Annotated in this window: 114 protein-coding genes, 2 tRNA genes and 2 pseudogenes (2 of these 118 only partly in view); 54 read left to right on the forward strand and 64 right to left on the reverse strand. The window is 51.9% G+C overall.

The window, feature by feature from the left end; translation table 11 throughout:
* Positions 1–198, reverse strand: partial view of a 3-isopropylmalate dehydratase small subunit gene (leuD, locus tag LDL70_RS14350; protein ID WP_225685351.1) — the start only. It extends 408 nt beyond the left edge of the window; 198 of the gene's 606 nt are visible here — the first part of the coding sequence; its start codon is at positions 196–198; the stop codon falls past the left edge of the window.
* A gap of 243 nt (positions 199–441) precedes the next feature.
* On the opposite strand from leuD, the gene LDL70_RS14355 reads away from it, so the two are divergent.
* Entirely contained in the window at positions 442–1,311 is an 870-nt protein-coding gene (locus LDL70_RS14355; RefSeq protein ID WP_225685352.1) for a CoA ester lyase, read from the forward strand.
* Between the two features lie 31 nt (positions 1,312–1,342).
* Positions 1,343–1,549 carry a DUF1737 domain-containing protein gene (locus LDL70_RS14360; protein ID WP_022709608.1) on the forward strand — a complete coding sequence of 69 codons (207 nt, stop codon included), beginning with the start codon at positions 1,343–1,345 and terminating at the stop codon, positions 1,547–1,549.
* 45 nt (positions 1,550–1,594) lie between these two features.
* Here LDL70_RS14360 and LDL70_RS14365 read toward each other — a convergent pair whose 3' ends face one another.
* The gene (locus LDL70_RS14365) at positions 1,595–3,631 is read right to left on the reverse strand and encodes a M3 family metallopeptidase (RefSeq protein WP_225688582.1); all 2,037 of its coding nucleotides are present in this window, start codon (positions 3,629–3,631) and stop codon (positions 1,595–1,597) included.
* Between the two features lie 155 nt (positions 3,632–3,786).
* On the opposite strand from LDL70_RS14365, the gene LDL70_RS14370 reads away from it, so the two are divergent.
* The 4 genes from LDL70_RS14370 to typA all read left to right on the forward strand — a co-directional run bounded on the left by LDL70_RS14370 (position 3,787) and on the right by typA (position 9,228).
* Complete coding sequence (locus LDL70_RS14370; protein WP_225685353.1) at positions 3,787–4,254, forward strand: MarR family winged helix-turn-helix transcriptional regulator; 468 nt, start codon at positions 3,787–3,789, stop codon at positions 4,252–4,254.
* A gap of 44 nt (positions 4,255–4,298) precedes the next feature.
* Complete coding sequence (locus LDL70_RS14375) at positions 4,299–5,567, forward strand: multidrug effflux MFS transporter (protein WP_225685354.1); 1,269 nt, start codon at positions 4,299–4,301, stop codon at positions 5,565–5,567.
* A gap of 232 nt (positions 5,568–5,799) precedes the next feature.
* Positions 5,800–7,188: a magnesium transporter gene (mgtE, locus tag LDL70_RS14380; RefSeq protein WP_225685355.1), complete on the forward strand. Its 1,389-nt coding sequence runs from the start codon at positions 5,800–5,802 to the stop codon at positions 7,186–7,188.
* Between the two features lie 222 nt (positions 7,189–7,410).
* Positions 7,411–9,228, forward strand: coding sequence for a translational GTPase TypA (gene typA / locus LDL70_RS14385; protein WP_022709449.1), 1,818 nt, complete (start codon positions 7,411–7,413; stop codon positions 9,226–9,228).
* 66 nt (positions 9,229–9,294) lie between these two features.
* Here typA and LDL70_RS14390 read toward each other — a convergent pair whose 3' ends face one another.
* Positions 9,295–9,744 (reverse strand): universal stress protein, encoded by a 450-nt coding sequence (locus LDL70_RS14390; protein ID WP_022709763.1) that lies wholly within the window; start codon positions 9,742–9,744, stop codon positions 9,295–9,297.
* Positions 9,745–10,137: 393 nt separating this feature from the next.
* On the opposite strand from LDL70_RS14390, the gene cysK reads away from it, so the two are divergent.
* Complete coding sequence (cysK, locus tag LDL70_RS14395; protein WP_022709764.1) at positions 10,138–11,106, forward strand: cysteine synthase A; 969 nt, start codon at positions 10,138–10,140, stop codon at positions 11,104–11,106.
* Positions 11,107–11,454: 348 nt separating this feature from the next.
* Entirely contained in the window at positions 11,455–11,898 is a 444-nt protein-coding gene (locus LDL70_RS14400) for a DoxX family protein (RefSeq protein WP_225685356.1), read from the forward strand.
* Positions 11,899–12,016: 118 nt separating this feature from the next.
* Here the strand turns inward: LDL70_RS14400 and LDL70_RS18020 are convergent, their stop codons facing one another.
* The 7 genes from LDL70_RS18020 to LDL70_RS14430 all read right to left on the reverse strand — a co-directional run bounded on the left by LDL70_RS18020 (position 12,017) and on the right by LDL70_RS14430 (position 17,652).
* On the reverse strand, positions 12,017–12,145 hold the full coding sequence (locus LDL70_RS18020) for a hypothetical protein (RefSeq protein WP_255618275.1): 129 nt from the start codon (positions 12,143–12,145) through the stop codon (positions 12,017–12,019).
* Positions 12,146–12,361: 216 nt separating this feature from the next.
* Positions 12,362–13,243: a 3-hydroxybutyryl-CoA dehydrogenase gene (locus tag LDL70_RS14405; RefSeq protein WP_022709364.1), complete on the reverse strand. Its 882-nt coding sequence runs from the start codon at positions 13,241–13,243 to the stop codon at positions 12,362–12,364.
* A 179-nt stretch (positions 13,244–13,422) separates the two neighbouring features.
* Positions 13,423–14,352, reverse strand: a complete 930-nt coding sequence (locus LDL70_RS14410; RefSeq protein WP_213599440.1) for an electron transfer flavoprotein subunit alpha/FixB family protein — start codon at positions 14,350–14,352, stop codon at positions 13,423–13,425.
* 23 nt (positions 14,353–14,375) lie between these two features.
* Positions 14,376–15,125, reverse strand: a complete 750-nt coding sequence (locus LDL70_RS14415) for an electron transfer flavoprotein subunit beta/FixA family protein (protein WP_022709362.1) — start codon at positions 15,123–15,125, stop codon at positions 14,376–14,378.
* A gap of 518 nt (positions 15,126–15,643) precedes the next feature.
* Positions 15,644–16,249, reverse strand: a complete 606-nt coding sequence (locus tag LDL70_RS14420) for a cob(I)yrinic acid a,c-diamide adenosyltransferase (protein ID WP_075653800.1) — start codon at positions 16,247–16,249, stop codon at positions 15,644–15,646.
* A gap of 35 nt (positions 16,250–16,284) precedes the next feature.
* Positions 16,285–16,476 carry a twin transmembrane helix small protein gene (locus tag LDL70_RS14425; protein WP_022709359.1) on the reverse strand — a complete coding sequence of 64 codons (192 nt, stop codon included), beginning with the start codon at positions 16,474–16,476 and terminating at the stop codon, positions 16,285–16,287.
* Between the two features lie 318 nt (positions 16,477–16,794).
* Positions 16,795–17,652 (reverse strand): SDR family oxidoreductase, encoded by an 858-nt coding sequence (locus LDL70_RS14430; protein ID WP_370637842.1) that lies wholly within the window; start codon positions 17,650–17,652, stop codon positions 16,795–16,797.
* A gap of 169 nt (positions 17,653–17,821) precedes the next feature.
* Here LDL70_RS14430 and LDL70_RS14435 point away from each other — a divergent pair, with 169 nt between their 5' ends.
* Positions 17,822–18,667 (forward strand): YihY/virulence factor BrkB family protein, encoded by an 846-nt coding sequence (locus tag LDL70_RS14435; RefSeq protein ID WP_022709357.1) that lies wholly within the window; start codon positions 17,822–17,824, stop codon positions 18,665–18,667.
* Between the two features lie 54 nt (positions 18,668–18,721).
* Here the strand turns inward: LDL70_RS14435 and LDL70_RS14440 are convergent, their stop codons facing one another.
* Both LDL70_RS14440 and LDL70_RS14445 read right to left on the reverse strand, forming a co-directional pair.
* Positions 18,722–19,753, reverse strand: a complete 1,032-nt coding sequence (locus LDL70_RS14440; protein WP_022709801.1) for an aspartate-semialdehyde dehydrogenase — start codon at positions 19,751–19,753, stop codon at positions 18,722–18,724.
* Positions 19,754–19,857: 104 nt separating this feature from the next.
* Complete coding sequence (locus tag LDL70_RS14445; protein ID WP_210215493.1) at positions 19,858–20,016, reverse strand: hypothetical protein; 159 nt, start codon at positions 20,014–20,016, stop codon at positions 19,858–19,860.
* A gap of 360 nt (positions 20,017–20,376) precedes the next feature.
* Here LDL70_RS14445 and LDL70_RS14450 point away from each other — a divergent pair, with 360 nt between their 5' ends.
* Complete coding sequence (locus tag LDL70_RS14450; protein WP_225685357.1) at positions 20,377–22,254, forward strand: MFS transporter; 1,878 nt, start codon at positions 20,377–20,379, stop codon at positions 22,252–22,254.
* A 78-nt stretch (positions 22,255–22,332) separates the two neighbouring features.
* Here the strand turns inward: LDL70_RS14450 and leuB are convergent, their stop codons facing one another.
* From leuB to LDL70_RS14475, 5 genes are all read right to left on the reverse strand, one after another.
* Complete coding sequence (gene leuB, locus LDL70_RS14455; protein ID WP_075653806.1) at positions 22,333–23,445, reverse strand: 3-isopropylmalate dehydrogenase; 1,113 nt, start codon at positions 23,443–23,445, stop codon at positions 22,333–22,335.
* 283 nt (positions 23,446–23,728) lie between these two features.
* Complete coding sequence (locus tag LDL70_RS14460; RefSeq protein ID WP_370637699.1) at positions 23,729–23,935, reverse strand: Trm112 family protein; 207 nt, start codon at positions 23,933–23,935, stop codon at positions 23,729–23,731.
* Between the two features lie 11 nt (positions 23,936–23,946).
* On the reverse strand, positions 23,947–24,645 hold the full coding sequence (locus LDL70_RS14465; RefSeq protein ID WP_075653808.1) for an LON peptidase substrate-binding domain-containing protein: 699 nt from the start codon (positions 24,643–24,645) through the stop codon (positions 23,947–23,949).
* Positions 24,646–24,718: 73 nt separating this feature from the next.
* Entirely contained in the window at positions 24,719–25,786 is a 1,068-nt protein-coding gene (gene trxA / locus LDL70_RS14470) for a thioredoxin (RefSeq protein ID WP_225685358.1), read from the reverse strand.
* Positions 25,787–25,926: 140 nt separating this feature from the next.
* Positions 25,927–26,442, reverse strand: coding sequence for a prolyl-tRNA synthetase associated domain-containing protein (locus LDL70_RS14475; protein WP_075653812.1), 516 nt, complete (start codon positions 26,440–26,442; stop codon positions 25,927–25,929).
* Between the two features lie 405 nt (positions 26,443–26,847).
* On the opposite strand from LDL70_RS14475, the gene LDL70_RS14480 reads away from it, so the two are divergent.
* Positions 26,848–26,922: transfer RNA gene (locus tag LDL70_RS14480), tRNA-Gly, on the forward strand.
* A gap of 202 nt (positions 26,923–27,124) precedes the next feature.
* Positions 27,125–27,199 (forward strand) — tRNA-Gly (locus LDL70_RS14485).
* Positions 27,200–27,343: 144 nt separating this feature from the next.
* On the opposite strand, the gene LDL70_RS14490 is transcribed toward LDL70_RS14485, so the two are convergent.
* The 4 genes from LDL70_RS14490 to LDL70_RS14505 are packed head-to-tail and all read right to left on the reverse strand — an operon-like array spanning position 27,344 to position 30,865.
* Positions 27,344–28,192, reverse strand: a complete 849-nt coding sequence (locus tag LDL70_RS14490) for a metal ABC transporter permease (RefSeq protein WP_225685359.1) — start codon at positions 28,190–28,192, stop codon at positions 27,344–27,346.
* Positions 28,189–29,052 carry a metal ABC transporter permease gene (locus LDL70_RS14495; protein WP_225685360.1) on the reverse strand — a complete coding sequence of 288 codons (864 nt, stop codon included), beginning with the start codon at positions 29,050–29,052 and terminating at the stop codon, positions 28,189–28,191. Before LDL70_RS14495 ends, LDL70_RS14490 begins: the two co-directional genes overlap by 4 nt.
* Entirely contained in the window at positions 29,052–29,945 is an 894-nt protein-coding gene (locus LDL70_RS14500) for a manganese/iron ABC transporter ATP-binding protein (protein WP_304651003.1), read from the reverse strand. The genes LDL70_RS14495 and LDL70_RS14500 overlap by 1 nt, the downstream gene beginning before the upstream one ends.
* Positions 29,945–30,865 (reverse strand): metal ABC transporter substrate-binding protein, encoded by a 921-nt coding sequence (locus LDL70_RS14505; RefSeq protein ID WP_304651004.1) that lies wholly within the window; start codon positions 30,863–30,865, stop codon positions 29,945–29,947. The genes LDL70_RS14500 and LDL70_RS14505 overlap by 1 nt, the downstream gene beginning before the upstream one ends.
* Before the next feature lie 143 nt (positions 30,866–31,008).
* Between LDL70_RS14505 and irrA the strand changes: the two genes are divergently transcribed.
* The 6 genes from irrA (at position 31,009) to LDL70_RS14535 (ending at position 36,738) form a co-directional block, all read left to right on the forward strand.
* Positions 31,009–31,473: an iron response transcriptional regulator IrrA gene (irrA, locus tag LDL70_RS14510; RefSeq protein WP_225685361.1), complete on the forward strand. Its 465-nt coding sequence runs from the start codon at positions 31,009–31,011 to the stop codon at positions 31,471–31,473.
* Positions 31,474–31,618: 145 nt separating this feature from the next.
* A complete protein-coding gene (locus LDL70_RS14515) occupies positions 31,619–32,467 on the forward strand; it encodes a metallophosphoesterase (RefSeq protein ID WP_225685362.1) in 849 nt (282 codons plus the stop codon).
* Entirely contained in the window at positions 32,467–33,660 is a 1,194-nt protein-coding gene (locus LDL70_RS14520; RefSeq protein ID WP_225685363.1) for an ABC transporter ATP-binding protein, read from the forward strand. The genes LDL70_RS14515 and LDL70_RS14520 overlap by 1 nt, the downstream gene beginning before the upstream one ends.
* Entirely contained in the window at positions 33,653–34,585 is a 933-nt protein-coding gene (locus LDL70_RS14525) for a carbohydrate ABC transporter permease (protein ID WP_225685364.1), read from the forward strand. The genes LDL70_RS14520 and LDL70_RS14525 overlap by 8 nt, the downstream gene beginning before the upstream one ends.
* Positions 34,586–34,597: 12 nt before the next feature.
* Positions 34,598–35,419: a carbohydrate ABC transporter permease gene (locus LDL70_RS14530; RefSeq protein ID WP_075653830.1), complete on the forward strand. Its 822-nt coding sequence runs from the start codon at positions 34,598–34,600 to the stop codon at positions 35,417–35,419.
* Positions 35,420–35,472: 53 nt separating this feature from the next.
* Entirely contained in the window at positions 35,473–36,738 is a 1,266-nt protein-coding gene (locus LDL70_RS14535; protein ID WP_225685365.1) for an ABC transporter substrate-binding protein, read from the forward strand.
* Positions 36,739–36,769: 31 nt separating this feature from the next.
* On the opposite strand, the gene LDL70_RS14540 is transcribed toward LDL70_RS14535, so the two are convergent.
* Entirely contained in the window at positions 36,770–37,645 is an 876-nt protein-coding gene (locus tag LDL70_RS14540; RefSeq protein WP_225685366.1) for a DMT family transporter, read from the reverse strand.
* Positions 37,646–37,745: 100 nt separating this feature from the next.
* On the opposite strand from LDL70_RS14540, the gene LDL70_RS14545 reads away from it, so the two are divergent.
* Positions 37,746–38,246: a YaiI/YqxD family protein gene (locus LDL70_RS14545; protein ID WP_225685367.1), complete on the forward strand. Its 501-nt coding sequence runs from the start codon at positions 37,746–37,748 to the stop codon at positions 38,244–38,246.
* A gap of 8 nt (positions 38,247–38,254) precedes the next feature.
* Here the strand turns inward: LDL70_RS14545 and LDL70_RS14550 are convergent, their stop codons facing one another.
* Entirely contained in the window at positions 38,255–38,875 is a 621-nt protein-coding gene (locus tag LDL70_RS14550) for a LysE family translocator (RefSeq protein WP_151158891.1), read from the reverse strand.
* An 80-nt stretch (positions 38,876–38,955) separates the two neighbouring features.
* On the reverse strand, positions 38,956–39,669 hold the full coding sequence (locus LDL70_RS14555) for a TlpA disulfide reductase family protein (protein WP_075653838.1): 714 nt from the start codon (positions 39,667–39,669) through the stop codon (positions 38,956–38,958).
* Positions 39,670–39,714: 45 nt separating this feature from the next.
* Here LDL70_RS14555 and argH point away from each other — a divergent pair, with 45 nt between their 5' ends.
* The 3 genes from argH to LDL70_RS14570 all read left to right on the forward strand — a co-directional run bounded on the left by argH (position 39,715) and on the right by LDL70_RS14570 (position 44,106).
* Complete coding sequence (gene argH / locus LDL70_RS14560) at positions 39,715–41,115, forward strand: argininosuccinate lyase (RefSeq protein WP_225685368.1); 1,401 nt, start codon at positions 39,715–39,717, stop codon at positions 41,113–41,115.
* Positions 41,116–41,285: 170 nt separating this feature from the next.
* On the forward strand, positions 41,286–41,468 hold the full coding sequence (locus LDL70_RS14565) for a lipoprotein (protein ID WP_022709648.1): 183 nt from the start codon (positions 41,286–41,288) through the stop codon (positions 41,466–41,468).
* 118 nt (positions 41,469–41,586) lie between these two features.
* Positions 41,587–44,106, forward strand: coding sequence for a TIGR02302 family protein (locus tag LDL70_RS14570; protein ID WP_225685369.1), 2,520 nt, complete (start codon positions 41,587–41,589; stop codon positions 44,104–44,106).
* A gap of 162 nt (positions 44,107–44,268) precedes the next feature.
* Here the strand turns inward: LDL70_RS14570 and hpt are convergent, their stop codons facing one another.
* Positions 44,269–44,814, reverse strand: coding sequence for a hypoxanthine phosphoribosyltransferase (gene hpt / locus LDL70_RS14575; RefSeq protein ID WP_225685370.1), 546 nt, complete (start codon positions 44,812–44,814; stop codon positions 44,269–44,271).
* 408 nt (positions 44,815–45,222) lie between these two features.
* Here hpt and ftsE point away from each other — a divergent pair, with 408 nt between their 5' ends.
* The 5 genes from ftsE to ppa all read left to right on the forward strand — a co-directional run bounded on the left by ftsE (position 45,223) and on the right by ppa (position 49,308).
* Positions 45,223–45,882, forward strand: coding sequence for a cell division ATP-binding protein FtsE (gene ftsE / locus LDL70_RS14580; protein WP_033315839.1), 660 nt, complete (start codon positions 45,223–45,225; stop codon positions 45,880–45,882).
* Positions 45,875–46,870, forward strand: coding sequence for an ABC transporter permease (locus LDL70_RS14585; protein WP_221720658.1), 996 nt, complete (start codon positions 45,875–45,877; stop codon positions 46,868–46,870). The genes ftsE and LDL70_RS14585 overlap by 8 nt, the downstream gene beginning before the upstream one ends.
* A 124-nt stretch (positions 46,871–46,994) precedes the next feature.
* Positions 46,995–47,717, forward strand: a complete 723-nt coding sequence (locus tag LDL70_RS14590) for a YdcF family protein (protein WP_225685371.1) — start codon at positions 46,995–46,997, stop codon at positions 47,715–47,717.
* A gap of 135 nt (positions 47,718–47,852) precedes the next feature.
* Positions 47,853–48,662 (forward strand): 1-acyl-sn-glycerol-3-phosphate acyltransferase, encoded by an 810-nt coding sequence (locus LDL70_RS14595; RefSeq protein WP_225685372.1) that lies wholly within the window; start codon positions 47,853–47,855, stop codon positions 48,660–48,662.
* Between the two features lie 112 nt (positions 48,663–48,774).
* Positions 48,775–49,308 carry an inorganic diphosphatase gene (ppa, locus tag LDL70_RS14600; RefSeq protein WP_022709655.1) on the forward strand — a complete coding sequence of 178 codons (534 nt, stop codon included), beginning with the start codon at positions 48,775–48,777 and terminating at the stop codon, positions 49,306–49,308.
* A gap of 84 nt (positions 49,309–49,392) precedes the next feature.
* Here the strand turns inward: ppa and LDL70_RS14605 are convergent, their stop codons facing one another.
* Both LDL70_RS14605 and LDL70_RS14610 read right to left on the reverse strand, forming a co-directional pair.
* On the reverse strand, positions 49,393–49,686 hold the full coding sequence (locus LDL70_RS14605) for a YggT family protein (protein ID WP_022709656.1): 294 nt from the start codon (positions 49,684–49,686) through the stop codon (positions 49,393–49,395).
* A 141-nt stretch (positions 49,687–49,827) separates the two neighbouring features.
* Positions 49,828–50,367 carry a gamma-glutamylcyclotransferase gene (locus LDL70_RS14610; RefSeq protein ID WP_028233312.1) on the reverse strand — a complete coding sequence of 180 codons (540 nt, stop codon included), beginning with the start codon at positions 50,365–50,367 and terminating at the stop codon, positions 49,828–49,830.
* 312 nt (positions 50,368–50,679) lie between these two features.
* Between LDL70_RS14610 and LDL70_RS14615 the strand changes: the two genes are divergently transcribed.
* On the forward strand, positions 50,680–51,696 hold the full coding sequence (locus LDL70_RS14615; RefSeq protein WP_225685373.1) for a DUF2125 domain-containing protein: 1,017 nt from the start codon (positions 50,680–50,682) through the stop codon (positions 51,694–51,696).
* Positions 51,697–51,868: 172 nt separating this feature from the next.
* Here LDL70_RS14615 and LDL70_RS14620 read toward each other — a convergent pair whose 3' ends face one another.
* A complete protein-coding gene (locus LDL70_RS14620) occupies positions 51,869–52,798 on the reverse strand; it encodes a prephenate/arogenate dehydrogenase family protein (RefSeq protein WP_221720655.1) in 930 nt (309 codons plus the stop codon).
* Position 52,799: 1 nt separating this feature from the next.
* Complete coding sequence (gene hisC / locus LDL70_RS14625) at positions 52,800–53,909, reverse strand: histidinol-phosphate transaminase (RefSeq protein ID WP_225688598.1); 1,110 nt, start codon at positions 53,907–53,909, stop codon at positions 52,800–52,802.
* Between the two features lie 427 nt (positions 53,910–54,336).
* On the opposite strand from hisC, the gene LDL70_RS14630 reads away from it, so the two are divergent.
* On the forward strand, positions 54,337–55,518 hold the full coding sequence (locus tag LDL70_RS14630; RefSeq protein ID WP_225685374.1) for a homoserine O-acetyltransferase: 1,182 nt from the start codon (positions 54,337–54,339) through the stop codon (positions 55,516–55,518).
* Positions 55,519–55,522: 4 nt separating this feature from the next.
* The gene (gene metW / locus LDL70_RS14635) at positions 55,523–56,194 is read left to right on the forward strand and encodes a methionine biosynthesis protein MetW (RefSeq protein ID WP_022709661.1); all 672 of its coding nucleotides are present in this window, start codon (positions 55,523–55,525) and stop codon (positions 56,192–56,194) included.
* A 22-nt stretch (positions 56,195–56,216) separates the two neighbouring features.
* On the opposite strand, the gene LDL70_RS14640 is transcribed toward metW, so the two are convergent.
* Together LDL70_RS14640 and LDL70_RS14645 are read right to left on the reverse strand one after the other, a co-directional pair.
* Positions 56,217–56,996, reverse strand: coding sequence for a class I SAM-dependent methyltransferase (locus LDL70_RS14640; protein WP_022709662.1), 780 nt, complete (start codon positions 56,994–56,996; stop codon positions 56,217–56,219).
* Positions 56,997–57,065: 69 nt separating this feature from the next.
* Complete coding sequence (locus tag LDL70_RS14645; RefSeq protein ID WP_075653856.1) at positions 57,066–57,335, reverse strand: hypothetical protein; 270 nt, start codon at positions 57,333–57,335, stop codon at positions 57,066–57,068.
* Positions 57,336–57,726: 391 nt separating this feature from the next.
* On the opposite strand from LDL70_RS14645, the pseudogene aqpZ reads away from it, so the two are divergent.
* A pseudogene (gene aqpZ / locus LDL70_RS14650) lies at positions 57,727–58,412 on the forward strand (aquaporin Z).
* A 62-nt stretch (positions 58,413–58,474) separates the two neighbouring features.
* On the opposite strand, the gene LDL70_RS14655 reads toward aqpZ, so the two are convergent.
* From LDL70_RS14655 to hemC, 5 genes are all read right to left on the reverse strand, one after another.
* On the reverse strand, positions 58,475–59,011 hold the full coding sequence (locus tag LDL70_RS14655; protein ID WP_151158881.1) for a TerB family tellurite resistance protein: 537 nt from the start codon (positions 59,009–59,011) through the stop codon (positions 58,475–58,477).
* 194 nt (positions 59,012–59,205) lie between these two features.
* Positions 59,206–60,915, reverse strand: a complete 1,710-nt coding sequence (locus tag LDL70_RS14660; RefSeq protein WP_225685375.1) for a heme biosynthesis protein HemY — start codon at positions 60,913–60,915, stop codon at positions 59,206–59,208.
* A gap of 24 nt (positions 60,916–60,939) precedes the next feature.
* Positions 60,940–62,358, reverse strand: a complete 1,419-nt coding sequence (locus tag LDL70_RS14665) for a COG4223 family protein (RefSeq protein ID WP_225685376.1) — start codon at positions 62,356–62,358, stop codon at positions 60,940–60,942.
* Positions 62,359–62,438: 80 nt separating this feature from the next.
* Positions 62,439–63,149 carry a uroporphyrinogen-III synthase gene (locus tag LDL70_RS14670; protein ID WP_225685377.1) on the reverse strand — a complete coding sequence of 237 codons (711 nt, stop codon included), beginning with the start codon at positions 63,147–63,149 and terminating at the stop codon, positions 62,439–62,441.
* A 3-nt stretch (positions 63,150–63,152) separates the two neighbouring features.
* Positions 63,153–64,082: a hydroxymethylbilane synthase gene (gene hemC, locus LDL70_RS14675; RefSeq protein WP_075653867.1), complete on the reverse strand. Its 930-nt coding sequence runs from the start codon at positions 64,080–64,082 to the stop codon at positions 63,153–63,155.
* Between the two features lie 214 nt (positions 64,083–64,296).
* Between hemC and tsaD the strand changes: the two genes are divergently transcribed.
* The 5 genes from tsaD to LDL70_RS14700 all read left to right on the forward strand — a co-directional run bounded on the left by tsaD (position 64,297) and on the right by LDL70_RS14700 (position 67,903).
* A complete protein-coding gene (gene tsaD / locus LDL70_RS14680) occupies positions 64,297–65,388 on the forward strand; it encodes a tRNA (adenosine(37)-N6)-threonylcarbamoyltransferase complex transferase subunit TsaD (RefSeq protein ID WP_225685378.1) in 1,092 nt (363 codons plus the stop codon).
* Positions 65,385–66,365: an NAD(P)H-dependent glycerol-3-phosphate dehydrogenase gene (locus LDL70_RS14685; RefSeq protein WP_225685379.1), complete on the forward strand. Its 981-nt coding sequence runs from the start codon at positions 65,385–65,387 to the stop codon at positions 66,363–66,365. Before tsaD ends, LDL70_RS14685 begins: the two co-directional genes overlap by 4 nt.
* A 12-nt stretch (positions 66,366–66,377) precedes the next feature.
* A complete protein-coding gene (locus LDL70_RS14690) occupies positions 66,378–66,668 on the forward strand; it encodes a YciI-like protein (protein ID WP_022709672.1) in 291 nt (96 codons plus the stop codon).
* Positions 66,669–66,700: 32 nt separating this feature from the next.
* On the forward strand, positions 66,701–67,129 hold the full coding sequence (locus LDL70_RS14695; RefSeq protein WP_022709673.1) for an EVE domain-containing protein: 429 nt from the start codon (positions 66,701–66,703) through the stop codon (positions 67,127–67,129).
* 90 nt (positions 67,130–67,219) lie between these two features.
* Positions 67,220–67,903, forward strand: a complete 684-nt coding sequence (locus LDL70_RS14700; protein WP_225685380.1) for a methyltransferase — start codon at positions 67,220–67,222, stop codon at positions 67,901–67,903.
* 97 nt (positions 67,904–68,000) lie between these two features.
* Here LDL70_RS14700 and LDL70_RS14705 read toward each other — a convergent pair whose 3' ends face one another.
* Positions 68,001–68,882, reverse strand: coding sequence for a DMT family transporter (locus LDL70_RS14705; RefSeq protein WP_225685381.1), 882 nt, complete (start codon positions 68,880–68,882; stop codon positions 68,001–68,003).
* A 237-nt stretch (positions 68,883–69,119) separates the two neighbouring features.
* Between LDL70_RS14705 and LDL70_RS14710 the strand changes: the two genes are divergently transcribed.
* Positions 69,120–70,493, forward strand: a complete 1,374-nt coding sequence (locus tag LDL70_RS14710) for a PLP-dependent aminotransferase family protein (protein WP_225688600.1) — start codon at positions 69,120–69,122, stop codon at positions 70,491–70,493.
* A gap of 12 nt (positions 70,494–70,505) precedes the next feature.
* On the opposite strand, the gene LDL70_RS14715 is transcribed toward LDL70_RS14710, so the two are convergent.
* A complete protein-coding gene (locus tag LDL70_RS14715; protein WP_221720684.1) occupies positions 70,506–71,069 on the reverse strand; it encodes a L,D-transpeptidase in 564 nt (187 codons plus the stop codon).
* Positions 71,070–71,379: 310 nt separating this feature from the next.
* On the opposite strand from LDL70_RS14715, the gene LDL70_RS14720 reads away from it, so the two are divergent.
* Entirely contained in the window at positions 71,380–72,060 is a 681-nt protein-coding gene (locus tag LDL70_RS14720; RefSeq protein ID WP_028233341.1) for a response regulator transcription factor, read from the forward strand.
* Between the two features lie 187 nt (positions 72,061–72,247).
* Positions 72,248–72,703, forward strand: coding sequence for a cyclic nucleotide-binding domain-containing protein (locus LDL70_RS14725; protein ID WP_022709734.1), 456 nt, complete (start codon positions 72,248–72,250; stop codon positions 72,701–72,703).
* 27 nt (positions 72,704–72,730) lie between these two features.
* Here the strand turns inward: LDL70_RS14725 and LDL70_RS14730 are convergent, their stop codons facing one another.
* The 5 genes from LDL70_RS14730 to tesB form a co-directional block, all read right to left on the reverse strand.
* Positions 72,731–74,323, reverse strand: a complete 1,593-nt coding sequence (locus LDL70_RS14730) for an ABC-F family ATP-binding cassette domain-containing protein (RefSeq protein WP_370637703.1) — start codon at positions 74,321–74,323, stop codon at positions 72,731–72,733.
* A gap of 153 nt (positions 74,324–74,476) precedes the next feature.
* Complete coding sequence (locus LDL70_RS14735; RefSeq protein WP_225685383.1) at positions 74,477–75,283, reverse strand: exodeoxyribonuclease III; 807 nt, start codon at positions 75,281–75,283, stop codon at positions 74,477–74,479.
* A gap of 157 nt (positions 75,284–75,440) precedes the next feature.
* Positions 75,441–76,082, reverse strand: a complete 642-nt coding sequence (locus LDL70_RS14740) for an outer membrane lipoprotein carrier protein LolA (RefSeq protein ID WP_370637704.1) — start codon at positions 76,080–76,082, stop codon at positions 75,441–75,443.
* Positions 76,083–76,176: 94 nt separating this feature from the next.
* On the reverse strand, positions 76,177–78,735 hold the full coding sequence (locus LDL70_RS14745) for a DNA translocase FtsK (protein WP_225688602.1): 2,559 nt from the start codon (positions 78,733–78,735) through the stop codon (positions 76,177–76,179).
* Between the two features lie 216 nt (positions 78,736–78,951).
* Positions 78,952–79,815 carry an acyl-CoA thioesterase II gene (gene tesB / locus LDL70_RS14750; protein WP_033315854.1) on the reverse strand — a complete coding sequence of 288 codons (864 nt, stop codon included), beginning with the start codon at positions 79,813–79,815 and terminating at the stop codon, positions 78,952–78,954.
* Positions 79,816–80,017: 202 nt separating this feature from the next.
* Here tesB and LDL70_RS14755 point away from each other — a divergent pair, with 202 nt between their 5' ends.
* Positions 80,018–81,289, forward strand: coding sequence for a ubiquinone biosynthesis hydroxylase (locus LDL70_RS14755; RefSeq protein WP_225685384.1), 1,272 nt, complete (start codon positions 80,018–80,020; stop codon positions 81,287–81,289).
* Between the two features lie 93 nt (positions 81,290–81,382).
* A complete protein-coding gene (locus LDL70_RS14760) occupies positions 81,383–81,820 on the forward strand; it encodes an OsmC family protein (RefSeq protein ID WP_022709741.1) in 438 nt (145 codons plus the stop codon).
* A gap of 150 nt (positions 81,821–81,970) precedes the next feature.
* Here LDL70_RS14760 and LDL70_RS14765 read toward each other — a convergent pair whose 3' ends face one another.
* The 11 genes from LDL70_RS14765 to rimM form a co-directional block, all read right to left on the reverse strand.
* On the reverse strand, positions 81,971–82,342 hold the full coding sequence (locus LDL70_RS14765) for a VOC family protein (RefSeq protein ID WP_022709742.1): 372 nt from the start codon (positions 82,340–82,342) through the stop codon (positions 81,971–81,973).
* A 171-nt stretch (positions 82,343–82,513) separates the two neighbouring features.
* Positions 82,514–83,293 carry a succinate dehydrogenase iron-sulfur subunit gene (locus tag LDL70_RS14770; protein WP_022709743.1) on the reverse strand — a complete coding sequence of 260 codons (780 nt, stop codon included), beginning with the start codon at positions 83,291–83,293 and terminating at the stop codon, positions 82,514–82,516.
* 17 nt (positions 83,294–83,310) lie between these two features.
* On the reverse strand, positions 83,311–85,146 hold the full coding sequence (sdhA, locus tag LDL70_RS14775) for a succinate dehydrogenase flavoprotein subunit (protein WP_225685385.1): 1,836 nt from the start codon (positions 85,144–85,146) through the stop codon (positions 83,311–83,313).
* A gap of 8 nt (positions 85,147–85,154) precedes the next feature.
* Positions 85,155–85,538 carry a succinate dehydrogenase, hydrophobic membrane anchor protein gene (gene sdhD / locus LDL70_RS14780; RefSeq protein WP_022709745.1) on the reverse strand — a complete coding sequence of 128 codons (384 nt, stop codon included), beginning with the start codon at positions 85,536–85,538 and terminating at the stop codon, positions 85,155–85,157.
* Between the two features lie 12 nt (positions 85,539–85,550).
* Positions 85,551–85,952 carry a succinate dehydrogenase, cytochrome b556 subunit gene (gene sdhC, locus LDL70_RS14785; protein WP_225685387.1) on the reverse strand — a complete coding sequence of 134 codons (402 nt, stop codon included), beginning with the start codon at positions 85,950–85,952 and terminating at the stop codon, positions 85,551–85,553.
* A 431-nt stretch (positions 85,953–86,383) separates the two neighbouring features.
* Complete coding sequence (locus LDL70_RS14790; protein ID WP_022709747.1) at positions 86,384–86,851, reverse strand: GNAT family N-acetyltransferase; 468 nt, start codon at positions 86,849–86,851, stop codon at positions 86,384–86,386.
* 306 nt (positions 86,852–87,157) lie between these two features.
* Positions 87,158–88,567 (reverse strand): 3-isopropylmalate dehydratase large subunit, encoded by a 1,410-nt coding sequence (leuC, locus tag LDL70_RS14795; RefSeq protein ID WP_225685389.1) that lies wholly within the window; start codon positions 88,565–88,567, stop codon positions 87,158–87,160.
* Between the two features lie 246 nt (positions 88,568–88,813).
* Positions 88,814–89,248, reverse strand: a complete 435-nt coding sequence (gene rplS, locus LDL70_RS14800; RefSeq protein ID WP_022709749.1) for a 50S ribosomal protein L19 — start codon at positions 89,246–89,248, stop codon at positions 88,814–88,816.
* A gap of 212 nt (positions 89,249–89,460) precedes the next feature.
* Positions 89,461–89,814 (reverse strand): DUF4260 domain-containing protein, encoded by a 354-nt coding sequence (locus tag LDL70_RS14805; RefSeq protein ID WP_225685391.1) that lies wholly within the window; start codon positions 89,812–89,814, stop codon positions 89,461–89,463.
* Positions 89,814–90,509, reverse strand: coding sequence for a tRNA (guanosine(37)-N1)-methyltransferase TrmD (gene trmD / locus LDL70_RS14810; RefSeq protein WP_225685393.1), 696 nt, complete (start codon positions 90,507–90,509; stop codon positions 89,814–89,816). Before trmD ends, LDL70_RS14805 begins: the two co-directional genes overlap by 1 nt.
* Positions 90,509–91,132, reverse strand: coding sequence for a ribosome maturation factor RimM (gene rimM / locus LDL70_RS14815; RefSeq protein ID WP_225685404.1), 624 nt, complete (start codon positions 91,130–91,132; stop codon positions 90,509–90,511). Before rimM ends, trmD begins: the two co-directional genes overlap by 1 nt.
* A gap of 91 nt (positions 91,133–91,223) precedes the next feature.
* On the opposite strand from rimM, the gene LDL70_RS14820 reads away from it, so the two are divergent.
* The 3 genes from LDL70_RS14820 to aroB all read left to right on the forward strand — a co-directional run bounded on the left by LDL70_RS14820 (position 91,224) and on the right by aroB (position 94,063).
* On the forward strand, positions 91,224–92,195 hold the full coding sequence (locus tag LDL70_RS14820; RefSeq protein ID WP_225685406.1) for a tyrosine recombinase XerC: 972 nt from the start codon (positions 91,224–91,226) through the stop codon (positions 92,193–92,195).
* Positions 92,196–92,307: 112 nt separating this feature from the next.
* Entirely contained in the window at positions 92,308–92,916 is a 609-nt protein-coding gene (locus tag LDL70_RS14825; protein WP_022709754.1) for a shikimate kinase, read from the forward strand.
* Between the two features lie 22 nt (positions 92,917–92,938).
* Positions 92,939–94,063, forward strand: coding sequence for a 3-dehydroquinate synthase (gene aroB / locus LDL70_RS14830; RefSeq protein WP_225685408.1), 1,125 nt, complete (start codon positions 92,939–92,941; stop codon positions 94,061–94,063).
* Positions 94,064–94,130: 67 nt separating this feature from the next.
* On the opposite strand, the gene LDL70_RS14835 is transcribed toward aroB, so the two are convergent.
* Together LDL70_RS14835 and LDL70_RS14840 are read right to left on the reverse strand one after the other, a co-directional pair.
* Positions 94,131–94,391: a DUF2798 domain-containing protein gene (locus LDL70_RS14835; protein ID WP_022709756.1), complete on the reverse strand. Its 261-nt coding sequence runs from the start codon at positions 94,389–94,391 to the stop codon at positions 94,131–94,133.
* A gap of 202 nt (positions 94,392–94,593) precedes the next feature.
* The gene (locus LDL70_RS14840; RefSeq protein ID WP_022709757.1) at positions 94,594–94,923 is read right to left on the reverse strand and encodes a BolA family transcriptional regulator; all 330 of its coding nucleotides are present in this window, start codon (positions 94,921–94,923) and stop codon (positions 94,594–94,596) included.
* 180 nt (positions 94,924–95,103) lie between these two features.
* Here LDL70_RS14840 and LDL70_RS14845 point away from each other — a divergent pair, with 180 nt between their 5' ends.
* The 3 genes from LDL70_RS14845 (at position 95,104) to cobT (ending at position 99,013) form a co-directional block, all read left to right on the forward strand.
* Complete coding sequence (locus tag LDL70_RS14845; protein ID WP_022709758.1) at positions 95,104–95,727, forward strand: J domain-containing protein; 624 nt, start codon at positions 95,104–95,106, stop codon at positions 95,725–95,727.
* A gap of 318 nt (positions 95,728–96,045) precedes the next feature.
* The gene (gene cobS / locus LDL70_RS14850) at positions 96,046–97,032 is read left to right on the forward strand and encodes a cobaltochelatase subunit CobS (RefSeq protein WP_022709759.1); all 987 of its coding nucleotides are present in this window, start codon (positions 96,046–96,048) and stop codon (positions 97,030–97,032) included.
* A gap of 94 nt (positions 97,033–97,126) precedes the next feature.
* Positions 97,127–99,013 (forward strand): cobaltochelatase subunit CobT, encoded by a 1,887-nt coding sequence (gene cobT, locus LDL70_RS14855; protein WP_225685418.1) that lies wholly within the window; start codon positions 97,127–97,129, stop codon positions 99,011–99,013.
* A gap of 78 nt (positions 99,014–99,091) precedes the next feature.
* Here the strand turns inward: cobT and LDL70_RS14860 are convergent, their stop codons facing one another.
* Positions 99,092–99,760 (reverse strand): VUT family protein, encoded by a 669-nt coding sequence (locus LDL70_RS14860; RefSeq protein WP_225685420.1) that lies wholly within the window; start codon positions 99,758–99,760, stop codon positions 99,092–99,094.
* A gap of 81 nt (positions 99,761–99,841) precedes the next feature.
* Complete coding sequence (rpmB, locus tag LDL70_RS14865; protein WP_225685422.1) at positions 99,842–100,135, reverse strand: 50S ribosomal protein L28; 294 nt, start codon at positions 100,133–100,135, stop codon at positions 99,842–99,844.
* A 337-nt stretch (positions 100,136–100,472) separates the two neighbouring features.
* Between rpmB and LDL70_RS14870 the strand changes: the two genes are divergently transcribed.
* Positions 100,473–101,321: a DUF3108 domain-containing protein gene (locus LDL70_RS14870; protein ID WP_225685425.1), complete on the forward strand. Its 849-nt coding sequence runs from the start codon at positions 100,473–100,475 to the stop codon at positions 101,319–101,321.
* Positions 101,322–101,345: 24 nt separating this feature from the next.
* Here the strand turns inward: LDL70_RS14870 and LDL70_RS14875 are convergent, their stop codons facing one another.
* The 6 genes and pseudogenes from LDL70_RS14875 to dapF form a co-directional block, all read right to left on the reverse strand.
* Positions 101,346–101,849 (reverse strand): hypothetical protein, encoded by a 504-nt coding sequence (locus LDL70_RS14875; protein ID WP_225685427.1) that lies wholly within the window; start codon positions 101,847–101,849, stop codon positions 101,346–101,348.
* A 28-nt stretch (positions 101,850–101,877) separates the two neighbouring features.
* A complete protein-coding gene (gloB, locus tag LDL70_RS14880) occupies positions 101,878–102,642 on the reverse strand; it encodes a hydroxyacylglutathione hydrolase (RefSeq protein WP_075653897.1) in 765 nt (254 codons plus the stop codon).
* Between the two features lie 15 nt (positions 102,643–102,657).
* Positions 102,658–103,332, reverse strand: coding sequence for a septation protein A (locus LDL70_RS14885; protein WP_022712285.1), 675 nt, complete (start codon positions 103,330–103,332; stop codon positions 102,658–102,660).
* Positions 103,329–104,336: pseudogene (gene ftsY, locus LDL70_RS14890) on the reverse strand (signal recognition particle-docking protein FtsY); the annotation flags it as partial. The pseudogene ftsY and the gene LDL70_RS14885, both read right to left, overlap by 4 nt.
* Positions 104,337–104,787: 451 nt before the next feature.
* Positions 104,788–106,068: a tRNA (N(6)-L-threonylcarbamoyladenosine(37)-C(2))-methylthiotransferase MtaB gene (mtaB, locus tag LDL70_RS14895; RefSeq protein ID WP_225685448.1), complete on the reverse strand. Its 1,281-nt coding sequence runs from the start codon at positions 106,066–106,068 to the stop codon at positions 104,788–104,790.
* Positions 106,069–106,070: 2 nt separating this feature from the next.
* Positions 106,071–106,955 carry a diaminopimelate epimerase gene (dapF, locus tag LDL70_RS14900; RefSeq protein WP_151158999.1) on the reverse strand — a complete coding sequence of 295 codons (885 nt, stop codon included), beginning with the start codon at positions 106,953–106,955 and terminating at the stop codon, positions 106,071–106,073.
* A 568-nt stretch (positions 106,956–107,523) separates the two neighbouring features.
* Here dapF and LDL70_RS14905 point away from each other — a divergent pair.
* The 6 genes from LDL70_RS14905 to LDL70_RS14930 form a co-directional block, all read left to right on the forward strand.
* Positions 107,524–108,066 (forward strand): protease inhibitor Inh/omp19 family protein, encoded by a 543-nt coding sequence (locus LDL70_RS14905; protein WP_028233952.1) that lies wholly within the window; start codon positions 107,524–107,526, stop codon positions 108,064–108,066.
* Positions 108,067–108,162: 96 nt separating this feature from the next.
* Entirely contained in the window at positions 108,163–109,347 is a 1,185-nt protein-coding gene (gene zapE, locus LDL70_RS14910; protein ID WP_370637705.1) for a cell division protein ZapE, read from the forward strand.
* A gap of 439 nt (positions 109,348–109,786) precedes the next feature.
* Positions 109,787–110,749: a malate dehydrogenase gene (gene mdh / locus LDL70_RS14915; RefSeq protein ID WP_022712278.1), complete on the forward strand. Its 963-nt coding sequence runs from the start codon at positions 109,787–109,789 to the stop codon at positions 110,747–110,749.
* Positions 110,750–110,901: 152 nt separating this feature from the next.
* A complete protein-coding gene (gene sucC, locus LDL70_RS14920) occupies positions 110,902–112,098 on the forward strand; it encodes an ADP-forming succinate--CoA ligase subunit beta (protein WP_022712277.1) in 1,197 nt (398 codons plus the stop codon).
* A 3-nt stretch (positions 112,099–112,101) separates the two neighbouring features.
* Positions 112,102–113,004: a succinate--CoA ligase subunit alpha gene (gene sucD, locus LDL70_RS14925; RefSeq protein WP_022712276.1), complete on the forward strand. Its 903-nt coding sequence runs from the start codon at positions 112,102–112,104 to the stop codon at positions 113,002–113,004.
* Positions 113,005–113,288: 284 nt separating this feature from the next.
* Positions 113,289–113,433, forward strand: partial view of a 2-oxoglutarate dehydrogenase E1 component gene (locus LDL70_RS14930; RefSeq protein WP_225685452.1) — the 5' portion only. It continues 2,852 nt past the right edge of the window; only the first 145 of its 2,997 coding nucleotides appear in the window; it begins with the start codon at positions 113,289–113,291; its stop codon lies beyond the right edge, outside the window.

Raw genomic sequence — 113,433 nt, forward strand, 5'->3', positions numbered from 1 at the left:
GCGGTAAGCAGGTTTGTTCAGAACGAAATCCGGATTTTCGGAACCATCTTCATTAAAGCGCATTTCCGCGAATAGACCTTTACCAAGACCTGTACGCTTGATTGTCTTCAGATAATCCTTAGGGATAATCATATCCGTATCGATATTGATGATCGGCAACGGAGCGGCAACGCCGGTAAGCTTGGTAAATTTTTCCATCGGTCTCGTAACCTGTAAGTCAAAATGCTTTTCTCATTGTGCTTTACACCAGCTTTTTGCAGAGTCAAAGGCCTGAAATCCAAGCGAAGTGCCGCACCATGATAATAATGCGCCCCTCAACCCCAAAGGCAACTACCTTTTCATTGATTGCCTATGATATTCAATTCAAACAATATCCTGTCATTTTTGACTGGTTATCAGATCAAAAATAACACGAACATCTTTGCCAGGGAGAAATTCTGAGTGACACTTTATCAGCCGCGCCGTGCCGTGCTTTATGTTCCGGCCAGCCATCAGAAAGCCCTCGCCAAAAGCACACAACTACAGCCCGATGCCATTATATATGACCTTGAAGACTCTGTTGCCGAGCAAATGAAACATGAAGCGCGTGATAATCTGCGCGCACATTTTCAGGAGCAGCACCAAACAGAACGAAGCCCGCTAAAAGCTATCCGTATCAACAGTCTTGCCACGCAATGGGGTGAGGATGATCTGAAACTGGCAGCAGAACTCAAAACTGAGGCTATTGTTCTGCCGAAAACAGAAACGCCGCAACAGGTGATCGATGCTGCCCGCAAGCTTGATGATTATGATACACCGGAGACCCTCGGTATCTGGGCGATGATTGAAACACCGCGCGGTATTCTCAATGCGGATGAAATTGCACGACTGGCGCAGAAATCCGCTGCACGCCTCAAATGTTTCATCGTCGGCACCAATGATATTGCTCTGAGCACTGGCGTTAAAACCGTCAACCAACGCAGCGCATTACTGCCATGGATGATGCAGATTATTCTCGCAGCTCGTGCGGGTGGTATTGATGTATTGGACGGTGTTTATAATAATTTTCAGGATCAGGAAGGCTTCAAAGCCGAGTGCGAACAAGGAGCAATGCTTGGTTTCGACGGCAAAACACTGATCCATCCTTCCCAGATTGAAACCGCTTTGAACAGCTATTCCTCAACTGCCGAAGAAGCCGCATGGGCAAATCAGGTAATTGCTGCTTTTAATCTGCCGGAAAATGCTGCCAAAGGTGCCATCTCTCTGAATGGCTCTATGGTCGAGCAATTACATATTCGTCAGGCAGAACGCGTCCTTGCGCGTGCGCGCTGATTCTTCTTTCTGCAAACTACAGGAGTTTCCTATGCAGCTTTATCGTTTCCTCACCGGCCCGGATGATTCTTCCTTTTGTCATCGCGTTACTGAAGCCCTGAACAAAGGCTGGATGCTCTATGGCTCACCAAGCCACAGCTATAATGCCGAAGAAAAGAAAATGTATTGCGGTCAGGCTGTAACCAAGACCGTTGAAGGTCATGAATATTCGCCGGATATCAAACTCGGCAGCTTCTAAAAATGAAAGCCCCTGCATATCTTGCAGGGGCTTTATTTGCACGTATTAAAGACCGCGTTTTTCGATCATCGCCTGCGGGCTAGGCATCCGACCACGGAATGTTTTGTACAATTCCTCCGGATCTTTGGAACCACCCGCCGCATAAATATGGGTCTTCAGCTTTTCTGCCAGATCGGCATTGAAGACATCGCCGCTTTCTTCAAAAGCCGCAAAAGCATCAGCGTCCAGAACTTCCGACCACATATAAGAATAGTAACCGGCTGAATATCCGTCACCGCTGAACACATGCAGGAAGTGCGGGGTACGATGGCGCATGATAATCGCTTCCGGCATATCCAGTTTTTTCAGAACTTCCGCTTCAAAAACCAGCGGGTCAGTCACAGGCTTGTCACTGGTATGGAAAGCCATATCCACCAGCGCCGATGAGGTGAACTCCACAGTGTTGAAACCGGCATTGAAAGTCGCGGCTTTCAATACCTTATCAATAAGATCCTGCGGGATTGTCTCACCGGTTTTATAATGAGTAGCGAACTTCTCCAGCACCGGACGTTCGGTCAACCAATGTTCATAGAGCTGGGATGGCAGTTCTACAAAATCACGCGAGACTGCGGTGCCGGAAATTGCAGGCCATGTCACATCGCTCAGCAGTCCATGCAGGGCATGGCCGAATTCGTGGAACAGTGTATGTGCATCATCGAGCGACAACAGAGCCACCTCGCCTTTCGGCGGCTTGGCGAAATTCATCACATTATAAATGATCGGTGGCTGACCACCATCCAGACGATGAGACGACTGCAAAGCACTCATCCATGCACCGGAGCGTTTGCTTTGACGGGCAAAATAGTCACCCAAGAACAGGCCGCGTCGTGAACCATCTGCATTGAACACTTCCCACACACGCACATCCGGATGCCATATCTGAATACCCTGATGTTCTTTGAATGTCAGACCGAACAGACGCGTTGCAACATCAAAAGCTGCTTCAATAATTTTATTGAGCTGCAGATACGGCTTGAGATCACCTTCATCAAAAGCGAAGCGCTCGGCACGCAGTTTTTCTGCATAATAACGCCAGTCCCAACCGGCTACCGGATGATTAAGCCCCTCACCGGTAATCAGCTTTTCCAGATCAGCCTGCTCTTCCGATGCGCGTTGTTTGGCTTTATCCCAAACCGGCATCAGCAAATCCATCACCGCATCCGGCGTTTTGGCCATTGTGTCATCAAGCTTGAACGCAGCGAAATTTGCATAACCCAGCAGCTTTGCCTTTTCATCACGTAAGGCAACAATCTCTGTCACCAATGTGCGATTGTCAGTCACACCGCCATTTTCACCGCGCTTTGCCCATGCTTCATAGGCTTTTTCACGCAAATGACGAACAGAGGAGAAGGTCAGAAACGGCTCAACAATCGCGCGGGAAAGCGTAACTGCCCATGCATCTTCACGACCACGCTCTTCAGCTGCCGCTTTCATCGCAGCCCGCAACTGCTCCGGCAAACCGGCAAGCTCTGCCTCATCAGTAATAAACAAAGCCCATGATGCTTCGTCTTTCAGCACGTTCTGGCCGAAACCGGCACCGAGACCGGCAAGCTTTTCATTAATATCAGCCAGTCGTGCTTTGTCCTGTGCATTCAATTTAGCGCCGTTACGCACAAAGCCTTTCCAGCTCTTTTCCAGTACACGCAGCGTTTCTGTATCCAGCCCGAGATTGATACGGCTCTGATAAAGCGCATCAAGGCGGGCAAACAGCGCTTCATTCATCATGATGCGCGAATGGTGACGGGACATTTTCGGCGCAACTTCACGCTCCAGCGCCTGAATATCCTCATTGGTATGGGCACCGGCGCGCATCCAGAAAATCGCGGCAATATGGGAAAGATCACGGCCGGAAAGCTGCAAAGCTTTCAGCGTATTCTCAATTGTCGGCGCATCAGGGTTCTGCAGAACGGCTTCCACATCCGTCCAGTCTTTTTCCAAAGCGATATCAAAAGCCGCTTTGAAATCCGCATCACTGAATTTACTGAAATCCGGCAGACCAAGCGGGCCGCTCCACTGGCTGAGTGCTGAATAGGCGGGCGTCATCTGATTGTCCTGCGGCATAACTCACGGTCTCCGGTTTGCAGAATTGCATTTCAAACATTTAAGCAGCCCGCTTATCCGCCACAAGTGATTTATACGGATAATTGACCGGCTTGAAAATAAATAGTAAGGAAACCTTATTATAAGGATGCCTTACAATGTTTGCAGGAAAATCCTACGATCCCGATAGTTTCGGCTTCGTTGTCTATGATATCAGCCGGCTTTTCAGCCTTGAGCGGGAGCGTAAGATCGTTGCCGCAGGTCTTGAACTCACGGCTTTCGAGTCACGGACACTGGTTCATGTTGCGCGTTATCAGCCAGCCCGCCAGTCTGTCCTCGCCGAGAGTATGAATATCGAAGCGATGACCCTGTCCGGCTATCTCGACAGGCTGGAAAATCGTGGCTTGCTGCGCCGCGAGGCCGATCCTGATGACCGTCGTGCCAAACTGATTTTTCTCAATGATACAGCCGTGCCGGTTCTGGATGAGCTGAAACGTATTGCGAAAGAAACCATCGCCGATGCTTCACAGGCGCTGCCGCCGGAAGAGTGGCAGAGATTTTTGAATAATCTTCTGACCGTCCGCGCACATTTAAGACAACTCAATCAGGAAAACCGGAAAAGCTGATCCGGTTATCCGCAATTTAGCTCCCAACCATAAAGCATGCCGCTATGCCCGATTCATCCCCCCGCGAAAAAACATCCCCGCTTGTCATTATGTCCGAGCGCCGCGTTGGCATTATCGGCGGCTTTCTTGCCGCCATCGGCCCGCTGGCAATGTCACTTTATACACCGGCGATGCCGGAAATTGTCTCGGATTTCGGCACCACTGAGGCTGCAGTTAAACTGACCCTGACCGCCTATTTCGGCGGCTTTTGTTTTGCCCAGCTGATCTGCGGCCCCTTATCAGACGGCTATGGCCGCAAACCGATCACTATTCTTTTCATGTCTGTCTATCTGGCAGCCAGTGTGCTGGCATTGTTTGCTCCGACGATTGAGATCATGGTGCTGGCACGCCTGTTACAGGGAGTGGGTGCAGCGGTCGGCGTTACCATGTCCCGCGCGATTGTCCGCGATCTGTTTACCAGCGACCGCTCAGCGCGGGTGATGAACCTGATCGGCATCGTGCTGTCCGTCGGCCCTGCCATCGGCCCGACACTTGGCGGACTGACACTGGAATTTCTCGGCTGGCATGCGATCTTTCTGGTGATGATCCTGCAAGGGGCAGCCGTCATTCTCATGATGCTGCTTTTTGTGCAGGAAACCGGCAAGCCCGATCCGTCCCGTGTCCGGCCACGGGCACTTGCGCAATCTTATTTCAGCCTGCTGAAAACCCCGCATTTCCTGTTTGCCAGTCTGGTGCTTACCGGCGCTACCGGTGCACTTTATACATCAGCGACCATCATGCCCTTCATTCTTATGACGCGTGTGGGACTGTCACCCAGCACATTCGGCATGGGCATGCTGTTGCAAACTGCTTTCTATATTTCAGGCGGCATTATTTACCGCATCCTGATGCAGCGCGTGACCGTTTTCCAGATGTCTTGCATCGGGCTGCTCTGCACCGGCTCCGCCAGTATCCTGCTCGCTGTGTTGCTGCGCATTTATGAACCGGGCTATCTGCTGGTAATGCTGCCGATGGGGCTTTACGTGATGGGCATTGCCTTTCTCACGCCGCAGATGACAACAGCAGCCATGGCACCTTTTCCGAAAATTGCCGGTTCGGCTTCCGCATTGATGGGCTTCTTCCAGATGGGCGGTGGTCTGGTCGGCGGCATCATTTCAGCCTCTATGGGCGATCCGGTTATCGCCATGGCAACATTATTGCCGCTGATGGGATTACTGTCATTAATCAGCTATATAATGTGGAACAGGTTCAAACTGCCTCTGGCCCCTACTTTGGAGCATCCGATTACCCCTGAAAAATCTGCAGACCGGTAAAGTCAGACTCTCATAGAATTGTCAGGCAAAAACAGCAGGGTTGACAAGCGCGGCCCGAGAGCACAAAACACGCCCAGACCATCAGGTCTGATTTTAACCGGAGTTTTACTCTTATGCCCAGCGACAGTCACAGTCGATTGTTTATGCCGTCAATGGCAGATCTGACCTGATCGCAGGAGCGATTGGTTTGTCACGATCTGCCATGACGGCGGATCGACAGAGAGGCAAACCAATGAACAACAATAACAGCACCTTCCGTGCTGCTCTCGATACAACGAATCTTGCAATCTCCGCGCTGCTTGAACAGATCGGCCAATTGCGTACAGGTGATGCTGTTGAACTGATTAACGAGCTTGATCTCGACGATCAGGTCACTTTATTCCGCAGCATTTCAACTGAACAGGCTGTTCTTTTTCTGGATCAGCCGGAACTGCATTATGCAGACCAAATCATTGACAGTCTGGATAACGGACGCGCTGCAGAGATCCTGAACGGCATGTCTGCAGACCGTGCAACAGACATTTTCCATGATCTGGACTGGCCGTCCCGCAACCGTCTGTTTTCAGTTCTTTCACCGGAAACCAAAACCGCACTGAAAAAACTGATGGGCTATCCGGCCGATACCGCCGGTGGTCTGATGACAACGGAATTTATCGCTGTGCCATCCACATGGACAGTCGAACAGACTTTAGCTCATATCCGGCAGGTCGAGCGCTCCCGTGAAACGGTCTATGCCATCTATGTTGAAAATCCGGAAACCCGCATTTTACAGCATGTGGTATCACTGCGCCGTCTCATCACTGCCAATCCTCAAGCCGGTATTGCAGAAGTCGGCCGTGATCAGGAACCGCTGACAATTCCGCCAATGATGGATCAGGAAGAAGTCGCACGTCTGTTCCGCAAGCACGATCTTCTGGCAATTCCTGTTGTGGACGAACAGCACCACCTGATCGGCATTGTTACCGTGGACGATGTGCTGGATGCCATGACCGAAGAAACTTCGGAAGATGCCTATAAATTTGGTGGTATGGAGGCTTTCACCAAGCCTTATATGCAGATCAGCTTCTTCGAAATGCTGCGTAAACGCGGCGGCTGGCTTTGCATTCTGTTCTTAAGTGAAATGCTGACGGCCAGTGCCATGCAGCATTTTGAAGTGGAACTGGAAAAAGCCATCGTTCTGGCACTGTTCATTCCGCTGATCATGAGCTCGGGTGGTAATTCCGGCTCGCAGGCCACATCCCTGCTGATCCGTGCCTTAGCATTGCAGGATCTCAAACTCGGTGACTGGTGGCGTGTGGCACTGCGCGAAATACCAACCGGTCTGGCGCTGGGTTCCATGCTGGGCGTGATCGGCTTTGTCCGTATTGCAATCTGGCAGAAAACCGGCCTCTATGATTACGGTGAGCATTGGGTGCTGATCGGTATCACAATTGCCGTGGCACTGATCGGTATTGTGCTGTTCGGCTCTCTCTCCGGCTCCATGCTGCCGTTTGTTCTGCAGCGTCTCGGTCTTGATCCGGCCAGTGCCTCTGCACCTTTTGTGGCCACACTTGTCGATGTGATGGGCTTGGTCATCTATTTCAGTGTTGCGGTTATTTTCCTCACCGGAACACTGCTTTAACCTCGGAACAGGCCGGAATTTTCCGGCCTTTTTCTTATGCTAAAAATGTCCGTCAGGCTTTTTATGCAGTCAGTGCACAGCAGCAATGAGATATGCAATATGCTAAAATCAGCCCGCCCCCTTTTAAAATTGGCGAAAAACCTGTAAGAGCGCCCCATTATCTGCGGCGTTCACGAGGGATATCCTTAAGCGTCCCAACCCCCTATTCAGAGTGATAACTCAATGCAATTGCGCAACATCGCGATCATCGCACACGTTGACCACGGCAAAACGACCCTGGTTGACGAACTTCTGAAACAGTCCGGTGTATTCCGCGACAATCAACGCGTTACCGAACGCATGATGGACTCCGGCGATATCGAGCGCGAGCGCGGCATCACCATTCTTGCCAAGGCAACTTCCGCTGTCTGGAAAGATACACGCATCAATATCGTTGATACTCCGGGCCACGCCGACTTCGGCGGTGAGGTTGAGCGTATCCTTTCGATGGTTGACGGTGTTGTTGTTCTCGTTGACTCCGCTGAAGGCCCGATGCCACAGACCAAATTCGTGGTCGGTAAAGCCCTCAAGCTCGGCCTGCGTCCTATCGTTGCGATCAACAAGATCGACCGTCCGGATGGCCGTCATGAAGAAGTCATCAACGAAGTTTTCGACATGTTCGCAGCGCTCGATGCGACTGACGAACAGCTCGACTTCCCGATCCTTTACGGTTCAGGCCGTAACGGCTGGATGGCAGAAAATCCGGAAGGTCCGAGCGATCAGGGTCTGGCACCGCTTTACGATCTGATCGTCAAGCACGTTCCGGCACCTAAGGTTGCTGAAGGCCCGTTCTCGATGATCGGTACCATTCTGGAATCTGATCCGTTCCTCGGCCGCATCATTACCGGTCGTATCCATTCCGGTACTTTGAAGCCGAACCAGTCGGTTAAAGTTCTCGGTCAGGATGGTAAGCTGCTGGAAAACGGTCGTATTTCCAAGATCCTCGCTTTCCGTGGTCTGGAACGTACTGCCATTGAAGAAGGTGTGGCAGGCGATATCGTTGCTATTGCCGGTCTTTCCAAAGGCACCGTGGCAGACACATTCTGCGATCCTTCAATCAACGAAGCCATGAAGGCTCAGCCGATTGATCCGCCGACCGTTACCATGTCCTTCATCGTGAACGACAGCCCGCTGGCCGGCACCGAAGGTGACAAAGTTACCAGCCGTGTTATCCGCGACCGTCTGCTGAAAGAAGCTGAAGGTTCGGTTGCTCTGCGCATTGAAGAATCCGAAGACAAAGATTCGTTCTATGTTTCCGGCCGCGGCGAATTGCAGCTTGCTGTTCTCATCGAAAACATGCGTCGTGAAGGCTTCGAGCTGAGCATTTCCCGTCCGCGCGTTGTGATGCACAAAGACGAAGACGGCAATCTGCTGGAACCGGTAGAAGAAGTCGTTATCGACGTTGACGAAGAATATTCCGGTACTGTTGTTCAGAAAATGTCTGAACGCAAAGCGGAAATGGTTGAGCTGCGTCCATCCGGCGGTAACCGCGTTCGTCTGGTATTCTTTGCACCGACCCGCGGTCTGATCGGTTACCAGTCTGAACTGATGACTGACACACGCGGTACAGCGATCATGAACCGTCTGTTCCACGAATATCAGCAGCACAAAGGCGAAATCGGCGGACGTAACAACGGCGTGCTGATCTCCAATGATCAGGGCGAATCGGTTGCCTATGCAATGTTCAACCTTGAAGACCGCGGCCCGATGATTATCGATGCCGGTACCAAAGTTTATCAGGGCATGATCGTTGGTATTCATACCCGCGACAACGATCTGGAAGTTAACGTGCTGAAAGGCAAGAAGCTGACCAACATGCGTGCATCCGGTAAGGATGAAGCTGTTAAGCTGACCCCGCCGATCCGCATGACTCTGGAACGCGCTCTGTCCTGGATTCAGGATGATGAACTGATGGAAGTAACACCAAAATCTATTCGTCTGCGTAAGCTTTATCTGGACCCGAATGAACGCAAGCGTTTCTCGAAGTCCAAAGGCATGTAATCTTGCTTAAAAAGAAAACGGCGCTTTAAGCGCCGTTTTTTTATTCCCTGAAGAACTCAAAGCCGGTTATTTAACAACCAGAACCGGTATTTTGCTCAGCGACAGAACTTCTGCTGCCTGACTACCCAGCAAAAGCTTGTTCATGCCACGGCGGCCATGCGATGCAACCACAATCAGTTCGGCCTGATGGGTCTCGGCAGCTTCAACAATACCCACAGCCGGTGACTGATTTTCAATATGCAGACCTTCAACAGTCACACCGGCATCGCGCGCTTTGGCGATCGCCTGTTGCACAATGGCTTTGGCCTGCTCTGCCATAGAGGTGCGGTATTCTTCAAAAATTTCAGGTGAAGTGCTTAAGCCCGGCGCTACAACAATGCCGTAGCTCGGAAACAGATCCGTTACAGTCAGCACTGTAATTTTAGCGGAAAGTTCTTTGGCCAGACCAATTGCCTGTTCCAGCCCTTTATTGGCAAGCTCCGAACCATCAGTCGCCACTAAAATATGTTTATACATGTTCTCGTCTTTCCCTTTTACAGCATCCGCCGGAATGCACCCTGTCTATTATATGTGTGTTTCTGTTCCGGTTTTTCAATCGGCATTGCCACAAACACGCAATATTCAGAATAGACTCCTGTGAGACACATCATAATATAAATCTAGGAATGAACAGGCCAAATTACATTGATCAGGATCAAAATGATTGTGATTTCCCGCATCGGAAAAAGCCTGAAAACTATATGGAATTTGCTGAACTGCGGCTCCCGCCCCGCCCTCATGCTATAAAATAATTCTAATATTTCACATTGATAGAATAATATTCTAAGTTACCCCTGCATTCTGGAAGCCTGCTTCTATAATCCTGAACGGTCAGGCTCTATGCTTTGCGAAAAGATCAGGAGATTTGGTATGAGCGATTCTAACAAACCAGGCCGCGGCCGTATTTATTCTTCTATTATTGATACAATCGGCAACACACCGCTTGTCCGTGCGGATAAATTTGCCCGCGAAAACGGCGTGGTCGCCAATCTTCTCGTTAAACTCGAATTCTTTAACCCGCTGGCCAGTGTCAAAGACCGTATTGGTCTGGCTATGATTGAAAGCCTTGAAGCCGAAGGCAAAGCTGTTCCGGGTAAAACCGTATTTATCGAGCCGACATCCGGTAATACCGGTATCGCACTGGCTTTTGCCGCCGCCGCTAAAGGCTACAGCCTGATTCTCACCATGCCTGAAACCATGTCGATTGAGCGCCGTAAATTGCTCAAATTGCTGGGTGCGGAACTGGTGCTGACCGAAGGCGCAAAAGGCATGAAAGGTGCGATTGCCAAAGCGGAAGAACTGGCAGCAGGCAATCCGAACGCAATTATTCCGCAGCAGTTTGAAAATGCCGCGAATCCGGAAATTCATCGCAAAACAACAGCGGAAGAAATCTGGAATGACACCAATGGTGAAGCGGATATTCTGGTTTCCGGCATCGGTACCGGCGGCACGATCACCGGTGTTGGGCAGGTGCTGAAAGCCCGCAAACCGTCATTCAAGGTCGTCGCGGTTGAACCAAAGGATTCGCCGGTGCTTTCCGGCGGCAATCCGGGGCCTCATAAAATTCAGGGCATCGGCGCAGGCTTCGCGCCAAAAACATTGGATACCGGTGTTTATGATGAGATCATTCAGGTCGCCAATGAAGATGCATTCGCTTTTGCACGCCAGATCGCCAAAGTTGAAGGTATTCCGGTCGGTATCTCTTCCGGTGCGGCGCTGAAAGCTGCTGTGGAAGTCGGCAAACGTCCGGAAAATAAAGGCAAAAACATTGTCGTTATTATTCCGTCCTTTGCCGAGCGCTATCTCTCAACCGCTCTGTTCGACGGGCTTGATGCCTGATCTGCCTGCTTAACACCATCAGCTATAAAACCGGCGCAATCGTGCCGGTTTTTTTATGTCGCTCTTTGGGTTCCGGTTCAAAAGCGTTCCGGTAAATATAAAACCACAACAAACGAATGCTTTGTCACCCATGCCCGATACAGCACATCAGGCACTGGTCTCTCAGGTACAGACTCTTTCGTCACGCAAAATTCATATCAGAAAAATATCCGGTTCTGTTAAATGGAGACAAGAATCGAACCGTACGGTTTAATACACTTAACCTATGTTTCAGTTCGTCTATCTCATGAAAATACAAAAAAGATTTCACGTGAAACGCAAACTATCCAAGCGCAGAGCAACTAATCTATGACAGACAAACTTTCTGAACCATCTTTAATGCTGCCATTTCTGGCGCCTGTTTATATCCGTTTTCATGATATTGCCTATGCAGTGATGCGTGCGGCGAGCGGTGGTATCATGGCTTTCTTCGGCTGGGAGAAGCTGTTCAACGGCGACATGCCACGCGATATCGAATTGTTCCGGCAACTGGGGCTGGAACCGGCAATCCCTTTGGCCTATTTCACCAGTATTCTGGAATTTATAGGGGGCATAGCCATAGCGATCGGCCTGTGCACCCGCCCCCTCGCCTTTATGCTCTTCATTCAGATGATTGTTATTCTGGTGATGGTGATGATCCCGCGCGGCAGCGGTTTCCAGCTTTCAACCGTCTGGTTCGGTGTCTTCATGTATCTGAGCGTAGCCGGCAGCGGACGCCTGTCGCTGGATCGCCTGATCGGCAAACAGTTCTGAAATACAAAAGCCGGCTCATGAGCCGGCTTTATTCATTTTCAGTTGACCGGATCTGGGAGCTATCCGGAAAACAGTAAAGTCAATGCGCTATGCACCCAGCGGGCGCACAGAGATCGCTTTAGTGCGAATGACGGGCAGCACAGGCCGGACCCGGGCCACGCATATAATGGCGTTCCGGACGATAGCTTGGTGCCAGAAACTCGCGAATAATTTTAAAAACTTGACGAAACTGAACGATCAGACCCATCACACTACACCCTGATTAATTTAACATTATTATTTTTGCTGAAGCACAAATCACAACAGTGAATTTAAGGTAAATATTAGCGAAGAAAGGTGAACACGAAGTGAATTCACATACTTAATGAGCGATTAAAAATAACCTTTTATTTATTAACTCGACAAAAAACCCTGCATTTCTTGATCAAATGCAGGGTTTTCAGCAATTTATGCACTCAAAATATTAACGGGTCGGTACCGGTTCGTCACCGCGATAGTCATAGAAACCGCGACCGGTTTTACGTCCGAGCCAACCGGCTTCAACATATTTCACCAGCAGCGGGCATGGGCGATATTTTGAATCCGACAGTCCTTCATAAAGTACCTGCATAATCGACAGACAAGTATCCAGTCCGATGAAATCAGCCAGCTGCAACGGCCCCATCGGATGATTGGCACCAAGCTTCATGGCTGTATCAATGGCATCCACAGTGCCAACGCCTTCATAAAGCGTATAAATCGCTTCATTAATCATCGGCAGCAAAATACGATTGACGATAAAAGCAGGGAAGTCAGCAGAAACCGTGATGGTCTTGCCCAGCTTCTGCACGAAATCCTGTGCAACGGCAAAAGTCGGTTCTTCTGTGGCGATACCGCGGATCAGTTCAACCAGTTTCATCACCGGCACCGGATTCATAAAATGAATACCGATAAAACGCTCCGGACGATCAGTGGTAGCAGCCAGACGGGTAATTGAAATCGAAGATGTGTTGGTTGCCAGAATAGCATTGCTGTGCAGATGCGGGCAGACCTGCGCAAAAATCTGCTTCTTAATGGCTTCATTTTCCGTTGCAGCTTCGATCACCAGATCGCAAGGTGCCAGATCAGCCATGGTTTTGGCCGGCTTAATCAACGCAAGACTGGCAATGCGCGCTTCCTCAGCCAGTTTGCCCGAAGCAACCTGACGCGCCATGTTACCGCTGATAGTGGCAATACCGTTTTCCAGTCGCTCAAGCGAAGCATCATGCAGGAGCACATCGTAACCTGCCAGCGCGCAAACATGAGCAATACCATTGCCCATCTGCCCTGCACCGATGATACCCACTGTTTTGATTGTAAAACTCATGATCCGCTCCGATCCCTTCGTATCAATAAATTTACAGCAATAACGCCAATTTTTCTCCGCCTACATGAGCAGTCTCATGCAGATAAGTCTATCCCTGATTAAAGCAAAACGCGCCCGGATTAAATATCCGGACGCGTTATAATATCAGAGACAATCATGCCTGATTGTCATGATCCTGATTAAAGTGCTTTTTCAAGCTCCGGCAAAATAGTGAACAAGTCACCAACCAGACCATAATCCGCGACCTGGAAAATCGGTGCTTCTTCATCCTTGTTGATCGCAACGATCACTTTGGAATCTTTCATACCGGCCAGATGCTGGATCGCACCGGAAATACCGCAAGCGATATACAATTGAGGCGCAACCACTTTACCGGTCTGACCAACCTGCCAGTCATTCGGTGCATAACCCGCATCAACAGCCGCACGGCTCGCGCCGATAGCAGCACCGAGCTTGTCTGCAACCGGTGTGATCACTTCATTGAATTTCTCAGCAGAACCAAGTGCACGGCCACCGGAGATGATGATTTTCGCTGAAGTCAGCTCAGGGCGGTCACCGCCGGAGATTTTTGCCTCAACAAATTTCGACACAGCCGGATCATTGCCTGCATCCACGCTCTCAACCGTAGCAGAACCGCCTTCACCGGCTGCCGCAAAAGAAGCGGTACGCACAGTGATAACCTTCTTGGCATCTGTGGTTTCAACAGTCTGAATCGCATTACCCGCATAAATCGGGCGTTTGAAGACTGTCGGAGACACAACTTCGGTAATTTCCGAAACCTGCGCCACATCGAGAAGTGCTGCAACGCGTGGCAGCACGTTTTTACCCGAAGTGGTCGCCGGAGCAATTACAGTGTCATAGGAACCGGCAAGAGCAACCAGCAATGCTGCGGTTGGTTCTGCCAGACGGTTTTCCAGTGCATCGCTTTCAGCGAGCAGGACTTTGCGCACGCCTTTCAGCTTGGCCGCAGCATCAGCAGCAGCTTTAGCGCCTTTACCCGCAACCAGAACATCCACATCACCGCCGATAGCGAGCGCAGCAGTCAGAGCCTTTGCAGTCTGGTCAGAGAGGCTTGCATTATCGTGTTCTGCAAAAAGAAGAATAGCCATAATCGTTTTCCTGTCCTGACCGCTTACAATACGCCTGCTTCGTTTTTGAGCTTGTCAACAAGCTCAGCAACGGAAGCCACTTTCACACCGGCTTTACGGCCGGAAGGCTCTTCGGTTTTAAGGATTTTCAGACGCGGCGCAGTATCAACACCGTAATCAGCCGGCGCCTTCTCATCCAGCGGCTTCTTCTTCGCCTTCATAATATTCGGCAGAGAAGCATAGCGCGGCTGGTTCAGACGCAGGTCGGTCGTGACAATCGCAGGCAGTTTCACTTCAATCGTCTGCAAACCACCGTCAACTTCGCGGGTCACATTGGCAGAAGCGTCTGAGAGCTGGACTTCCGAAGCAAAAGTTGCCTGTGCCCAGCCAAGCAATGCAGAAAGCATCTGACCGGTCTGGTTCGCATCATCATCAATCGCCTGTTTGCCGAGAATAACCAGCTTCGGCTCTTCTGCGGCAACAACGCCTTTCAGAATCTTTGCAACGGCAAGCGGCTCGACAGCATCATCGGTTTTCACGAGGATAGCGCGGTCTGCGCCCATCGCCAGAGCGGTACGCAAGGTTTCCTGCGCCTGTGCAGGTCCGATAGACACAACCACAACTTCAGAAACTTTACCGGCTTCTTTAAGTTTCAGCGCTTCTTCAACCGCGATTTCATCAAACGGGTTCATCGACATTTTGACATTGGTCAGCTCAACGCCTGAACCGTCACTTTTCACCCGGATTTTGACGTTGTAATCAACAACCCGCTTAACTGCGACCAGAACTTTCATTCGGTTAAGATCCTCTCCACTTGAGCAGCATTTGCTGCTCTCTTCGACCGGACATAAGCCCTTTTCTTGCCTGTGTCCGCCTGCCTCTCAGTCAGATACAGTTTTAAAGCATGGCCTCATAAACAACTTGCCTGAAGCCGACATACCAAAACTCTATCGCAAACACGCCTGATGCACCGTCAATTTTTGACGGAGATTTCAGAAATTTCATAAGACCGTAATTCTGAACCATAGAGAGGTCAATCATAACCGGCAGAAGGGCTATGAAATATCATCATAACTATCTTCGAAACATGACGGATGATGTCGCAAATATACAAAGATTAACGCGCATTTTGATCTGATCGTAGCGGGATAAGAGATCAGTTCGGTGGACTGATTTCCCCGCGAAGGCGCATACACTTTCCAGAATGCGCTCTTAGAGCATGTCGCATTTAATTCCCCCCACTGCGCTCGCTCTATCCTTTGTTTTTACGCATGTCGCGGAAAACCGGTGCCCACTTTTTCGCGACATGCTCTTAGCGTGTCAGCGCCGGTATCCATAAAATATCATCCCGCCCCTGATTATTCGCAATACGGGCAGCTACAAAAAGCAGATCAGACAAACGATTGATATAACGCAGGGCAGCGCCTGAAACCTGCTCATCAGTCTGCGCCGCCAGTGCTACCATGGCACGCTCTGCACGTCGTGCAATCGTTCTGGCCATGTGCAGATGCGCGGCGGCCGGTGAGCCGCCGGGCAAAATAAAGGAGCGGAGCGGTTCCAGCTGTGCATTCAGCACATCAATTTCCTGTTCCAGCCGGTCAACCTGCTTGTCCACAATCCTCAAAGGCTCATAGCCGAGATCTGCAGCAGTGCCGGAGGCAGGATCTGAAACAGCAGCGGGGGTGGCAATGTCAGCACCGAGGTCAAAAAGGTCATTTTGCGCCCTTGTCAGCATAGCATCAACATCCGGCAGGATCAGCGCGGTATAAAGCCGTGCCATACCGATCGATGCATTCAGCTCATCAATATCACCACAGGTCACGATGCGCAGATCATCTTTTCTGCGTCTCGGGCCGCAGGCCAGACCTGTTGTACCGTCATCGCCGGTACGCGTGTAAATTTTATTCAGCTTAACCAAAAATGCCTCACCGGTTACTGCTCATACAAGTGCAATTAGCGGCGGGCAAAATATAATGCACCAACCATCAGCACCACGGCAATGAACTGAAACATAATACGCAGACGCATCAGCTTGTTGGATGTATTGCCATCGCCGTTGCGCATCATATTGCGCAAACCCAGCAACAGAACAATCGCCACGGCAATCATGGCAATGATCGCTGCAAATTTAAAACCGCTGTCCATTCTTTCCTCCCGATTGCTTTTCAGCAATCCTCCGTCTTTCCCGCTCAATGTGTAACAGAAGCTTTTTGCGGCAGATAGAGCATTTCCCGCAAAAGTGTGTAGCGGTTTTGCGTTAGGATAATGCGACTAAACAAACCAGCATTTCCCGCAAAAGTGCGCAGCGGTTTTGCGTAAGGACAATGCGGCTAAACAAACCAGCATTTCCCGCAAAAGTGTGCAGCGGTTTTGCGTAAGGATAATGCGACTAAACAAACCAGCATTTCCCGCAAAAGTGCGAAGCGGTTTTGCATAAGGATAATGCAGTGTACTTGCGTTCTTTTACGACTGATCGGCCAGCATTTTATAAAGCCAGCGTGCAGGCAGCAGACGTTTGGCAAGTACGCCGAGCTTTGCCGGACGGGTAACCGGATAATGCGGGCGCGGACGATCACTTTCCAGCGCATGCAAAAGAACCTCATAAACAGCATCCGGCCCCAGTTTCACCGAGGATTTCGTACCGCCGCTTTGTAACTTGGCGAATTGCCGCCGGTAATCTTCTGCATGAACGGAGTTGTCCATGTCGATATATCTTTGCGCATAGGCCGCGGCATTGGCTGCAAATTTACTGGTAATCGGCCCCGGCTCGATCATGGAAACAGAGATGCCTGAACCTTCGAGTTCCATACGCTGCACCAGCATCAGCCCTTCCAATGCAAATTTGGAGGAGACATAAGCTCCGCGCCATTTCATCGGCACCAGACCGAGAATAGACGAACAATGTACCAGACGCCCCTGTTTACGCACCCGCATTGCAGGGATCAGCCGCTGTGTCAGATCCTGCCAGCCGAAGAAATTGGCCTCGAACTGCAAACGCAGTGCCTCCATCGGTAAGTCTTCCACCGCACCTGGTTGTGCATAGGCGCCATTGTTAAACAGCGCATCGAGCTGATGATTGCACAGATTCAGCACGCTCTCTGCTACTGCCGCAATCGACTCCGGCTCGCAATAATCCAGATAATAAGCTTCAAAACCCTGTTCCCGCAAATAGGCCAGATCCTGGTCTTTACGGGCAGTGGCAAAAACCCGCCAGCCGCGCTCTTTGAGAGCCTGCGCACAATAGGCACCAATACCGCTGGAGCAACCGGTGATTAAAATGGTTCTTTGCTGCGCAGATGGAATTTGCACATTTTTGGCCATATGCTGATCTTTATCCGTTGGTTTGCGGGCTGATATCATTGCAATTCCTGTCCGCAGAGTTTTTATACACGTTGAATTTTTGACTTGTGGTCGGTTATACCACACAAACTTGTAATCAGCTCTGCCACAGACGAAAACGAATGAGCCGAAATAAAGGAATTTTCTGTCTATGCGAAAAATAATCCGTTTCCTCAGACAGACCCTTACCGATGCAATCGGCCATTTTATATCCGATGATGGCTGGGCATTTGCATCCCATATCGCTCTCTCCGGCCTGATGGCGCTGTTTCCGTTTTTGATTTTTGCAACAGCGCTTGCCAGTTTTCTTGGCGCGGATGCTTTTGCCGAGACAGCGGTGCATGTGATTTTTGATACCTGGCCCCCTGCTATTGCCGCCCCGATTGCCCGTGAAGTGCAAAATGTTCTGACGATTCCGCGCGGTGATCTCCTGACCCTCAGTGTGATTGCCGCTGCCTATTTTGCCTCCAACGGTGTGGAAGCTTTGCGCGTGGCGCTCAACCGCGCCTATCGCGTCACCGATACCCGCTCTATTCTGTTTTGCCGTGCGCAAAGCCTTGGCTTTGTGATTATCGCCACACTCAGCATCATGGCCATCAGCTTCCTGCTGGTGCTTGCGCCGCTGGCCATCCGTCTTGCAGAACAATGGGTTCCCGCACTGGAAACCATGTCGATTTCATTCGGTTTCTGGCGCTATGCAATTGCGCTTTCAGTGTTGGTTTTCGGATTATTTGTCGTGCATATCTGGCTGCCGGCCGGACAAAGGTCTCTGCTGGATATTCTGCCCGGTATTGCGCTAACACTGATTGCATGGCTGGCCGGAGCAACCGCTTTTGCCCGTTATCTTGAAAGCTTTGCCAGCTATGTCACCACCTATGCCGGTCTGGCATCGATCATGGTGGCGATCGTGTTTCTCTATATTATTGCCGCGATTTTCATCATTGGCGCGGAAATCAATGCCGCTATCATGCAGTACCGCAATCGCGAACAGCAATAAGGATACAAAAAAGGCGCGGAAACCGCGCCTTTTTCTTTATTATTTTCTCAAAAATCAGGCAGCTGATTTCGGCTTGATCAGATTACGCTCCAGCAACAATTCAGCGATCTGGATCGTGTTCAGTGCTGCACCTTTGCGCAGATTATCCGCCACAATCCACATGGAAAGACCGTTTTCCAGTGTGATGTCTTCACGGATGCGCGAAATGAATGTTGCGTCTTCGCCGGCGCTTTCATAAGGGGTGATGTAACCACCGTCTTCATGCTTATCAACGACCTGACAACCCGGTGCATCGCGCAGGATATCACGGGCTTCATCAGCGCTGATCGGCTTGTCGAATTCAATATTCACAGCTTCAGAGTGACCGATAAAGACCGGTACACGCACGGCAGTGCAGGAAACTTTGATCTTCGGATCCAGCATTTTCTTGGTTTCCGCCATGACTTTCCACTCTTCTTTGGTGGAGCCGTCTTCCATGAAGGAATCAATATGCGGAATGACGTTGAAAGCAATACGCTTGGTGAATTTCTGTGCTGTGACAGGATCAGCAACAAAAACCGCGCGGGACTGCTGGAACAGCTCGTCCATACCTTCTTTACCGGCACCGGAAACCGACTGATAGGTTGCAACAACAATACGCTTGATGGTGGCCGCATCATGCAAAGGCTTGAGTGCAACAACGAGCTGGGCAGTCGAGCAATTCGGATTGGCAATGATATTGCGCTTGCGGAAACCGTCAATCGCATCCGGATTGACTTCCGGCACGATCAGCGGCACATCGGCATCATAGCGCCATGCGGAAGAATTATCGATAACCACGCAACCCTGTGCGCCGATTTTTGGTGACCATTCCTTGGAAATATTACCACCGGCCGACATCAGACAAATGTCAGTATCGGAAAAATCATAGGTGTCGAGCGCTTTAACTTTCAGTGTCTTATCGCCGTAAGACACTTCCGAACCCTGACTGCGGCGGGAAGCAAGTGCCACCACCTCAGAAGCCGGAAAACCACGCTCTTCGAGAATATTGAGCATTTCGCGACCCACATTACCTGTGGCGCCGACAACAGCAACTTTGAAACCCATGTGAAAAATCTCCTGTCCCTCTCCGCTTTCACACCAGAAAACCCGTGGCCACGCAGGTTCTCCGCCCCGGGCCTAACCCGGGAGAGGGTGAGCAGGCCAAGGGATCAGACCGTTTTGGTGGTCGTTTTCGAGGTGATTGTCTTCAGGGCAATCATGGCCGTTTTGGTAATACCGAATGCAGGAGAAGCTACACCCATAGCTCCGCCGCCGGAGAAATCTCCGGAAAATGCTGGCAAAACTGATGGCAAAGCGAGGGATTCCACGCGGTGTCTCCTAATTCACTGCTGCTTTTAACGCGATTTTGCCAAGAGTCAATTGCCGTTTATGTCGTCAAAGCCGCCAAATGTTTAAGAAAATACCAAATTTCCAATAAGCTGCGTTTGCATCCGCGCCGTAAAGAAAAATATTTCACCATTATTATACTAAAGAATACTGACGCAAATCCCGTTTTCAGTTCATTCTGTCTGCGACTGCTTTGCCAGGCGGCAATAGAAACCGCGCGACTGCAGGCACCTCCGGCCACACCGGCTACGAGACGAATTCCGCATATTGAAAGGCTGAGAATAATCAACACCCGGTGGCAATAAGGGAACTGCCGCAGGGTTTATCCGGGAGGACAAATTATGGCAGCAATTGATGGTGCGCGTGAACGCGCCCCTAAAATGACCAAGGAGGAGCGCAAAGTTATTTTTGCCTCATCGCTTGGTACAGTATTTGAATGGTATGATTTCTATCTCTACGGCTCACTGGCAATTTATATCGGTGCTGCCTTCTTCAGTGAATATCCTGAAACAACCCGTAATATTTTCGCGCTGCTGGCTTTTGCGGCGGGCTTTCTTGTACGCCCGTTCGGCGCGTTGTTCTTTGGCCGTATCGGCGATCTGGTAGGCCGTAAATATACGTTCCTTGTCACCATTGTGGTGATGGGACTTTCCACCTTCCTCGTCGGTCTGTTGCCGGGCTCGGCATCTATCGGCATTATCGCACCGATCATTCTGATTGGTCTGCGTATGCTGCAGGGTCTCGCACTTGGCGGTGAATATGGCGGTGCGGCCACTTACGTGGCTGAACATGCACCAAACGGACGCCGTGGTTTCTATACTTCATGGATTCAAACTACCGCGACTTTCGGTCTCTTCCTGTCTCTGGTGGTCATTCTGCTGATCCAGAACTCCATGACAGCTGAAGAATTTGCAGCATGGGGCTGGCGTATTCCGTTCCTGATTTCCGTCGTTCTGCTCGGTATTTCCGTCTGGATCCGTATGCAGATGAGTGAATCCCCTGCTTTCAAGAAAATGAAAGAAGAAGGCAAACAGTCCAAGGCTCCGCTGAAAGAAGCTTTTGGTCACTGGAAAAACGCCAAGATTGCTCTGATTGCCCTGTTCGGCCTCACTGCCGGTCAGGCTGTGGTCTGGTATTCCGGTCAGTTCTATACGCTGTTCTTCCTGCAAAACGTGCTGAAGGTTGAAAGCATTTCGGCCAATATCATGATTGCTATTGCCCTTCTGATCGCAACCCCGTTCTTCCTGTTCTGGGGCTGGCTGTCGGATAAAGTCGGCCGTAAGCCGATCATCATGGCAGGTCTGGCACTGGCAATCTTCACCTATTTCCCGCTGTTTAAAGCTCTCACAGCAGCCGCCAATCCGGCGCTTGCCCGTGCAGAAGCAACCATCAGCGCAACCATCACCGCAGCACCAGGCGATTGTACTTTCCAGTTCAATCCGGTCGGTACAGCCAAATTCACCACATCCTGTGACGTGGCAACCGCCTTCCTGTCCCGCTCTTCTGTTCCTTATACGGTTGAAACCGGCGCAGCAGGCACACCAGCAAGTGTGAAAATCGGTGAAAGCACCATCACATCCTATGATGCGACCGGTGCGGATGCCGCAACACGTGCACCGGCTTTTGTGCATGATGTGAATCTGGCTCTGCAAAAAGCAGGCTTCCCTCTGGTGCGTAATGCTGCCAAAGTACCGGATACCAAGCTGGATGCATTTGTTGCCGCCAATCCGGAACTGTCACTGAACGCAGATACGATCCGCGCCGGTGAATCCGTCAGCATGACAGCCGATCAGATGGTTGCTGCCAAACTGGTTCCGGCAGCTGATGCCGCAACAATCGGCGAACAGAAAGTTTATACCATTCCTGATGCAGGCACCTTCAAAATGGTTGCCGATCCGGATGAAGTAAACTGGCCGCTGACCATTCTGATCCTCACTATTCTGGTGATCTATGTGACGATGGTTTATGGCCCGATTGCCGCTATTCTGGTTGAAATGTTCCCGACCCGCATCCGTTATACCGGTATGTCACTGCCTTACCATATTGGTAACGGCTGGTTCGGTGGTCTGCTTCCGGCAACTGTGTTTGCGATGAGCGCTGCCAAAGGTGATATTTATTATGGCCTCTGGTATCCGATCATTATCGCTCTGATGACTCTGATTATCGGTCTGATCTTTGTACGTGAAACCAAAGACCGTGACCTCAATCACGTAGAGTAAAAAGCTCTGCTGCAAAATAAAACCGCCGGAGCAGCAATGCTCCGGCGTTTTTTTATGATCAATCGGTTATTATAGATGTTAAGCAGACAATGCTTTGAACTTGGCGAGAATTGCATCGCCCATTTCAACAGTGCCGACTTTCTTCGAGCCTTCCGACCAGATATCACCGGTACGGATACCATCATCCAGAACAGCAGCAATGGCAGCTTCCAGACGATCTGCTTCTTCAATCAGGTTGAAAGAATAACGCAGGCACATTGCGAAAGAAGCAATCATTGCAATCGGGTTGGCAATGCCTTTGCCAGCAATATCCGGTGCCGAACCATGTACCGGCTCATACAGCGCTTTGCGTTTGCCGGTTGTTGCATCCGGTGCACCGAGCGAAGCGGATGGCAGCATACCAAGTGAACCGGTCAGCATAGCAGCAACATCAGACAGCATATCACCGAACAGATTGTCGGTTACGATCACGTCGAACTGTTTCGGCCAGCGTACCAGCTGCATACCACCGGCATCCGCCAGCATATGCTCAAGCTGCACATCAGCATATTTCGCTTTATGGGTTGCGGTGACAACTTCGTTCCACAACACGCCGGATTTCATCACATTGCGCTTTTCCATCGAGGTGACTTTGTTGCCGCGTGTCCGCGCCAGTTCAAAAGCCACACCGGCAATGCGCTCGATTTCATAGGTTTCATAAACCTGTGTATCGATACCGCGCTTCTGACCATTGCCCAGATCAATGATTTCTTTAGGCTCACCGAAATACACACCGCCGGTCAGTTCGCGAACGATCAGAATGTCCAGACCTTCAACGACTTCCGGACGCAGCGACGAGGCATCAGCCAGTGCCGGATAGCAGATTGCAGGGCGCAGATTGGCAAACAGCGCCAGATCTTTACGCAGACGCAGCAGACCAGCTTCCGGACGCACTTCATAAGGCACGCTGTCCCATTTCGGGCCACCAACAGCACCAAACAACACGGCATCAGCGGCGAGCGCTTTTTCCATATCGCCTTCTGAAATCGCCTGACCATGGGCATCATAGGCGGAACCGCCCACAAGACCTTCCTCTGTCTCGAAGCCGAGGCCTTTTTCTTCATTCAGATAAGTGATGATTTTGCGGACTTCCGCCATTGACTCAGGGCCGATGCCGTCGCCGGGCAGAAGAAACAGTTTTCTGGTCGCCATAATGCCATGCCTTTTTTCAGATCGCCGGACGGTCCGTTCCCGCCAGCGATCTTCTTTAAATTCAGAGCACCCTGCCCCCGCAATTAATCTCAAAGGCAAAGCGCTCACGCGAAAAATTCGCGTTATTCATAGCCCAAAATCTCAGAGAGGGGGAAGTGTCAAACGCAAGATTTGACTCATATTTTTGCGATTCTCGCAATAATCCTAAACGGCATGCAGCCATGGATAAAAATACTTCCGCCTGCTTTGCCGCTTAGACGCTTATCGCTTTGAGAGATGTATTTTAATCTAAAGAGCGGGCTTCCGATGCCAGCAGAATCGGTATGCCTTCCCGCACCGGATAGGCCAGTTTTGCCTTTTTAGAAATCAGCTCACTGTGCTCGCGGTCATAATCCAGCACGCCCTTGGTCAGAGGGCAAACCAGCAATTCAAGCATTTTCGGATCGATCTGCTTTATACTATCCTGATCATGCATACTTGTCAGACCCATATATTCTCAGGCTATTGCAAGCCTGAACCATAATCATCGCCGTTGCGTACCAGAGCAATTTCAGTAATCGCAACCAAAGTTTCCGCACGGGTTTTCAGATCAGGCGCTTCCAGCAAAGCCTGTTTTTCCGCCTCACCAAAAGGCGACATCATTGACAGCGCATTGACCAGTGTTTCATTGCCTGCCTTGGCAATGCTTTCCCAATCCGCCTCAAGACCATTAGCTTCGAGATAATCGCGGAAAGCCTGCAACAGCGCTTCACGATCAACCTCTTTTTCGCCCTGCTCTTCTTCAAGATCCTGCAGATAAGGCGTGATCCGCGCCATACGGAACGGATGCGGCACCGGCAGTTCTTCCTCCAGCCGGAAGCGGCAAATGCCCTGCAATGTAATCAGTACACGGCCATCACCGGTTTCGGTATAGGAGGTGATCCGTCCGAGACAGCCAACTGCACTCAATTCCGGCCTGTCCGTACCTTTGGCAGCGCCTTCTTTATCTTGCACCGCAACACCATTGACGATTTGCGGCTGGATAATCCCGATCACACGGTCACCGGCCAAAGCCTCATCAACCATCACCAGATAACGCGGTTCAAAAATATTCAGAGGCATTTGCCCGCGGGGTAAAAGCAGACCGGCTACCAGCGGAAATACAGGAATCACTTCCGGTAAGTCTGACGCTTTTCGGTAATGGACATTGCCCGCCTGCATAAATTCACCTCACATCTCAATACCGGATTACTGTTCCGGTATTGTATCATAATTTAACAATCGTGCCCGCTGCTCAGGAGAATAGCAGCGACGACAATTTACGGCGACCGTGCAAAGTTGCCGGATCTTTAAAGCCCCATGCTTCAAAGAATTGCAGCAATTGCTTCCGCGCACCATCATCATTCCATGTACGATCCGCTTTCATAATCGCCAGAAGACCGTCAGCGGCTTCCTCACGCTTATCCAGCGCATTGGCAATCATCGCCAGATCAAAACGTGCCTGATGGTCGTCCGGATTGGCAGCCAGTCGTGCCTGCAACTCAGCAGGATTGCCAAGATGCGCAACCTGATCTGCCAAAGCGAGACGCGCCTCAACGGCGCGGATTTTCGCGTCGTCTTTCTGTTTGTCCGGCACCTGTGCAAGCACTTCCCGTGCTTTTTCAAGCTCACCGAGATCAAACAGACATCCGGCCAGACCGGCAAGAGCAATCACATTATCCGGCACATTCTGCAAAACCGCTGCATAAATCTGTGCGGCCTGATCCGGTTCGCCATGCTCCTGCATTTCCTGTGCAGCAGTCAGTGCCTCTTCAATCGCAGCCTGAGGGCCGCTTTTTGCACCGGCGCTTTTGGCAACCTTATCAATAAATTCTTTGATTTTGCTTTCCGGCAAAGCACCCATGAAACCGTCAACCGGCTGACCATTGACGAAAGCAATCACGGCTGGGATCGACTGAATACCCAATTGTCCGGCAATGACCGGATGGTCATCAATATTCATTTTCACCAGCTTGACCGTGCCCTGCGCAGCATTGACAGCGCTTTCAATCAGCGGTGTCAACTGACGGCACGGACCGCACCACGGCGCCCAGAAGTCCACCAGCACCGGCTGATTGCGGGACTCACTGATAACATCCGCTGCAAAGCCCGCAGTCGTTGTATCTTTAATCAAACCGGCTGCGGAATCAGAACTGCCAAAACCCGCCAGCGATGACAGCGCACCGGCACTGTCTTCAGCCTCTGCGGGGGCTGCAGTTTCAGCGGACGTATTATAGGTCACGCTGGTATTACCCTGACCGGAGGCTTGGCCATAAGTTGCCCCGTAAGGGTTACCACTATAAGGATTATTAGCGCTGTTCATTGTCGTCCCTTAATCCGTTCTTCCCGTAGCCATATTACATCATAAATTCAGCTGACTGCGAGCCATGCTGTAATTATGGCAGAATATAATATCTCTGCCATGTTAATTCGGAATTTTCAGCGGCGCTTTCAAGCCCCGTTTTAAGCCGGAGCTGTTTCTGCAGTGCTGACAGACACTATACGCGCTTCATGTCCGGTGGCTTCCAGAAACTTCAGCAAATCATCACGGTGAATCGAGGTCGTCGCCTCATTGGTCAACGGATGCGCATTGATAATTTCATGACGCATCAATGCTTCGTCCAGAATGATGCTGACCTGATGGTGCGTATCATTAATCGCACCGAATGCAGATACGGCACCCGGTATAAGCCCCAGATATTCCATCAACTTTTCCGGTTTACCGAAAGAGACCTTACTGGCAGCACCGATCAGCGTATGAATGGTCTTGAGATCAACAACCGCATCTTCTTCAACAGTCACAAGGAAGAAATTATCTTTCTTGTCTTTCAGAAAAAGATTTTTGGTATGGCCACCGGCAATTTCCCCGCGCAAGTTCTGAGAATCGGCAACTGTAAACAGAGGCGGATGCGTAACGGTTTGTACCTTGATCCCGAGCGTATCGAGATAATCATGCAAATCAGCAGTGGTTTTTGGCATTTTTGTCTTCTCCTCCAAAGCAGGCTGCATATCTCTTACAAGACAAGCATAAAAAGCTGCAAGAAAACGACAAAGATATGCGTTTGAAACAAAAATGCCGCCGCTTTCGCGACAACAGCCTCAAATTGACAACAGCCTCAAATTAATGACTGCACCATGCTTCGACTCATTTATTTGCGCTCAAAATATCCTGCTCGCAGGGCTCAAGATCGAATCATTACAAGGATTTATGCACCTTAAAACGGTGCTTCCCGATATATCAGGCCATCCAGCCGTGCGAAAAATGCCTGTATTCAGGGCTTATGGAATTATACACAAAACTGTTTGAAGTTTTTGCAGATTTCCTGTTGCAAATCACTCAGGCTTTTGCCATATAGCGCAGGCCTAACCAACAAACTGGCGCGAGCGGGTGTAGCTCAGGGGTAGAGCACAACCTTGCCAAGGTTGGGGTCGAGGGTTCGAATCCCTTCGCCCGCTCCAGTTTGGTTAGACTTCAAAAGCCGCGCAACAGCGCGGCTTTTTGCTTTTCTGGTTCAATTTCCCCGCATTATTGCCAAGACAAAGCCACCTCTCCGTTTCGTCTTAAATCCTTTAAAAAAATTACAGATTTTTGCATTTTTCCTGTTGCAAATCACTCAGGCTTTTGCCATATAGCGCAGGCCTAACCAACAAACTGGCGCGAGCGGGTGTAGCTCAGGGGTAGAGCACAACCTTGCCAAGGTTGGGGTCGAGGGTTCGAATCCCTTCGCCCGCTCCAGTTTGGTTAAGCCTTCAAAAGCCGCGCACTGCGCGGCTTTTTGCTTTTCAGATTTCCGCTGCAATATAATTTTCAGCTCAAAAAATATGGCGCCGCACTCACATGCGACGCCTTGCCTGCAGAGAATCGTTTTCTTGCATGAAGTTAAGAGGAGAAAACCTGTCTCTCTGTACGGGCAACACGACGGCGCGCAATAATAAACGCCGCAATAAACATCAATGTCATCAGCAGAACGATTGTCGGTGCCGGTGCGCTGTCGATAAAGAAGCTGGCATAAACACCAAGTCCTGACGCAGCGACTGCCACAACAACCGCAACAACCAGCATGGAACTGAAATTGCGTGTCAGCAGGAAGGCAATTGCCCCCGGTGCAATCAAAATCGCAATGGCCAGAATGATACCGACCGCTTTCAAAGCACCGACAATGGTCAGCGAGAGGATAGCCAGCAGACCATAATGCAGCAATCTGACTGGCAACCCCACAGCTCGTGCCTGTGCCGGATCAAAAGCATGTAGCAGCAGATCGCGCCATTTCAGCACCAGCAATGCAGTCACAATCACAGCAATGATCGCTGTTTCAATCATATCCTGCTTGCCAATACCAAGAATATCTCCGAACAGAATGTGATCCAGATGCACATCAGACTGCACCTTCACATACATCACCAGTCCGAGACCAAACATACCGGAGAAGACAACGCCCATAATGGTATCTTGTTTGATCCGGCTGTTTTCTTTCAGAAAACCGGTTGCCAGTGCACAGAACATCCCGGCCACGAAAGCGCCGATCGCCAGCGGAATATTAATGATATAGGCCAGCACCACACCCGGTAGCACCGCATGGGAAACCGCATCCCCCATCAGCGACCAGCCTTTAAGCACCAGAAAACACGATAATAATGCGGCCGGTATCGCGATCAGCATGGCAATGACCATAGCATTGACCATGAATTCAAAGCGAAACGGCATCATCAGAGTTTCAAACAGGCTCATGACTGCACCTCTATTTTGAGAGTTTCAGCTGCCCGACGTCTTGCCGCCAGCATGCCGTGCTTCGGCGCGAAGAAAAACGCTGCCAGAAAGATCAGCGTCTGCATCACAACAATAATCCCGCCGGTCGCACCATCGAGAAAATAGCTGATATAAGCGCCGGTAAAACTGGTGAGCGTTCCGATGGTCACAGCAATCGTCAGCAAACGCGGAAAGCGATCTGTCAGCAGATAGGCTGTTGCACCGGGGGTCACCACCATAGAGATCACCAGAAATGCACCCACTGTCTGCATTGCCGCAACGGTACAGGCCGACAACAGCGTGAAGAAAATCACTTTCAGCACAGTCGGGTTCAAACCGATAGAACGGGCATGACTTTCATCAAAGAAAGTCACCATCAGGTCTTTCCAGATGAACAGCAGCACGACCAGCGATACAAAACCGATAATCGCCAGCTGCAGCGTATCCGCCGGTGTAATCGCCAGAATATTGCCCAGTACAATGGTCTGAATGCTGACTGCGGTTGGCTTCAACGACACCATAAATAAGCCAAGACCAAAGAAGGATGTGAAAATCAGGCCGATAATCGCATCTTCTTTCAGCTTGGTACGTTCATTGAGAAACAGCATCGCTGCCGCAGCCAGACCGCCGGAGAAGAAAGCACCGATCGCAAAAGGCAGGCCAAGCATATAAGCCCCCGCCACACCCGGCACGATAGAATGAGACAAAGCATCGCCGATCAGTGACCAGCCTTTGAGCATCAGATAGCCGGACAGGAATGCGCACACCCCGCCGACCAGCGCCGAAACCCACATGGCATTGATCATATATTGATAGGAGAACGGCTCAAGCAGCAGTTCCATTACTCTGCTCCCTTACCGTGACCATCCTGATACAAGACCAGCGGCCGCTCATCATCGGTCAGAATATTCACCGGATGCGCTTTGCCTTTATCAGTATCATTGAGCACGAAATGGCGCAGAACACCGCCGAAAGTTTTCTCAAGATTGGCCTGCGTGAAGATGGTTTCCGTAGCGCCATAGGCCAGAACCGTGCGGTTCAGCAGCACTGTGCGATCACAGAATTCCGGAACACTGCCGAGATTATGGGTCGAGACAAACATCACCCGCCCCTCATCGCGCAGATCACGCAGGAGTTTGATAATCGCTTCTTCGGTTTTGACATCCACACCGGTAAACGGCTCATCCAGCAGAATGACTTTGCCATCCTGTGCCAAAGCACGCGCCAGAAAGACACGTTTTTTCTGACCGCCGGAGAGTTCACCGATCTGACGCTTACGGAAGTCACTCATGCTGACCCGTGCCAGTGCATCCGTCACCGCCTGATAATCGGCAGGTTTCGCACGGCGCATCATACCCATATGACCGTAGCGCCCCATCATCACCACATCTTCAACGAGAACCGGAAAATTCCAGTCCACATCTTCCGACTGCGGAACATAGGCAACGAGATTGCTCTTGAGTGCCTGCTTCACCGGCAGGCCGAGAATGCGGATATCGCCCTTCGCCAGCCGTACAAAGCCCATCAGCGCTTTAAACAAAGTGGATTTACCGGAACCGTTCACACCCACCAGAGCAGTGATTGTACCGGTCGGAATTTCAAAACTCGCATCACGCAGGGCCGTATGGCCATTGCGATAGGTTACTGTCGCCCCACTGACCATAAGCCCTGCTCCCGCATCGGATGATGCGGGAGACAGAGATGCCTTTGGGAGGGCATTAAGCGGGGCATTCATTATTTTGCGTCTCCGGATTTAAGACCCTTCGCAATCGTGTCAGTTGTCACACGAAGCAGGTCGAGATAGGTCGGCACAGCACCGTCCGGCTCTGAAAGCGAGTCCACATACAGAACACCCCCGTAATTCGCACCGGTTTCAGAAGCCACCTGCTGGGCAGGTGCCGGAGAGATCGTGCTTTCAGAGAAAACCACGGTGATATTGTTCTTGCGAACGGCATCAATCACTTTGCGAACCTGCTGTGGTGTGCCTTGCTGATCGGCATTGATCGGCCAAAGATAAAGCTCTTTCAGGTTGAGGTCGCGTGCCAGATAGCTGAAGGCACCTTCACTGGTCACCAGCCAGCGCTTGTCTTCCGGAATATCTTTCAGCTCATCCTTGATCGGATCAATCAGTGCCTTGAGTTTGGCCTTATAGGTTTCAGCATTGGCTTTATAGATTTCCGCATTTTCCGGATCGTGTTTCACGAAAGCATCGCGGATATTATCGACATAAATCATACCTGCAGACGGGGACATCCAGGCATGCGGATTAGGCTTGCCGCTATACGGACCTTCAGTAATGCCCATCGGCTCAACACCTTCAGACACAACAACGCTTGGTACATCTTTCAGGTGCTGAAAGAATTTTTCAAACCAGCGCTCAAGATTGAGGCCGTTCCAGAAAATCAGCTGCGCACCTTGCGCCTTCATAATATCACCCGGGGTCGGCTGATAATCGTGAATTTCCGCATCCGGTTTGGTGATGGATTCAACAATCGCAGCATCGCCTGCAACATTGCGTGCAATATCGGCGATCACCGTAAAGGTTGTCACTGCCTTGAATTTTTCCTTAGCCGCAGCAGGCACCACGACAAGCGCTGCAGAAAAAGCCGTACCAATAATACCGGCCAGCAGCACGCGCCTCATTTTGCTGAACATTCTCAACTCCTCAATCCATACCAGATTTTTTAATTGCAAATAGAAAATCCTAGTTGCAAATGATTGTCAATTGCACTCTTCGTAATGAGTCTGTAATAATTTTGCAAGTGAAAATCATTCGCAACTGAAGAGTGGGCTATGTCATGCTGAAAGTGCCTGAAAAATTACGTGCGCAATTGCGGTCGCAACGCCTGATGCAAATGCAGGATACGCCCCTTATCCGGCCAATTTTGCAGAAAGCCGGCCTGCGCCCGACCAAACAACGTCTGATTCTCGGACAATTTCTGCTCAGCGGACATCACCAGCATATTTCGGCCGATGATCTGCATTTGCTCGTGATGCATAGTGGTTTCAGCATGTCGCTGGCGACTGTCTATAATACGCTCAACCAGTTTGCTGAGGCTGGCCTGATCCGCAAAATATCTGTCAGCGGTCAACGCACATTTTTTGATACCAATGCCCATAATCATCAGCATTTTTATTTTGAGGATGAAGATCGGATGATTGATATCGGCGGAGCACAGCTGGCACTCACACCGCCACCTCAGGCACCGGCCGGTTATGCGATTACCAAAATCGATATTCTGGTCAGCCTTAAGAAAACCTAGACAGCATCCGATGTTACAATTGTGTCACCGGCCTGATGTCTGCCTGTCACCAACGCAGTGTAGTGAACGCGCAGTGGCGGTCTGTGTCCCCCGTTAGAAATACACATCCGCATCTTCTCTTCAAACTCTGTGAAGGAGCAGATCCATGCGGATTGTTCAGATTACCGATACTCATCTCAGCCCGTCCAAAGCCCATTTCACTAAAAACTGGCAACCTCTCGCCGAATGGCTGGAAGAGGTTCAGCCGGATCTCGTCATCCATACCGGCGATCTGGCTGTCGATGGTGCGGATTTTGATGATGATCTGACCTTCTGTGCTGACCTGCTCGGCGAGCTGAATATGCCGGTGCTTTGTGTGCCCGGCAATCATGATGTCGGCCATCTGCCCTCCTCCCTCCAGCCGGTTAATGATGAACGTCTGGAGCGCTGGCGCGATCTCGTCGGCCCTGACCGCTGGGTGCATGACCAGTCCGGCTGGCGTCTCATCGGTCTCAACAGTTTGCTGATCGGCAGCGGCCATGCGGAGGAAGAAGAGCAATTTCAATGGTTAGAAGACACGTTGAACGGTGCCGATGGCAAACCTGTTGCAATCTTTGCCCATAAACCGCTTTTCGTGGATAGTCCTGATGAAGGTGACAGCGGTTATTGGGGTGCCTCCCCGAAAGATCGCAAACGCCTTCTCGATCTGTTCAATGCGTACAATGTCCGCCTTTATGCCAGTGGTCACCTGCACCGCGCATGGGCTGGCCATCATCAGGGCATTTCTCTGATCTGGGGGCCTTCCTCCGGCTTTATCGTCGGCCCGATGGAACGCGATCTGCCGGGTGAGCGTATTGTCGGTGCTGTGATCCATACGCTGAGCGATACAGTCCACAGCGAGATCACCGAACTGACGCAGTTGCGTCCTTATTTGCTAGATGATGTGGTGCATGAAGTGTACCCGTCGAGCCACACTGCCGCCATTACCAGTGCCGATGCAACGGAGCAGGCATAATGGCGCATTTCGCACTGAAAAATATCTCCAAATCTTTCGGCGATCAGCACATTCTCAAAGATGTGACGATTGAAGCCGAAGACGGTGAATTCATTGCACTGGTCGGGCCTTCCGGTTGCGGCAAAAGCACTATCCTGCGTATTGCCGCCGGTTTGGAACATGCCGATGACGGTACAATCTGGCTGAGTGAGCGTAATATCACTGCCGCCCATCCCTCCGACCGCAATATCGCAATGGTATTTCAGTCCTATGCGCTCTATCCGCATCTGACCACGCAGGAGAATATCGCCGTACCGCTGGCCATGCGTGATCTGACCATGACAGAACGTCTGCCGCTGATCGGCAACTGGATGCCGGGTCAGGCGGCAAAACGTGCCGCCATTCAGCAACAGGTGCAGGCAACTGCACAGAGCCTGAAAATCGACCATCTGCTCGACCGCAAACCTGCGCAAATGTCCGGCGGTCAGCGCCAGCGTGTCGCGCTTGCCCGTGCCATGGTACGTCAGCCACAGGTCTTCCTGATGGATGAACCGCTCTCCAATCTCGATGCCAATTTGCGTGTGCATACCCGTGCCGAGATTGTCGATCTGCATCGCCGCGCCGGTGTGCCAAGCCTCTATGTGACCCATGACCAGTCCGAAGCACTGAGCATGGCCGACCGTGTTGCTGTGATGATCGGTGGCCACCTGCTGCAAATCGATACACCGTCCGAGATTTACAATAATCCGCGTCATATCGAAGTTGCCCGCTTCATCGGCAGCCCGAAAATCAATGTGCTGAGCGCCCGCGCCAGCGATCAGGGCATTATTCATTTTGCCGGCAAAGCAATTTTAAGCGAAGTTGACATTCACGCCGGTTCTGCACTCAGCGTAGCTATCCGCCCTGAGGATCTGCAAATCCGCCGTACCCATGAAAAACCTGCGGACAGGGCCATCTCAGCCACAGTAGCGCGTATTGAATTTCTTGGCTCTGAAGCTCTTGTCTATCTCAATGCTCCGGGTGCTCAGGAATTACTGACTGCACGATGCAGTCCGGCCATGGCAGCGGATCTGCAACCGGATATGCAACCGGATATGCCGGTTTTTCTGACTTTTGATCCGCATAAAGCACTGTTGTTTGATACCGAAGGGCAGCGCCTGCGCAAACTTTCCCATACAGTTTCAAGCCGCATTAAGGCAGACAGCCATGTCTGATATTGCGCAAAGCTTCTCTCCGGTGATGACAGCGCGTGAGGCTGCCAATGCTGCCCGCAAACGTGAAGAGCGTCTGGCATGGAAGCTGATGGCACCGGCTGTGTCGCTGGTACTTCTGTTCATTTTACTGCCGACCTTGGCGGTGTTTTATCTCAGTTTCACCAATTTTGAACTGGGATATACGGATTATCAGTTCGTCGGCTTAGAAAATTATATTGAACTTTTCAAAGACCGCACCTTCCGCATTTCTCTGCAAAATACCGCACTCTATACGCTGATCGTCACTCCGCTTTCCGTTTTTCTCGGATTAGGTGCAGCTCTGCTGATTGAGAGTGAAACACGAGGCAAAGCCTTTTTCCGCACAGTTTATTTCCTGCCTGTTGCCTCGCTGCTCGTGGCCATGGCCACTGTCTGGCAATATCTGCTACATCCGACAATGGGGCCGGTCAATGCCATGCTTGGCCTGTTGGGCATCGACGGGCCAAACTGGCTCGGCAGTTCTTCAACCGTGCTTCCAAGTCTTGCCATGATCGGCATCTGGCAATCTGTCGGCTTCAATATGGTGCTGTTTCTGGCTGGCCTTACCGCCATTCCGCGCGAACTATATGCTGCTGCCGAAATGGACGGTGCAAAAAGCGCATGGGAGCGTTTCCGGCTGGTAACATGGCCACTGCTCGGCCCCACCACACTTTTTGTTCTCACTATCAGCGTCATCAATTCCGTCAAAGTCTTTGAATCGGTCAAAACCCTCACACAGGGCGGGCCGAACAAAGCCTCGGAAGTGCTGCTGCATACGATCTATCAGGAAGGCTTCGTGTTCCTGCGTGTCGGCTATGCCTCGGCCATGACCGTTATTTTTCTCATGGTGCTGATCGTGATGATGTTGTTGCAATATCGCGCGCTTGACCGCCGCGTGCATTACTAAGAGGCGGAAATCATGTCAGTCTTACGTTTTACCCGCCTTGGGATTTTGTCTCTCGGTGCGATGCTGTTCCTTGCACCCTATATCTGGATGCTTTCTACCGCAGCCAAATCCCAGTCCGATATTTTCTCCTCATCGCTCAGCCTCATTCCACAGAACTGGGCGCTGATCGAAAATGTCACCAAGGCCTTTTCCCGTGTGCCGATGGGGCAATTGCTGCTCAACGGCGTTCTGGTCTGCGCACTCATTCTGGTGGTTCAGGTTATCATCGCTATCCCTTGCGCCTATGCTATGGCCAAGCTGCGCTTTCGTGCGGCACAGGTGATGATGAGCGCGGTGATGCTTGGCCTTTTGGTGCCGATCCATGCCACGGCTCTGCCTTTCTATTTGGGTTTTGAGCGTACAGGCCTGCTGAATACCTATTTCGCCATCAGCGCACCATTCTTCATCTCGGTGTTCGGCATCTTCCTGTTTCTGCAGTTTTTTCGGTCGATGCCGGATGATCTGATTAATGCCGCCCGCCTTGACGGTATGTCGGAAACTGGCATTGTCGCCCGTGTTATTGTGCCGAATGCATGGCCTGCGATTACTGCTTTTTCGATCTTTTCCGTGGTTGCACACTGGAATGATTTGTTCTGGCCGCTGATTGTTGTCACCAATATGGACATGGCCACACCACCTCTGGGGCTGCTGTATTTCCGCGCTGCCGAAGCCGGTGATGACTATGGCGCACTGATGGCTGCCACGCTGATTATCACCCTTCCCCTCGTTCTTGCTTTTCTTGCAGCGCAACGCCGCTTCATTGAGGGCATTACCATGACCGGCCTCAAAGGCTGATCGCAACCTCACGTCTGTAACGCTCTTCCTCCCAAACATTTACGGAGCCTGTAATGACATTCTTCTCCCGTACTCTGACCGCTGCGGCCCTTTTTTCCGGTCTGTGCAGCACAGCTCTGGCTGAAACCACGCTTAATGTGCATTATCCTATGCCGGGCTTTTTTCAGGACGTGATGGCCAATATTTCCAAGAAATTCACGGAAGAAAATCCGGATATCAAAATCCATTTCGTCAATCCTTCCGCGACCTATGAAGACGGCATTCAGCTGATTATGCGTCAGAATGGCACCGCTGAGTTGCCGGACATCACCTTTACCGGCCTGAACCGCCTGCGCATTTTAAGTGAACGCAATATCGGCCTTGATCTGAAACCGCTGGTCGAGAAAGAAACTGATTTTGAAACGCAGGGTTTCACTCCGACCATTCTGAACCTTGCCAAAGTCGGTGACCGTCAGGTTGGTCTGGCTTTCGCAACTTCCAATCCGATCATGTATTACAATGCGGACCTGTTTAAAAAAGTCGGAGAGAACCCGGATACGCCTCCGGCAACATGGGATGATGTCATCCGCATCGGCGGCAAGATCAAAGCGCTCGGCAACGGTGTTCAGGGTATTGATTTCCGCTGGCAGGGTGATGACTGGATGTTCTCAGCGCTGTTATTCGGTGCCGGCGGCCGGATGCTTTCAGAGGATGAAAAACAGGTCGCATTCAGCGGTGCTGAAGGTGAAGCGGCTTTCAAACTGCTCGACCGCATGGTCAAAGAAGGCGGCCTGCCGGACTTTACCAAAGAAGCCGGTGAACAGGCCTTTGCTGCAGGCAATGTCGGCTTTGCTTTCCAGACAACCGGCGGCCTGCGCAATACAATCAAGAATGTTGGCGACAAATTCGATATGCGTACCGCTAAAATCCCGCTGCTTAATCCGGAAAAAGGCCGCCTGCCAACCGGTGGTAATGCGGTTGTTATCCTGACATCGGACGATGCGAAAATTGAAGCCGCATGGAAATTTGCCAAATTTGCTGCCGGTCCTTACGGCGCATCGGTCGTTGTGCCGGGCACCGGCTATGTGCCAAATAATGAATTGGCTGCAAAATCGGATGAATATCTCGGCAAATTCTATGACGAAAACCCGCTGTTCAAAGCCGGCCTGAGTCAAATGAATATCATGATCCCTTGGTATGCTTTCCCCGGTTCGAACGGCGTGAAAGTAACCCAGACCATCGTTGATAATCTGTCCCGCGTTGTTGAACAGAAGGCCACACCGGAAGAAGCCCTTGCCGATGCGGCCGATGAAGTGAAAAAGCTGCTGCCGCGCCGCTAATCACATCAGAATAATAATCAGACCGGCGGCTTTAAGCTGCCGGTTGTTTCTTCTGTAAAGTTGCCAGCGCCACACCAAATGTGGTCAGCACCATACCGGCAATCTGCACCAGCGTCAGCGTTTCTCCAAACAGCAAATAGGCCATAATCGCCGCTGTTCCCGGTACCAGATAGAAGAACGATGCGACTTTTGATACTTCGCCCTGCCCGATCAGGATCAGCAGCAGCAAGATCGCACCGATTGACAGAACCAGCACCAGCCAGAGCATTGCAAACAGCAATTCCGGCGACCAGATCACCGTCTGCGTTTCGAAAGTCAGCGACAACAAGCCGGTCAGAATACCTGCAGCGATATATTGCACGGTCGTACCGGTTCTCAGGTCAATTTTCACCGCAAAGCGTTTTTGCCATACCGTGCCGATACTGATCGCCATCACAGCTGCCAGCGCCGCGCTCAAAGTCGCCGGATTAATCCCACCGGAACTCAAAGAAAACTTCGGCGCAACTACCAGCGCCACACCACAAAAGCCGATCAGTAGTCCCAACCATTGTCGTGGTAACACGGTCTCTCGCAAGAAGAGTGCGGCAATCAACGTGGTAATCAACGGCTGCAAGCCGGAAACCAGCGCCGTCATCCCCGCAGGCAAACCATGGCGCACTGCCCAGAACACACCGGAAAGATAAATCCCGTGAATGAGACAGCCGACAATCGCGGCGTTCACAAGCCCGCGTTTGTCAGGCCAGCGGGCACCGGTTACCAGTGCCCAGACCGCCAGAATAATAGCAGCAATGAAAAACCGTGCGGTCATAAACCAGAACGGCTCGGCATAGGGCATAGCAAGCCCCGCACCGATAAAACCGGTTGCCCAGAGAAAGACGAATAAAGCAGGGAAATATTTGACTGGCATGATCTGTTCCACGAACTATACAACCGGCTTATCCCTGCCGCCCTGCCTCGCCAAGCGTTAAACGCTTGCCATTCACATTTGGCTTTGCCATGAAGCATGAATGACACACTCCGATGAAAACAAAACCATCTGCATTTATGTCGATGCCGATGCCTGTCCGGTTAAAAACGAGACCTATAAAGTTGCTGAGCGCCATGGCATCAGAACCTTTGTCGTCGCCAACAGCTTTATCGCTATTCCGCGTGATGAACCGCTGATTGAACGGGTGATCGTCCCTGCCGGTCTGGATGTGGCCGATGACTGGATTGCCGAGCGGTCGCGTGCCGGTGCCATTGTTATCACGGCAGATATCCCGCTGGCACATCGTGCTGTCACTGCCGGAGCTGTTGCGCTTGCACCGGACGGCCGCCTGTTCAGTGCGGCCAATATCGGCAATATTCTTGCCACCCGCAATCTGATGGATGAGCTGCGTTCCGCCAATCCGGTTTCATCAGGCCAATTCGGCGGTTCAAAGCCGTTTTCAGCCCGCGACCGCTCCGCATTTCTCTCAGCGCTGGACCTCGCAATTGTGCGGTTAAAGCGTGACGGTTTCACCGCATAACAAAAAAATTACGAAGAGCGCATTGTTGCCGTTGCCACACCGGCACCGATCAGCAATGTGCCGCCGGTACGGTTGAAAGCACGCAAAATCCGCGGGCTTTTAAACAGTGTGCGCGCACGATGCGCTGCAAAAGCGTAGAGAAACGCATTGCTGAAAGACAGCACCAGAAATGTGGCTTCAAAAATCAGCATCTGCGTCCAGAAATCGCCATGCCGGTCAAGAAACTGCGGCAGGAAAGCCACGAAAAACGTAATGCTTTTCGGGTTGAGAGATGTCACCAGCCATGCATGCGCCAGCATTTTCACAGGTGATACATCGGCATCCCGCGCCTCTGCCTGCATTGTAGCACCTGAACGGAATAATTTTATACCAAGCCAGATCAGATAGGCAGCACCAAGCCATTTCACGATTGTAAATATTGTGGCAGAGGCCGCAAGCAATGCACCGATGCCGAGCATCGACAATGTCATAGCCGTAAAATCACCAAGCGCTACACCGGCCGCCATCGGCATGGCAGTGCGCCAGCCCTGCCCCAAGGCATAGGAAACCACCAATAAAATTGTTGGCCCCGGTATCACCAGCAAAACAATTGATGCAGCCGTAAAGGCAAGCCAGACATCCAGCCCCATAGAAAATCTCCCTTAAGATCTTCAGCAGAGCAGAAAACCCAAATCCTGTAAAATCACATTATACAGGATTTGGCGACCAATCAGTTACGCAGGCTCTTAGCTGTATTCACCAGATTAACAGCATCCTGCCCCGCCCAGTGTGCGGGACCGTTCATTGCCGCAATCTGACAACCGGTTTCATCAATCAGCAAAGTTACAGGCAAACCAAAAGCCAAACCTCTGCGTTTCAGATCATTAAAAACAGTCAGACTGGCATCACGGTAAAAGCCGAGCTTCTCAACGCCGATTTCATTGAGAAAATTCTTCGGCTTGGAAATATCGCCGGTATCGATATTCAGCGCTACCACTTCAAAATCATCACTGCCCTGCTCGGCCTGCAATTTATCCAGCGCTGGCATTTCCTCACGGCACGGCGCGCACCAGCTCGCCCAGAGATTAACCAGCAGGGTCTTGCCCTTCATATCGCCGATGGTGGTTTTTGATCCGTCTGGGGCATCAAATTGCAGATGTGTCAGCAAAGCTGGCTTATCCGATGGCTGCATTCCGGCAACTTCACCGGTTGCAGCAGCGGAGAGTTTAGCTAACTGCTCCTGATTTAACGCACATTTTGCATCCTCTGCGCCGCCTGCTGCGGCATTACTGGCCGTATTCTCTGTCGGAACAACATTGCCAGAAGGCGGTTCCATCACGTATACCGCAAGGGCACCGGCCAGAAGTCCGGCAATACCGGCGAACAAAATCATCTTCGGGCTGATTGCGCTTTTTGGTTTTGTCTCTTTATTATCTTCGGCCATAATATCGTTCTTTTACTTCACAGTTCCGGCTCAGGGCATAAGCGCATGACGACAGAAAAATCCAGTAACCAGATGTGGGGTGGCCGTTTCGCCTCAGGACCCTCTGCCATCATGGAAGAGATTAATGCTTCGATCGGTTATGACCGCAAACTCTATGCTCAGGACATTGCCGGATCGCTGGCGCATGCTGCCATGCTTGCCAAGACCGGCATTATCTCTGCAGATGATCACAAACAGATCTCCGATGGTCTCAATACCATATTAGCCGAGATCGAAAATGGCAAATTTACCTTCTCGCGCAAGCTTGAAGATATTCATATGAATGTGGAAGCCCGTCTGGCTGATCTGATCGGCGCTCCGGCCGGTCGTCTGCATACTGCCCGTTCGCGCAACGATCAGGTGGCGCTGGATTTCCGTCTCTGGGTCAAAACTGAGCTGGAAAAAACTGCTGCTTCGCTGAAAATTCTGATCGAAGCCTTTCTCATCCGTGCGGAAGAACATGCAGCAACGGTGATGCCGGGCTTCACCCATTTGCAGACTGCACAGCCGGTGACTTTCGGCCATCATTGCATGGCCTATGTGGAAATGTTTGGCCGTGATCTCTCCCGCGTGCGCGATGCGATTGAGCGTATGAATGAATCTCCGCTCGGTGCCGCAGCACTGGCCGGTACCGGCTTCCCGATTGACCGCCACATGACTGCCGAAGCGCTTGGTTTCCGCGAACCGACCCGCAATTCGATCGACAGCGTTTCCGACCGCGACTATGCGCTGGAATTCCTGTCGATTGCTTCGATCTGCGCAACCCATCTGTCGCGTCTGGCCGAAGAAATTGTGATCTGGTCAACCTCGCAGTTCAATTTCATCCGCCTGTCCGATGCTTTCTCCACCGGCTCTTCGATCATGCCGCAGAAGAAAAATCCGGATGCCGCAGAACTGGTGCGCGCCAAGACCGGCCGTATCACCGGCTCGCTTGTCGGCCTGCTGATGGTGATGAAAGGCCTGCCTCTGGCCTATTCCAAAGATATGCAGGAAGACAAAGAAGCGGTTTTTGATGCTGCTGAATCCATCGAACTGGCACTGGCTGCGATGAGCGGTATGGTTTCCGATCTGACTGTGATTGAAGCCTCGATGAAAAAGGCTGCCGGTTCCGGTTATTCCACGGCAACTGACCTCGCCGACTGGCTGGTGCGTGAGCTTGGTCTGCCATTCCGTGAAGCGCATCATGTGACAGGCCGTGCCGTTGCACTGGCAGAATCGAAGAAAGTCGATCTGTCTAAGCTGACACTGGAAGACATGCAGTCGATCCATCCGCAGATTAATGATGCAGTGTTCGGTTTCCTGACTGTGGATAAATCGGTAAAAAGCCGTCAGTCTTTCGGTGGCACCGCACCGCAGGAAGTGCGCCGCCAGATCAAATACTGGAAAAAACGCCTGATTAAGGCCTGATCCGCCTCGCTATACAACAGACCGGAGGCGGTTTATGCCTTCGGTCTGCATCCCTTCAAAGATTTGTGTTTGTCTCTGAACAGTTTGCGTTGTCCCGTAATTCAGCTAAAACTGTCAGCGAAAATTACTCACGGCTTTGCGGCCAAACACCAGTTTCAGGATATTTTTTGATGAATAGCCGCGTATTCATGACCTCTGTGATTATGCTTGTTGCCGTTGGCAGCATTGTATCCGGCTGCGGCCGCCGCGGCGCGCTGGAAGCCCCGCCGAATGCGACAGTGCATGATGACTGGCGCAAACCGGATAAAAAAGCTGTCGAAGAAAAACCATTTATTCTGGATAAGCTGATTTAAAGCGGGTCGCATTTCAACCTATCCACTGCGTCCGCTTCAGATTTTTTGAGCAGCCGCATGTTCGCTGAGGTTAAATTCAGTCAATTTAACTGCGCTAAGATACAGAACCGGATATTGAATGCCTGAACCGGACACCAGATCTTTTGAAAACGCAGACCGCAGGCTTTACCATCTGCGGATCAAAGCGGCATTGGTCTTGTGCTTTGAACGTTTATGGCCGTTCATATTACCGGTTCTGCTTTTAACGGCATTATTGGCCAGCCTGGCCTGGCTCGGTCTGTTTCAGGCCATGCCGCGCTGGCTGCATTTCACGCTGTCTGCCGCTTTTATACTGGCCTATGCCTATGCGCTTTTCCGTTTCCGGCATTTTCAATTACCGGACGATCAGACAGTCAACAGCCGTATAGAGCGTGAAAACGGCTTGCAACATAGTCCGTTGCAACTGAGCGACGACCAGCTTGCCGGACAGAGTGACGATCCGCTGGCACAGGCGCTCTGGCAGGAACACCGCAAGCGTATGGCCGCGCTGACGGACAGGCTGCACGGATTTCTGCCCCATCCCGATATTCCGCAGCGCGATCCTTATGCCCTGCGCACATTTGTCATTCTGCTGTTTGCTTCAACGGCGGCTTATTCCTTCAGCCCGTCGTCCGGTAAAATCAGTGATCTGTGGAACCCGCCTGAAGGCTTTGCAGGGCCGGAAGGCCGCATTGATGCATGGATTACGCCACCCGCCTATACGGGCAAAGCACCGGTCTTTTTGAGTGCCAATACAGATGTAAAACCGCTGGATGTGCCTCAGGGCAGTATTCTAAGCGTTCAGATCAGCGGCAGTACACGTAATCAGCTGACTATGACCGGTCAGGACGGCAAAGCCTATTCAGTTGAGGCCAAACCGGCTTCCGGTACAGCGAAAACACAAGACAGCACCAATTTTGAACTGCTTCTGAATAAAACGGTCGCTGCCAGCCTGCAGGCCGGTTCACGTCGTCAGGCGTGGCAGTTTAACATCACGCCGGATACGCCGCCCGTCGTCGATTTTACCCGCAATCCGACCTATGCGCTGAACGGCACATTGGAACTGCACTATAAAGCTGGCGATGACTATGGCGTGACTAAATTACAGCCTGTCATCAAACTGCTGGAACAACCTGAAGAAGGCGCGCAATCGCTGACAGACGCGCCGGAACTGCGGCTGACTATACCCAAGCGCGGCAAAAACAGCACGGACGAGACCACAGCCCTTCAGGATCTGACTATGCATCCGTGGGCTGGCAAATATGTCTCCCTGCAATTGCAGGCGATTGATGATGCAGGCCAGACAGGCACAAGCAAAGAAATCCGTTTTGTGCTGCCGCAGCGCCCGTTCATCAATCCGCTGGCACGCGCTGTTGCCGAGCAGCGTCAAACACTGGCGCTCGACAGCAATCAGAAAACACCTGTTGTGCAAATGCTGGATGCGCTGACCATGCATCCGCAGACCACCATTGCCAATGTCAGCCATTTTCTGGGTCTGCGCTCTGTGCGGGAACGTCTGAAACTGGCACGCAATGATGAGGATTTGCGCGAGATCGTCAGCTATATGTGGAATGTCGCGCGCGGTATTGAAGATGGTCAGCTTTCCGATGCGGAAAAAGCCCTGCGTGCAGCGCAGGAGGCGTTAAGTCAGGCATTGCAGAATAATGCCAGTCCGGAAGAAATTGCCCGACTGACGAAAGAATTGCGCGAAGCCATGAACCGATACTTAAACGAAATGGCACGCCGTCAGCAGACTAATCCGAATAAAAACGCCCAGAATAATCCCAATACCCGCGTGCTCAGCCAGCGTGATATTGACCGGATGATGCAACAGATTGAAGACCTCGCCCGCTCAGGCAATCATGCGGAGGCACAGCAGATGCTGTCGCAATTGCAGGAAATGCTCAACAATCTCCAACCTGGTCAGAGTGCTCAGCAAGGTCAGGGTAGCGGTCAAGGCCAAGGTCAGGGACAAGGCAGCGGCGCACAGCAACAGCTGAATAAGCTCGGTGATCTGATGCGCCGTCAGCAGGAGCTGATGAATGAAACTTTCAAGCTGGATCAGCAATTGCAGGAACAGTCTGATGATTTCAATTATGACGGCGAAGGAGAGCAGCGCCCGCAAAACGGCCAGTCCCGTCAGGAAACCGAACAGGCTCTGAAAGATTTACAGCAGCAGCAGCGCGACTTGCAAAATGAGCTGAATGCGCTGACAGACCAGCTGAAACAACAAGGACTGGAATCCTCGAAAGAAATGGATCAGGCGCTGAACTCCATGGGGCGTGCAGGCCGCTCGCTGGGCAATGGCGAAAGCGGACAAGCCACAGATCAGCAGGCCGAAGCGCTTGATGCCTTGCGCCGCGGTGCCCGCTCCATGATGCAGCAATTGCAGCAGGCGCAGGGTGAAGGTCAGGGGCAGCAGACCGGTGAAGGTCAGGATCCGTTAGGGCGTCAAACCGGTCAGGGCAGCTCGGAAGGTACCGGCAATCAGCTGCCGAACCAGATTGATATCCAGAAAGCACGCCGCATTCTTGATGAAATCCGCAAAAAACTCGGCGATGCGCTGAGCCCGCAGCAGGAGAAAGACTATCTGGAACGTCTGCTGAAACGCGATCAATAAAGCATTTCCAGAAAAAGTGCGAAGCGGTTTTGCGTTGGATAATGCGCAAAACAAAAGGATAGAGCGGTTCCAAAAATTCAGACTTAACTGGAACTACTCTATTTCATAAAAAAGCCACTCATAATCATGAGCGGCTTTTTAAATTCAGCGAATGGTCGGATCTTATTCCTGCTCATCTATAACGCGGCCGACATAAGGCAGCTGGCGGAAAGAATGCGCCACATCCATGCCATAGCCGACAACGAAATAATCCGGACATTCAAAAGCTGTGAAATCCGCATAAAGATCAAGTTTACGGTGACCCGGCTTGTCCAGCAGCACGGCAATGCTCACACTGCGTGCACCGCGTGACATCATCAGTTCACGCACAAAATTCAGTGTCTTGCCGGATTCAAGAATATCATCAATCAGCAGAATATCGCGGCCTTCAACATCGCTGTCGATATCGCGCACCAGACGGATCTCGCCGCCTTTTGTGCCTGCGCCATAGCTGGAGACAGTGATGAATTCCACATCCGGTTCAACACCGGCATCATGCATGGCGCGGATCAGGTCTGCCGCAAAAATGAATGAGCCTTTGAGGATAGAAACTGCCAGCGGCCGTTCCAGCTTACGCTCGGCAATTTTTTGTGCCAGTTCACGATTGCGTTCTGCAATCTGCTCCGCACTGAACAGAACTTCAAGATTTCTGCCACCTACATAAGGCATAAACACGTCTCCGGTCTTAATCCGCACTAGGATTTTATATTACGCAGTTTCTTACGGATCGAAGCGGGAAAAGAAAACAATCCGGTGAATTGTTTTCTCCGCCGAGGCGGTTCCCACTTTTCCTAAAACTGCTTGAACCGAAATATCTCCGGCAAGAAAAAAGTAGCTGTTACAGTACTACGCCTTTTGCTGAAAGGGCAGTTTTACATTATTTACGCCTGTTCCGCATCAAATCTGCGTTTTAACCGGTTACACACAGCAGGTCTGTGCACAAAGAGCCATAAAATTTCTATTCTTTTTTCAACCTCAAAATGCCAAACTTGCATGCAGATTAACGCGAGATTAACCACAAGGGTCAATGTTCGGCAACCATAAGAAAACCGGCAAAAAACATCGGGAAAATAATCAGTGATTCGCTTTGAAAATGTAGGATTACGGTACGGCATGGGATCGGAAATCCTGCGGGATGTTTCCTTTCATATTCCGCCGCGCTCCTTTCAGTTTCTGACCGGCCCGTCAGGTGCCGGTAAAACATCGCTGATGCGCCTGCTTTTCATGGCGCTGAAACCGACACGCGGCCTGATTACGATTTTCGGCAAAGATATCTCCACAATGCAGCGCAGTGAAATTCCGCTGCTACGCCGCCGCATCGGCATCGTCTTTCAGGATTTTCGCCTGCTTGACCATATGACGACCTATGAGAATGTTTCATTGCCATTGCGTGTTCGCGGCAAGGAGGAAGCAACCTACCGCCATGAAGTGCAGGAGCTGATGCAGTGGGTTGGTCTCGGTGACCGTATGCATGTGCTGCCGCCCGTTCTGTCCGGTGGTGAAAAACAACGTGCCGCCATTGCCCGAGCGCTGATTGACCAGCCGGAAATTCTGCTGGCCGATGAGCCGACCGGTAATGTCGACCCACCGCTGGCACGCCGCCTGCTGCGCCTGTTCGCGGAACTTAACCGTTCCGGCACTGCAGTGATTATCGCCACCCACGATCTGACATTGATGGATCAGGTAGATGCACGCCGTATGATTCTCGATCAGGGAAGGCTGGATATTTATGGCTGACCTGCGTGCAACGATTGATCATTATCACGGGATTTTTCTCGAACTGCTGGGCAAGCGCAAACGGGAAAAGCGCGGACCAACGCCGATCGTACCACCGGTCAGTGTTTCCGGCACCACGCTGATTACCGTTATCGCAATCATGACCTTTCTCGCCTGCATCACTATCGGCGGGGTTAGTCTGGTGCGCGCATCAGCAGCCCAATGGCAGAGCCAGATTTCACGTGAAGCAACAATTCAGATCCGGCCGGTTGATGGTCAGGATATGGAAGCTGCCCTCGCACAAGCCAGTCAGATTGCATCCGGTTTTGCCGGTGTTTCAGGCACTAATATTGTTGACCGTGCAGCTACAGCACGCCTGCTGGAGCCATGGCTCGGTACAGGTCTGGATATTGATGAATTGCCGGTACCGCGCCTCGTGGTGGTGACAATTGACGAGCAAAATCCGCCGGATTTTGAAACTCTGCGCTCGGAATTGCAAAAGAATATTCCTGGCGCCAGTTTTGACGATCACCGCACATGGGTGGATCGTCTGGTTTCCATGGCGCACACAACCGTACTGATCGGTATGGGTGTCTTGTTTCTGATGCTGTCTGCCACAGTGCTGACCGTGATTTTTGCCACGCGTGGCGCGATGGCCGGAAACAGCCATATTATTGAAGTGCTGCATTTTATCGGTGCTGAAGCCCGCTTTGTTGCCCGTGAATTTGAATGGCATTTCTTCCGTACAGCACTCAAAGGTGCCTGTTACGGCGGCGCGGCGGCCTTGCTGGTATTTTTGATTGTTTCCTGGTGGACCAGCCGCAATCTGGCAACGCCGGAAGGCGATCAGGCAGCAGCTTTGTTTGGCAGTTTTGCCATCGGACGCGAAGGCTATATCGGCATTGCTGCCACAATTATCATTGTCAGCATTCTCACAATGCTGACCAGCCGCCTGACCGTGATCCGGCAGCTCAAAGATATGGACAGTATCAGCGGCAGCAAAGATTAGAGCAGTCAGCGGACAAAGCAGTTTCCTCCGCTGTCCTGTCTGCTCTATACTATAAGACTGATTTGCGCAGGTTACAGCAATCTGCGCTGATACAAGAAAATGAACAGGCCAAACGGCAATGCATGTGCAAAACAATGCTTCAGACACTGCGGAACAAAACCGGCAGAATGACGAACGACCGGCAGAAACAACCGGCCGCGAAGCATCCGTGCATATCTCTAAAGACGGCTTTATTCGCCATTGGCTGAAGCGCCTGCGCAGACGCATCCCGCCGGTCGCGGTTGTCCTGTTCTCGATGATCGTCGCTCTCGGCATCGGATTTGTCATTTTCAGCGAGCATGTCAGCAATTTGCAGGCACCACCTGCCGATCAGAAAGCCGATGCGATTATCGTTCTGACCGGCGGAAAATCCCGTATTGAAGTCGCATTGGAACTGCTGGCAGAGAAACGCGGCGAACGGCTGCTGATCAGCGGTGTTCATCCGTCTACCAAACGCGAGGCCTTGCAGCGTATTACCAGAACAGATCCGGCTTTATTTGCCTGCTGCGTGGATCTCGATCGTACGGCACTCAACACAATCGGCAATGCGGTTGAAAGCGCCAAATGGATTAAACAGCATAATTACAAACGCATATTCATTGTGACCAATAATTATCACATTCCGCGCTCAATTTTGGAATTGTCACGGCAGGTCGGTAATGTCGAACTTCTGCCCTATCCGGTCATTAACAGCGATCTGAAAAACAATAACTGGATGCGTCAGGGCGATACGCTGCGCGTGTTATTTACCGAATATATCAAATATATTGGCGCTCTTGCGCATATCAGTCTCAGCCAAAATGATTAAAACACAAGCTGCGGATCAATAGGCAATGATGTCCGGAATTGATAAGCGCTGATTTTTCTTCTATTTGAAGAACCGCTCTGTTTAAAACCGAGCTATTTTACCTGTCATGCACGTATTAAAAGGCTGATACAAGATATGATCATAGTCATCCGGTCAGTGCTGTTTAATCTGGCTTTCTATATCAGTCTGATCATACAGATGATCCTGTTTTTACCGCTCACGCTGATTTTGCCACGCAAAAAGGCATGGATCGTCCCTAAATTCTGGGCACGCTCCAATCTGTTTCTGCAAAAATATATTGTCGGCACCGATTTTGTGGTCGAAGGGGCAGAAAACCTGCCGGAAGGCGCCTATATTTGCGCACCAAAACACCAGTCTTTCTGGGATGTTTATGCGTTTTTGTCTTACACGCCCGATCCGGTTTATATTCTCAAACGCGACCTGATGCGTATTCCGCTATTCGGCTGGTATCTGAAGAAAATGAAAATGATCCCTGTCGATCGCGGTACGGGGATCAAGGCTTTGCATTCCATTTCCGGCGGCACGCAGGAAGCCATTGCTGACGGACGCCAGATCATGATCTATCCGGAGGGCACACGCCGCGCCCCCGGTGCGCCGCCGGCCTATAAATATGGTGTCGTCCATCTCTATGCCAATCTCGGTCTGCCGGTCGTGCCAATTGCCCATAATGCCGGTCTGTACTGGCCGCGCCGTAAGTTCCTTCGCTATCCCGGCATCATCCGTTGCCGTATTTTGCCGCCGATTGAAGCGGGACTGGATAAGGAAGTCTTTTTGCAGCGCCTGATTGAAGCCACAGAAACAGCTTGTGATGAATTTCTGGTACAGGCCTCACAGGATAAAAATGCGCCGCCTATGCCGCCGACAGCCAAAGCCCGCCTCGCGGAATTGCAGGCGCAGCGCAATGAGACTGAAACAAAGGCATAACAACGCTCAGAGTTTCACGAACATGACAATAAGCCGCTTTATCTGAAATTGCGTTTTTGTTGCACGGTTTCACGAAAACCGATATCAGAACGCCAAATGAAAGGACACGCCCATGAATATCGATGCCATTTCCATCGGCTCCAACCCTCCTGAAGACGTTAACGTCATTATCGAAGTACCGGTCGGTGGTCATCCGATCAAATATGAGATGGACAAAAGCGCCGGCGCTCTGATCGTCGACCGTTTTCTCTACACACCAATGACCTATCCGGGCAATTACGGCTTTGTTCCGCATACTCTGTCGGAAGATGGCGACCCGATTGACGTTCTGGTTTGCAACACCCGTCCGCTGATTCCGGGCTGTGTCATCAATGTTCGCCCGATCGGCGTTCTGGTAATGGAAGACAATGCCGGTAAAGATGAAAAAATCATCGCCGTACCGTCACCAAAGCTGACCCGTCGTTATGAAAAAGTTCATAACTACACCGATCTGCCGGAAATCACTCTGCAGCAGATTGCTCATTTCTTTGAACATTACAAAGATCTGGAGCCAGGCAAATGGGTAAAGATCGGTGACTGGGGCGATGAAGATTACGCACGTAAATTCATCGTTGAAGCGATCGAACGCGCTAAAAACGCGAAATAATTGCAAAACTGGCCAATCTCCCAAGTGGCCGGATTTTCAATCGCAGATAATAAAAAACCCGCTTTCAAGCGGGTTTTTTATTGATTAGCTTAAGAGCATCGGAGCCAATGTCGTCCACATGAACTGGCGGATAAAGAAGATCGCCAGCAGCAGAACAATCGGCGAAATATCAATACCGCCGAGATCCGGCAAAATCTTGCGGATCGGACGCAATGCCGGTTCTGTCACCTTGTAGAGAAACTCACCGATCGAGGCGACAAAGCGGTTGCGGGAATTGACCACGTTAAAAGCATACAGCCAGGAAAACACCGCACTGGCAATGATGATCCAGGTATAAATATCCAGCGCCAGATCAACGGTGCGCAAAATTGCGAGCATAAATGTCTCCTACTCAGTCGGACTGTTCATTGCACCGGTGCTTCACTCAGCACGGGCAAAGGTTGAGACACATTTAAACAGCGCTCTTGCTATTCACAAGATCACAGACCAGAAAAAGATCGGGTAAAACTGCCAATCCTGTCAGTCTGTATGATTATCCAGCAGCTTTAAAACAGCTTCCAGCCGCTCATCCCAGATATCCATTGCCTGCAAATGACGGGCAGTATTGGCAACATAATCGCGGTTTGGTCCGGCCTGACCACTGGCGCGCCGAACAAGCAAAGCCATATCCTCAGCGCTGAGACCGCCTGCATATTGTTTATGCAAGGGATCGGCCACATAGACCAATGCTTCGACATCACGGCCGTCTGCCAGTTCAACCGTCAGCCATTTTTCCACATAAACACCGCTGATCTGTTCACGTTCACGCAGATAGTTCATCACCGGCAGTCTGTTGTCTGCCGTCACGCGAAATGCCTGTCCGTGGCAGAAACCGCCGCTGTTCAGACCCAGCACCAGCCCCGGCAATTCAGGCGTACCGCGATAGACATGAGAATAGATGCATAAAGACCGGCTGAAGCCTGTCAGCAGCGCCGGAATATTCTCGGCACTGTCAAAACCCGGCCGCCACATCAGTGACCCGTAACCGAAGACCCAGAAGTCAGAACCGGAATCAGCCACATTATTCTGGAACACGAAATCCGTGTGTGAACTATCCATTGGGGTCATTTGTTTGCTTTTGCTTGTCTCGCTAAATTCATATAATGCATAGAATGCACAGGCATATAGTTTACACCCTGTGTCCCGCATTTCCCAACAGGCAAACATTTTTCCGGCATGATTTTGTGTAGAAAAATGTACCGCCGAATGACTTTTATCTGCAAAACAATACCGCATGATCTGTTGTCAGCGCGGCATTGTGAATAAAAAGATTATAGAAGAGTTCTTCTGCCCTGTCAGCAGAATGCCCTTTGAAATCTGAGAGGCATAGCTATGGTAGCTAAATCGCGTCCTAACCCGCAAAGCTCAAAACGCATGACATGGGGCATTCTTTTTGCTCTGGTCATCGTCATTTTATACACGGCGGGCTGGTTTTATCTCGCTTCCATGGCCAAAGACCGCGTTCGCACTGAGCTTGCCAATACTGCCGGTCAGGGCGAAACGCTGGAATGTCAGTCCCTCTCGGCACGCGGCTACCCCTTCTCCATGTATATCAGCTGTTCCGGCTTTAACTTCCGTGACAAAGATCAGACGCTGAATGCTGCAACCAGTGCTGTAAATGTCGGCGCCTCCCTGTTCTCTTTCCGCACGGTGCAGACACAGCTCACCGGCCCTGCGGCACTTGCCATGTCCGGCGCTGACCCGTTGAAAGCAGATTGGGACAATCTCAAAGCATCTGCGCGCATTGACGGCCGTTCGCCACAGAATATCAGCCTCAGTGCCGATAATCTGCGCGTGCAAACTGTGACCGCTGAAAATGCGGCTGCACCGGCAACACTCTCTTTGCTCGGCCTGCAATTTGATCTCAACAGTCTTGAAGAGCCGCTTCAGGCCAAAATGACTTTTGATGATCTGCGCCTCACCGGCGACAAATCTCTGGCTGCCCTGCCGGAGCTCGACGGTCTGATTGATATCACCTCTCCGGCAAGCCTCGCAGCATTCAAAGAGCCGGATGAAAGCGGCAGTCTGCTGCGCGGAAAATCCTTGCAGCTTAATCAGATGCTGTTTCTGCTGCCTTCCGGCGCCAGCATCAGCATCAGCGGCCCGCTTGCTGTCGACAGCGAAGGGCTGGCCAATGCGGATCTGAAAATCCGCCTGACCAATGCTCCGGCAATCGGCCAGACATTGCAGGCCGCCTTTCCCGATCAGGCTAAAAATATCAATACGGTGGTTTTTGCTCTCGGCTCCATGCCGAAAGATGAAACAGGAGCAACGATTGTTCCGGTTGTCATCAAAGAAGGCAAAATCAGCGCCGGCTTTATCCCGCTGGGACGGTTGCCACTGCTCTAGAGCGGTTTACGTTCATGTTGGATCGCAGTGTTCGCTCTCGATTCCTTAGTCTGTCGCATTATCCCGATGTCAAGTTGATCCAACTTGACTGTGAAATGCTCTAATAAAAACCCGCCGAAATGGCGGGTTTTTTATTTTCATATAACATCACTCAAACGTGCAGCTTCGCATATTACTTTTGCTTGCTTGCAGCTTCGCGGCCAAAGTTCGGCGCATCCACTTCCTGACCGGCATCAATAATGCCACGGCGGATTGCGCGGGTACGCGTAAACAGGTCAAACAAGGCATCGCCGTCACTCCAGCGGATTGCCCGCTGCAATGAGGCCAGATCTTCCGAGAAACGCCCCAGCATTTCCAGAATAGCATCCTTATTATGCAGGCAAACATCGCGCCACATTGTCGGATCAGAGGCCGCAAGACGGGTAAAGTCACGGAAACCGGAAGCGGAATATTTAATCACTTCCGACTCCGTTACCTTCTCCAGATCATTGGCCGTACCGACAATATTATAAGCGATGATATGCGGCAGATGCGAAACAATCGCCAGCACCAGATCATGATGCTGCGGATCCATCTGGTCTGTTTTGGAACCGCAGGCTTCCCAAAATGCATTGAGCTTTGCCAGCGCATCTGCATCCGTATCCGGCAGCGGCGTGAGAATACACCATCGGTTGATAAACAGATCAGCAAAGCCTGCATCCGGCCCCGAATATTCGGTACCGGCAATCGGGTGCCCCGGAATGAAATGCACATGATCCGGCAATTCCGGCTGCATTTGCGCAATCACAGAGCCTTTTGTGGAACCCACATCGGTAACAATCGCACCGGCTTTGAGGCTGCCGGCAATCTGGCTGGCAACCAGACCAGACGAGCCCACAGGCACGGAGACAATCACCAGATCGGCATCGCGGACAACTTCAGCATTATCCGTTGTGTAGCTGTCGCCCAGCCCCAATTCTTCCGCGCGTTTCAGCGTTTCCGCACTGCGGGTAGCAATAGCGATGTGACCGGCCAGCCCTTCACGGCGAATGACACGAGCCAGCGACGAACCGATCAGACCAATACCGATCAGCGCAATTTTATTAAAATGAATATCAGACATATCAGGACTTCAAAAATTCTGTGAGAGCGGCAATCACACCGCGATTGGCTTCTTCCGAGCCGATGCTCATCCGCAGGGCTTCAGGGAAGCCATAGGATGTCACGCGACGCAGAATATATCCCTTGGACTGCAGATATTCGTCAGCTTTGGCAGCAGACTTGTTCTGTGTGTCAGGGAAATGCACCAGCAGGAAATTGGTGACCGATGGCGTAACTTTCAGGCCGAGCTTGGTGAACTCGTCTGTCAGCCATTGCGCCCATTCCGCATTGAACGCACAAGCTTTCTGCACATGATCGCGGTCGCGGATTGCCGCAGTACCGGCAGCAATCGCCGCGCTGTTCATGTTGAAAGGTCCGCGCACACGGTTCACCGCGTCTGTGACATGCAATGGTGCATACATCCAGCCGATACGCAGCGCAGGCAGGCCGTGAATCTTCGAGAATGTGCGGGTCATCACCACATTGTCACTGGCTGAGACCAGCGCCACACCGGCATCATAATCATTCTTGCGCACATATTCCGCATAGGCCGCATCCAGCACCAGCAGAACATGCGGCGGCAGACCGGCATGCAGGCGCTTCACTTCCTCAAACGGGACATAAGTGCCGGTCGGATTGCCCGGATTGGTGATGAAAACAACCTTGGTCTTGTCTGTGACAGCGGCAAGCACCGCGTCCACATCAATCACCGTGTCCTTTTCTTTCACGATCACCGGTTTTGCACCAGCCGCCAGTGTCTGGATTTTATAAACCAGAAAGCCGTGATCGGTAAAAATCGCTTCATCGCCCGGTGCCAGATAGGTCTGGCACAACAGGCCGAGCAATTCATCCGAACCGTTGCCGCAGAGAATATTCTCAATATTCAGGCCTTGCGTTTCCGCAATGGCCTGACGCAGCGCAATGACTTCGCCGTCCGGATAAGAGCTCAGATAATGATCGGTTGCACGATAGGCTTCAACAGCATGCGGGCTTGCACCCAGCGGGCTTTCATTGGCAGACAGCTTGTGCACTTTGGCAACACCGTGAACGGTGGCTTTGCCAGGAACATAAGCAGCAATATCCATGACGCCGGCTTTAGGTGTCGGGCGTTGAGCTTTCGCGAAATCGTTCATCATTCTTATCCAATATTAAGAGCCTGTATTGTTGATAGAGATTATGTACGGAAACAGCATTGCAGAAACATTTGCCGGTCTGTGACCAGCGAAATATTCCCGCTGAAACCGAATGACTTTAGCGGCATAAACCGCATCGCAGAACAAGTCGAGAGAAACCTTGACTTTAAACCCCTCTAGCCCCTAGATCGCAGTAGTTTCAGATAAAAATATCTGAAATCACCAACGCGGCCGGCTAGTCAAAAATGCGCAAAACAGGCAGAAATTGCCTGCATATCCGCATCCAGTTCCGGTCACCGGACAAATTCTAACGCATAATCCCGAAAAACAAATCGGCTTTCGGAGAGGATTATGCGTAAAATCAGGGAATTAGGGCATTGGGTTTGTTGCAAACAGACCTGAAAATGCTCTGACGCAGACATGTTTTATGACGATATCAGCTGAAACTGCCGCCCTATCAGACAACCGTAATCAGGAAGCTGTTCAGCCGAACAGTCCTGTGGTGTATTTTGGTGAAGACAAACCGCTTCAACTCGACAGCGGTTCCGTTCTGAGCCCGTTTCAGCTCGCTTATCAGTCCTATGGCACACTCAATGCCGATAAGAGCAATGCTATCCTGATCTGCCATGCCCTGACCGGCGATCAGCATGTTGCCAGCACCAATCCGCTCACCGGTAAAGACGGCTGGTGGACTTCACTTGTCGGCCCCGGCAAGCCGATTGATACTGACCGTTATTTTGTGCTCTGTTCCAATGTTATCGGCAGCTGCATGGGCTCAACCGGCCCTGCATCCATTAATCCGGCAACCGGTAAACCTTATGCGCTTGATCTGCCGATCATAACGATCGGCGACATGGTGCGCGCTCAGGCGATGCTGGTTGAACATTTCGGTATTGAACAGCTGCTGGCTGTTGTCGGCGGCTCCGTTGGTGGTATGCAAGTGCTGCAATGGGCATCAAGCTATCCAGACAAGGTTTTCTCGGCTGTGGTTCTGGCCAGCGGCGCGCGTTTGTCAGCGCAAAATATCGCCTTTAACGAGGTTGGCCGTCAGGCGGTCATGGCCGATCCGCTGTGGCTCAACGGTCAATATCTTACCCAATCGGACTCCGTGCCGCGCAAAGGCCTGTCGGTAGCGCGTATGGCAGCGCATATCACCTATTTGTCGGAAGCCGCACTGCATCGCAAATTCGGACGTAATCTGCAGGATCGCACCAATATTACCTTCGGTTTTGAAGCTGATTTCCAGATTGAGAGCTATCTGCGCCATCAGGGTAACAGCTTCGTTGACCGTTTTGACGCCAATTCCTATCTCTATCTGACCCGTGCCATGGATTATTTCGACATGGCAGCAGAACATAACGGCTTGCTGGCTTCGGCTTTTTCCGGCACCAAAACCCGCTTTTTCGTTGCATCCTTCTCCAGCGACTGGCTGTTCCCGACATCCGAGAGCCGTCTCGTTGTCCATGCGCTGAATGCTGCAGGGGCATCAGTTTCATTCGTTGAAATCGAAACCGACCGCGGGCACGATGCTTTCCTGCTGGATGAACCGGTTCTTTTCTCAACCATTGACGGTTTCATCCGCTCCGCAGCCCGTGCGAAAGGTCTGTAATCCGATGACTGATACCAAAGCCGGTTCAGGCGACACGACATTTTTCGCAGCTGAAAATACCGAAAACCTGCATATCCATAACCGCGTTGATTTTGATATTATCGCCTCGCTGGTACGCCCAGGAACACGGGTTCTGGATGTCGGCTGCAGTGACGGTGAATTGCTGCAATTGCTGCGCGACAGCCGCAATGTAGACGGACGCGGCGTGGAACTGTCACAAAGCGGTGTGAACCAGTGTCTGATGCGCGGATTGTCGGTGATACAAGGCGATGCTGACCGTGATCTGGTCTATTACCCCGATTCCAGCTTCGATTATGTGATCCTGTCGCAGACTTTGCAGGCCACGCTCAATCCGAAAAAGGTTCTGAGCGAATTACTACGCATCGGCGAACGTGCGATCGTTTCCATTCCGAATTTCGGCTACTGGCGGGTGCGTGGTTCACTGTTGTTTCGCGGCCGTATGCCGGTGACCAAAGAACTGCCGTTCAGCTGGTATGATACGCCCAATATTCACTTCTGCACCATCCGCGATTTTGTCGATATGACCAAAGAGGTCGGCGCAACGGTTGAAGATGCTGTGGCACTGAACCGTAATGGTGAGCGCATGCCGTTCAGCCTGCCATGGGGCATGTGGAACCTGCTCGGCCAGCAGGCTGTGTTTCTGCTTAAACGCTAGAGCATAATTTCTTAAATCCGGTTTATTGACCGGAGCGCTCACGGTGATCGTGAATTTTCACCTTCACCGGCTGCTGCCGTGCTGTCCCCTGAGGTGTCAGCACCGGCACGAAAACACGGCGTGAAGCACGCTTCAGCACCGGCAGTCCCTGATAAAGACGCTTATGCGCCTCCCCGATCACCACACCGCCAAACAACGGCCAGAGACGGGTTCCGACCGTTTCTATCAGGCCGGATGATTGTTGCAGCCAGCGCCAGCGTGTCGGCGGCACATGCAGCGCATTGACCACTTTTCCCGGTGTGAAATTTGCTTCTCTGAAAGCCTGCAATAATTGTCCGCGACTGAAGGGACGCCCGCTGCCGAAAGGCGTATGTTCCATACGCGCCCAGACACCACGACGGTTCGGTACCACGACGATCAACTGTCCGTTCGGTGATAAGACACGCCACATTTCTTTCAGCGTTTCCGCGCTGCTTTCAGAAAATTCAAGCGTATGTACCAGTAAGATGCGGTCTACAGAACTATCCGGCAAAGGCAGCTCCTCATCATAGACCAGCGCCGTGCTCAGTGCCTCGCCATGCGGCCAGCCGGTTGCGCCCTGCCGTGCTGGCATAAAAGCAAATGCCCGCTCCGCTTGTGATGCAAAATGATCCAGATAAGGCAGCGTATAGCCGATCCCGACAAGCCGCTCCTGCGGCATTGGCAGCCATAAAGGATCCAGTGCTGACGTAATAACCGAAGCAGCCAGTTTGCCCAATGCTGTCGAATAAAATGACTGCAGCTCTATAATATCCAGATGCATCATTTACCCTGAATCAGTTGAGCAGCCCTGCATGTTTCAATGAAGCTGCCATGTCACACCGGCATATGGCTATTGCCAGCAACCAAGATTTTTACCTTTAAGATTATGGGAATCGATTTCCATAATCAGCGCAGGATCATCACGCATCAGCATGTAATAAGCACGCTGCTTCATATTAATCTTTTGCCATCCGGCGCATTCTTTTGGCAGTTCAACCTGTTCAATCGTGACTTTTTCAGTCCATGCCGTTGCAGTCCCTGTGCAACCTGCCAGCACAGCAGCCAAAGGCAAACAGAACAGTTTGAAATTAAAAGCCAGTCGGCGCTCGAACCTAGACATCAAGCCGGTACTCCGGAAACCGTTAATATTATCCCGAAACCTTATAAAGCGTCGAAACCGCTCATGAATTCCCAAGACGGTACAACACTTTAAAACACCATAACAGCCCGAAAAAATGAAAACCGCCACAATCCTGCAACCAGCTCCTGTTGCTGCCGGTTAATAACAGGATAGTTGCTTATCCTCGGCCTGACATCTGCGCCTATTTTATAATAATTATAATATAAGACAGAATATTTCTTTGTAAGACAAATATTTACACCAATTGTGTTCAAAAAAAGACTGTTCAATCCTGACAAATCTGTCCATATTCGGCGGGCAATATAAGTTCCGTGCAGATTTCATTTTTGTTCAATCGTCTACGGGGATTAACATGCAAGATACGCCTTCCATGATGAATAAATTGTCGGCAGAGTGTTTTGGCACCTTCTGGCTGGTCTTCGGCGGTTGCGGCAGCGCCGTTCTCGCTGCAGCCTTTCCGGAACTGGGTATCGGCTTTGCCGGTGTTGCGTTGGCATTCGGTCTGACTGTCCTGACAATGGCCTATGCTGTCGGTGGTATTTCGGGCGGACATTTCAACCCGGCTGTCACTCTCGGCCTTACTCTGGGCGGGCGCTTTGAGGCTAAAGACCTCATTCCCTACTGGATCCACAGCTGGTCGGCGGCATTATTGCTGCTGCAATTCTGTATTTTATTGCCAGCGGTAAAGCTGATTTCAGCGCAGGCGGCTTCGCTTCCAACGGCTACGGCGATCTTTCACCAGGCAAATATAGCCTTGGGGCAGCCCTTGCCATTGAAGTCGTGCTGACTGCCTTCTTCCTGATTATTATTCTCGGCTCCACCTCATCGCGGGCACCGGCCGGTTTTGCACCAATCGCGATTGGTCTCGGTCTGACACTGATCCACCTGATTTCAATTCCGGTGACCAATACATCCGTCAATCCGGCCCGTTCCACGGCAGCAGCCTTGTTCGCAGATACAGCTGCCATCAGCCAGCTCTGGTTGTTCTGGGTTGCTCCGCTGATCGGTGCCGCTATCGGCGCAATCATCTGGAAAGGTCTTCTCGCGAAAGACTGATTGACCGCGACAAATAAAAAAGGCCGTCAATGACGGCCTTCACTCTTTTAAATCCGCTGCTTTTATTCAGCCTTTTCGGCCTCGGCATTGGTCTGCTCTTCAGCCATGGATATCGAAGCCAAGGCATCGCGCATTGAGCGGGCACGCTCAGCGACCCGTAATTTAATCCCGATGCGCTGCTCCTGATCCACACCGATCAGCTCGGCAATACGCCACATAATATTATCTTCGATTTCACCGACATCACCATCGGCATAGACCATTTCCCACAGCACCTCGATAAAGCTCAAACGAGCCGGCACATCCAGATGGCGTTTCAAAACGCTGGTGAAACGATAAAGATCAATCGATTCCTGATCCGCAACTTCTGCCGCTTTAATCAAAGCCTGCAAGTCATCGCCCTGCAAATCATAAGCCTGCGACAGCAAATCCGACAGACGTTTGCGCTCTTTTTCGTGCTGCTCACCATCTGCTTCAATGACATGAAACATCAATGCAGCAGCGGCCAGACGCGGGTCTTCATCAGAGAATGTTTGTTTTTTCTTCGAGGGATCCAAACCCGGCAATTCTTTGAAAAAACTGATCAGACGCTCAAACATACATGCTCCAGTGCTTATACAGCCTTTGACAGGTCTTACACATAGACCAGCATCCGGAAGGATGCCAAGCATACAGACATGTTTTGTCTTACAAGTATCTTCTAATCTTTCTCAGAGTCACCAAGCTGCAACAAAAATACTGTTTTGCAACGGAATTAACGGACTTCATTCTGCAAACCCGACCGGACGCAGTATTAGAACAGCCGGAATGTCCCTTCCTTGCGCAACGGCACATCATGTTCTGCCGCCACACCCGGATCATCAACAATCAGACTATGCTTATCCTTCGCAGCGTCGGAACTATCAGGCTGCGAATCCTTTGCGGCCTGCACCGCAGGATTATCGCCCGTCTCAGTGAGAATAGTTACTTTGGCATTGCGCAGATTATTGTCCTGCGGTTCCGTTTTCTTCGGAGCAGCTTTAACTTTATCCGCAACAAGAGGCATAGTTTCCGCATCATCAGGATCATCGGCAAAGACCGGCTCCTTCACGGCAGGCATGTTTACCGGCTCAGCCTCTTCCGCACGCGAATAAGTGACGGGTAAAAACGGCTCTTTCAAACCATCATCATCGAGAACCGGAGACGTATCCGCCGCTATTTCCGTAAACGGCACCTTCCATTCAAAAGCGTTCAGGCGACCTGTCACCGGCGAGGCCGGTGCCCAATGGTCAGAAACAATACCGTCAGCCGTCCATGCCGGATCGCGCGGCGCTTTGACAGCCCGTGCAAGCCATTCACGCACGCGCCCCTGATCGCCTGTCTGCGCTTCTTCAATATCAGCCATCAGCAAATAAGCGCTTTCACGCGGATTAAGCTTCAATGCAGCTTCGGCATTTTCCCGTGCCAGCGTCAGCTCTCCGGCATCCAGCGCAGCCCGCGCAACAATCAAAACCGATTCCGCATGGTGACTGCGCAAACTTGCGAGTTGGCGCGCTTTTTTCAGCCGGTCAAGCGCTGTATCTCCGGCGCGTCCGTGAATATAGGCTTCGGCAATCTCAGGATGCGGTTCGCGTTTCCATGCCGCTTCAAGAATACGATTACCCTTGCGGATACTGCCGTCACGCAGCAAGCAACGCGCAGCAATCAATGCAGCCGGTATCAGTTCCGGTTCCAGCTTGAACGCCTCATTTGCGGCCTCGCGGGAAGCCACAGCATCCGTTTCAAAACTATCCATCGCCTGTGCCGTCAGCAAAACCGCACGGTTGCGCTTCAATGTCTCACGGGCAGCTTTACCGTCTTTGCCATAAGGAATAACTGCCTTGCGTGCCTCAAGCACCCGCAATGCACCGGTAACATCACCCTGCAAAACCTTATGTCCGAGCACTGCATTCGACGCCCATTCCAGCTGCGGTGCCATCGTGCTGGCTTCCTGCGCATATTGATAGGCTGCTTCCTGCACGCCTTCACGGCTGGCCTCGAGATATAGTCCCCGCAAACCCAGCAATTTGGTTTCAGGATCCGCAATCATTTCTTCAAAATAACGGCGCACATCATCTTTGCGCCCTTCCAATAAAGCGGTTTGCGCATCAAGCAACCGGATCAGCGGCTCCTGATCCACGCTCAGCAATTTGGATGCTTGTTTGCTCATACGCCGCGCCGCTTCGGCATCACCGGCACCGGCAGCAATCAGGCCGGTCGAGAGTGACTGATAGCCACGGTCGCGTTTACGGGCGCGAAAATGACGCTGCAAAATATAAGGCGAGCGAATAAGATTTTTGACGATCCACCACAACAGCATGGCACAGGCAATGGCAGCCACAACCATACTGGCGGCAGTCATCAGAGAAATATTGTGCCGCTCTCCGGCAAAAGTGAACACCAGATCACCGGGACGATCCGCCAGCCAGCCAAACCCCAGCCCCAGCACTGCGACTACAACAAGAAACAGGATTACCCGTATCATACCGTTCTCCCTTTCCTGTTTCGCTTATTGCGCAGCCGGTTTTTGCTCAGAGACTTGCGTCGAGGCAGCAATCAACTGTGCAAGCAATGCATCCGCATCGCGCCGTGCATTCAATGCATTATAAAAGCTCTGACCAACCTGTTTAGCCGCTTCCGGCAATTGCGCCCATTCGGTCATAGCCCGCTGCACGTCACCATTTTGTAAAGCAAATTCAATACGGGCAGTCACCGGCCCGACACCGGAACCAGCGACATCACCGATTGGCCGCGACCGTACCAGATTTTTGGCACTGCCCACCAACTGATCCCATATACCGGCATCTGCCGCAGGCTTGTTCACCGCGGCCACCATATCATCCGCGAATGATGCAAATTGTGTGTTCAGCTGACTGAGTGTCGGAATACCGGTTTCCGCCTGCGCTTCAAGCGCGGCAACAGAACCTGCCTGCTCCGGCAGCAATGACTTATAGGTCTGCAATTCATTCAGATAAGAACCACCGCGATCAATCGCGGATTTCAAAGCATTGGCCGCAATAATCGCCGCCATATCCGGTTGTGTGGCCTGCGCATCTATCTTCGTCTGCAAAGCACCCAGTTGCTGTTGCAGCGCTTTAACCTCATCCGTATCGGTATTCACTGCGGCATTGGCCTGCTCTGCCTGAGAGCCGATCGTGTTGAGCTTTGTTTCCATCGCATTCAACCGCTCGGTCAGACCATTCACTAGCGCGCTATCCGCAGGCTGCGCCTGCCCTGCCAGTGCCTTCAGTTGCTCCTGCAAAGCTGTCATATCGGCACGGATCGCCTCATCATTTCCGGCAGGTGTTTCACTGGCCTGCGGCAGTGCATTCAGGCGTTGCTGAGCTTCTGCAGCATTTTTCTCTGCGGCTTCCAGACGTGCTAACAAATCCGCATCCGGTTTGGTTGCGGCCTGCAAACCGGCGATCTGCTGTTTCAGATCTGCGATTTCTGCAATTGCCGCCTCATCACGATTGCTGGTCTGTGCCGGAAACAAACCAAGTCCCGCCCATTGCAGTGCGGTCGTGCCCAGCAGAACAATCACACCACCCGCCAGTCCGGCAATCCAGGGCGAAGTTGTTTTTTTCGTCTGCGGTGCGGAACTAGTGGCAGAATTCATGGTTTTTCCTGATGCAAAAGGATTAGGGCCAGAGACACCGGCTGAAGAAGCCGGTCGGGATGTGCTCTGCGGCGGAACCGAGGTTGCAGGTTTCGCTTCAACTTGCGCTTTTGGCGGTGGTGGTGCGGAAGATTTTGCAGCCGGTTGTGCCACAGGTTTCGGATCGCCCACCGGCTCTGCATCCGGCACAGTTTTACCCGCAGATTTTGCAGCCGACGCTTCAACAGCCTTCACATCAGACGGATCAAGATCAATCACCACCGGTTTACGGGTGGTCTTGCTGTGACGTGACACTGTGGATTTAGCCATGAGTCCTCTCGCAAAATCTGTATTTTAAACTTCAGATGCAACCTAAATGACGAAATTGAACAAATGGTTGCATATTTTCGTCAGATCAATGCCAGCAGGCGTAATAAAGCATCCTCATCCGGCGTTTCACTGATACGCACCTGCGCATTACAGTTATCTGGTAATTCTGCAGCAATCCGCTGCGAAAGACAAAAAATATATTTCGCGTTCTGGATAAAAGCACCCTTTGCCTGCTTGTCCAGTGCAACAAACTGCCGTGCAGCAACGGCAGAATAGAGCAAAATCACCTCTGCACTGCCGGTATCAGCAATCCCGTTCAGCTTGGTATCGCTATAGGCAACAGGGCGGGTGTCATAGGTCTCAGCAACCGTCAGATTGATACCGGCCGCTGACAGTTGCGCCTCAAAATCCGGCCGCCGGATTTTACCGGTCAGATAAAGCACATGGCTGCCCGCAGACATAACAGCTGCCACATGGCGCCCCAGATGCAGCCCCCAGCCATCACCGGCATAGATTGTCTCAAAGCCCGCATCCCGCGCAACAGATGCCGTTTTTTCACCCACCGCATAAAGCTGCAAATGGCGGTAAGGTGCCAGTAAATCAGGATTGATATGGCGCAAGGCATTGGCGCTGGTCATAGCAACGGCATCAAAACTGCCCAGCGGCAATGATGCGCCCGTCGCCACAGTTTCACTCACCGGCAGACAAGACGGCAGATAACCTGCCGTTTCAAGTTTAGCGGCGGTTAAAGCTGCATCCGGTTGCGGGCGTGTGACCAGAACCCTGCGCATGTTTCAAGCCCAGCTGGTGAAGAAATCAGCACCGGCTTCTGCACGGATCCGCTCCGCGGCTTCCTTGCCAAGCGCCGCCGCATCTGCTGCAGCACCATCTATGAAAACGCGATGCAGGCGTGAACCGTCCGGTGTCAAAATCATACCGGAGAAATGCAAATGCCCGTCTTTAACTTCCGCCAGACCGGCAATCGGCGTGCGGCAGGAACCGTCAAGCTGCGCCAGAAATGCACGTTCGCAAGTCAGACGGATAAATGTTTCTTCATGATTGAGCGGCTTGAGCAATGCATCGACACGTGCATCATTCACTCGGCTTTCAATGGTGATCGCCCCCTGTCCCGGCGCGGGCAAAAACCGTTCTGTATCCATCAGTTCTGTCACCACATGCTCAAGCCCGAGGCGCTTCAGCCCTGCAAAAGCAAGAAATGTACCATCAACCTGACCTTCATCGAGCTTGCGCAGACGGGAATTCACATTACCGCGAAAAATAATAACATTGAGATCAGGACGGATATGCCGGATTTGTGCCTGACGACGCAGACTGGATGAACCAACGGTCGCCCCATGCGGCAGATCGGTCAGTTTTGCACTGGTTTTGCCGACAAAAGCATCCCGCGGGTCTTCGCGCTCGAGATAAGTGGAAAGATGCAAACCTTCCGGCAAAACCGTCGGCATATCTTTGGAGGAATGCACTGCAATATCAATACGTCCCTGCAACAGCGCATCTTCAATCTCTTGGGTGAACAGGCCTTTACCACCAATCTCCGACAATGCACGATCCTGAATACGGTCGCCCTGTGTGGACATCGGCACGATTTCAACATCCGTTTCGCTTAAACCATGCGCAGCCATAAGGCGTGCGCGTGTTTCTTCTGCCTGTGCCAGTGCTAAAGCGCTGGAACGTGTTCCGATTTTTAAACGTGGTGTTTGCATCTGGCTCTGTCCGTGATACGCGAATGTCAAAGGCTTCTCTAACTGCCTTTCACCTCAGGGGCAAATTCATGACTGTAATATCATGAATATAATGCCACTATCCGGTGCAAGACAGAAAGATCAGCGAAGTTTGTTTATTGAACGCATTCTCCTTATGCAAAAGTGCTTCACGCTTTTTGCCGGAAATGCTTTGTTAATACGGGTCTAATCGCTTATGCGCGTGCTTGGAATAGAGACAAGTTGCGACGAAACAGCCGCAGCTATCATTGAACGCCATGAAAATGAACAAGGCGGGGTGTCTTCGCGCATCCTGTCTAATGTTGTTCTCAGCCAGATTGCCGAGCATGAACCCTATGGCGGCGTGGTGCCGGAAATCGCGGCACGCGCCCATGTGGAAGCGCTCGACGGATTGATTGCCAAAGCGCTTTCCGATGCGGATATGACCATCAATGATGTAGATGCAGTCGCTGCAACCGCAGGCCCCGGCCTGATTGGCGGGCTGATCGTCGGACTGATGACGGCGAAAGCCATGGCCTTTGCAGCAGACAAACCCTTCTATGCCGTCAACCATCTCGAAGGCCATGCCCTGACAGCACGCCTGACCGACGGACTGGCTTTTCCATATCTGTTATTGCTGGTATCCGGCGGTCATACGCAGGTTATTCTCGTGCATGGCCTTGGCCATTATGAACGCCTCGGCACAACCATCGACGACGCGCTCGGTGAAGCTTTTGACAAGACCGCCAAGCTGCTGGGACTACCTTATCCGGGTGGCCCTGCCGTTGAACAGGCTGCACTCAAGGGCGATGCCTCACGGTTTGAACTGCCACGCCCGCTCAAAGGTGAAGCGCGGCTGGACTTTTCTTTCTCCGGCCTCAAAACCGCAGTGCGCCAGACAGCAACTCAGCTTGTGCCGTTGAGCGATCAGGATGTGGCGGATATCTGCGCATCTTTTCAGACTGCCGTTGCCGATACGCTGAATGACCGTGTGAAGCGCTCACTGCTCCGTTTTCGTGAAACCTATCCGGATAAAGCAAATCCGACATTGGTTGTTGCCGGTGGTGTTGCTGCCAATAAAGTGCTGCGCAAAGGCCTTGAAACGCTTTGTGAAAAACACGGTTTCGATTTCCTTGCTCCTCCGCATATTTTGTGTACGGACAATGCGGCTATGATTGCGTGGGCAGGTGCCGAACATGCAGCACGCACGGAGCCGGATAATCTCGATTTTGCACCGCGCTCGCGCTGGCCGCTGGACAGTACATCAGCGCCGCTGGTCGGTTTTGGCCGCAGGGGAGCAAAAGCATGAGTAAAAAAATTACGATCTTAGGCGGCGGCGCATGGGGAACAGCGCTGGGGTGCATGGCCGCACAGAACGGACATGAGGTCGTGCTCTATGCGCGCGATCCGGCAACGGTTGATGATATCAACCACAACCACCGCAATGGCCGCTATCTTGGCAATATCGCCCTGCATGATAATCTGCGTGCGACCAGCGATGCAGCCGCAGCGCTGAACAATGCCGATACGGTTCTGGCCGTTATCCCTGCACAATCCATGGCTGCGGCATTACAGGAACTGAAACCGCTCATTCCGGCTGATTGTCCCGTTGTGCTTTGCGCCAAAGGGATTGAACGCTCCACCGGACGGCTGATGTCGCAGATCATTGCCGATATTTTGCCCGATCATCCGATTGCCGCCCTTTCCGGCCCGAGCTTTGCCAGCGATGTTGCCCGTGGTTTTCCAACCGCCGTTACCATTGCCTGTGAAAATATTGCCATTGCCGATGATCTGGCCGCACAATTTTCCGGAAGCACCTTCCGTTGCTATTCCTCCGATGATCTGACCGGCGTTGAAATCGGCGGCGCGTTGAAAAATGTGATTGCCGTTGCAGCCGGAGCCACCATCGGCAAAGGTCTGGGCGCATCGGCACAGGCAGCTTTGGTCACCCGCGCTTTTGCAGAACTGCGCCGCATTGCTGTAGCCTTTGGCGGGCGACCTGAAACCCTGATGGGGTTGTCCGGCCTTGGCGATCTGATGCTGTCCTGCTCCTCACCGCAATCGCGCAATTATTCCTACGGGCTGGCCTTGGGACGCGGTGAACCGCTGGAAGGCCTGTTGCTCGCCGAAGGTGTGGCCACAGCGCCGGTGATTGCCGAGCTTTGCGAGCGCAAGCAGATCAATGCACCGATCATCACCACAATTGCGGCTTTGCTCAATGGCAGTATTACCATTGATGCGGCTGTTACCGGATTATTGTCCCGTCCTTTGAAAAACGAAGATTAGGAACCTGACCTCATGCTGTTCGCCATTCTCTGCAATGACAAAGCCGACCATCTGCAACTGCGTCTTGATACCCGCCCTGCCCATCTCGATTATCTGAAAAGCCTCGGCGACAAGATTAAATTCGGCGGCCCTTTTCTGAGCGAAGCCGATCAGAAACCGGTTGGCAGCATGCTGATGGTTGAAGCTGAAACCATTGAAGATGCAAAAGCCGTTGCCGCTGCAGATCCTTATGCATTGGCTGGTCTGTTCGACAATGTGACTGTGCGCCCGTGGAACTGGGTCATCAACAAACCTGCTGAATAAACTTGGCCTGCTGAATAAATCCGGAGAAAACTGTGGCATATTGGCTGTTTAAATCTGAACCATTCAAATGGTCGTGGGAAATGCAAAAGGCCAAAGGCGCTGTCGGCGAGCAATGGGACGGCGTGCGCAATTATCAGGCACGCAATAATATGCGCGCTATGCAGCTTGGCGATAAAGGCTTTTTCTATCATTCCAATGAAGGACTGGAAGTCGTCGGCATTGTGGAAGTTTGTGCATTGGCGCATCCTGACAGCACAACGGACGATCACCGCTGGGAATGTGTGGATATCCGCGCCGTCTGCGATATGCCGAAGCCGGTGACATTGAAAGATGTGAAGGTCAATCCGCTGTTGAGCGATATGGCGCTGGTCACATCCATGCGTCTTTCCGTACAGCCGGTCAAAGAAGACGAATGGATCGAGGTCTGCCGCATGGGCGGATTAGACCACACCAAAATTTAAGAGCACAACAATGCAGAACGCAACCCAAACACTATTCCGGAAGCGTTCTGCATTTGCAGTCGCTTATCCTCTGCTTGATCCGGAGCGTCTATGCCCCTCCTGATCCCGGACACGACGCGCGCAACGCAATTCATCCTCGACAATACCGGCATTCACCACCCGCCCCATGTGCCGGAAATCGCGCTTCATCTTGCCGATGAGGCTCATGATCTTTGGCACAAGACCGAAGAAGAACTCTCCGAAATCGGATTACCGCCGCCCTATTGGGCTTTCGCATGGGCAGGCGGTCAGGGCGTTGCCCGCTATATTCTCGATCATCCGCAGGCTGTACAAAATAAACGCGTACTGGACTTTGCCTCCGGCTCCGGCCTGGTCGGCATTGCAGCCCTTTTGAGCGGCGCAAGTTCTGTGACCGCCAATGATATCGATCCCTTTGCCCGCCATGCCATTAGCCTGAACAGTGTTTTAAACAAAGTATCCTGTAACTTCAGCAATGCTGATCTGATCGGTCAGGATATGAGCGGCTCTTTTGATGTTCTGCTGGCCGGTGATGTCTTTTATGACAAGCCATTGGCCGACCGGCTGATCATCTGGTTTGACATGCTGGCTGCTAAAGGCGTGCAGATTATCGTCGGCGATCCCGGACGGTCTTATCTGCCGCGGCACCGTCTGACAGAGCTGGAAGTCTATTCCGTGCCGGTCACCCGCGCTCTGGAAGATGCAGACGTAAAGCGCACTACCGTTTGGCACTATGGTAAAACGCAAAAGGCGTAGCTGAGAGCTACGCCTGATTTGTGTCTTATGCAGCACCTGCACATCGCTTCGCATATTTTTAACTTTGTCGCTAAGCGCTATATTTGTGCAATAGTGCTCAAATATAGCGCTTAGCTCCGGCAACACACATCACCACAACACATGCCACCGCCATCATCGCTATACTCACCGGTTCGCCCAGCACAAAGGCTGCCAGAGCGAGACCGAAAAACGGCCGCAATAATTGCAACTGGCCCACGCCTGCCGCACCGCCAAGTGCCAGCCCGTGATACCAGAAGAAAAAGCCGATCAGCATACTAAACAGCGATACATATCCCACACCCAGCCATGCAGGCGCTTCAATACCCGCAAAATTATCCGGCCGTAACGCGACAGCCAGCACCAGCATTACCGGCAGCGCCAATACCAGCGCCCAGCAGATCACCTGCCAGCCACCAATCGTGCGGGACAGTCGCGCACCTTCCGCATAGCCATAGCCGCAGACAATGATCGATAACAGCATCATCACATTGCCATAGAGCGAGAATTCGCCACCAGACTGATCTTTCGCCAAGGCAAAAAATGCCACCGCTGCGCTGCCCGCCAGCGAGAACATCCAGAACCGCCATGACGGATTGCTGTCTCCCCGCAACACCGCAAAAATTGCCGTACTGAGCGGCAGCAGACCGATAAAGACAATTGCATGGGCAGAGGTCACATATTGCAAAGCCAGTGCTGTAAATAGCGGGAACCCGACCACAACACCGCCTGAAACCAGAGCGAGTGAAATCAGCTCAGATGGCGTCGGCAATTTCTCGCGAAATGCCAGCAACAGAGCGCCGCCCAAAAGACCGGCAATGGTCGCCCGTAGCACTGTCAGAAAAACCGGATCAATCTGCAAGACAGCCAAACGCGTTGCAGGCAGAGAGCCGCTGAAAATTAAAACACCTATAAAACCGCTGATCCAGCCAGCACTTTGGCTATCCGCTTGCTTATTCATTTTCACATATTCTCGAAATTTATTGCGTATTTCGCGATAAATATTGATACACAGGCAAAATTGTCAGATACAATTTCAGTACAATTTAAATAAACTGTACTGCTCAATTCGGAGATACAGATGACTTATCATTCCGGATATACAGCGCCGGACGCGCTGCAAACAGCAAGCGATACGGCTGATCAGCTATCCGTCAGTCAGGAAATTCTGGAAGCGACAACACTGGTTGAGAAGGTGATGACAATCATCCGCGACCGTATCAGCGCCATGAGCCTGATGCCAGGCGCGCGCCTGCCTTCCATCCGCCGCCTGTCGGAAACCATGTCCATATCCAAATCCACAGTGGTGGAGGCCTATGACCGGCTGGTGGCTGAAGGCATTATTCAGGCGCGGCGCGGTGCCGGTTTTTATGTCGCTGAGAAAAATCATCCGCCGCTCATCAGCTCGGATTTTGCAGACACTCATAACCGCAATATCAATCCCTATTGGGTGATGCGGCAATCACTGAGCAATACAGAAACCACCTTCAGACCGGGTTGCGGCTGGCTGCCGTCAGACTGGTTGCCGGAAGAAGCCATCCGCCGCGCCTTGCGCCAGATCGCCCGCAACCCTGCATCGAATATATCGGAATATGACGAACCGCTCGGCCTGCCATTGCTGCGCCAGTTGCTCAGCACCCGTCTTCGTGAACAGGGCGTTACAGCAGCCCCGTCACAAATCCTGCTCACCGATTCCGGCACCAATGCACTTGATCTGATCTGCCGTACATTTATCCGCTCCGGCGATACGGTGCTGATTGATGATCCGTGTTATTTCAATTTCCGTGGTCTGTTACTGGCGCAGGGCGTCAATCTTGTCGGCGTACCTTACACCCCCCAAGGCCCTGATCTGGAAAGCTTCGCACGCCTTTGCACGCAATACCGGCCAAAACTCTATCTCTGCAATTCCGGCATTCACAATCCGACCGGTGCCACCATACAACCGGCAACGGCACACCGCCTGCTCAAACTCGCCGAACAGCATGATCTGATTCTGGTTGAGGATAATATTTTTGCAGATTTTCATCAGAATCCGCCACCGCTCTTAGCAGAACTCGACGGTCTGGAGCGGGTGATCCATATTGGCAGCTTCTCCAAATCCCTGTCAGCGGCCACGCGCACCGGTTATATTGCCGCGCGTCCTGACTGGCTGGAAAATCTCACCGACATGAAACTGGCGACCAACTTCGCCAGCAATGCACTGTCCTCACAGATCATCTATCAATTGCTGACAGACGGCAGTTACCGCAGCCATATTGAGAAAATCCGCGTCCGGCTGGCAGAATGTCAGACACGGACGCGGCAGAAGCTTCTCAATGCAGGCTTCAAGCTCTGGTGTGAGCCGGTTGGCGGCATGTTTCTCTGGGCACAATTGCCGGATGATCTGCCGGAAGGTGTGGACAGCGACATGATTGCCAGACGCGCTTTGGATCACAATATCGTTCTGGCGCCCGGTAATATTTTCAGCCAGTCACAGACATGCAGCCAATTCATGCGCTTTAATGTTGCCCAGTCCGTTCATCCGAAGATTTTCGATACGCTCAGACAAATCATGTATCTGCCCGCGACATGAATGTGAGATAAATCAGCCGCGTCGCACACGGATAACCGTATCTCCCGAAAGATGCGGTAATAAACGCATCATGTCGCGACGGCTCAGAGCAATACAACCTTCTGTCGGCGTATAGGTTTCCCGTGAAAGATGGAAAAATATCGCGCTGCCGCAGCCTTTTTTGCGCTCGGTAATATTCCAGTCCATGACCACGCAAATATCGTAGAGCTCATCCTTGCGCCACATCTTCTCATGGCTGCGCTGATAGGTGGCTGCGACCGGTCGGTTATAATTGCGGTCATTGGCGGCATCACACCAGCCATCCTGTGGCTGCGTCGCCCGAAAGCGCAATGCTGTTGCCGGCTGATCCCCGATCACCGGTGTCTGACGGCGGTATCCGTAAAGCAGACGCATCTGCGTCAAAGGCGTTGCACCGTCCCCTTCGCGCTTGCGGGAGGACACGCCGCCCTTGCCCAAAGCACAGCGCAGCACCAGCGGTCCGGCAATCAGATAACCCTGACTGCGATGCCCGGGACGCACATGAACATCCATAACTTTAATCGTGCGGGATGTTTTTCTGCCTGTGTCGCCCTGCATCAGGCCGCTTTGCTTTGCTTCTCTGCCGAGTATCATATGTATAGGCCCCCTCCGGACCGGTTTTGTATGCTATTTTCCGGTAACGCTCTGGAAACACCAGAGAATCATTTCCCATGCCATATATTTACACAGCTAATTTTATTCACATCCATAAACTGATGTCAGATCGCTTAAAAGCAGCATTAAAGGCGTATTTTATAAGGTAAATTTTGTTTCATCTGACCTCTCTTTAGTTTTTCTTCGTTAAATGTCATAAATCACCCATCTTGCTGATGTTCAGCTCCCGTTTTTGAAACCGAATGAGGCAGATATGATCGCCCATACACTTCTGATCGTTGATGATGATGAGGATCTTCGTTCCATCCTGATCGACCAGCTGTCACTTCATCCTGAATTTCAGATCCTGCAGGAAGATACTGCCGGCAAAGCAATTCAGACCGCACGGGCAAATAATATCAGCCTGCTGATTATGGATGTCGGCCTGCCGGATATGGATGGCCGTGATGCCGTCAAACAGCTGCGTGCCGGTGGTTTTACATCACCGATCATTATGCTGACCGGTCACGATACGGATTGCGACACCATTCTGGGCTTTGAGTCCGGTGCCAATGACTATGTGACCAAGCCGTTCCGTTTTGCAGTGCTGCTTGCCCGCATCCGCGCGCAGCTGCGCCAGCATGAACAGAGCGAAGACGCGACCTTTATCGTCGGGCCTTATACATTCAAACCAAGCCAGAAGCTGCTGCTTGACCAGAAAGGCGATAAAATCCGCCTCACTGAAAAAGAAGCGGCAATCATCAAATTCCTTTACCGCGCCGGTGGCGTGGTCGGACGCGATGTCTTGCTGGAAGAAGTCTGGGGCTATAATTCCGGCGTTACCACGCACACGCTGGAAACCCATGTCTATCGCCTGCGTCAGAAAATTGAGCTGGATCCGTCCAATGCCAGTCTGCTGATTACCGAAAGCGGCGGGTATAAGCTGGTTCCCTGAGAATGAAGACAGCCCGGCATTCATTCTGTCCGGGCTGCTTAATATTCTGCATAAAAGATGATTTTATCGAAAACTTTAGATATTTTTCGGTAATTTGGGTTACAGCATAATTCTTCCGGAACAGGATACGATTATTCCCGAGCGGGAACCCGTTCCGGAATAAGGATTATGTGTAAGAAAGAGACATATGGCGCTCGATGATGACATTCAGTTCCTGAGTACGATTGGCCTTTTCGAGGCCTTCTCGGCTCAGCACCTGCGGCTGCTTGCCTTTGGCGCAGAACGCATGGTTCTGCGTACCGGCAGGGAACTGTTTCATGAGGGGCAAAGTGCTGACTGCGCCTATATTGTTGTCAGCGGCAGCATTACCCTTTTTCATGAAGGCAAGCAGGGACGCGTCAATCTGCGCTCAATCAGCACCGGCTCAGTGCTGGGTGAAATGGCACTGATTGCACAGACCAGCCGCCTGACCGGCGCCGTCGCCGATACAGAAACTGAAGTCATCCGTCTCAGCCGCTCCATCTTCCACCGCATTCTGGAAGAATATCCGGAGCTTGCCGCTTCGCTCTATCTGCATATCAGCAATAATCTGAATGAGATGGTCGAGCAGATCGACAAGCTGTCATCCCGTTTTTCCGATTAAAACATCTCCGGCTTTGCCTGATGTGCTTTAAAGCGGCAATTCGATACGCCGCGTAAGTGCGATTGCGTTCAAAAACACCTCATCATGGCTGGTAATCAGCAATGCGCCTTCATAGGCATTGAGCGCCGTTTCCACCGATTGCAGTGCGACAATATCCAGATGATTGGTCGGCTCATCAAGGATGAGCAGTTCCGGTGCCTGAACACCGCCCAGAACACAGGCCAAACCCGCCCGCAGCCTCTCACCGCCGCTGAGTTCTCCAGTTTTTTGCAAAGCCGCATCCGCACGGAACATGAAGCGCGCCAGCGCGGCGCGGCAATCATTGTCCGTAGCTTCAGGTTGCAGAAGCTTGAAATTATCCCTGATACTCAGATCATCATCCAGCAGGCTCACATGCTGATCCAACATGGCATGACGGACATAATATTGTACGCTGCCCTGCTGCGGTGTCAGCTTTCCCGCCAATATATGCAGCAAAGTCGTTTTTCCTGATCCGTTTGGCCCGCATAATGCAATGCGTTCCGGGCCTGTAATCTGCAAAGACAAATCCTGAAATAGTGGCTGACGATCATTAAAAGCCATTGTCAGATGTTCCGCAACGAGTACCGTTTTCGTTGCGGCAAGACTGAGATTGCCGAGGCCAAAATTCTGCGGGATCAGCCGCTCAAACTTGCTCTGCGCCTCACTCAGCATCTGCTGGCTGCTTTCTGCCTGCTTTTGCGCCAGTTGATTATTACGCCCGCCGGTTGCCTGTGCGCGATCTTCTCTGGCATCCAGCAGCAATTTACTTTGCCCTGCACTGAAACGGAATTTCTTACCGGCAGAATCCCGCTTTTCCTGCCGTTCCCTGATGAGCCGCGCCTGTTTCTCCGCCTGTTTGACAGCTGTTTCAGCCACTGCAAGATCATGACGGGCAGCGGCAAGTTCTTCCGCTTTGCGCATCTCATAAAAATCCCAGTTACCACCATAAGACGACACACCAATCGGCGTCAGCTCAATAATCCGGTCCATCTCGCGCAATAATGTGCGGTCATGGCTGACCACCAGCGCCCCGCCACGCCAATTGCGCAGCAAATGCAGTACAGCCTCACGCCCCTGCATATCCAGATTATTGGTCGGCTCATCCAGCAGGATCAGATCCGGCTCGTGAAAAATCAGGGCAGCCAGAGCGGCACGGGTTTTCTGCCCGCCGCTTAAAGTACTCAGTTGCGTTTGCGGGTGGAGTTCTGGCAGACCCATTTGAGAGAGCGTATCCTCAATCCTGCTTTCCAATGTCCAGTCCGCATCAGCCAGATCATCGTCGCTGCCTTCACCTGCCAGAATACGCGCCTGTGCAGCCAGTTGCTCCGTCACACCAAACAAGTCGGCAATCGTTTCATGCGCTTCATTCGTATTCTGATGCAGGAAGCCGAGTTTGGCATGACTGGTCAGCGAACGACTGGCCGGTGCTGTTTCGCCCGCTATGATACGCAATAGAGTTGATTTACCGGTGCCGTTACGCCCGATCAGACCGGTACGTTCACGGGACAGATGAAGAGAAAGATTTTGAAAAAGACTGCGGCCGTCAGGCGTTTGCGCAGAAATATTTTGCAGTGTGTACAGAGTTATCAAGAGCAGCATCCAGTGAAACAACAAAAACATCAGTTAAGAAAAACTGTGCTGTCTGCTTCATTGTGATGAACTCCTCAAATACACTTTTAACCGGCATGAGTAGCCGTAACATTTATTTAAACAGGCATCGTGACTTATTCAAGTCACGATGCCTTGAATGTTTCAGTCGAGATCGAAGCGGGCAATAACCGGCACGTGATCGGAAGGCCGCTCCCAGCCACGGGCATGGCGCAGAACCTGCAATTCTTTCATATGCGGTTCAAGATCTTTGGAACCCCAGACGTGATCGAGACGACGGCCGCGATCAGATGCATCCCAATCTTTGGCTCGGTAGCTCCACCATGTATAAATTTTCTGATCTGCAGGGATTACCTGCCGCATCAGATCACTCCAGCCACCTTTCACCCGCAAATCTTCCAGTGTCTCGGTTTCAACCGGCGTATGGCTGACAATTTTCAGCATCTGCTTATGTGACCAGACATCATTTTCCAGCGGTGCAATATTGAGATCGCCCACCAGAATAGAAGAAAAACCATCACCGCGATCTGCCGTTACTGCCCGCATTTCCTCAAGGAAATTCAGCTTATGGGCAAATTTCGGATTGATCGTCACATCCGGCTCATCCCCGCCGGCAGGCACATAGAAATTATGGATGCGGATTGATTTACCACCCGCCTGCACAACACTGCTGAGATGGCGGCAGTCCCCCATATCACAGAAGCCAATAGTTTCCGTATTTTCCATCGGCCTGCGCGACAGTGTGGCCACGCCGTGATAGCCCTTCTGACCGCTGATCGCGATATGTTCATAACCGGCGTTACACAGCTCTTTGAGCGGAAACTGGTTATCAGGACATTTGGTTTCCTGCAGGCACAACACATCCGGTGTGTGCTTCTCCAGAAAGTCCAGAACCAGCGGCAAACGAAGGCGAACTGAATTGATATTCCAGGTGGCGACGGAAAAACTCATTAAACTGCTCAACGGGCTGAAGGGTAAAAGACAAAACAGGTGAAGGCTCACCATAGTTTGCGTAACATAAGCCGCTTATGCAGGATGTGCAAATGCCGGATAAATAAAAAATGCCGCGCTAAAGCAGGCGCGGCATTTTCAATAGTTTGAACAAGGATCAGCGATTTTTGCGCTTCATAGCCAGACGCTGATAGTCAATCTTGAACATATTATCCGCAAAACGCACACCTTTCTGCACGTTGAAGATCATCACCGTGGTATCCTGACGCTGCGCATCAGTAATTGTCCACTGCTTCAGTTCCGCATTGGCCGGATCAAACATCAGTGCGATTGTGGCATCAGCAAAAACCGCTTTGTCGCCCAAAATCATGGTCAGCGCATCCGGTTCGTTTTTCAAACCGCGCAAACGACCGCCGCCCAGATCAACATGATCGCTGAGCAGCAGTTTCAGTGGTGTTTTCGACAGCGGATACAAATCCCATGTATCCAGCTTCTTATTATTGACGACGACGGATTCACCATCGGAGATCACTGTGATCGGCGATTTATCATAGTTGAAACGGATTTTACCCGGACGCTCAATGTAGAATTTACCGCCGGTCTGATCGCCTTTCGGGCCAAACTGCACAAATTCACCGGTCATGGTTTTCACAGCTGTAAACTGATTGGCAATAGCTTGTGCCTGCGCACCACTATTTGCTGATTGCGCCTGCGCAAAACCGGCAGGCAGCAGCACGCCCAGAGCAACGGATGCAACAGTGAGATATTTTGCGACCATGAAAGGCAATTTCAGTTTCATCAGAGACATATGCTCCCGTATTCGTTATGACGGTTTTCACCGTGTTCTTTTATCTTTTAAACCGGCAGTTTGACCTGACTGTGGCAGAGCAGGATCAGTAATCATCATCCTGCGTCGGGACAAGAATATCGCGTTTGCCCGCATGATTGGCAGGTCCCACAATACCCTCTTCTTCCATACGCTCGATGATCGAAGCTGCACGGTTATAACCAATGCCGAGACGGCGCTGGATATAGCTGGTTGAGGCCTTCTTATCGCGCAGCACCACAGCAACAGCCTGATCATAAGGATCATCGGAATTTTCCAGATTGGACGTACCGGACGGTGCGGAACCGCCCTCGTCCTCATCATCTTCCATAACAGCATCCAGATATTCCGGCACACCCTGCGCTTTAAGGTGCTGAACCACCTGTTCAACTTCATCATCGCCGACAAAAGGCCCGTGAACACGCTGGATACGACCGCCACCGGCCATAAATAACATATCACCCATACCCAGCAGCTGTTCAGCGCCCTGCTCGCCCAGCACCGTACGGCTGTCGATTTTAGAGGTAACCTGAAACGAAATACGGGTCGGGAAATTCGCCTTGATCGTACCGGTAATCACATCCACCGACGGGCGCTGCGTTGCCATAATCACATGGATACCGGCAGCACGCGCCATCTGCGCCAGACGCTGCACCGCACCCTCAATATCTTTACCGGCAACCATCATCAGATCGGCCATTTCGTCGATAATCACGACGATATATGGCATTGGCGACAGATCCAGTTCTTCGGTTTCATAAACCGCCTCACCGGTATTGCGGTCAAAACCGGTCTGCACCGTGCGGGAAATCTGCTCGCCTTTTTTCTCAGCCAGTGAAACACGGCTGTTGAAACCGTCAATATTGCGCACGCCGACTTTCGACATTTTGCGATAGCGGTCTTCCATCTCGCGCACTGCCCATTTCAGTGCGACAACCGCTTTCTTCGGATCAGTCACCACAGGGGTGAGCAAATGCGGAATACCGTCATAAACGGAAAGTTCCAGCATTTTCGGATCAATCATAATCAGGCGGCATTCCTGCGGGGTCATGCGATAGACCAGCGACAGGATCATGGTATTAATCGCCACAGATTTACCGGAACCTGTGGTACCGGCTACCAGAACGTGAGGCATTTTGGCGAGATCGGCAATCACCGGCTCACCATTAATGGTCTTGCCCAGTGCCAGTGCCAGTTTGGTTTTGGTCTGCATGAAATCGCGGCTCGCCAGCATTTCACGCAAGAATACCATTTCGCGCTTCGGATTAGGCAGTTCAATACCAATGGCATTGCGCCCCGGCACCACCGCCACACGGGCAGAAATCGCACTCATGGAGCGGGCAATATCATCAGCCAGACCGATGACACGGGAAGATTTAATCCCCGGCGCCGGCTCCAGCTCATACATGGTCACAACCGGACCCGGCTTGACCTGAATAATCTCACCGCGCACACCGAAATCTTCCAACACACCTTCCAGAACACGGGCATTCTGCTCCAGCGCTTCTTTCGACAAGGACGGATCACGCGCAACCACTTTCGGCTCGCTCAGATAATTGAGATCCGGCAGCATGAAGCGGCCGCCATTATTCGCCGGATGCGTTGGTGCGCGGGCTGTCGGAGCTTTGCGTGCCGCCTGCATGCGCGGAGCTTGTACAGCTGCAGGTTGTTGCGGTGCCGGTGCATCATCATAATCATCATCGTCAAAATGCATGTCATCAGCAGCATGACCGGCAGGTTCAAAACCCGGTTCAAAGCGCTGACCTGCACCCCGACGCGCGACTGTCACATCACCGAACGGATCATCATCACGGTTGCGTTTGCGCGATGTGGACGGATTGCGCTTCAGACCGAACATGCGCCGTACCGATGCCTTGGCGCTCAGCATCCAGTGCGATGCAGCACCCAAGGTCGATGCGGACAGAGTTGAGAAGAAGCCCGCGCGGATTTCACCGGTTTCCTCATCATAGTCTTCATCATAATGATCGTCTGCGACCTGACGTGCTTTGGCGCGGACAGGTTTTGTCAGGCTGCGCTCACGGCCGATCAGGCCGCTGGCAAAGGCGCATAACCACAAAGCCGGAACAGACAAAATAACGGCAATACCAAGCGCAATCACACCGGTAGGGAATTCCCCCAAAAACACACCCGGTACTTTGAGCACCATATCGCCGAACACACCGCCAAGCCCGATCTGCATCGGCCAGCTTTCCGGCGGCGTGACACAGCTGGCAATCGCAGCAAACAGCAAGGATGCAAAAAACCATGCAGAAATACGTCGTGCCAAACGGTCAATACGACCATTGACGATCATCAAAATGCCCCAGAAAACCAGCGGCAGCAGCACAACGACACTGGAAAGACCATAAAACTGCATGGCAAGATCGGCAAAAACCGCACCCGGATAACCTGCAGCATTGGTCACTTCATTGGCAGTCGCATGGCTGAAACTCGGATCAGCCACATTCCATGTGGCAAGTGCGGCAACAGCGCCCGCCACCAAAGCCAGCAGCAACAGGCCGGAGAAAATATCAATCTGACGACGCAGCAAAGCGCTGAGCCTCAGACGTTCTCCCCGAATTTCCTGTTCATCTGGCCCGTAGGACGGTGAATAGCCTTGCCGCATGAAACCTGCCTCAATTTTTTTCACCTGTTTCAATCCGCAGAAATGCGGAAGACAGGTAAATTTTATGAATCGCGTCCGATCATACAATAACGGTAGTTAAGACAGCATTAACCATGAGTCCGTCATTCCTTGACATATTCAGCAGGCTTAAAATACAGAAACACGCCCGTTTTCGGGCGTGTTTCTGTATTTTCACTCTGTTTTGCAGTGCATATCTCAATCGCGGACGCGGATCAGACCTTCCTGCGCCGTGGAGGCAATCAGCACACCGTCACGGGTAAAGATTGAACCACGGTTGAAGCCGCGCGCACCGGTTGCCATCGGGCTGTCCTGACTATAAAGCAGCCAGTCATTCAGGCGGCACGGATGATGGAACCACATCGAATGATCAAGACTGGCAACCTGCATACCCGGATCAAATACTGCACGTCCATGCGCATGCAGTGACGTATCCAGCAAAGTCATGTCTGAGAGATAGGCCAGAATTGCCGCCTGCAATGCACGGTCATCCGGCACCTCACCACAGGCGCGCACCCAGACATTTTGCTCCGGCGGCAGCGGATCTTTGGTGAGATAATGACTGAGCGATACCGGTTTCATATCAATCGGCTGGTCGCGCTCCAGATATTTGCGCACGGCCTTTGGCGCCATCTGGATATATTGCTCTTTCATATCTTTGATGCTGAGCAGTTTTTCCGGCATCGGCACATGAAGCGGCATCGGAATCTGATGCTCAAGTCCTGCTTCATCAATCTGGAACGAGGCAGACAAAGTAAAAATAGCTTCGCCATGCTGGATTGCTACAACTTGACGGGTCGAAAAGCTCGAACCGTCACGTAGCCGTTCCACGCGATAAATAATCGGAATTGAAGGATCACCGGGTCGCATGAAATAGCCGTGCAGGGAATGGACAAAACGCCCTTCCTCTACAGTACGCTGTGCCGCAACCAGTGCCTGGCCGATCACCTGCCCGCCAAAAACCCGCTGCCAGCCCACCTGAGGGCTGCGACCACGGAACAGATTATGTTCCAGCGGCTCCAGATCAAGGATCGACAAAAGTTCTTTCATTGCTTCAGACATAGGAAACTCATTTTCTGCGACAGCTATACTATGGCTACAACCGGTCGTCTTACGGCGCAAGGGATTGCGGGTAAAAACTGCGGCATTTCCGCTTGAGACAAACCGGCTTAAAGCCTATCTACATCTATGTGTTATAAAGCACGAACTGGTTGAAAGAGAACTGACAGTCCTGCAAACCTGTCGTGCAGAGAAGGAAACCGTCATGGCCAAATCGTCCCGCAAATCATCTCCGGCTGCTGCTGAGGCGGCATCTGCTCCGGTCAAAACTGATGTTCTGATCGCGGGCGCGGGTTATGTGGGGATGACCACGGCGGTTGCCATTAAAACCGGCGCACCTCAGCTGGATGTCACAATCATTGATGCTGCACCGGCCGGTCAGTGGAAAAAAGATCCCCGCGCTTCGGCGATTGCCGCTGCCGCCACCCGTATGCTGGAACAGCTTGGTTGCTGGCAGGCGATCAAACCGGATGCACAGCCGATCAATGACATGGTGATCACCGATTCCCGCGTGTCCGATCCGGTGCGCCCTGTTTTCCTGACCTTTGCCGGTGAAGTAAATCCGGGTGAACCCTTCGCCCATATGGTTGAAAACAAGGTTCTCAATGCCTCGCTTCATGCCAAGGCAGCTGAACTCGGTATTCATGTGATTGAAGGCTGCGGCGTTGAAGGTTTCACCACCGAATCCAATGCTGTGACTGTAACACTGGCCGATGGCCGCATACTGGAAACAAGACTGCTGGTCGGCGCCGATGGCGTGCGCTCACGCATGCGCGATCAGGCCGGTATTAAAACCGTTCACTGGAGCTATGGCCAGTCTGGCATTGTCTGCAATGTCTCCCATGAGCGTCCGCATGAAGGCCGCGCGATTGAACACTTCCTGCCTGCAGGACCTTTTGCCATTCTGCCGCTCAAAGGCAACCGCTCCTCCCTCGTCTGGGCAGAGCGCACTGAAGATGCCAACCGTCTGGTTGCGCAGGATGACTTCGTGTTTGAGGCTGAACTGGAACAGCGCTTCGGTCATCATCTGGGTGAAATTCGTGTTGAAGGCAACAAGCGGGCTTTCCCTCTGGGTCTCACATTGGCGCGTGAATTTGTAAAGCCGCGCTTCGCACTGGTCGGTGATGCCGCGCACGGTATTCACCCGATTGCCGGACAGGGACTGAATCTCGGTTTCCGCGATGCGGCTACGCTAGCACAGGTGATTGTTGATACCGAGCGCCTCGGCCTTGATATAGGTTCTTTTGCTGCACTCGAAAAATACCAGACATGGCGCCGCTTCGACACCGTGCAGATGGGCGTCAGCACCGATGTTCTGACCCGACTGTTTTCTAATGACAATCTGGCACTGCGCACCGTGCGCGATATCGGCCTCGGTCTTGTTGACCGCCTGCCGGTGATGAAAAACTATTTCATCAAACAGGCCGCAGGTTTCGGCAAGGAAAACCCGCGCTTGTTACAGGGTGAGGCGATCTGACAAAAATCTGCTTGGATTGCACTGGATAATAGGCACGTCAAAACTATTTCTTTTCATAGAGTCTCAGACACGGGATCAATTAGGAGAGAGACAATGAACCGAACTGCCACGGCCATCTGGAACGGCGACCTGAAAACCGGTACCGGAAAACTGACAACCCAGAGCACCGCACTCAATGAACTGCCTTACAGCTTTAAATCACGCACTGAAGATATACACGGCAATGCAGGCACCAATCCGGAAGAACTGATTGGTGCTGCCCATGCGGGTTGTTTTGCCATGATGCTGTCGTCCCTGCTTTCCACCAATGGCACCCCACCAACGGAATTACAGGCAACTGCGACCATCAGCACCGTGCCGAATGAAGGCGGCGGTTTTTCTATTGCCAAAAGCGATCTGACCTTGCGCGCACGTGTCGCCAATATTTCCGAAAATGATTTTCAGAAACTGGCCAAACAAGCCAAAGAAAATTGTCCAGTCTCCCGCGCTTTGAATGCGCTGGAAATCAATCTCACGGCCACATTGCTTTAAATCTGAGTACAATTAAAAAAGCCGCAGATTTGATCTGCGGCTTTTTTCTTTCAAGCGCATCCCGAAAAGTGTGAAGCGGTTTTCGGAATAAGATGTGCGTCAAATCATATAAAAAAGCGGTTCTATCGATTAGCATTAACTGTAACCGCTCTAAGCGGGCATGTGACAGACAACTTCGATAATATGCCCGTCCGGGTCTTTGACCTGCGCACTAAAATAGTCCGCATGATAATTCGGGCGTAAAACCGGTGCGCTGTGCTCAATACCGCCTGCACTGAGTGCTGCCTGATAAAAGCGCTCAACCTCGCCACGTGTACCTGCCAGAAATGCCAGATGCATTTGTCCCTGATAGGCAGAACCTTTTTGTGAGCCGATCCAGAATTCCGGCTTACCGTGACGACCATAACCCTGCCAGTTGCCGAATTCCGTGACAGCATCAATGCCCAGAGGCGCCAAAGCAGCAGAGTAAAAAGCCCGCGCTTTATCTTTATTGGTGACCATAAATCCGATCTGATCAAGCATAACGGCCTCCGCCAAAGATTACACAACTTATGCAAACACGAAACGCTGACAGCGCGTAAGAGTTGCAGACTAAAGCATAAAAATTTAAGCGCGCTTAATCAGGCAGATTTATGAAGCCACAAAAAAGGCACCGCGAACGGTGCCTTTTAGTTTTTTGGTTATTCGCCGTGATTATACGCGGCGCTCGACCATCATTTTCTTGATCTCGGCAATCGCCTTCGCAGGGTTCAGGCCTTTAGGGCATGTCTGCGCGCAGTTCATGATTGTGTGGCAGCGATAAAGACGGAACGGATCTTCGAGATTATCGAGACGTTCGCCTTTTGCTTCATCACGGGAATCAATCAACCAGCGATAAGCCTGCAGCAGCACGGCAGGACCGAGATAACGGTCGCCGTTCCACCAGTAGCTCGGGCACGAGGTCGAGCAGCAAGCGCACAAAATGCACTCATAAAGGCCGTCCAATTTGGCGCGGTCTTCATGGCTCTGCAGCCACTCTTTCTGCGGCTCAGGCGAAACCGTTTTCAGCCATGGCTCAATCGAGCGGTGCTGCGCATAGAAATGGCTCAGATCAGGCACCAGATCCTTCACAACCGGCATATGCGGCAGAGGATAGATCTTAACAGTGCCTTTGATATCTTCCATGCCTTTGGTGCATGCAAGCGTATTCGAACCATCAATATTCATGGCGCATGAGCCGCAAATACCTTCACGGCAGGAGCGGCGCAGCGTCAGCGTCGGATCAATCTTGTTCTTGATATACAGAAGTGCATCGAGAACCATCGGGCCGCAATCATCAAGATCGACATAAAATGTGTCGAGACGCGGGTTCTGACCGTCATCCGGCGACCAGCGGTAAATCTTGAATTCACGCAGGTTCGTTGCACCCGCAGGCTTGTCCCAGACTTTGCCGGGACGGATCTGCGAATTCTTGGGAAGTGCCAGTTCTACCATTGCTCTTTCCCCAATCCTTAGTAAACGCGCGCTTTAGGCGCAATTTTAGCGAGGCTGATACCACCGTCTTCTTCCTTGACCAGAGGGTCAAGATGAACAGGACGGCTGCCAAGCGTAACTGTGCCGTCTTCTGAGAGCCAGGACAGCGAATGCTTGCGCCAGTTCACGTCATCACGGTTCGGGAAATCCTCATGGGCATGGGCGCCACGGCTTTCCTTACGGGCTTCAGCGGCCACAACAGTGGTCATCGCATTGGCCATCAGGTTTTCCAGCTCCAATGTTTCCATCAGGTCGGAGTTCCAGATCAATGAGCGATCAGTCACTTTAATATCCGGCATTTCTTTCCAGATCGCGGCCATACGTTCACAACCCTGTTTCAGGGATTCTGAGGTACGGAATACAGCAGCATCTTCCTGCATGGTGCGCTGCATTTTTTCACGCAGAACAGCAGTCGGAGTGCCGCCGTCAGCAAAGCGCAGACGGTCGAAACGTTCCATGATCTTATCGCAGGCAGCGAGATTGAGATCAGGAATTTTTGCAGCACGGTCAATCACTTCACCGGCGCGGATTGCAGCCGCACGGCCGAATACCACGAGATCGATCAGCGAGTTTGAACCGAGACGGTTTGCACCATGCACGGACGCACAACCGGCTTCACCCACAGCCATCAGACCAGGCTGTACACGATCAGGATTGTCTTCCGTCGGGTTCAGCGCTTCGCCCCAATAGTTGGTCGGCACACCGCCCATATTGTAGTGAACTGTCGGCAGAACCGGAATCGGCTCTTTGGTCAGATCAACACCGGCAAAAATCTTGGCGCTTTCCGAAATACCCGGCAGACGCTCATGCAGAATTGCCGGATCAAGATGATCCAGATGCAGATAGATGTGATCTTTGTTCTTGCCAACGCCGCGGCCTTCACGGATCTCAATGGTCATGCAGCGGGACACAACGTCACGCGATGCCAGATCCTTGGCGGAAGGTGCATAACGCTCCATGAAGCGTTCGCCTTCAGAGTTCACAAGATAACCGCCCTCACCGCGTGCGCCTTCTGTAATCAGGCAGCCTGCGCCGTAAATACCGGTTGGGTGGAACTGAACGAATTCCATATCCTGCAGTGGCAGACCGGCACGTGCAACCATGCCGCCGCCGTCACCGGTGCAGGTATGGGCAGAGGTTGCCGAGAAATACGAACGACCGTAACCACCGGTGGCCAGAACGACCATTTTGGCGGAGAAACGGTGAATTGTACCGTCATCCAGATTCCATGCCACAACGCCGGTGCAAACACCGTCAGTCATAATCAGATCAAGCGCGAAATATTCAATGAAGAACTGCGCATTGTTCTTGAGTGACTGGCCGTAAAGCGTGTGCAGAATAGCGTGACCGGTACGGTCGGCAGCAGCACAGGTACGCTGAACCGGCGGACCATCACCGAAGTTCTGCATATGACCGCCGAATGGACGCTGATAGATTTTGCCTTCTTCAGTACGGGAGAACGGCACGCCGTAATGTTCCAGCTCATAAACCGCCGCAGGCGCTTCACGGGCCAGATATTCCATGGCGTCTGTATCACCGAGCCAGTCGGAGCCTTTAACAGTGTCATACATATGCCACTGCCAGCTGTCCGGACCCATATTAGAAAGCGAAGCAGCAATACCGCCCTGCGCTGCAACCGTATGGGAGCGCGTCGGGAAAACCTTGGTAATGCAGGCTGTTTTAAAGCCCTGCTCTGCCATACCCAGTGTTGCACGCAAGCCTGCACCACCGGCACCGACAACCACAACGTCAAATTTGTGGTCGACATAGGTATATTTGCTGCCGTTAGCAGCTGTGTCTTTAGTTGTTGCCATTTGGCCTATCAACCTCCGAAGCTGAGCTTGAGGATTGCAAATACACTCGCGCCGCCAACAACAATCGCAAAGAAGGTGTTGAGCATAACGCAAACAATCTTCAGGCCTTCGCCGTGAATATAATCTTCAATAATAACCTGCATGCCCAGACGCATGTGATAAACACCGGTCAGAACAAACAGTGCCATCACAATCGCGTTAAACGGATGGGCGATTGCAGCGCGGACTTCTGCATAATCTGCACCATTGAGGCAGATAATCAGGCCGATGAAGTAAATCACCAGCGGCACAAGTGCGACAGCACTCATACGCTGTGTCCAGAAATGGCCGGTGCCTTCCTTGGCGGAACCAAGGCCGCGAACCTTACCCAGAGGGGTGCGCATATCTTGCATATATCAGTCCTCTCAGCGCAGGCTGTAAGCCACAACCCAGATCAGGATTGTCGCAACAACTGAAAACACGACCGTGGCCCAGGCCATTTTGCTGGCAGTGTGTTTTTCAAGTCCTGCGCCCATATCCCAGATGAAATGGCGGATACCGCCTGCCAGATGCTGCATCAGAGCCCATGTGTAGCCGAACAGCACAAGGCGTCCAATCCACGAGCCGAACAGGCCGTTGACGAAATTAAAGCAATCTTCACTGACCGCTGCGGAAATCAGCCATACGGCAAGCAATACGGTGCCGAAATAGAGTGCGCCGCCGGTAATGCGGTGAATGATCGACGTTGTCATGGTAATTGCCGGTTTATAAATCGACAAATGCGGTGACAGCGGGCGCTGGCTTTTGACTATTGGTCTTGTTGTCATAGCTATCCTGGTAAATGTTACCGATAAACAGGCCTTGCTAAACATGCCGCTATACCGGCAAAATCTATGGTCTGTTCATGCCCAACAGAGTCTATATCTATGATGAACCTGCGCCCAGCATAGATATAAACTCTGTCATTTTAACATGCTGCGCAATTCTTGAAGCTTCACAGGCTCAGGAGCCGCGCAGTAGAGCGAATACGGCCAAGATCGTTTAAAGGACGACCATGTTAGGGCTTATCTACTGCGCTTTTGTCACCACGTCAAAGTCACAACCATGCGACCAGCCATGCAATTAGTCGCACCTGAGCAGAGAGATGACGTTTTAAACGGTTTTATGCGGCCTATTACCGGACATCCGCGATAAAAATAAAATCCGGCGGCGTTTAAATTGTCCTGATTATGAGCCGCCGGACAGTGTTTCAACAGGTTTACTGGAGATGTGGTGCAAAACGAATCACAAAACTGCTCCAGTCCGCTGTGGCCGCGACCTGTTCATACAGCTTGCGGCCATCTTCCGGCTGACGCGGTGCATTGAGTGCCAGCTTGCTCCATGAGCGCTCTTCGGCCTTATCAGCCAGCACATCAATCAAAGCCTTGGCGATACCTTTTTTGCGGTGCTCGTGATGGACGTAAATATGGTCCACCTGCCCTGCGCGCATGCCCGATACCGGCTCCGGCAGATCATAGAAAATCACAAAGCCGACCAGTACGCCATCAAGCCGCGCACCGAGCAATTCAGCACTGCGATCCTGCAACAGCTTTTCCGCATAATATTCATCCGGACGGCGCGGTGCACCGCGCTTCAGCGCCTGCGCATAATCGGCCAGCAAAGGCGCAAGTTCACGGGCATCACGTAAGTGAAGCAATGAAATATCAATAGCGTGATCCTGTGTCATGATGCCTTCCCTTTTGGCGAATAAGAACTAGTGGTCTGATTCCGACATTTGCATTCCGTGGGGTATTGTGCAGAGCAAATGTCGGAATCAAAAAGACCACTAAAGACTATATAAAACTAGTGGATTTTTTGAATTTGACGTTTGGAGCAGCGCTTGTGTCAGTCGGCAGCCAAACGTCAAATTCAATCCACTAGAGTAGCTGCTTCGTTAGAAAAAACCAGCCTAATCAATGCTGTTTTAGCTGAAAAGAAAAACCCGCCCATTGATCTTACGCAATGAGCGGGTTTTTTTTAAAAGCTGAAAAACTTAGTTCCAGTCGCGGATATCAACAAAGTGTCCCGCCACGGCTGCGGCGGCGGCCATTGCAGGCGACACCAGATGAGTACGGCCTTTAAAGCCCTGACGACCTTCAAAGTTACGGTTTGAAGTGGATGCACAACGCTCACCCGGCTTCAGACGGTCATCATTCATTGCCAGACACATCGAGCAGCCCGGCTCACGCCAGTCAAAGCCTGCTTCGATGAAAATCTTGTCCAGACCTTCAGCTTCAGCCATTTCTTTTACAAGGCCGGAACCCGGAACAATCATCGCATTGACAGTGGAGGCAACTTTTTTACCTTCAACCATGCGTGCAGCATCGCGCAGATCTTCAATACGGCCATTGGTGCAGGAGCCGATAAAGACGCGATCAATCGCAATATCGGTGATCTTGGTGCCAGGCTTCAGATCCATATATTCGAGCGCACGCCACTTTGATGAACGCTTGGTATCATCCTGAATGTCATCAGGGTTAGGCACCACATCGGTCACGAAAACCACGTCCTCCGGCGAAGAACCCCATGTGACAACCGGTGAGATTTCAGCGGCATCAAGAGTCACAATCTTATCGAAATGCGCACCTTCATCTGTGCTCAGGGTCTGCCAATAAGCCATAGCCTGTTCAAGCTGTTCGCCTTTTGGCGCGCGCGGTTTGCCACGGATATAATCAAAAGTCGTCTGATCCGGTGCGATCAGACCGGCGCGTGCACCGCCTTCAATCGACATATTACAGACCGTCATACGGCCTTCCATAGTCAAAGAAGTGATTGCATCACCGGCATATTCAATCACATAACCGGTACCACCGGCGGTGCCGATTTTACCGATGATCGCCAGTGTAATGTCTTTAGCGGTTACACCTGCTGCCAGCTTACCATCCACACGCACCAGCATGTTTTTAGCTTTTTTCTGGATCAGGGTCTGGGTGGCCAGTACGTGTTCCACTTCGGACGTACCGATACCATGCGCTAACGAGCCAAAAGCACCGTGGGTTGATGTGTGGCTGTCACCGCAAACAATGGTCATGCCCGGCAGCGTGAAACCCTGTTCAGGACCAACAATATGCACAACGCCCTGACGCTTATCGCGCTCGGAATAATATTCAACGCCGAACTCGGCCGCATTTTTGGCCAGAGCTTCAACCTGAATACGGCTTTCTTCATTCTTGATGCCGTTGATACGATCTGCCGATGTCGGCACGTTATGATCAACAACAGCCAGTGTGCGTTCCGGATGACGCACTTTACGGCCAGCCATACGCAGACCTTCAAAAGCCTGAGGGCTGGTCACTTCATGCACAAGATGGCGATCAATATAAAGCAGGCAGGTACCGTCATCCTGCTGATCTACCAGATGATCGTCCCAGATCTTGTCATAGAGTGTACGCGGCGCGCTCATGGCTCTTAGTATCCTTTGCAAGCGTTCTGCAGCCATTACCTCCCGGCAATCACAGGACCACAGAACCGATATGATTATGGTTCATATGCACCCGCTATGCGATTTCGTCAAGAAATGACAAGCGGAACAGGGTGTCGCAGCAAGATTATTACCCAAGCGGCATTTAATCTTTGCAAATAGAAAAAGGGCGACCCTGAGGCCGCCCTTATCCCTGGAAATTTTATAATCGCAGAAAGATGCAGAAAATTATTCTGCAGCTGCCTTGGCAGCAGCATCACGCTCAGCAGCGCGCTTGTCTGCTTCACGTTCAGCTTTCGAACGATTGTCTTTTTTCTCAACGATACGGGCAGCCTTACCGGTAAGACCACGAAGGTAGTAAAGTTTCGCACGACGGACTTTACCGCGACGAACAACTTCAACGCCTTCAACCAGCGGAGAATAAACAGGGAATACGCGCTCTACGCCTTCGCCGTAAGAAATCTTACGAACGGTGAAGCTTTCCTGCAGACCTGCGCCCGAACGGCCGATGCAAACGCCTTCGTAAGCCTGTACACGGGTACGTGTACCTTCAGTTACGCGTACGAGAACGCGAACTGTATCACCGGCGTCGAAATCTGGCAGAACGCGCTTTTCAGCAATCTTTGCAATCTGTTCAGCTTCAAGCTGCTTAATAATGTTCATAGTTTTAATCCTTCTGATTCTTCTCGAACAGTCAGAGCGCTATCACTTGCAAAACAGTCTTTGCCGTCATGCTATGCCGTTAAGGCAGGAGCGGTTTCACTACTCATTGATTTCAGGTCAACGAAAATCGGATTTCAGGAAATCCCGAAATGTGAGGCGGCAATACACCATTACCGCCCGTGAATCAACTCAACTCTGCAAGAAGTTCTGATTCAGTTGCGACCGATCCGTCCCAAATGCGTATCCTGAAAAGAAGACGCATATTTCAGCCCGTAGCCCAGCATCCGGTCAAAAGCGATATGCGCAGTCCAGATCAGCACATAAGGCCACAACCATTGCTGCCCTGACACATACATCAGCAGGCCAAGCGCGGCCACACTCAGAAAACTGTGACCGGCATTATAGACCAGCGCACCAATATGGTTGCCAAATACATAGCCTGCCATAGTAATGTCAGGCACCAGAAACAACAGCGCAAACCACCACCAGCCCTCACCGCTTTGCGCATAAAACCCCAGAGCAATCAGCAAAATAGCTGCATATTCCGCACGTCTCAGAATCTGCATTATTTACTCCTGTTCTGATAGGCCTCCCACAAATCGGGACGGCGCTCGCGGGTAATGCGTTTGGCTTCTTCCAACCGCCATTGATCGACAGCCTTATGATTACCGGAAGTCAGCACAGCGGGAATAGAGCGCCCTTCCCATTCCTGCGGGCGGGTATAATGCGGATGCTCAAGCAGGCCGGTTTCAAAACTCTCGGTCTCACCGGATTCATGATTGCCCATCACACCCGGAATCAGGCGGACAATCGCATCAAGCAGCACCAGCGCACCGGTTTCACCGCCGGAGAGAATATAATCGCCGACTGATACTTCCATCAGGTTGCGTGCTTCAATAACCCGTTCATCCACGCCTTCAAAACGACCGCAGAGAATCACTGCACCCTCGCCGCTCGCCAGTTCGCGCACCAGATCCTGTGTCAGCGGCCTTCCCCGCGGGCTCATCAGAATACGCGGGCGGTTATCCTGTTCTAGGCTATCAAGCGCACGCGCCACAACATCCGGCTTCATCACCATACCGGCACTGCCGCCAGCCGGCGTGTCATCAACCATCCGGTGTTTATCGAGCGCAAAATCTCTGATCTGGACGGTTTCAAGCTGCCATTTATCATCGCGCAAGGCGCGGCCTGCAAGCGCAGCGCCCAAAGGCCCCGGAAACATCTCAGGATAAAGGGTCAGGACAGATGCTTTGAAACTCATTACCGCGCCCATCCGTCATCATCAGTCTCAGGTGCCTCAGGCTCATCGCCCTCTTCATCCGCAGAGGTTGAACCATCATCAACAAGACCTGCCGCCAGCGGATCAATCAGAATCGCGCCTTCTTCCATCAGGATTTCCGGTACAGAAGTCAGTGTGAACGGGATCATAACCGGCTTTTTGCCGCTTTCTTTGATTTCCAGCACATCACCGCCACCGAAATTAAACACGGCAGAGACTTTACCATAGGACACGCCTGCGCTGTCGCGCACGGCAAGGCCGATCAGATCGGTGTAATAAAATTCGTCCTCATCAAGATCCTGCGGCAGCTGCGCATGATCGACATAGAGCTCTTTACCATTCAGCGCTTCCGCCGCATTGCGATCCTCAACACCGGCAAAGCGCACCACGACCACAGTTTTGCTCGGGCGGATCGACAGCACTTCATAGCTTTTACCGGACGCATCATAAAGCAGACCATAGGAGCCCAGATCCATAGGGTCGCCCGTATAGGTTTTAACGCGCACTTCCCCTTTGATGCCATGGGCAGCGCCGATAACGGCGAGCTGAACCGGATTATCAAGATTTGCAACCCGCACCGGACTGCCTTTTTTCTGAGAAGACATGAAAAACCTTAAACTGTGGTGGCAACGGTTCCGTAACCTCGCCGTGAGAAACTCTATTTTTATTAAGATAACCGGATTACAGATTCAATCCATGCAAACGGCCAAAACAGAAACCTCAAAAGCAGAATTTCTGATTATCGCTGCGCCCGACCTCAATCAGGCGCGTCAGGACTGGCTTGGCAGCTTAACCAACAGCCGCAGACTGGCCGCCCATACGCTGGATGCCTATGAGCGCGATACCCGTCAGTTTCTGCAATTCATGACCGGCCATCTGGGCACACCACCGGCTTTGAAAGATGTCTCGAATTTACGCATTGCAGATTTGCGCTCCTATCTGGCCTCACGCCGTAATGACGGCGCAGGCGCCCGCACTCTCGGGCGCGGTCTTGCCGGTGTCCGCTCGTTGCTGCGATACTTGGAAAAGCAAGGACTGGCAAATGCAGCCGGTGCCAGTGCCATTCGTGCCCCGCGCCAGCCGAAATCTCTGCCCAAACCTTTGTCGGCTGATGCAGCTTTGCGGGTTGTCAACACACAGCAACAGCTGGCGGAAGAGCCATGGATTGCCGCACGCAATGCCGCTGTGCTTACTTTACTCTATGGCTGCGGCTTGCGTATTTCCGAAGCCCTTGGCCTGACACCGGATGCGGTAGCTGATACAACTGCCCGTTCGCTTACAATTCAGGGTAAAGGCGGCAAAAGCCGTCTTGTACCGCTGCTGCCTGCGGTTCATCAGGCAATTGCCGAATATCGCCGCCTCTGCCCCTTTCATTTGAACGGCACTACACCACTGTTTCGCGGTGCTAAAGGTGGTGCACTCCATGCCGGTATCATCCAGCGCGAAATGCAGAAAATGCGCTCCGCGCTAAACCTGCCGGAAACTGCAACACCCCATGCTTTGCGGCATTCTTTTGCCACCCATCTTCTGGCGCGCGGCGGCGATCTGCGCACCATTCAGGAACTGCTTGGCCATGCCAGCCTTTCCACTACACAGGTCTATACCGGCGTGGATACCGATCGCCTGCTAGAAATTTACGACAAAGCACACCCCCGTGCGCATCCTTAAGCACCATCAATAGCGGCAGAAAATCTCCGATCTTTCTTGACAAGCCGCAGATCAGCAGCGATTGACTTTACTCAAGTGTTTCAAATGGAAGCACCGTCACGAGAAGAAGACGATGCCGAACCCAAATAAAAAAGCTGACCAGACGCATTTGCGCAGTCAGGCCGATGAAATTAAAGCCCTCCTGAACCAGCGCCCTGTGGTGCTTGTCGGACTTATGGGAGCAGGAAAATCCACCATCGGCAAGAAAATGGCCGCAATGCTGGATTTGCCGTTTTTCGATCTCGATACGGAAATCGAAAATGTCTCCCGTATGAGCGTTACTGAATTATTTGCCTCCTATGGCGAGCCGGAATTCCGCGATCTTGAACGCCGTGTTATGCAGCGCCTGCTGGAAGGCGGATCAATGATCCTCGCAACCGGCGGCGGCGCTTTCATGAATGAACAGACCCGCGAGAATATTGCTTCTGCCGGTATTTCCGTCTGGCTCAATGCGGAACTGGATGTGCTGATGGAGCGCGTTTTACGCCGTCAGGATCGTCCGCTTTTGAAAAATGACGATCCGCGTGCAGTGATGCAGAAGCTGATGACCGAACGTTATCCGGTCTATGCCACAGCTGATCTGAGCATCATCTCCCGCGATGAAAAACGTGAAGTGATTGCACAGGAAGTCATCACCTTGCTGCTCGATCATTTACGCAAGACCGAACCAATCCAAGACTAAATCATAATCACGAGTATCTCCCATGACATCTACCGGACATGTTGCAACCGAAACCGTTCATGTATCACTGGGAGACCGCTCTTATGACATTCTGATCGGCAGCGGTCTGATTGCCCGCGCCGGTCAGGAAATTGCTGCACGTCTGCCGGGCATCCGTGCGGCTGTGGTCACCGATGAAAATCTTGCCAAGCTGCATCTGCCGTCGCTGCTCGACGCATTGGAAGCCGCCGGTATTAATGCGACACCGGTTGTGGTTGCAGCCGGTGAAAAATCCAAAGGCTTTGCCACGCTTGAAACTGTGACCAATGACATTCTCAAAGCCCGTCTCGAGCGCGGTGATGCTGTTATTGCTCTGGGCGGCGGTGTGATCGGTGATCTCGCCGGTTTCGTTGCCGGTATTGTTCGCCGTGGCATGAATTTCATCCAGATTCCGACTTCATTGCTGGCGCAGGTTGATTCTTCTGTCGGTGGCAAAACCGGCATCAACACCGCTTACGGTAAAAATCTTGTCGGCGTTTTCAATCAACCGCAACTGGTGCTGGCCGATACGGATATTCTCGACACGCTGAGCAAGCGTGAATTCGCTGCCGGTTATGCAGAAGTTGCCAAATATGGTCTGATTGACCAGCCGGAATTTTTCGAATGGCTGGAAAATAACTGGCAGGATGTCTTTGCAGGCGGTGCTGCACGCCAGCAGGCCATTGCTACCTCCTGCCGCGCCAAGGCAGCCGTTGTTGCCCGCGATGAGCGTGAAACCGGCGATCGTGCCTTGCTCAATCTCGGCCATACATTCGGCCACGCATTGGAAACTGCCACCAATTATGATTCCTCACGCCTTGTGCATGGTGAAGCCGTTGCCATCGGCATGGTACTGGCGCATCAATTCTCTGCACGTCTCGGTCTGATTTCAGAAGATATTGCTGTGCGGGTAGAAAAGCATTTGAAAGCTGTCGGCCTGCCGGTTTCCATGAAAGAGATTGCCGGACTGCCTTCCGCAGATGTGCTGATGTCTTATATTGCACAGGACAAGAAAGTGTCGCGCGGTTCGCTGACTTTCATCCTGACCCGTGGTCTTGGCCAGTCTTTCATCGCCAAAGATGTGAATGCGGCTGATGTAGAGGCTTTCCTGCAGGAAAAACTGGCTTAAAACTCCGTATCATCAATTTAAAAAACCGGTCGCAAATGAGTTTTGCGGCCGGTTTTTGTTTAAGCCTTTATGGCTTGTGGCACACAATGCCGACGAGCCGCCGCACCAGTGGCAGCACCAGCAACAATACCGGAAACGCCACGATCCACGACAAGCCCCATGCGGGCATCCAGTGCGATAAAAGATCAGCCCTGAACCCGAGGTTTTTTAGCGTCGCAATCAGAGACACAACAAAAGTCATCAGGACAGAGAGAATAAAAGGCATCACAACCGGAATGTAACGTGCCGGAAGCTTCGGAAAAGCAGGAACAGATTTGGAAGATTGCATAATCATTTCCGTAAATTTGCGGTCTTACACATCAGCACATCCCTCCCGCCCGAGACAGGAGCTTGTCCGGTGTAAGACCGGCATGGATGCGTTGCTTAACGTTAAACGCTTACGGAAGAGCCAAAAGCTCACTGCTGCCTCATAACAGCAGATGACAAAGGAAACAAGTAACCGGAAGTCTGCGGTTACTTGTTTTGAATAATCAGGCCGGTTTGCGGGTACGGCGGGTCGGCTCCCCCGGTGCGCTCGGTTCCAGCGCAATCGCATGCAGACCGCTCTGCAATTCTTCATCCAGCTGCGCATTGATCGCACGATGACGGTCAACGCGGCTCAAACCTGTAAAAGCCTCTGCCACAATTATAACGCGGTAATGTGTTTCACCGGTACCGTCGAACACTTCCTCATGACCGCCGTCTGTGTGATGATGACCGGCATGAAGATGACTTTCATTGATGACATCAAGCAACACAGGCTGAAAAGCCTCAGATAGTTTTGCGGTAATCCGTTCTTGACGCGTCAAAGGAATAGACATTCTGCTCTCCTGCCCCCATATAGGGACTATGTTATGTGCATGCGTTACCATTCCGGTATACATAATGCAGCTAAATCCCGATTTCACGTCCGCTTCGACTCTCGGCCCCGCAGGGTTCGGTCATGCGTCGTGAAATGTCAATTCTTGTATCATCAGATCTGACCCCGTAATATTGATATCATGGCAACGAATTCAAAATTTTTTGACAGCATCCGTATCCGTTCCCGCAAGGAAGACAAAAAACCGGCTGGCCCGCAGTGCCAGTGGGAAGGATGCGAAGAAACCGGAACACACAAAGCGCCTGCGGGCGGTGCGCGTGAAGGTCTTTATCTGCACTTCTGTCTGGATCACGTCCGCGAATATAATAAAAACTTCAATGCTTTCTCCGGTCTTAGCGATGAGGAAATCGCCAAGTTCCAGAAGAATGCAGCCGTTGGTGACCGTCCGACATGGACAACTACCAAAAACTCCACTTCGCGCCAGTCAGCCCCGCAATTTGCCCGTATGCGTTCAGGCACTGCAGCCTATCACAACAAGATCCGTGATCCGCTGAACCTCTTTGAACAAACACGCGCCCGTGCGGAAGCGGCAACCCCGACCAGACGCCCGCGTCCGCTCGAATCCAAGGCTTTTGCGACCCTGGGCATTGCGGCAAATTCGACCAGTGACGCGATCAAATCGCGCTATAAAGAGCTGGTAAAGCAGCATCATCCGGATGCCAATGGCGGCGATCGCGGTTCGGAAGAACGTTTCCGCGAAGTTGTGCAAGCTTATCAATTGCTAAAGACCGCAGGTTTTTGCTAAACAGGCAAAGACTAAAGCATGCTGCCCGAAAACGGATACCGGTTTTGGGTGAAAGACATGCGGTAAAACAAAGATTATTTGCAGGGAACAAAGGGAATTTACGGAAGCAAAAAACTTTCGTTCCCTGTTAACCTGCCGAAACAACTACACCGGCACAGCACTTCAGACAGTTTCAGCAAAAACCGGAACTGTTTGTGCCGGAAGAACTGAGCCAAGACGAACAGAAAGCGATAGAGGGGTTTTCCGCTGCAGGAAAAGGGAAAGGCTCTCTGAACATATGATGATACAGCGGCATGCAGGCGCCGCTCAGGAGGCATGATGAGCAAGGTTGATCTCGACATAAACAATATGCCGGACACAACTGTATCGGTGCGTGACGTGTTCGGGATTGATTCCGATATGATCGTGCCCGCTTACAGCAAAAAAGATCCGCATGTACCGGATGCAGATCCGGATTACATTTTTGACCGCCAGACAACCTTGGCGATTCTCGCCGGCTTTGCCTATAACCGCCGCGTTATGGTTTCCGGCTACCACGGCACCGGTAAATCCACCCATATTGAACAGGTTGCTGCCCGTCTGAACTGGCCTTGCGTTCGCGTCAATCTCGACAGCCATGTCAGCCGTATTGATCTGATCGGTAAAGATGCCATCGTCGTCAAAGACGGTATGCAGGTTACCGAATTTAAAGACGGTATTCTGCCATGGGCCTATCAGAACAATGTTGCTCTGGTTTTCGACGAATATGATGCCGGTCGTCCGGACGTGATGTTCGTTATCCAGCGTGTTCTGGAATCGTCCGGCCGTCTGACCCTGCTCGATCAGAGCCGCGTTATCAATCCGCATCCGGCATTCCGCATGTTTGCAACCGCGAACACTGTCGGTCTCGGTGACACCACTGGTCTTTACCACGGCACCCAGCAGATCAATCAGGCGCAGATGGACCGTTGGTCGATCGTCACCACGCTGAACTATCTGCCGCATGACAATGAAGTTGAGATCATTCTCGCCAAGTCCAAGCATTACCAGAATGCGGAAGGCCGTGAGATCGTCTCGAAAATGGTTCGCGTTGCAGATATGACCCGTCAGGCTTTCATCAATGGCGACCTGTCGACCGTTATGAGCCCGCGTACTGTGATTACATGGTCTGAAAATGCCAATATTTTCACCGATGTCGGCTTTGCATTCCGCTTAACCTTCCTGAACAAATGCGACGAGCTGGAGCGCCCGATTGTTGCTGAGTTCTACCAGCGTGCTTTCGGACAGGAACTGCCTGAATCCGCAGTTAATGTCGTGCTTGCATAAAACGCACAAAGCGTCCCTGTCATCACAGGGGCGCTCTCGCTTCATTAAGACAGCGAAACAAGGTTAAGTTCTTCTGATATAAGGCAGTTTCATCATGGCAGGCCCCGGCGATAACACACGCGAACGTCCTAAAGGTCCGGTCGATTCCGAACCTTTCAAACGCGCGGTCACAGCCTGTGTGCGTGCAATCGCCGGCAGCAATGAATTTGAGGTCGGCTTCAGCCATGACCGTCCGGCACTGACCGGCAATCATGCCCGTCTGCCGGATCTGCCAAAGCGCCCGACTGCAGAAGATATTTCCATCATCCGTGGTCTTGGTGACTCGATGGCGCTGCGTCATGCACGTCATGATCCGCGCATTCATGCGCAGCTTGCACCGCAGGGGAGTCAAGCCCGCGCTATTTATGACGCCGTAGAACAGGCCCGCGTTGAAGCGATCGGCGCTCTGGCTATGGAAGGCGTGGCAAGCAATCTGTCGGCCATGCTGGCTGACAAATACAGCCGTGCAAATTATTCCGCGATTACCTCGCGTGATGATGCGCCGATTGAAGAAGCTATCTCCCTTCTGGTTCGTGAGAAACTCACCGGCTACCGTCCGCCTGTACAGGCGGGCAATGTGGTTGAGCTGTGGCGCGACTGGATTGAAGACAAAATCGGCGACCGCCTTGAAACGCTCAGTGACCGTCTGAACAGCCAGCAGGATTATGCCCGCCTGGTGCGTGAAATGCTGGTTGCACTGGATATGGCTGAAGAACTGGCCGAACCATCCGAGAGCGACGACGAGGAAAGTCAACAGGAAGAACAGGCTGATCCGGAAGAATCGCAGGAAGGTGCATCAGAAGAAGATGCAGAAAACCAGTCCGGCGACGGCGACAGTTCTGAAGATACCAATGATGACCGTGAGCGCGGCGATCTTGAAGCTGAAGATGCCGCCTATGAAGATGCTGATGACGGTGAAGAGGAAGATGCGGAAACACCGGGCGAAGCGCGCCGGTCTAACCAGCCGTTTTCCGATTTCGACAAGCATCATGACTATAAAGTTTTCACCCGTGAATTTGACGAGATCGTAGAAGCAACCGATCTCTGCGATGATGCGGAACTGGATCGTCTGCGTGGTTTCCTCGACAAGCAGCTTGCGAATTTGCAAGGCGTGGTCGGACGTCTCGCCAACCGACTGCAGCGCCGTCTGATGGCGCAGCAAAACCGCTCATGGCTGTTTGATCTGGAAGAAGGTCATCTCGACAGCGCCAAGCTGGTGCGTGTGGTGATTGACCCGACTCAGCCGCTGTCTTTCAAAACCGAACGCGATACCAATTTTCGCGATACGGTTGTGAGCCTGATTATCGACAATTCCGGCTCGATGCGCGGACGCCCGATTACTGTGGCTGCCACCTGCGCCGATATTCTGGCACGTACGCTGGAGCGTTGCGGTGTGAAGGTTGAGATTCTCGGCTTTACCACCAAAGCGTGGAAAGGCGGCCAGTCCCGTGAGGCATGGCTCGATCGCGGCAAACCTGCCCAGCCGGGTCGCCTCAATGATCTGCGCCACATTGTTTATAAAGGCGCTGATGCCCCCTGGCGTCGCGCACGACGCAATCTCGGCTTGATGATGCGTGAAGGCTTGCTGAAAGAGAATATCGACGGTGAAGCGCTGATGTGGGCGCATAACCGTCTGCTCGGCCGTCCTGAACAGCGCAAAATCCTGATGGTGATTTCTGATGGTGCGCCGGTTGATGATTCGACCCTGTCGGTTAATCCGGGCAATTATCTGGAACGTCATTTGCGCGCCGTGATTGATGAAATCGAAAACCGCTCACCGATTGAGCTGATTGCGATTGGTATCGGCCACGATGTGACCCGCTACTATCAGCGCGCGGTGACCATTGTTGACGCGGAAGAACTGGCCGGTGCGATGACCGAGCAGCTCGCCTCGCTGTTTGACGATCAGGATCAGCCGAAAGGCCGGACAGCACGGCGCTGATTTGCAAAGCTGAATAAAAAAGCCTCCCGAGGATGATCTCTTCGGGAGGCTTTTTTGATATGCATGTTCTGCAGGTGCTTACCGGATAGCCGGTTTTGCAGCGTCGGATTTACCTGCACCATAAATAGACGGGGCAAACAGTGCCAGAATCGCTCCGTAAGGCACCAGCATCACCACACTCATCAAAACCTTGATACCAAAGTCACCAAGCGCCAGAGACAGCCACAGCGGCATTGCAAGGCCAAACCACTGCACCTGATCGGTCATAGAGCTGTCAGCCAGCCCGAAAGCCGTATCAAGCATGCTGAACGGTGCCGCAAAAGCCAGCGAGAAGAACAGGATCGTATCCAGCACAGAACCGCAAAGCGCTGCCGCCAGCGGTGCTTTCCACCAGCGCAAACGACGCAAACGGCTGAACACACTGATATCCAGCAATTGTGCGAACAGGAACGCACTTCCTGAGGCCACAGCAAGGCGCGGGCTTGCAAGCCAGATCGACATGATAACACCCAGCGCAAAACCGGCATAAACGACCTGACGGGCGCGCTGCGGGCCAAAGCGGCGGTTGGTCAGATCATTGACCAGAAAGGCGAACGGATAAGTGAATGCGCCATAGGTAAGAATATTCTGCAAGCCGAAATAATGAACCGGATATTGCACAAGGATATTGGAGGCGGCGACAGCCGCACACATGGCCAGAACGGGAAAAATCAACGCTTTAATAGCGGAACTATGCTGTAGAGGCATTTTTTTATCCTGGGTAATGGAACCAGCAAAAAGGCCGGACGAACCGGCCTTTAGCAAAACTAAATTCAGCCGTGAAAGCTATTAAGCAGCAACTTCGGCCAGTTTCTTGGCAACCTGACGCTTCAGCAGACGTGCGCGCTGTGACAGTTCATTGTCAGAAGCTTTCGCAAGGAATGCATCCAGACCACCGCGATGCTCAACAGTACGCAGCGCATGCGCAGTAACACGCAGACGGTAGCTCTGGCCCATTGCATCGGACATCAGGGTTACATTGCAAAGATTTGGCAAATAACGGCGACGCGACTTGTTGTTCGCATGGCTTACATTGTTGCCGTAGAGGACCGCTTTACCGGTCAGTTCACAAGCGCGGGACATTGGTCTCACCTTCAAAATTCTGTTTCAGGCCCCGGCACAAATATCCGATACCGTCTTCGCTACTATCATAATCAATCCGTGATTGATATGTCGCGGCGCGCAATATCGGACAGCGGCCCATTGGGAAAGTCGGGTTTCTATAGTGAAAGCAGCCCTTCCCGTCAAGCCGTTTCAAGCTGATTACGGGTTCAATTGCAGGAATGACAAGGAATTGACTGTCATTGACTGCATTTTGCCGCTTTTATCATACAAATAGCGGGCATAAAAGTCACCAGTTCTGCATTTTCAGACTGGGTGCTGCACATTATCCGCTCAGGTGAGTCTCAGGGAGATCTGAATGATGTTTACGGACAAGGCTGCAAGAATCCATACCGCAACCGGTCAGAACCGGATATTTGCAGCAGCAATTCTCTCTGCCCTCTCCGTGATGCCCGCTACCGCTTTTGCCGCTGATTCCGGCTACCGTACGGAATATGGTATTTCCGTTTTCGGCATAACAATCGCGCGTTCCGAATTGAACACCAGAATCACGAATAATGCTTACGCACTCGACGGAAGTTTTCACAGCTCCGGTGTTGCCCGTATTTTTGACAGTACCAAAGGCTCCATCACTATTAATGGCAATATGCGCAAGCAAGGTGCTGCTGCCGCTGTTCAGCCCGTTTCTTATCTCACCACCTATCGCAGCGGTAAAAAACACAAGCGCACAGCCATCAGCTTCAAAAACGGCTCGGTCAGTGCTTTCGACAATCAGCCGCCGATCCGGAAAAACGATCCGTGGGTGGAAACCCGCCCCGATGATCTGAAAGCAGTCTTTGATCCGATCAGCGCGATGATGATTACCAGCCCCACTGCCGCAGCAGTCTGCAACCGGACATTACAGATCTTTGACGGGCAGACACGCGCGCAGATCCGGTTAAGTCCGGCAGGAACTGAAGCCTTTTCGATCAAAGGTTTCGACGGCACTGCAATCACCTGCAATGCTAAATTTGTCCCTGTCTCCGGCTATGAAAAAGACAAGAAATCCGTGCGCTATCTGGCGGACAAAAGCAAAATCACTATCAGCTTTGCCTCGCTGAATACGGATAAACAGGGTGCGGGAATTTACGCCCCTGTGGCCGCCAGTGTCGGCACACAGATCGGCACGGTTAAAGTCCGCGCAACACGTTTCGAGCAGACGAAATGATCAGCAATATGCCCAGAGGGTCAATTATTCGCCCAACAGCTTATGGATACGATCAATATATTGTTTGCCGAAAGTGATATGCGCCGGATTGATGCCTTTTAATTCATCAACAAGCTGCTCTTCATTTTCAGATTCCACAGCGCTTACACTGCTGACCAGAGCGAAATAGCCGTAAATATAATCCTGCGCGGTCAGGCCGTGTTTTTCGAGCACAGCCATCACTTTCGGCTGCTTTTCAATGCGGGCAGCCAGCGCCTTTGGTGAATGATCGCCTGTACCGGCCTCATCATCACCGCTGCCGGACATATCCATAGTGTTGAGTTCGGCCTGTGCGGCTTCCATCTTGGTCAGAAATTTCTCATCAAGCGGATAATTATTCACTTCCACCGGTACTTCCGGTTTGGCCACTTCCGAAAAGCTCTGCGCAAATGCCGCATGACCGGTCAAAGGCATAACAGCGAAAAAACCCGCTGCGAGAAAAGAACCGGCGATAAATGTAACAGCCGGACGGCAGAACAGACAAACCATACTATACCTTTGCCTCAAACGGCTTTTGTCAAAAATGATCTTTGCGTTTACGCAGTTCCGCAAAAACCTGCAACTCGCTGGCATCTTCCATCCCAAGCTGTTTGCGCACTGCACTGTCATGCACGCGCAAGAACGGATTGGTGGCCATTTCCAGCCCGATACTGGTTGGCAGGGTCGGCAGACCTTCCGCCCGCAGCCGCTCAATCTCACGACCGCGCTCTTTCAATGCCGGATTGGTACCGTCAACATCGAGCGCGAAACGCAGATTATTCAGCGTATATTCGTGCCCGCAATAGACTTTTGTATCGACCGGCAGCAAAGCCAGCTTTTGCAGCGATGCATACATATCTGCCGGTGTGCCTTCAAAAAGGCGGCCGCAACCCAGCGCGAATAATGTATCGCCCGTAAAAGCAACTTTTGCCTGCGGCAGATAATAGCTCACCTCTCCGGCCGTATGACCGGGTGTAGAAATCACCTGCACTTCAAACGAGCCGAATTGAAACTTGTCACCGTCTTTCACGCCACGATCCGCACCCGGAATCTTTTCCGCTGCGGGTCCTGTGATCTGTGCACCATAGATGCGTTTCAATGCTTCATTCGCATCGACATGATCGAGATGATGATGGGTCGTAAAAATATAATCGAGCTTCCAGCCGCGACGCGCCAAAGCCGAACGGATTGCCAGTTCTTCCGGCGCATCAATTGATGCTGTCAGCCCCGTTTCCGGATCATGAATCAGAACGCCGAAATTATCTTCGCGACAATAGAACTGTTCAATTTCAAGACGAGCCATCCGTTTCGCTCCCGATTATTTTTTATCCGCCGATGCTGCGTCATCTTCTGTGCCCCACGGCACCAGAGAATGTTTTTTAATCAATGGCAGCTGGAACATTGTAAAAGCAATAGTCAGCGGCATGACGCCCCACACTTTGAATGTGACCCATGTATCGGTCGGGAAATTCCGCCATACAACTTCATTAATCACAGCCAGCACGAAGAAAAACAAACCCCAGCGCAATGTCAGCTTACGCCAGCCTTCGGCATCCAGCTTGAAAGCCTGATCGAAGACATAGCCGAGCAAAGCTTTGCCAAACAGCAGACCGCCCAGCAGAATCGCACCGAACAGGCTGTTAACAATGGTTGGTTTCATTTTTATGAAAGTATCATTGTGCAGCCACAGGGTCAGCGCGCCGAAAACCAGCACCACAATACCCGAAACCAACGGCATGATCGGCAGGCTGCGTGTCATGATCCATGATACAACCAGCGCAATCACAGTGGCGGCCATAAACAAGGCAGTTGCAATAAAAATCGGCTGACCGATCTGTGCCAGAACCGGAAAACGCTCAACCAGCCACTCACCGCGCGAATTGGCAAAAAAGAACACCAGCAAAGGCCCAAGTTCCAGTGCCAGTTTTAACAGCGGCGGCACTTCCTTGCGCTGCGGGTCAGACGGATCGCGCTCAAAAATATGATCGTTCATCGTGCTTCTCCTGCAATCGCTCCTGCAAAATCCTGCGCCGTAAACGGCTCAAGATCATCAATCTGCTCACCGACACCAACAAAATAGACCGGCAATTTATGTTTGGCGGCAATTGCCACCAGAATACCGCCGCGTGCGGAACCGTCGAGCTTGGTCATGACCAAGCCGTTCACACCGGCAATATTTTTGAAAATTTCAACCTGATTAAGCGCATTCTGACCGGTGGTAGCATCCAGCGTCTGCAACACTGTATGCGGCGCTTCCGGATCATGTTTACCAAGCACGCGCACAATTTTAGCCAACTCATCCATCAGCTCGGCTTTGTTCTGCAAGCGCCCTGCCGTATCAATAATCAGCACATCACTGCCAGCATCTTTGGCCTGCTGCCATGCGTCATATGCCAGACCCGCCGCATCAGCACCAAGCTTGGAGGATACGACCGGAGAACCGGTGCGCTCGCCCCAGATATGCAATTGCTCAATCGCTGCAGCGCGGAATGTATCGCCTGCTGCCAGCATCACTTTCAATCCGCCTGCGGTCAGTTTCGCAGCCAGCTTGCCGATTGTTGTGGTTTTACCGGTACCATTCACACCAACCACAAGAATGACATGCGGCTTGTGCGACAGATCAAGTTCCAGAGGCTTCGCCACCGGAACCAGCACTTTTTCAATCTCGGAGCGCATAATGCGGCGCACTTCATCGGTCGAAATATCTTTGCCATAACGACCCGAAGACAGGCTGTCCGTGATACGCATTGCGGTTTCCAGACCAAGATCAGCCTGAATCAGCACATCTTCCAGTTCCTGAAGTGTATCTTCATCCAGTTTGCGCTTGGTGAAAATGCCGCCGATGGAGTCGCCCAACTGCTGTGAAGAGCGCGACAAACCGCTGCGCAGCCGCTCAAACCATGACAGTTTCTTTTCCGGTTCGGCTTCAACGACTACCGGTTCCTGTTTTGCCTCAACCGACTTGCTGACTGTCACCTTTACCGGTTTTGGCGCAGGAACCACTTCCGCATCAGCATCGGTAATTTCAGGCTCGGCTTCAGGATAGACTGGTGTCAGCTCAATGGTTGCCGGATCGGCAATCACCGGTTGGGAAAGCAGTTCCTCAACCTTTTCCAGAAAAGTCTCGTGAGGCGGCACTTCCGTCTGCAGCTTCTCTTCAAGGTCGGTCTCATCCGGCTCCGGCGTATCATAAACCGGTGTCAGTTCAATCGTCGCCGGATCAGGGATAACCGGCTGGGAAAGCAGGTCTTCGATCTTTTCCAGCACAGTCTCATGATGCGGCTCAACAGGCGTGTGCTCTGCTGCAACCGGTGCGCCCTCTTCCGCTAAAGGCGACAGGACTTCCTCTGACGGAGCGGAAGATGCTTCTTCCTTTTTGCCGAAAGAAAAAATCTTTTTTATAAAACCCATAGCCATGAATACAGCGCTTCTTATTTTCGAATGATAATCAGATATTTTGCGGAACAGCCAGCAGCTTGTCCCCATCATGACCGGAGATCACGCGGCTGACAATCTGTCCTGCTGTCAGATCCTGTGTATCCAGTCCAGTCAGTGTAAAGCCTTCAGTCCGGCCTAAGCCATCACGTTCTACCAGAATATTCTGCACAGTGCCTTTGAGGCTTTCCAGATGCAGGCGATAAGCCGCATCACCGGCAATACGCAGACGGGCAGCTCGTTCCTTAATCACCTCACGACGCAATTGCGGCATGCGTGCGGCAGGTGTGCCTTCACGCGGGCTGTAAGGGAAAACATGCAAATGGCTGAGGCCGCATTCTTCGACAATACGGATAGAATTCTGGAACATCTCTTCCGTTTCGGTCGGGAAGCCAGCGATAATATCCGCACCAAATACGGCATCAGGACGCAGCTTGCGCACATCCTCACAAAAACGGATGGAGTCATCACGCAAATGACGGCGCTTCATCCGCTTGAGGATCATATTATCCCCTGACTGCAATGAGAGATGCAGATGCGGCATCAGGCGCTTTTCATTGGCCAGCGCTTCCATCAGGTCTTCATCCGCCTCAATCGAATCGATCGAGGACAGACGCAGACGCTGCAAATCCGGTACCTGCGCCAAAACGGTTTTCACAAGTTTGCCAAGGCGCAAATTCCCCGGCAGATCAGGCCCGTAGGAGGTCATGTCCACGCCGGTCAGCACCACTTCCGCATAGCCGTTACCGACCAGCCTCTTAACCTGTTCAACCACACCGCCCATCGGGACAGAACGGGAATTACCACGGCCATAGGGAATAATGCAGAAAGTGCAGCGATGATCGCAGCCATTCTGCACCTGCACGAAAGCACGGGCACGGCCTTCAATCGCGTCCACCATGTGGCTGGCAGTTTCGCGCACTTCCATAATATCGTTGACGCGCACCTTCTCGAACTGGTTCACACCAAAGTCCGGTAACATGCGATAGGAATTGGATTTCAGTTTTTCTTCATTGCCGAGAACCAGATCAACTTCGTCCATCGCCGCAAAATCATCAGCACCGGTCTGCGCTGCGCAGCCGGTTACGATAATACGGGCTTCCGGATTATCCCGACGTGCTTTACGAATGGCTTGCCGTGCCTGACGCACTGCTTCCGCTGTAACTGCACAAGTGTTGAAAATAATCGCGCCGTTTTCCAATGCGCCGAGACCGGCCTCATCAGCTTCGCGTTTCATCACTTCGGATTCATAAGTATTCAGCCGGCAGCCAAATGTTACAACCTCAACCGCCATAATCAGGCACCTTCCGCTGTTGTGTCTTTTGCCCAAAGACCTGTTGCCGGATCAAACTGCCCCGAAAACTCCCATTCAGCCGGTCCCGTCATTAAAACATGATCATCATCGCGCCAGTCGATCTGCAATGGCCCGCCCGGCACAATGACTTTTACATTGCGCCCCGTACGGCGTGTGCGTGCCGCCGATACACCAGCGGCACAGGCAGCAGAGCCGCAAGCCCGTGTCAGACCAACACCACGCTCCCAGGTGCGGATGGTCAGCTCGTCTTTGCCTGTAACCTGCGCGATAGAAATATTTGCTTTTTCCGGAAAGATCGGATGATTTTCCAGCAATGGCCCGAACTTATCCAGCTCATAGGACCAGACATCCTGATCCACCCAGAAAATCGCATGAGGATTGCCCATCGAAGCCACAGACGGCGAATGCAGCACCGGTGCATCAATCGGCCCGATCTGCAATTCGATCATGCGGGTATCACGAAATTCTTCTGCAAGCGGAATAGCCTGCCATTCGAAACGCGGCTTGCCCATATCGACACGGATCTGGCCGTCCGGCAGTTCCTCGGCCAGCAACAAACCTGCCAGTGTCTCAAAGGTAAATTGCGATTTGCCGGTTTCCGCCGCAAGTGCCTGCACCACACAGCGTGTGCCATTGCCGCAAGCCTGCGCTTCACTGCCATCGCAATTAATAATGCGGATATAATAATCCGTACCCGCCGTTTTCGGATCATGGATCGCCATGATCTGGTCAAAACCGGTCGCAGCATCAGCATTCAGTGCGCGCGCAGCATCAGGCGTGATCCGGTCACTCCGGCCGCGCATATCCGCCACAATAATTTTATTGCCAAGGCCATTCATTTTGGCAAAAGCAGCATCAACTGACATAGCTACAGACATAGTTTCACAATTATAAGATATATTCCGGTTACGGCATATCAGCAGCCTTAATGCGGAACATCGACAAAATTCGGTTCGCAGAGATACGAAAAACAGGCAGCATCCGAAGATTTTGCCTGAAAACTCATCCTGAAAGCGCTTCACACTTTGCGCAAGGCACTCCGGATATACATTTACAGGCCTATATGGCGGAACTTCTCTCAAATTGCCAGTATATGTGCCAATGATTCGAAAAGCAGTGATGCGTTTTTGCCTGAAATCTGCCTTGGAGGCAGATCGTGCCTTGGCCTGCCGGTAAAATATGTTTATCTTTAAAACATAATCTGCTCAAATTTTGCTGCCAGACAGGCTTTCACATTGTCAGGCCATAACCTGTCAGATTAAAACAAGGCTGAAGCCGTAAAATCGTGCAATCCTACTTATTTCCCTTTTGTTCAATGATTCCTTTTGATTACAAAATGGTCTAAAGTGCAGCGGATTTTGCCTCAATATTGACCTGAGGACGGAACTGTTTCAAAGATTCCGCTTCGGAAACCACACTATCAAGGAGATGGGTATGGGAGTTTCTAAGATTGGCCTGCTCGGACTTGCAGCTGCCACCATTCTCGCCGGTTGCCAGAGTTCGCGTTTTGACAATATGGCCAGCAACACTCCCCCGCAGGCACAGCCTGCTCCTTTGCGCCCTGCTCCGACGACATCGGTTCAGTCCGGCTCGCTGAATGATGTCAACGCATCGCAGTTTCCGGCCAATCCGAATGATATGAATTCACAGCCGCAGGGCAATACACAGGTTGCCAGCCTGCCGCCTGCATCGTCCGTAGACCTGACACCGGGCAAAGTTGCCGGTGTGTGGAATGCATCGCTTGCCGGTCAGAGCTGTAAAGTTGCCACCCCGCAGACCAAATTCGGTCAGGGTTACCGCGCGGGTCCGCTGCGTTGCCCGGGTGAACTCGCCAATCTGTCCTCATGGTCGGTCAACGGCAAGCAGCTGGTTCTCTATGATGCAAATGGCGGCACAGTAGCTTCGCTCTATTCGTCTGCTGACGGCCGCTTTGACGGTCAGACTTCCGGCGGCCAGCCGATCAGCCTGTCCCGCTAAAAACTTGCTGACATTATAGAATTATAAAAGCTGCAGACACAATCTGCGGCTTTTCATTTATAGAACAGCGCCTGAATGAGCCTGAATGAGGTTGTCATGTCTTTCAATGAAACGCTGAAAGCCTATCCGTCCGTATCAGAACGCTACGACTCTCTGGCCATGGCCGGAGATATTGAAGCAGACCCGCAGCAGCAAATTCTGGCAAAGCGCTTTGATGCTCTGATTGATGCAATTTGCAGCAAGCGCCTTTCGCGCAAATCCAGTGCTTTGGGCTGGCTGTTCGGCAAATCCAAAAAAGTGGCTGAGCCGATCAAGGGCTTATATATTCATGGTGAAGTCGGCCGCGGCAAAACCATGCTGATGGATATGTTCTTTGAATTGCTGCCGGTTGAACGCAAACGCCGCGCACATTTCAATGATTTCATGGCTGATGTGCATGAGCGCATTCACGCTCACCGTCAGGCTTTCAAAAAAGGTGAAACCAAACAGGAAGACCCGATCCCGCCGGTTGCTGAAGCACTGGAAAAACAGGCATGGGTTCTGTGTTTTGATGAATTTACCGTCACAGATATTGCCGATGCGATGATCCTGTCGCGTTTGTTCTCAGCGCTGTTCGAGCGTGGCGTGGTGCTGGTTGCCACATCCAATGTGGCACCGGATAATCTCTATCCGAATGGTCTCAACCGTCAGCTGTTCCTGCCTTTTGTCAGCATTCTCAAAACCCGTGTAGATGTAATCAATCTGGATTCCCGCACGGATTACCGTCTTGAAAAGCTCGATCGCCAGCCGGTCTATCTCACACCGCTCGGGCTCAAAACAGATGCCAGAATGGATGAGGCATGGCATGTTCTGACGGAAGGCGGAATTGAGACAGCAGAAATTATCAAGGTCAAAGGCCGCAGCATTCATCTGAACCGCACTGTCGGCAAAACCGTGCGTGTGACTTTTGATGAACTTTGCGCCAAACCGCTGGCTGCTGCAGACTATCTGGCGATCATGGCGCGTTTCCGCACTATGTTTATCGATCATGTGCCGGTGCTGGATCTTGCCAAGAGAAATGAAGCCAAACGTTTCATTCTGCTGGTGGATACACTTTACGACCAGCGCGCCCGTGTTATCATCTCTGCCGCAGCGACACCCGACAAACTCTATAGTGCCTCCAGCGGCACAGAAGCTTTTGAATTTGACCGTACCGCATCGCGTCTTTTTGAGATGCAGAGTGCGGAATATCTTGAAGCATTTGAGACAAATGAATCAGCTGCAATACGGGCAACAGCCTGAGTAACAGGTGAAACACAGGCCAATTCTCTGATCGTCACTATTTTGTGACGATCATGGCCTAATTTATGCCAGTCAGGGGAATCATAAGCGCACTTATGATTCATCAAATAAGCATTCCGCAATCGGGCTGACTGTAAGCCATTCTGAACAAACAAAAATCAGCTGTAAGCGGACAAAAATTCCGGTAAAATTCCTTTCCCTGATTTCATGATATGAAACAGGAAAAACTTCGGTTTTTGTCAAAAATGACTTACGTTTACGTAAGAACATATTTAGCTAAACGATTGAAATCTTTAAATACAAAATTATTAGTTGAGTTATTTTGAAAACGGGCATATCGACCATACAGCGTAATGGCCTCTGCGGGCGTAACCGATCGGAAAGCTCGAGCAGAGGTAAAGCTGTTTTAGTTAGATTTTAGATCAGGGAAGTAACCAGCATGGCTCGCAATAAGATTGCTCTCATCGGTTCAGGCATGATCGGCGGAACGCTCGCCCATATGGCCGGTCTCAAAGAGCTCGGTGACATTGTGTTGTTCGATATCGCCGAAGGTATCCCGCAGGGCAAAGGCCTCGATATCGCGGAATCCTCACCGGTTGACGGTTTCGATGCCAAGTTCACCGGTGCCAATGACTATGCCGCCATCGAAGGCGCAGATGTTGTTATCGTTACCGCCGGTGTACCGCGCAAGCCGGGCATGAGCCGCGATGACCTGCTGGGCATCAATCTGAAAGTCATGGAACAGGTCGGCGCCGGTATTGCCAAATACGCCCCTGATGCTTTCGTGATCTGCATCACCAACCCGCTTGATGCGATGGTTTGGGCTCTCCAGAAATTCTCCGGTCTGCCGGCAAACAAAGTTGTCGGTATGGCTGGCGTGCTTGATAGCGCCCGTTTCCGCTACTTCCTCGCTGAAGAATTCAACGTTTCCGTTGAAGACGTCACCGCATTCGTTCTCGGCGGTCACGGCGATACTATGGTTCCTTCCAGCCGCTATTCGACTGTTGCCGGTATTCCTCTGCCGGATCTGGTCAAAATGGGCTGGACCACACAGGACAAGCTCGACAAGATCATTCAGCGCACCCGTGACGGCGGTGCTGAAATCGTCGGCCTGCTGAAAACCGGTTCTGCTTATTATGCACCGGCTTCTTCCGCTATCCAGATGGCTGAATCCTACCTCAAGGATAAGCGCCGCGTTCTGCCTGTTGCAGCTCAGCTGACCGGCCAGTACGGCGTGAAAGACATGTATGTCGGCGTACCGACCATTATCGGTGCGAACGGCGTTGAACAGGTTATCGAAATCCAGCTCGACAAAGAAGAACAGGCCGCATTTGAGAAATCAGTTGCTGCAGTTCAGGGTCTTTGCGACGCCTGCATCGCGATTGCACCAAATCTGAAATAAGCTCCCTTATTCAAGTTCTGGGATGTTTCGGGGCGCTTTTCCCAAAGTGGCCCCGAACTGGTCTCTGGAACTTCATATAAAAATCACGAAGCCTGTCTATCAACACAAGTTGAAACCACAGGTTTCAGGAGCGCCCTTAAAAGGACAACCAGATGAATATTCACGAATATCAGGCTAAGCGCCTGCTCCACTCCTACGGCGCACCGATTGCCAACGGCGTGGCTGTTTACTCCGCTGAACAGGCTGAAGAATGGGCAAAGACCCTTCCTGGCCCGCTTTATGTGGTCAAGAGCCAGATCCATGCCGGCGGCCGCGGTAAAGGTAAGTTCAAAGAACTGCCAGCCGATGCTAAAGGCGGCGTGCGTCTTGCCAAATCCATCGAAGAAGTTGTTGCCAACGTTAAAGAAATGCTCGGCAACACTCTGGTGACCAAGCAGACCGGTCCTGCCGGTAAGCAGGTTAACCGTCTTTACATCGAAGATGGTGCGGACATCGACCGCGAACTGTATCTCTCCCTGCTGATCGACCGCTCCGTCGGCCGTCCGGCTTTCGTTGTTTCCACCGAAGGCGGAATGGACATCGAAGCTGTTGCGGAAGAAACACCGGAAAAGATCATCAATGTTGCAATCGATCCTGCCAAAGGCGTGACCGATGAAGACAATGCCAAGCTTGCCGATGCTCTGAAACTCGAAGGCGAAGCCCGTGAAGACGCTCTGAAGCTGTTCCCGATCCTCTACAAAGCTTTTGTTGAAAAAGACATGAGCCTTCTGGAGATCAACCCGCTGATCGTCATGACCAATGGTCGTGTACGCGTGCTGGATGCCAAAGTATCCTTCGACGGCAATGCTCTGTTCCGTCATCCTGACATTCAGGAACTGCGCGATCTGTCGGAAGAAGACGAAAAAGAAATCGAAGCTTCCAAGCATGATCTGGCCTATGTTGCCCTCGACGGTAATATCGGCTGCATGGTCAATGGTGCCGGTCTTGCTATGGCAACCATGGACATCATCAAGCTTTACGGCGCAGAACCGGCAAACTTCCTCGATGTTGGCGGCGGCGCTACCAAAGAAAAAGTAACAGCTGCATTCAAGATCATCACTGCTGATCCGGCTGTTGAAGGTATTCTCGTGAACATCTTCGGCGGCATCATGAAATGCGACGTTATCGCTGAAGGCGTGATCGCAGCTGTTAAAGAAGTTGGCCTTAAAGTTCCTCTGGTGGTTCGTCTCGAAGGCACCAATGTTGAGCTTGGCAAGAAAATCATCAACGAGAGCGGCCTGAATGTTATTTCAGCTGACGATCTCGACGATGCAGCACAGAAAATCGTTGCTGCAGTGAAGGGAAATTGATCCATGTCTATTCTTGTAAACAAGGACACCAAGATTCTCGTTCAGGGTCTGACCGGTAAGACAGGTACTTTCCACACTGAACAGGCTCTTGCCTATTACGGCACCCAGATGGTCGGCGGTATCCACCCTAAAAAGGGTGGCGAAACCTGGACAGGTTCCAAGGGCGAAAACCTGCCGATTTTTGCAACTGTTGCTGAAGCTAAAGAACGTACCGGTGCAGACGCATCCGTAATCTACGTTCCGCCTGCAGGCGCAGCTGATGCTATCATCGAAGCAATCGAAGCTGAAGTCGGCTTCATCGTCTGCATCACCGAAGGTATTCCGGTTATGGACATGGTACGCGTGAAAGAACGTCTGGAACGTTCAAAATCACGCCTGCTCGGCCCTAACTGCCCGGGCATCCTGACCCCTGAAGAATGCAAAATCGGCATTATGCCGGGCAATATCTTCAAAAAAGGTTCGGTCGGCGTTGTTTCCCGTTCCGGTACACTGACTTACGAAGCTGTGTTCCAGACCTCCAATGAAGGTCTCGGCCAGACCACTGCTGTCGGTATCGGCGGCGATCCGGTTAAAGGCACAGAATTCATCGACGTGCTGGAAATGTTCCTCGCAGACGACAACACCAAATCGATCGTTATGATCGGTGAAATCGGTGGTTCGGCTGAAGAAGAAGCAGCTCAGTTCCTCAAAGACGAAGCCAAGCGCGGCCGTAAGAAGCCAATGGTTGGCTTTATCGCCGGTCGTACTGCTCCGGAAGGCCGCACCATGGGTCATGCCGGTGCTGTTATCTCCGGCGGCAAGGGCGGTGCTGAAGACAAGATTGCAGCTATGGAAGAAGCCGGTATCCGCGTTTCCCCGTCGCCTGCACAGCTCGGCAAGACTCTTGTTGAAGTTCTCAAAGGCTAAAACCTTTGGGTTGAAGCTCTCAGGGGTAATCCCTTTGAACTAAAAAGAATATTGGCAGTCGCGCAGCGTGACTGCCTCTAAAAAGCCCGGTTCGTGGCTCATGGCACGCCTCAAACCCCGAACCGGGTTCACTAGACTAAAACTTATGCCCGTTTCTGTTGGAAATCAGTACAAACGCACTATTTCTCAGAACAGAGACAACAGACCAGCAACTTAAAACGGGACCGGAAGATTTTCCGGTATGGCCGGTATAAGGAGACGGAGTGGATACTCCGGCAAGGACAATGGCACGGCAAGAAGAAGCCAATGACGTTTTCGCCCTGACCTCGTTTCTCTATGGCGGCAATGCCGACTATATTGAGGAGCTCTATGCTGCATATGAAACCGATCCGAATTCGGTCAATGCAGAATGGCGCGATTTTTTCGCAA

This window comes from Pseudochrobactrum sp. XF203, assembly GCF_020341615.1.
GTDB lineage: Bacteria > Pseudomonadota > Alphaproteobacteria > Rhizobiales > Rhizobiaceae > Pseudochrobactrum > Pseudochrobactrum saccharolyticum.

What these genes read in the sequence shown, in the direction of transcription:
- LDL70_RS14705 (WP_225685381.1), bottom strand. Translation starts at nt 68,882, where the DNA reads ATGAATAAGCAAGCGGATAGCCAAAGTGCTGGCTGGATCAGCGGTTTT.
- LDL70_RS14400 (WP_225685356.1), top strand. Translation starts at nt 11,455, where the DNA reads ATGACAGACAAACTTTCTGAACCATCTTTAATGCTGCCATTTCTGGCG.
- LDL70_RS14755 (WP_225685384.1), top strand. Translation starts at nt 80,018, where the DNA reads ATGGCCAAATCGTCCCGCAAATCATCTCCGGCTGCTGCTGAGGCGGCA.
- LDL70_RS18020 (WP_255618275.1), bottom strand. Translation starts at nt 12,145, where the DNA reads ATGGGTCTGATCGTTCAGTTTCGTCAAGTTTTTAAAATTATTCGCGAG.
- hpt (WP_225685370.1), bottom strand. Translation starts at nt 44,814, where the DNA reads ATGCCTTATGTAGGTGGCAGAAATCTTGAAGTTCTGTTCAGTGCGGAG.
- LDL70_RS14615 (WP_225685373.1), top strand. Translation starts at nt 50,680, where the DNA reads ATGGTAGCTAAATCGCGTCCTAACCCGCAAAGCTCAAAACGCATGACA.
- LDL70_RS14550 (WP_151158891.1), bottom strand. Translation starts at nt 38,875, where the DNA reads ATGGGGCTGGATGTCTGGCTTGCCTTTACGGCTGCATCAATTGTTTTG.
- LDL70_RS14835 (WP_022709756.1), bottom strand. Translation starts at nt 94,391, where the DNA reads ATGCAATCTTCCAAATCTGTTCCTGCTTTTCCGAAGCTTCCGGCACGT.
- LDL70_RS14430 (WP_370637842.1), bottom strand. Translation starts at nt 17,652, where the DNA reads ATGGCCAAAAATGTGCAAATTCCATCTGCGCAGCAAAGAACCATTTTA.
- LDL70_RS14540 (WP_225685366.1), bottom strand. Translation starts at nt 37,645, where the DNA reads ATGCCAGTCAAATATTTCCCTGCTTTATTCGTCTTTCTCTGGGCAACC.
- LDL70_RS14765 (WP_022709742.1), bottom strand. Translation starts at nt 82,342, where the DNA reads ATGCTTGATCAGATCGGATTTATGGTCACCAATAAAGATAAAGCGCGG.
- LDL70_RS14840 (WP_022709757.1), bottom strand. Translation starts at nt 94,923, where the DNA reads ATGTCTATTCCTTTGACGCGTCAAGAACGGATTACCGCAAAACTATCT.
- LDL70_RS14720 (WP_028233341.1), top strand. Translation starts at nt 71,380, where the DNA reads ATGATCGCCCATACACTTCTGATCGTTGATGATGATGAGGATCTTCGT.
- LDL70_RS14770 (WP_022709743.1), bottom strand. Translation starts at nt 83,293, where the DNA reads ATGGTAGAACTGGCACTTCCCAAGAATTCGCAGATCCGTCCCGGCAAA.
- sdhA (WP_225685385.1), bottom strand. Translation starts at nt 85,146, where the DNA reads ATGGCAACAACTAAAGACACAGCTGCTAACGGCAGCAAATATACCTAT.
- trmD (WP_225685393.1), bottom strand. Translation starts at nt 90,509, where the DNA reads ATGAGTTTCAAAGCATCTGTCCTGACCCTTTATCCTGAGATGTTTCCG.
- LDL70_RS14450 (WP_225685357.1), top strand. Translation starts at nt 20,377, where the DNA reads ATGGCAGCAATTGATGGTGCGCGTGAACGCGCCCCTAAAATGACCAAG.
- rimM (WP_225685404.1), bottom strand. Translation starts at nt 91,132, where the DNA reads ATGTCTTCTCAGAAAAAAGGCAGTCCGGTGCGGGTTGCAAATCTTGAT.
- dapF (WP_151158999.1), bottom strand. Translation starts at nt 106,955, where the DNA reads ATGTCAGTTGATGCTGCTTTTGCCAAAATGAATGGCCTTGGCAATAAA.
- LDL70_RS14520 (WP_225685363.1), top strand. Translation starts at nt 32,467, where the DNA reads ATGGCGCATTTCGCACTGAAAAATATCTCCAAATCTTTCGGCGATCAG.
- LDL70_RS14475 (WP_075653812.1), bottom strand. Translation starts at nt 26,442, where the DNA reads ATGCCAAAAACCACTGCTGATTTGCATGATTATCTCGATACGCTCGGG.
- irrA (WP_225685361.1), top strand. Translation starts at nt 31,009, where the DNA reads ATGCTGAAAGTGCCTGAAAAATTACGTGCGCAATTGCGGTCGCAACGC.
- LDL70_RS14725 (WP_022709734.1), top strand. Translation starts at nt 72,248, where the DNA reads ATGGCGCTCGATGATGACATTCAGTTCCTGAGTACGATTGGCCTTTTC.
- LDL70_RS14525 (WP_225685364.1), top strand. Translation starts at nt 33,653, where the DNA reads ATGTCTGATATTGCGCAAAGCTTCTCTCCGGTGATGACAGCGCGTGAG.
- LDL70_RS14465 (WP_075653808.1), bottom strand. Translation starts at nt 24,645, where the DNA reads ATGCAGGCGGGCAATGTCCATTACCGAAAAGCGTCAGACTTACCGGAA.
- LDL70_RS14585 (WP_221720658.1), top strand. Translation starts at nt 45,875, where the DNA reads ATGGCTGACCTGCGTGCAACGATTGATCATTATCACGGGATTTTTCTC.
- cobS (WP_022709759.1), top strand. Translation starts at nt 96,046, where the DNA reads ATGAGCAAGGTTGATCTCGACATAAACAATATGCCGGACACAACTGTA.
- trxA (WP_225685358.1), bottom strand. Translation starts at nt 25,786, where the DNA reads ATGAACAGCGCTAATAATCCTTATAGTGGTAACCCTTACGGGGCAACT.
- zapE (WP_370637705.1), top strand. Translation starts at nt 108,163, where the DNA reads ATGTCTTTCAATGAAACGCTGAAAGCCTATCCGTCCGTATCAGAACGC.
- sucD (WP_022712276.1), top strand. Translation starts at nt 112,102, where the DNA reads ATGTCTATTCTTGTAAACAAGGACACCAAGATTCTCGTTCAGGGTCTG.
- LDL70_RS14415 (WP_022709362.1), bottom strand. Translation starts at nt 15,125, where the DNA reads ATGAAAGTTCTGGTCGCAGTTAAGCGGGTTGTTGATTACAACGTCAAA.
- mtaB (WP_225685448.1), bottom strand. Translation starts at nt 106,068, where the DNA reads ATGGCGGTTGAGGTTGTAACATTTGGCTGCCGGCTGAATACTTATGAA.
- ppa (WP_022709655.1), top strand. Translation starts at nt 48,775, where the DNA reads ATGAATATCGATGCCATTTCCATCGGCTCCAACCCTCCTGAAGACGTT.
- metW (WP_022709661.1), top strand. Translation starts at nt 55,523, where the DNA reads ATGACTGATACCAAAGCCGGTTCAGGCGACACGACATTTTTCGCAGCT.
- LDL70_RS14360 (WP_022709608.1), top strand. Translation starts at nt 1,343, where the DNA reads ATGCAGCTTTATCGTTTCCTCACCGGCCCGGATGATTCTTCCTTTTGT.
- LDL70_RS14740 (WP_370637704.1), bottom strand. Translation starts at nt 76,082, where the DNA reads ATGAAACTGAAATTGCCTTTCATGGTCGCAAAATATCTCACTGTTGCA.
- cysK (WP_022709764.1), top strand. Translation starts at nt 10,138, where the DNA reads ATGAGCGATTCTAACAAACCAGGCCGCGGCCGTATTTATTCTTCTATT.
- LDL70_RS14490 (WP_225685359.1), bottom strand. Translation starts at nt 28,192, where the DNA reads ATGAGCCTGTTTGAAACTCTGATGATGCCGTTTCGCTTTGAATTCATG.
- LDL70_RS14535 (WP_225685365.1), top strand. Translation starts at nt 35,473, where the DNA reads ATGACATTCTTCTCCCGTACTCTGACCGCTGCGGCCCTTTTTTCCGGT.
- leuC (WP_225685389.1), bottom strand. Translation starts at nt 88,567, where the DNA reads ATGAGCGCGCCGCGTACACTCTATGACAAGATCTGGGACGATCATCTG.
- LDL70_RS14685 (WP_225685379.1), top strand. Translation starts at nt 65,385, where the DNA reads ATGAGTAAAAAAATTACGATCTTAGGCGGCGGCGCATGGGGAACAGCG.
- LDL70_RS14730 (WP_370637703.1), bottom strand. Translation starts at nt 74,323, where the DNA reads ATGCTGCTCTTGATAACTCTGTACACACTGCAAAATATTTCTGCGCAA.
- LDL70_RS14595 (WP_225685372.1), top strand. Translation starts at nt 47,853, where the DNA reads ATGATCATAGTCATCCGGTCAGTGCTGTTTAATCTGGCTTTCTATATC.
- LDL70_RS14500 (WP_304651003.1), bottom strand. Translation starts at nt 29,945, where the DNA reads ATGAATGCCCCGCTTAATGCCCTCCCAAAGGCATCTCTGTCTCCCGCA.
- LDL70_RS14435 (WP_022709357.1), top strand. Translation starts at nt 17,822, where the DNA reads ATGCGAAAAATAATCCGTTTCCTCAGACAGACCCTTACCGATGCAATC.
- LDL70_RS14425 (WP_022709359.1), bottom strand. Translation starts at nt 16,476, where the DNA reads ATGGACAGCGGTTTTAAATTTGCAGCGATCATTGCCATGATTGCCGTG.
- LDL70_RS14665 (WP_225685376.1), bottom strand. Translation starts at nt 62,358, where the DNA reads ATGGCTAAATCCACAGTGTCACGTCACAGCAAGACCACCCGTAAACCG.
- LDL70_RS14495 (WP_225685360.1), bottom strand. Translation starts at nt 29,052, where the DNA reads ATGGAACTGCTGCTTGAGCCGTTCTCCTATCAATATATGATCAATGCC.
- LDL70_RS14605 (WP_022709656.1), bottom strand. Translation starts at nt 49,686, where the DNA reads ATGCTCGCAATTTTGCGCACCGTTGATCTGGCGCTGGATATTTATACC.
- LDL70_RS14710 (WP_225688600.1), top strand. Translation starts at nt 69,120, where the DNA reads ATGACAATCATCCGCGACCGTATCAGCGCCATGAGCCTGATGCCAGGC.
- LDL70_RS14805 (WP_225685391.1), bottom strand. Translation starts at nt 89,814, where the DNA reads ATGCAGATTCTGAGACGTGCGGAATATGCAGCTATTTTGCTGATTGCT.
- LDL70_RS14515 (WP_225685362.1), top strand. Translation starts at nt 31,619, where the DNA reads ATGCGGATTGTTCAGATTACCGATACTCATCTCAGCCCGTCCAAAGCC.
- LDL70_RS14645 (WP_075653856.1), bottom strand. Translation starts at nt 57,335, where the DNA reads ATGTCTAGGTTCGAGCGCCGACTGGCTTTTAATTTCAAACTGTTCTGT.
- argH (WP_225685368.1), top strand. Translation starts at nt 39,715, where the DNA reads ATGACGACAGAAAAATCCAGTAACCAGATGTGGGGTGGCCGTTTCGCC.
- sdhC (WP_225685387.1), bottom strand. Translation starts at nt 85,952, where the DNA reads ATGACAACAAGACCAATAGTCAAAAGCCAGCGCCCGCTGTCACCGCAT.
- LDL70_RS14405 (WP_022709364.1), bottom strand. Translation starts at nt 13,243, where the DNA reads ATGAGTTTTACAATCAAAACAGTGGGTATCATCGGTGCAGGGCAGATG.
- LDL70_RS14530 (WP_075653830.1), top strand. Translation starts at nt 34,598, where the DNA reads ATGTCAGTCTTACGTTTTACCCGCCTTGGGATTTTGTCTCTCGGTGCG.
- LDL70_RS14640 (WP_022709662.1), bottom strand. Translation starts at nt 56,996, where the DNA reads ATGCATCTGGATATTATAGAGCTGCAGTCATTTTATTCGACAGCATTG.
- LDL70_RS14565 (WP_022709648.1), top strand. Translation starts at nt 41,286, where the DNA reads ATGAATAGCCGCGTATTCATGACCTCTGTGATTATGCTTGTTGCCGTT.
- LDL70_RS14905 (WP_028233952.1), top strand. Translation starts at nt 107,524, where the DNA reads ATGGGAGTTTCTAAGATTGGCCTGCTCGGACTTGCAGCTGCCACCATT.
- sdhD (WP_022709745.1), bottom strand. Translation starts at nt 85,538, where the DNA reads ATGCAAGATATGCGCACCCCTCTGGGTAAGGTTCGCGGCCTTGGTTCC.
- LDL70_RS14370 (WP_225685353.1), top strand. Translation starts at nt 3,787, where the DNA reads ATGTTTGCAGGAAAATCCTACGATCCCGATAGTTTCGGCTTCGTTGTC.
- LDL70_RS14660 (WP_225685375.1), bottom strand. Translation starts at nt 60,915, where the DNA reads ATGATACGGGTAATCCTGTTTCTTGTTGTAGTCGCAGTGCTGGGGCTG.
- LDL70_RS14690 (WP_022709672.1), top strand. Translation starts at nt 66,378, where the DNA reads ATGCTGTTCGCCATTCTCTGCAATGACAAAGCCGACCATCTGCAACTG.
- LDL70_RS14700 (WP_225685380.1), top strand. Translation starts at nt 67,220, where the DNA reads ATGCCCCTCCTGATCCCGGACACGACGCGCGCAACGCAATTCATCCTC.
- LDL70_RS14375 (WP_225685354.1), top strand. Translation starts at nt 4,299, where the DNA reads ATGCCCGATTCATCCCCCCGCGAAAAAACATCCCCGCTTGTCATTATG.
- LDL70_RS14545 (WP_225685367.1), top strand. Translation starts at nt 37,746, where the DNA reads ATGACACACTCCGATGAAAACAAAACCATCTGCATTTATGTCGATGCC.
- hisC (WP_225688598.1), bottom strand. Translation starts at nt 53,909, where the DNA reads ATGAACGATTTCGCGAAAGCTCAACGCCCGACACCTAAAGCCGGCGTC.
- mgtE (WP_225685355.1), top strand. Translation starts at nt 5,800, where the DNA reads ATGAACAACAATAACAGCACCTTCCGTGCTGCTCTCGATACAACGAAT.
- sucC (WP_022712277.1), top strand. Translation starts at nt 110,902, where the DNA reads ATGAATATTCACGAATATCAGGCTAAGCGCCTGCTCCACTCCTACGGC.
- hemC (WP_075653867.1), bottom strand. Translation starts at nt 64,082, where the DNA reads ATGCAAACACCACGTTTAAAAATCGGAACACGTTCCAGCGCTTTAGCA.
- LDL70_RS14555 (WP_075653838.1), bottom strand. Translation starts at nt 39,669, where the DNA reads ATGGCCGAAGATAATAAAGAGACAAAACCAAAAAGCGCAATCAGCCCG.
- rpmB (WP_225685422.1), bottom strand. Translation starts at nt 100,135, where the DNA reads ATGTCCCGCGCTTGTGAACTGACCGGTAAAGCGGTCCTCTACGGCAAC.
- LDL70_RS14820 (WP_225685406.1), top strand. Translation starts at nt 91,224, where the DNA reads ATGCAAACGGCCAAAACAGAAACCTCAAAAGCAGAATTTCTGATTATC.
- LDL70_RS14760 (WP_022709741.1), top strand. Translation starts at nt 81,383, where the DNA reads ATGAACCGAACTGCCACGGCCATCTGGAACGGCGACCTGAAAACCGGT.
- LDL70_RS14505 (WP_304651004.1), bottom strand. Translation starts at nt 30,865, where the DNA reads ATGTTCAGCAAAATGAGGCGCGTGCTGCTGGCCGGTATTATTGGTACG.
- LDL70_RS14670 (WP_225685377.1), bottom strand. Translation starts at nt 63,149, where the DNA reads ATGCGCAGGGTTCTGGTCACACGCCCGCAACCGGATGCAGCTTTAACC.
- LDL70_RS14825 (WP_022709754.1), top strand. Translation starts at nt 92,308, where the DNA reads ATGCCGAACCCAAATAAAAAAGCTGACCAGACGCATTTGCGCAGTCAG.
- mdh (WP_022712278.1), top strand. Translation starts at nt 109,787, where the DNA reads ATGGCTCGCAATAAGATTGCTCTCATCGGTTCAGGCATGATCGGCGGA.
- LDL70_RS14735 (WP_225685383.1), bottom strand. Translation starts at nt 75,283, where the DNA reads ATGAGTTTTTCCGTCGCCACCTGGAATATCAATTCAGTTCGCCTTCGT.
- LDL70_RS14845 (WP_022709758.1), top strand. Translation starts at nt 95,104, where the DNA reads ATGGCAACGAATTCAAAATTTTTTGACAGCATCCGTATCCGTTCCCGC.
- LDL70_RS14440 (WP_022709801.1), bottom strand. Translation starts at nt 19,753, where the DNA reads ATGGGTTTCAAAGTTGCTGTTGTCGGCGCCACAGGTAATGTGGGTCGC.
- cobT (WP_225685418.1), top strand. Translation starts at nt 97,127, where the DNA reads ATGGCAGGCCCCGGCGATAACACACGCGAACGTCCTAAAGGTCCGGTC.
- leuB (WP_075653806.1), bottom strand. Translation starts at nt 23,445, where the DNA reads ATGGCGACCAGAAAACTGTTTCTTCTGCCCGGCGACGGCATCGGCCCT.
- LDL70_RS14745 (WP_225688602.1), bottom strand. Translation starts at nt 78,735, where the DNA reads ATGCGGCAAGGCTATTCACCGTCCTACGGGCCAGATGAACAGGAAATT.
- LDL70_RS14620 (WP_221720655.1), bottom strand. Translation starts at nt 52,798, where the DNA reads ATGTCTGATATTCATTTTAATAAAATTGCGCTGATCGGTATTGGTCTG.
- tsaD (WP_225685378.1), top strand. Translation starts at nt 64,297, where the DNA reads ATGCGCGTGCTTGGAATAGAGACAAGTTGCGACGAAACAGCCGCAGCT.
- LDL70_RS14715 (WP_221720684.1), bottom strand. Translation starts at nt 71,069, where the DNA reads ATGCAGGGCGACACAGGCAGAAAAACATCCCGCACGATTAAAGTTATG.
- LDL70_RS14570 (WP_225685369.1), top strand. Translation starts at nt 41,587, where the DNA reads ATGCCTGAACCGGACACCAGATCTTTTGAAAACGCAGACCGCAGGCTT.
- LDL70_RS14885 (WP_022712285.1), bottom strand. Translation starts at nt 103,332, where the DNA reads ATGAACGATCATATTTTTGAGCGCGATCCGTCTGACCCGCAGCGCAAG.
- LDL70_RS14790 (WP_022709747.1), bottom strand. Translation starts at nt 86,851, where the DNA reads ATGACACAGGATCACGCTATTGATATTTCATTGCTTCACTTACGTGAT.
- LDL70_RS14870 (WP_225685425.1), top strand. Translation starts at nt 100,473, where the DNA reads ATGATGTTTACGGACAAGGCTGCAAGAATCCATACCGCAACCGGTCAG.
- LDL70_RS14410 (WP_213599440.1), bottom strand. Translation starts at nt 14,352, where the DNA reads ATGGCTATTCTTCTTTTTGCAGAACACGATAATGCAAGCCTCTCTGAC.
- LDL70_RS14390 (WP_022709763.1), bottom strand. Translation starts at nt 9,744, where the DNA reads ATGTATAAACATATTTTAGTGGCGACTGATGGTTCGGAGCTTGCCAAT.
- LDL70_RS14630 (WP_225685374.1), top strand. Translation starts at nt 54,337, where the DNA reads ATGACGATATCAGCTGAAACTGCCGCCCTATCAGACAACCGTAATCAG.
- LDL70_RS14655 (WP_151158881.1), bottom strand. Translation starts at nt 59,011, where the DNA reads ATGTTTGAGCGTCTGATCAGTTTTTTCAAAGAATTGCCGGGTTTGGAT.
- LDL70_RS14365 (WP_225688582.1), bottom strand. Translation starts at nt 3,631, where the DNA reads ATGACGCCCGCCTATTCAGCACTCAGCCAGTGGAGCGGCCCGCTTGGT.
- rplS (WP_022709749.1), bottom strand. Translation starts at nt 89,248, where the DNA reads ATGAACATTATTAAGCAGCTTGAAGCTGAACAGATTGCAAAGATTGCT.
- LDL70_RS14860 (WP_225685420.1), bottom strand. Translation starts at nt 99,760, where the DNA reads ATGCCTCTACAGCATAGTTCCGCTATTAAAGCGTTGATTTTTCCCGTT.
- gloB (WP_075653897.1), bottom strand. Translation starts at nt 102,642, where the DNA reads ATGGCTCGTCTTGAAATTGAACAGTTCTATTGTCGCGAAGATAATTTC.
- typA (WP_022709449.1), top strand. Translation starts at nt 7,411, where the DNA reads ATGCAATTGCGCAACATCGCGATCATCGCACACGTTGACCACGGCAAA.
- aroB (WP_225685408.1), top strand. Translation starts at nt 92,939, where the DNA reads ATGACATCTACCGGACATGTTGCAACCGAAACCGTTCATGTATCACTG.
- LDL70_RS14460 (WP_370637699.1), bottom strand. Translation starts at nt 23,935, where the DNA reads ATGGGTCTGACAAGTATGCATGATCAGGATAGTATAAAGCAGATCGAT.
- LDL70_RS14875 (WP_225685427.1), bottom strand. Translation starts at nt 101,849, where the DNA reads ATGGTTTGTCTGTTCTGCCGTCCGGCTGTTACATTTATCGCCGGTTCT.
- tesB (WP_033315854.1), bottom strand. Translation starts at nt 79,815, where the DNA reads ATGTCTGAAGCAATGAAAGAACTTTTGTCGATCCTTGATCTGGAGCCG.